The organism is Marinimicrobium koreense (genome assembly GCF_003762925.1).
Classification (GTDB): domain Bacteria; phylum Pseudomonadota; class Gammaproteobacteria; order Pseudomonadales; family Cellvibrionaceae; genus Marinimicrobium; species Marinimicrobium koreense.
The window spans coordinates 57,672-170,538 of record NZ_RJUK01000001.1; the positions used below are offsets into that span (position 1 = coordinate 57,672).

Sequence of the window (112,867 nt, forward strand, 5' to 3'; positions counted from 1 at the left end):
TCCGGGGTTGGCTTTACCGCCGGCAACGCGTACCTCTGGCAAATGGCGGAGAATAGCAGCCAGGCTCGTGAGACGTTGGCGGAAGACGGCTACGACCTGGACGGAGATCCCTTTGCCATTCCTGACGGCGAAGAGGGGATTGGTGCGCCGGTGTCCCCTCCAGCCTCCCGGGTTCGTGCGACGGTGGCCGATGCGGTTGACCTGCCGTCGCTGGATGCTCTGACCGAAGAGCGCTCGATCCAGAGCAGTTCTCTGGTGGAGGCAGTCGAGCAGAACCTGGCCCAGGCGGACCGCGAGAGCTGTTGCAGTGGTCACAGTCACTCAGCCGACCATTCGGGTCAGGTCGCGGAAGGTGAGGCGCACGCCCGCGTGCTGGAAAAGGTCCGGAACTTCAATGGCGATTTCATTGACGATATCTTCCTGACCGAAACCGAAAAGCCGGTACTGCACTCGCTGTTTGTGCGCCTGAAGCGGGCCGAGCGCCTGGTGGGGCACGGCAACTACAACCTGCTGAGCTTCGATGAGCTGTTCAAGTACGGCAAACGGTTTTCGGAAGTGGGGGCCTTCACCCCGGCCGAATTCCAGATGATCGAGAAGCTGTTCTTCACTGAGGCCAAAAAATACGGGTTCTATGGCGAAAAGGTCACCACCGAGCTGACCGCCAAGATTCCACCGCGTGAAACCATCAAAATTCCCTACTCGGGCCATTATCTGCTGCGGGGCGACTCGGCGGCTTATTACGACAAGCTGCGCCGGGACATTGGGGACAGTGTCATCCTGACCTCCGGGGTTCGTGGCAACGTCAAGCAGATGCACCTGTTTGTGGCCAAGTGCCTTGAGTCCAATTACAACCTGTCCAAGGCTTCGCGCTCACTGGCGCCACCGGGCCACAGCTACCACGGGATCGGTGACTTCGATGTGGGCCGCGTGGGCTGGGGGTACTCCAACTTTACCGACAAATTTGCCGAAACCGACGAGTTCAAGCGGATGCAGGACCTGGGCTACGTGCAGATCCGCTACACCAAGGACAACCACTACGGGGTGCGTTTCGAGCCCTGGCATATCAAGGTGGTGTGACGGCGCCATTTACGCCGTTGCAGACAGCAAAAAGCCCCTGAACGCCTGGCGTCAGGGGCTTTTTCGTGGGGTGCGCGGTGCACCCCCGGCAGCAAGCGCTGGGCGCTTAGTGCTCGTGACCTTCCGGGCCGTGCACGTGTCCGTGGGAGATCTCTTCTTCGGTGGCGTCACGTACGTCGGTGACTTCCACGTCAAAGTTCAGGTCCACGCCGGCCAGCGGGTGGTTGGCATCGATAGTGACGGTGTCACCTTCAACGGCCGCCACGCGGACGATCTGGGTGCCCTGCTCGGTCTGGGCCTGAAATTCCATGCCCACTTCCACCTTCTCAACACCGGTAAACATGTTGGCCGGCAGCTCCTGGATCAGGTTGTCGCTGCGCTCGCCGTATGCTTCGGCGGCCGGTACCTGGGCGGTCAGCTTGTCACCCACGCTCTTGCCTTCCAGCTGCTTCTCCAGGCCGGGGATGATGTTGCCAGCGCCGTGCAGGTAAACCAGCGGACCACGCTCGTCATTGGACTGGTCCAGCTGCTTGCCTTCGCTGTCGGTCAGGGTGTAGTGAAAGCTGACGACGCTGTTGTTGGAAATGCTCATAAATTAACCTATTGGTTGCGGGTGAATGAAAACGCGTTAAACGTTGATGGGGACGGTGGCGGCAGAATACAACCGCCGGACGCCCAAAAATGTTCGAAGATTCAGAAGGATTCGATGTTTTTGCCGTTAACTCGGGCTTTATCGATGTCGATCGTGTGTGAATCACCGTCTTCCTGCTGCTCCAGACGCACCAGCAAATAGTCCCATTTGGGCGCCAGCCAGGCGTAGGTGACCCGGTCGTCATCGTCGCGGCTGCGCATGACTTTGACGGTATCCACCTCACCCATGGGGGTATCCAGTCGCTCTTCGGCGACAATTTCAAACCGGTATTCCTTCATCTGGCCGCCATCGGCAATGGCGTACTTCAGGTTGTTTCGGCCCTCGATCAGGTCTTTCTGGAGCTGAATCTGGTAGCTCAGCTTGTCCTGGACCCGCTTGCGGATATCCATGGCCCAGCTTTTACCCTGGACATCATTGATCACCCGCTCCTTGTCCCAGTTGAAGGTCAGCTCGGCATCCCGGTCGCGGCCCAGGCCGCGGCGCTTGTAAAAGTATTTGCGGGGCTGAACCACGCCGTCTACCCAGTCAAACTGGGAGATTTCCTCAATATTGCCGATCCAGGAGTCCGCCTCGAAGCGCAGCTGCTGGCCGCCATCTTCGAGGTCCGTCAGCTTGTGGGTAACGGTGACCTTGATGCCGAAAATACGGGTGGAGTACTCGTTTTCAAAGCTTTTGGGCATTTCCGCACTGACGCTCGTGGCGAGCAGGGCGGTCAAGCCGACGGTGGCTAGGGTGCGCAGCAATACGTGCTTGAGGGGCATAAAAGGCTCCTGTACGTCCTGTTTAAGACTGGGTTGTGTCCATTAGATACCCATTTGGCCCTAAAGGTTCGTTATTCAATAACGCCCGGCCGGATTCCATGCGCAATCGCCCCTCGGCAAACCACTTCACCGCCAGGGGGTAAATGACGTGTTCCTGGCTCTGAACCCGCGCCGCGAGTGACTCGGCGTCATCGCCCGGGAGCACCGGCACGCGCGCCTGGACGGCGGGTGGGCCGCCATCGAGCTCGGCGGTCACAAAGTGCACCGTGACCCCGTGCTCGCTCTCACCGGCATCCAGCGCTCGTTGGTGGGTGTGCAGGCCCTGGTACTTGGGCAGCAGTGAGGGGTGGATGTTGAGCATCCGACCTTCATAGTGGCGGGTAAAGGTGGGCGTCAAAATACGCATGAAGCCGGCCAGAACCACCAGTTCCGGTCGGTAGTGGTCAATGCATTCCTGTAACGCGGTGTCAAAGGCTTCGCGGGAGTCGTACCGGGTATGATCAAGTACTTCGGCGGGAATGCCCGCGTGTTCGGCCCTCAGCAGCCCGCGCACGGCGGGCCGGTTGCTGATGACCGCGACAATATCGATCGGTAGTTGGCCGCGCTGCTGGCCGTCAATCAGGGCTTGCAGGTTTGAGCCGCTGCCGCTGATCAGCACCACGACCCGGGTTGGTTGGGCTGAACTCAAGCGTCGCTCCCCTCTAATGAGGTCAACTCAACGCGGGCTTCGCCCTCCTGCGCCTCGGCGATCTGTCCGACCACAAAGGCTTCTTCGCCCGCAGCCTTGAGCAGGGCCAGGGCGTCGGCTTCCTGGGCCTTCGGCAGGGCAATCACCATGCCCACGCCGCAGTTGAAGGTGCGGTACATTTCCCGGGGCGCCACGCCGCCGGCCTGCTGCAGCCAGCGGAAAACGGCGGGCAGCTGCCAGCTCTGGGTGTCGATCACCGCCTTGCTGTTGGCGGGCAGTACCCGGGGAATGTTCTCCAGCAGGCCGCCACCCGTAATGTGGGAGAGGGCGTGGACATCCAGCTCGCGGATCAGTTTGAGCAGCGATTTGACATAAATGCGGGTGGGCGCCATCAGGGCTTCGCTGAGCGGCTGACCTTCGCAGTCCTGAGTCAGGTCGGCGTCGCTCACTTCAATGATTTTGCGAATCAGGGAGTAGCCGTTGGAGTGCGGTCCGCTGGAGGCGAGACCAATCAGGGTGTCACCGGCGGCCACTTTTGAGCCATCAATGATTTCCGATTTCTCCACCACGCCGACGCAAAAGCCCGCCAGGTCGTAGTCGTCGCCTTCGTACATGCCCGGCATTTCCGCCGTCTCGCCCCCGACCAGAGCGCAGCCGGCCTGTTCACAGCCGGCACCAATGCCGGTGACCACATCCGCCGCCACATCCACGTTCAGCTTGCCCGTGGCATAGTAATCCAGGAAAAACAGCGGTTCCGCCCCGGCCACCACCAGATCGTTCACACACATGGCGACCAGATCGATGCCAATGGTGTCGTGGCGCTGGAGGTTCATGGCCAGGCGCAGCTTGGTGCCCACCCCGTCGGTTCCAGACACCAACACCGGCTCGCGGTAGCCTTTAGGCAGTTCGCACAGGGCGCCAAAACCACCCAACCCACCCATGACTTCGGGGCGGCTGGTGCGTTTGGCCACACCTTTAATACGGTCTACCAGGGCTTCACCCGCGTCGATATCGACGCCGGCATCTTTGTAACTCAGTGACGGTTGCGTGTGTTTTTCAGTCATGAATGGGCTGTGCTCTTGATGTGCTGTCGGGACGACGGCAGCGTGCTGCCGCGCTGGACGGGAAGTTTCCGAATCGATGGGCGCGTATTCTATCAGTTTATGGTCGAAATGCGAGCGAGTGCCGGTTTCCGAACCCACGGGAACCTTTCGCCATTTTGACAGCCTGCTACAATGCGGGCTTTTACCCGCCAACCCGAGCGACAGCTGTAACCCGACAACAAGCAGACAGAGGCGAAATCTTGAGGCGATTATTGGCAGTTTGGCAGATAGGACTCCGGGCACTGGTCATCGGCCTGACGCTCGGCGGGTTTGCAGTTCCGACCCAGGCGGAGCAGGTTGTGGACCTGTACAGCGCGGATGTGTTGGTGGCCTCCCAGTCCGCCGCCGAACGCCGCCGCGGGGCGCGGGACGGGCTGGAGCAACTGATGGTGAGGGTCTCCGGTGACCCCGGGGCCAGTGATCATCCCGCCGTGCGGGAGGCGCTGTCCCGTGCCGAGGACTTCATCTATGAGTTCAACTACGTTTCTACCGATGAGACTCTGGAAGTCGACGGCGAGGAGCGTCCGGCCAGCCGCCTGATGATGAAATTCTCGGCGCCGGAAGTGGAGCGGCTGTTGCGTTCGGCGAGCCTGTCCCTCTGGCCCGCCAACCGGCCGGCCGTGCTGGTCTGGATGGTGCGTCGCGACAGCGATGGCTTACAGCGGGTGTCCGACTCAGAAGAACGCGACTGGCTCAGGGCGCGCGCCGAAACTCGAGGCTTGCCGCTGGTCATGCCCCTGGATGACCTGGAAGACCGTCTGGCGGTTTCCGCTCGTGAACTCTGGTCGCTGGATGAGGAAACCATTCGCAAAGCATCGCAGCGTTACGACGCAGAGGCGATTCTGGTGGGCCGCTACAGCGAAACCTCCGCCGGACAGTGGCGCTCCGACTGGCAGTTGTATCACGACCTGGGCAACCCTACCTTCTACCTGCGAAATGACTCGGTGAACGGGCTGCTGGCGGAGGCGATTGACGAAACCGCCAATCACTTTGCCGGACTCTATGCCATTGTGCCCCGGGAAGAGGGGCCGGATGCAGTGTTGATGGAAGTCGGCGGCATCGACGGTTTTGGCGATTACAAGTCGGTCGAGCGCTACCTGGAAGACCTGGCGCTGGTGCGCCGGGCCGAGCTGGTATCGCTTCGCCCGGGTGTGTTAACCCTGCGGTTGGTGACCGAGGGTGAACAGGCGCGACTGCTGGGAACGCTGGAACGCGACGGCCGGCTGGTGCCATCCGCCGACAGTAACCGGGTCAGCCTGACCGGTAGCCGCTTCATGCCCGCGGGGACACAGGCCAACCCATTGGTCTACACCTGGCAATAACCGCCGTTCCGGCAACCACAAAAGAGAATCAATCAAGGCCATGCCCACGCCTCAACAGCTTTCACTGAGCGTCAGTCTTAACGACGACGCCACCTTTGATAACTTCTACGCCCCGGAAGGGGCGACCAACGCCCGCACCCTGGCGTTGCTGAAAGCGCAGGCAGGCGGCCAGGGGGAGCCTTTCATCTATCTCTGGGGGCAGCCGGGCGTCGGGCTCACCCACCTGCTGCAGGCGGCGGGGCACGAAGCGCAAGACGCGGGCCTGAGCATTCAGTACCTCCCGCTACGGGAGCTGGTGGGTTTTGCGCCCCACGAATTGCTGGAAGGGCTGGAGTACCTGGATCTGGTCTGTCTCGACGGGCTGGAAGTGATTGCCGGCAAGCCCGACTGGGAAGAGGCCCTGTTTCATCTATTTAACCGCCTACGCGATGCCCAAAAGCATCTGCTGGTGGCCGCCGTGCAAGGGCCCCAGGAGCTCCCCGTGGCGCTGCCGGACCTGCGCTCGCGCCTGCAGTGGGGCGTTACCTGCCAGGTGCAGGCGTTGAGCGATGAAGACAAGCAGAACGCCCTCCGCCATCGGGCCCGGGCCCGGGGGCTGGAGCTGAGCGAGGACGTGGCTCACTATATTCTGCAGCGGGTGCCCCGGGACATGAACGAGCTGTTCTGTTACCTGCAGCGGCTGGATCATGCCTCGCTGGCCGAGCAGCGCAAACTGACCATCCCCTTCGTAAAGAAAGTGTTAAACCTCTGAGTCGATCCTGACGGGCGAAATGGAATAGGGTATTCTTATCGGGCTAACAGTCCTTGGAACCATAACAGGCTGAGCGGTCTGTCCGGGGCTGTGGCATCGGTCGATATCCAAAACCATAACCAATAAAAGCCCATGAGGTGTTTCCATGTCCCACACTGTCTATCGCATGCTGGCGCTATCGGCGCTGGTCAGTACCTTGATCGCCTGTCAGTCAGATCCCGCACAAACAGATACTCCAACTGAGCCGGACGCGTCGTCAGCCATTCAGGTCAATCAGCTTGGTTTTTATCCGCGCGCCGCGAAAGTGGCCACCGTACCGGCCGGAGCCGCGGCGGATTTTGCGCTGGTGAATACCGCCAACGGGCAGGTGGTTTACCAGAGTGAGCTGGGGGAGGCGAAAGTCTGGCCGGTCTCCGGCGAGACGGTTCAGCTGGCCGACTTCTCTGACGTTGAGGCGCCCGGCCGCTATGTGGTGCGGGTCGAAGGCCTGGCCGATTCGGCCCCGCTGGAAATCCGCGATGCGGTATACGGCGAGCTGAATGATGCCGTCATCAAAGCCTATTACTTTAACCGTGCCAGCACGGAGCTTCTCGCCGAGCACGCCGGAGACTATGCGCGCCCCATGGGCCACCCCGACGACAGTGTCGCCATTCACAGCTCGGCAGCCTCTGAAGCGCGCCCGGAAGGCACCGAGCTGAGCAGCCCCAAAGGCTGGTACGACGCGGGCGACTACAACAAGTACATCGTCAACTCGGGCATCAGCACCTATACCCTGTTGGCCGCCTATGAGCACTTCCCGGCGTTCTATCGCGATCGTGACCTGAATATCCCGGAAAGTGGCAACGCCGTCCCCGATCTGCTGGATGAGTCCATGTGGAACCTGAGCTGGATGCTCACCATGCAGGACCCGCACGACGGCGGTGTGTACCACAAGCTGACCACCCTGAACTTCTCTGGTGCAGTAATGCCTCACGAGGCCACCGAGCCCCGCTATATGGTTCAGAAAGGCACGGCGGCGGCGCTCAACTTTGCCGCCACCATGGTGGTGGCCAGCCGCGTATACGCCGACTACGAGGCCGAATACCCGGGCTTCTCCGAGCAGGCACTCTCGGCGGCGAAGGCCGCCTGGGATTGGGCCAAAGCCAATCCCGATGTCATCTATCGCAATCCGGAGGATGTGCGCACCGGCGAGTACGGCGATGATGAATTCTCGGACGAGTTTGTCTGGGCCGCGGTAGAGCTGGCCCTGACCACCGGTGATCAGCGTTACTGGGACGAGGTCGAATTGGCCGAGGCCGCCATTGAGGTGCCGAACTGGGCCGATGCCGTCGGTCAACCCTGGATGTCCATGGCACACCACCTGGAACAGGTTCCCGAGGCGCTGCAGGCGCAGGTGAAGGACAAGGTGGCCGGTTTGGCGCAGCACCTGCGCGATGAGTGGCGGGCATCGGCCTCCGGGGTTCCCATGCGCGCACAGGACTTCGTCTGGGGCAGCAACGGCGTGGCCATGAATATGGCGATGATGATGTTGACTGCCCACCAGTTGAGCGACAATCCCGAAAATCTGCAGGTGGCGCAGTCCCTGATGGATTATGTTCTGGGGCGCAATCCCACCGGCTATTCCTACGTGACCGGTTTTGGTACGCGCACGCCGCTACACATTCATCATCGTCCCTCCGAGGCCGATACTGTTGTTGCGCCGGTTCCGGGCTTCCTGGCCGGCGGCCCTCACAGCGGCCAGCAGGACGCCGGTGACTGTCCGGTTGCTTATCCGTCGGACAAGCCCGCCAAATCCTATCTGGATCACTGGTGCAGCTATGCGTCCAACGAAATCACCATCAACTGGAATGCACCGCTGGTCTATGTTTCCGGCGCATTGGAGGTATTGAGCGAGCGCCAGTAACGGCCTGTTGGGTGGCAGGCCCTGTGGGCTTTCCGTATAATGTCACCCAACAACGCATTCGAATAAAAACCCACCTTGATCCCCAGGCGATTATCACGCCCAGGGGGCGGTGGGTTTTTTTATGGCTGCGCGATTGACCGACAGACGTAACCGGAGATGTTTATGCGCCGTTTATTGCAGTTTTGCTGGGTTCAACACCGGGTCATTACCCGAGGCAAATTGATCGGTGGAATGAATATCGAAGGACGGCGCAGTGACAGCTTCTGGTTCTGACACAGTGACCGCTCCCTCACAACACAAACCCCGCACAACGCGGGGTTTGCTGTTTTTACGGGCCCACAATGCTAGTCTTCGCACTACTTTTATCACTCGTTGGATAACACAGGATTCAATTTTCACTATGTTTCAGCGCTCACTGAAAAAGGGCTTGTGGGTCAGTGCGGTACTGCTCACCAGCGCCTTGGCAGCCCTGGTCCGGGCCGATGATTATGCCGCGGTGACCCCCGACGGTCGCGGGGCCGTCGCCACCGTTCAGCCGAGAGCCACCGAGGCGGCCATGAAGGCCTACTCCGAGGGCGGCAACGCGATTGACGCCGCCGTGGCCGCCGCCTTGACTCTGGGGGTGGTGGACGGCCACAACTCCGGCATCGGTGGGGGAATTTTTGCCGTGGTGCACTGGGCCGACGGTCGGGTGGAGGCCATCGACGGCCGGGAAATGGCCCCGGGTAAAGCCCATCGCACTATGTATGTGCGCGATGGTGACTATCGGCCCGAGCTGAGCAAAAAAGGCCCGCTCGCGGTGGGGATTCCCGGCGCCGTGGCCGCTTACGATTACATGATGAAAAAAGGCGGTAAGGCCCGCTTTGCCACGCACCTGGAAGCGGCCGCGACCCTCGCCGACGAGGGTTTTGCCATCGATGGCATTTTTGCCCGCCGCCTGGCGCGTCACACGGAGGACCTTCTGGAGTACCCCGGCTCGGCCGCCATTTTCCTGACCTCCGAAGGTGAGCCCTGGCCGGTGGGGCACCGCATCCGCCAACCCGACCTGGCCCGCACCTATCGTGCGATTGCCAGCGAGGGCCCCGAGTACTTTTACGGCGGTGGCTTTGCCAAAGCCGTCGGCGACTGGATGGTCGAGCACGGTGGCATCGTGACTCGGGAGGACTTTGCGAACTACGAGCTGCTGCGCCGCAAGCCGGTGGTCAGCGACTATCGAGGTTTTCGGGTTTACGGCTTCCCACCGCCCAGCTCCGGCGGTGTGCATGTGGCTCAGATGCTCAATATTCTCGAAGGGTTTGATGTCGATGCGCTCTCCGAAGCGGACCGCTACCACCTGCTGGCGGAAGTCATGCGCCTGGCTTTTGCCGACCGCGCCTATTGGCTGGGCGACCCGGCGTTTGCGTCTGTGCCCAAAGGCCTGATCAGTGAACGCTATGCGGACAAACTGCGGGAGCGGCTGTCATTGAAATCGGTGGCCGAAGTAACTGGCCACAGCACGCCCCCCAAATCCCAGGAGGAGCTGTTCGGCAAACACACCACCCATATCGCCACGGCGGATCAGAATGGCAACTGGGTGGCCATTACCGCCACAGTGAATACCAACTTCGGCTCCAAGGTGGTGGTGCCGGGCACCGGGGTGATTCTGAACAACCAGATGGATGACTTCTCGGCCCAGCCCGGCGAACCCAATGCCTACGGCCTGTTGGGGGCGGAAGCCAACAGTATTGCCCCGGGTAAACGGCCGCTGTCCAGCATGAGCCCCACGGTGGTGACCCGCGATGGCAAGCCGGTACTGACACTGGGAGCGGCGGGTGGCCCCACCATTATTACCCAGGTGGTGCAGGCGCTGGTGAATCACATCGATCTGGGCATGCCGCTGGAGGATGCGCTGGTGATGGACCGCATCCACCACCAGTGGCGGCCCAATCAGTTGTTCGTGGAGAAAACCCTGATTACTCCGCTGCGCACCGCGCTGGAGGAAAAAGGGCATCAATTGCGTCGACTGGGCGATTATGGCTCCACCCAGGCCATTGGCCTGGATGAACAGGGGCGCTTTATCAGCGTGGCCGAGCCCCGTCTAGAGGAGCGCAACAAAGTCGAGTAAACCGCTGGCTCAGGCTGCCTGGCGAAAGGCGGCCTCAAAGCGCGCCGGCTCCCGCTCGCGTTTGATCTGCTCAAAAAACGTGGCTGCTTCCGGGTACTGGCGCTGCAAGTACATCAGCCACTGCTTGATACGATTGCCGCAGTACTTGGAGGCGTTTTTGGTGCCCCAGTGAGGTTGGCTCATCCGGTAATACCGGTGCAGCATCTGACAGACCTCGCGCCAGGGCATGGGGGTGTACTCTTCCCCCGCCACCTGCGCCTTGATGGCCCGCGCCAGGTCCGGCCGCGCCAGTAATCCCCGCCCGAGCATAAACCGGTCGCAGCCGGTCACCGCACGGCAGCGCTCAAAATCCTCCGGGCTCCAGATCTCCCCGTTGGCGATCACCGGCATCGCCACTGCCTCCCGAATGCGGGCAATGTAATCCCAATAGGCCGGCGGTCGGTAGCCGTCGCGCTTGGTGCGCGCGTGCACGGTCAGCTCGTTGGCGCCCGCCTCGTAAACCGCCAGGGCATTGTCGAGATAGCGGCTGGCATCGTCAAAACCGAGCCGGATTTTGGCGCTGACCGGCACGGCGTCGGGCAGCGCATTGCGCACTGCGGCCACAATGGCGTGCACTCGCTCCGGTTCGCGCAGCAGGCAGGCCCCGCCATCACTTTTGTTCACGGTTTTGGCCGGGCAACCGAAATTCAGATCAATGGCCGTAGCGCCGGCGGCCACCGCGCGCTGGGCATTGCGGGCCACCGGTTCTGGCTGCCCGCCCAATAGCTGAACCTTCACCGGGGTGCCGCTGGGGGTCAGGCAGTGTTGCTCGATCTCCGGGGCGTAGCGCAGGAACACCCGCCGGGGCAGGCTGCTGTCGGTCACCCGGATAAACTCGGTGACACAGCCATCCAGCCCGCCCAGCGCGCTGAGCAGGTCCCGAACCTGATAATCGACGACGCCCTCCATCGGGGCGAGAAACAATTGCATGACTGGGCCGAACTCCCGGTGTGGAAAAGGTGGCCATTTTAACGGCATCTGGTTGCCATTGCAGGCCCATTCCCGGCTCAATTGCAGCCAGAAGTTGTAAGTTTATGAAAGATAAGAGAAAATGGCCGGCCGTTTTGCGCTTGGCAAAAGCTCCTCGAGCCACTGCCAAGGGCAAAAAATGTGACGCAGTTGCCACATTTTGGGAATCAAGCTACATTGGCGCGCCTCGCTCCACCGGACTGAGGTGGCCCCGCGCGGATCCGTTCCGCTGTAGCCAATGACTTATCGTACACAGGGTGCCCGATATGAGTGACACACTGATGCAACAAGGCGTAGACCTGATGCTGTATGGCATGGGGTCCGTCGTGGTGTTTTTGACGCTGCTGGTGATTGCCATGGTACTTATGAGTGGCAGCATCAACCGTTGGTTCCCCGAGTCCAAAGCGCCTCTGGAGCCCCGCAGCCGCAAACCCTCCAGCGCCGCCCGCCCCGCCGCGGGCAAGGTCGATGACAAAACCCTGGCCGCAATCAAGGCCGCCATTGAGCAACATCGCGCCCGTCGCCGATAGCCGATGGTTCCGCGAACGCTAACTGTGAGAAAGGTACAACGCCATGAGCGATGCTAAAAAGCCGTTGGGCATTACGGAGCTGGTACTGCGGGATGCCCATCAGTCCCTGCTGGCCACCCGGATGCGCCTCGACGACATGCTGCCCATTGCCGAGAAACTGGATCAAGTGGGTTTCTGGTCTCTGGAAACCTGGGGTGGAGCGACATTCGACGCCTGTATCCGCTACCTGGGCGAAGACCCCTGGGAGCGCATTCGCGAGCTCAAAAAGGCCATGCCCAAAACCCGCATGCAGATGTTGCTGCGCGGGCAGAACATTCTCGGCTATCGCCACTACGCCGATGACGTAGTGGACAAGTTTGTCGAGCGCGCTGCCACCAATGGCGTGGACGTGTTCCGCGTGTTCGATGCCATGAACGACATGCGCAACATCGAAACCGCCATGAAAGCGGTCAAGAAACAGGGCAAGCACGCTCAGGGCACCATCTCCTACACCATCAGCCCGGTACACGACATCGAGTTGTGGGTGGATCTGGCCAAGCGCATTGAAGACATGGGCGCTGACTCCATTGCCATCAAAGACATGGCCGGCCTGCTCAAGCCCTATGTGGGGTACGAGCTGGTGACCCGCCTGAAAGAAAGCTGTTCCATCCCGATTCACATGCAGAGCCACGCCACCACCGGCCTGGCCCACGCCACCAACCTCAAGTGCGTGGAAGCGGGCATCGACAATATCGATACCGCCATTTCCTCCATGTCCATGACCTACGGTCACAGCCCCACCGAGACCATGGTGTCCATCCTGGAAGGCACCGATCGGGATACCGGACTGGACCTGGAGCTGCTCGAAGAAATTGCCTCCTACTTCCGCGAGGTGCGCCGCAAATACGCCAAGTTCGAAGGCTCCCTCAAGGGCGTCGACTCGCGCATCCTGATTGCTCAGGTGCCCGGCGGCATGCTGACCAACATGGAAAATCAGCTGCGTGAGCAGAACGCGGAAGACAAGTTCGACGCGGTGCTGGAAGAAATTCCCCGCGTGCGCAAGGACCTCGGCTACATCCCGCTGGTGACTCCGACTTCACAGATTGTCGGCACCCAGGCGGTGATGAACGTGCTCACCGGTGAGCGCTACAAAACCATCACCAAAGAAACCGAAGGTGTGCTCAAGGGCGAGTACGGCGCTACGCCAGCGGACGTCAATAAAGAGCTGCAACAGCGTGTCCTGGATGGTGGCGAGCCGATTACCGGACGTCCCGCCGATCGGCTGGAGCCGGAAATGGACCGCCTGGCCAAAGAGCTGGAAGAAGTGGCCAAAGAGAAAGGCATCAGCCTCACCGAGGGCGAAGGTCGCATCGACGATGTGCTCACTTATGCCCTGTTCCCACAGGTTGGTCTGAAATTCCTGGAGAACCGTGGCAACCCCGACGCCTTTGAGCCGGCACCGACCGGTAAAGAGGGCAGCGCGGTGACCACCGACAGTGGTGAAGAGGTGTACACCGTCGACGTGGAAGGCCAGAAGTACACCGTTACCGTCAGCGACGGTGGCGATGTGACCGGTCTGGCCCCGGTGGGCGGCAGCGCCTCCAGCGGTGGCGCAGAAGCCGCACCCGCTGGAGACGGCGAGCCGGTTCCCGCCCCGCTGGGCGGCAACATCGTGAAAATCGTGGTCAAGCCCGGTGATCAGGTGGAAGAGGGCGATACCCTGCTGATTCTGGAAGCCATGAAAATGGAATCCGAAGTGGCCGCGCCCCGTGCCGGCACCGTGACCAGCGTGCATGTGCAGGCCGGGGACGCGGTGACATCCGGCGATCCGCTTCTGGATCTGGCGTAATCGCGAACCGCCTGGACCACTACTTCCAGCAACACTGTTGAGAACGTTTTATGCAGAACTTTATTCGATTGTGGCAGGAATCGGGCATTTACCAGATGGAGTGGGGCACCTTCACCATGATTCTGGTGGGGCTCTTGCTGCTGTTCCTGGCCATCCGCAAAGGATTTGAGCCGCTGCTGCTGGTGCCGATCGGCTTTGGCTGCATCATGGCCAACATCCCCGGTGCGGGGCTCGCCATGTCCGCGACCCAGCAGGCCATTGATGTGGGCGGCGTAAAAGTGCTCGCGGATCTGGCCGAAGTCTTCGGCGTCGCCGCCAGCACCACGGCGGACGAACTGCTGGCGCTGTACAAAACCGCCTCGGCTTCCGAGCTGGCGGCCGCGCACAAAGTGGCCCTGGACTACGGCTACACCAACGGCATGATCTACCGCTTCTATGAAGTGGCGATCGGCTCCGGTGTTGCGCCGCTGGTCATCTTTATGGGCGTGGGCGCCATGACCGATTTCGGTCCGCTGCTCGCCAACCCGAAAACCCTGTTCCTCGGCGCCGCCGCCCAGTTCGGTATTTTTGCGACCGTGATGGGCGCGGTGGGTCTGTCGGTCACCGGCCTGATGGACTTCTCCATCGCCGATGCCGCCGCCATCGGGATCATCGGTGGTGCGGACGGCCCGACCGCCATTTACGTGTCCAGCATCCTGGCGCCAGACCTCCTGGGTGCCATTGCCGTTGCGGCCTACTCCTACATGGCGCTGGTGCCCCTGATCCAGCCGCCGATCATGCGCGCGCTGACCACCGAGTCCGAGCGGAAGATCAAAATGGAGCAGCTGCGTCCGGTCAGCCGTCTGGAGAAGATTGCCTTCCCGGTGATTCTGCTGATTCTTGTGGCGCTGTTCCTGCCCTCTGCCGCACCGCTGCTGGGCATGTTCTGCTTCGGTAACCTGATGCGCGAATGTGGTGTGGTGGAGCGTCTGAGCGATACCGCCCAGAATGCCCTGATCAACATCACCACCATTTTCCTGGGCCTGGCCGTGGGCTCCAAGCTGGCCGCCTCCGCCTTCCTGGATACCAAAACGCTGGGCATCCTGCTGCTGGGTATCGTCGCCTTCGCCATCGGTACTGCGATGGGCGTACTGGTGGCCAAGTTCATGAACCTGTTTGTGCGTCACAAGATCAACCCGCTGATCGGTTCCGCTGGCGTGTCCGCCGTGCCCATGGCCGCGCGGGTATCCAACAAGGTAGGGCTGGAAGCCAACCCCCAGAACTACCTGCTGATGCACGCCATGGGGCCGAACGTTGCCGGGGTGATCGGTTCCGCCGTCGCCGCAGGCGTTATGATCTCCATCGTGTCATCCATGTAAAACCCTTTTGCCGGGCGCTCGATGCGCCCGGCAAAATCCCCCCTCCCGCTTTGCCTTTTCCGGTTTGCTGCATCAAAAGCATTGACCCCCCAATAAAAACCACCTACTATTTTTGGTAAGCGCTGATTCATCAGTGCGTTTGTCACCCACCTGCCAAGAGGAGGAGCCTGCCAACAGAACATGTCGGGGCGCCTCTGTCACCCCGAAAATCGCGTTACCTTTTGAGTCTTACAGGGCCGGGCCCTTGGCCATCCGTAGCGTTGCCAGCCCGAGTTGTCCCTGATCACCTGGAACCTGATGGGGAATTATCCATGGCGAAACGATCTCACGCGAAGCGCAAAAGACATCAGAACCACGCCGCTGAAGAGCGGTTCCACCAAGACGACCGCGGCCGACACCGGGCACCCCCCAACGGCAACATCGTCGAAATCAATGCCTCCCGACAACTGCAGACCGCTTACGCTCCACCCCGCGCCAACAAACCCCTCACCGCCTACACCACCGCCCAGCAAGACTACATCGACGCAATCCAGCGCTACCATTTAACATTTGGTATTGGCCCCGCGGGTACGGGCAAGAGCTACTGCGCCGGTGCCATCGCTGCCGAAGCGCTGGAGTCCGGACGAATTGAGCGGATCATCCTCACACGGCCCGCCGTGGAAGCAGGGGAACAACTGGGCTTCCTGCCCGGCGCCCTGGATGAAAAGTTCTCGGTCTACATCGACGCGTTTCGTGAAATTCTCGCCGAACGACTCGGCGCCGGCACCGTAGACTACTGCCTGCGCCACGGTCGAATCGTCGCCGCGCCCCTGGCATTTATGCGCGGTAAAACCTTCAACAACCGAACCTTCGTCATTCTTGATGAAGCCCAAAACACTTCACCCGCACAGATGAAAATGTTCCTGACCCGCATTGGCGAAGGCTGCAAAGTGGTCATCAACGGGGATATCGAACAAAGCGATATTCGCGGACACAACGGCCTGGCAGATGCCGTGAACCGGCTCGGCGATCTACCCAATGTGTATATCCATCAATTCGAACGCGCCGATATTGTGCGCAGCGGGCTGGTTCGGGATATTATGGATCGCTACGAGCTCACCTGATCCCCATCATCTTCCGGCGCCCTCGGGCGTCGGATTTTCTGGTAGCCCGCCTCCTTAGACTCACGCAATATCCCCAGATTGTCTGCCGATCAAAAATTGATCGATTTATACAGTATATTGGCAAACCTTCTAAAAAGTGGCGTTCGCCACGTCCTTACAGTGCACGCTTTCTCACCGGCGAAAATAAAAAAATAAATTAAATCAATGAGTTGCTGACATTAAGTCGGTAGATAACAGACGACACCGAAGACAAAACCGAGCCGGCACGCTTTCCGTCTGGCCGATCTGTGCTAAAGTTTCAGACAATCTACTAATATCAATGAGTTAGCGGCTTTGACGGGAAAAGTGCTGGGTGGGAAAGCGTGCTGGCTCATTATACAAATGTTAACTGTCTATGAGAATTACCAGCGATTTCGATAAGTTAAGTTTTCACGATGCTGGCATAGCCAAGATCGTCAGAGAGGATGGCTGTATTCTGATAAGTATCGAGGGGGCTTTCATTAGTAGCGACCATCCGCAAGCAGGCGAGAAAGACTGGGTAGTGGAGTCCGGAACACTGAAGCTTCTTGGCGTAATTAGCGAAGAGGCAAAGTACTGGGATGATACAAAGGCGGCTCGAGAACATCCGCAGCCAGAAATGCCGCTAGATGAAATCATGCACGCATCGCTTGAAAACGATGTTTTCCACTTCGACGGTTTTAGAGGTTCCGTACCCTGGTTTGAGTGGTTTGTTACTGCTCAGGGGTTCGCACTAGAGGTCATCGCAGCCAATGAGAAGAACAGTTAACAAGCACAGGCTGTCGGACGTCAAAACCTTCGCTCCTCCGTCGCTACGGTTTTGCCGCCGCAGCTGTGTGCGTTATGAGTAGAGAGCGCATAGAGAGGAGGTTGGCGTTGTGAAATGCCCAAAGTGCGGAGAGGAATTTGGATATCTTCACCTTGAAGAGAGAGTGAAGGAGGGAAACCACTACTTGTTTTATTGTCCTCACTGTTCGTGCCACTTGAGTAATGCATCAATTTCGCAAAGTAGTCGGAAGCAGATGGTGCTTTTCGTCAGCGCTGGTGTAGTGCTTTTGGCAATAGTGGCAGGAATAGACCTGTTGAACATAGGTGGAGAACTTGGACTCATAGTTACATGGGGCGGAGTATCAATTTCGGTTTTATTGCTGTTAATTGGCTGCTTGGAAGTAAAGCGGTTCTCATCGCTCTGCTATGACAGGGCTAGCAGTTGATCCAGCTCATAACAAACCAAGGCAGCGGGACATATTTTGCTTCGCTGCGCTCAAAACGCAAAATATATCCCTGCTTGGGGACGTTACATGCCTTATGGAATCTGAGATTATTGCGTTTGTATCCGAATTTACTGGCGTAAAAGCGGAGAAAATATCACCCGACACGTTGATCAATTTTGATCTCGGTGTCGACGGAGATGATGGGGCTGAGCTACTTGAGGAGTTCTCAGCTCGGTTTGGTGTGGACCTTAGTCCAATATCTGAAACCTATTTTGGTCCAGAGGGAATTTCGGTAGGATTTCTATTTCTTTGGCCGTACTATTTATACCGGCGAATCAAAGGCTACAAGCCTAAAGGTATCGCTCCGCTGTCGGTAGGGCATCTCGTAAGATCAGCGGAATCTGAAAAATGGGCCAGCATGTAACAAACGGCATCAGTCGGACTGCCTGCATTATGCAGTTTTGTGTTACTCGCTGGCGCTCAAACATTAACACAAAACTGCTCCGTTACGGCTTCCGCTGTGCCGGGCGTTAGTGGGGCAGGATTATGAGTGAACTCAGTAATAGAACCAAGAAGATAGTCCACTATTTATACAAGTCTCGCGAGGCTCTTGAGGTATGCGACATGCTGGAGACTGAATGCGGTACAGAAGCATTGTCTTGTAGTAGTTGGTCCCCAGAGCAGATGGAGAGAATACATTTTGCTGTGTTAAAGCTAGCAAATGGGAGCTCTATGGATCTAGACTCTGCAATACAGTTGGCACAGCTAGATTGGCGGGACCTCATCATGTCGGCTGGTTTTGGCAAGGACACCAGGGTACATGAAATATGGGCTAAAGAAAATGTCCACTAACCAGCCATTAAGTTCGCGCACTTCGTGCGCCGGACCTCGTTTCACTCGGCCGATTATGGCGGGGAAGATCAGTTCTGGTAGAACTATGAGTTCAATTTATCTAATTCTAATTGTTCTTCTCTCAGTTAATATCAGTGCCTCTCCATTTGGATTGGATAGATCGGATCTTATTGGAGAGTGGGTTCCCACTGGAAAAATGAGAGATAAATCTACTCAGCAAAAATATCGACTCATAGTGAATTCGGATTTTAGTTCCGTATATGAACACCTTAGTGACAATAGTCTGAGAGCTGCGGTATTAAACTGTGAGTTGAAACCAAATACAGATCAGAAATTGGTCTTCATCTTCTACTGCAGCCATGAAGGTACGCATCTATATACATTGACTTTATCTGGATGGAGAACATCTAGCGGCTATGTAGAGTTGTTCGGTTTTGAATATTGGCATACTTTTGGTGAGTCTGATCATATCATGAATGGGTTGCCTTTGAGTTTTAAGAGGGCAGGAACATAACAATCCAAGGCAGTGGAGATATTTTGCTTCGCTGCTCTCAAAACGCAAAATATGCCCTTGCTTGGGGCGTTCTCATGACGGAAAAGATAGCCATTTTTTACCTCATCGTGTTCATTGTATTGATGAGCTTAAGGCGCATGAAGCCGAATATAGTCACTTTTTTAGCATTCAGTTGGTTCGGACCATTTCCAGAGGAGGGAGAGCTGTTGTCAAGCTTTAAGGTAAGAAGAATAAGGTATGCTTTTAGTTGGGTAACTCAGTTTGTTGCGTATTTCGCCTTTTTGGCTCTTATTGGAATCTATTTCAACGGCTATTTCAGCGAAACGTTTTTTCTCGTGGCAAGTTTCGCAGGTACAATCGGGTTAGGAATGGCGGTTCTAGCCTGCGTTGGATTTTCTATATCTTGGCTAAAAACTGTTACCTTTGGCCCAGATCCCAAATGTGAGCACGGAGAAGAGCATGAGGTATAAAATTTACAACGCCAAGCACGGTGACAGGTTTTCCGTTGCGGCTTTGCTCTCACTGAAAAGCTGCGTTTGTTGGTGGATTTAGGTTTACAGAATGGGTACCGAAATTCTAATTCTAATTGTAATCCCCGGCCTCGCTGCATTAATCTGGCTTGTTCAAAAAATTCTGTTTGGTGTGCGGATCGATGCCGTAGTATGTTTGTCCGCTCTTATTGCGGGCTTAGGTTTGGGGGTTCGAGGTATGGTCAACTCCTACAGGCCGGATTTCCCCGAAAACTGGAATACGTCATTCCTGATGGGGTGGTTTCTTATGAGCGCTTCGTTTTGGCTTATTGTTTTGGCCTCTGCCGGGGCAATAGTTTTATATTTGGTTAGGAAACTCTATCCCCGAAATCGAGCCGAGAGAAAAGGTGCTCACGAAACCTAACCAGCCATTAAATACGCTCCCTTCGGTCGCTGGGCCTTTCACTCGGCCGTTTATGGCGGGCATTATGAGTATCTAGCATGAGTCAGCTAACTCGGGGAAATGAGCGCCGGCTCATGTACATTGAGAACAAAGAAGGTGACATAGACGGCCACAAAGCTCGTATTGGCTGGGTTACTTTCTCGAAAACGGGGCGTACCATTTACTATCGAGGGCGTTCGCTTGCTCGTGCCAAAGGAGGCGGTGTCTTGGGTAACTACTTTTGCGAAGATTCCGGAGACGAATATTGGGTTTCAGGGGTTAAGAAAAGAGGCTCGAACGCACACTGGGCTGAGTCTGTATCAGTTTTTGTAGATGAGAATGCTGCAGAAGAATATGAGAAGCAAAAGAACTCGTAATCAAGCGCATCACTACGCAGCCTTCGGCTGCCGGATGCTCTGAACTTGCACCACTAAAAGACGCGCATGCTGGCAGCGTCATGTGTATGCCGCGTTGCGCAATCCCAGGTGCTCTACGAAGGGTAGGAAATCCTTATCTGAGAACAGTAGAGGAAGGTTATGCTCAATACAGTGCGAAGCAATGATAACGTCGGCGGTCTTCCGTATAGTTATACCTTTCTTGCGCAACTTTCGGAAGTTATCCGCGCTCTTTATAGCTATTTTTTTACCAAGAAGCTCAAATACGGTGAGTTCTTCCAGCAGGCTCTTGGCAACTTTATAGTCCTTCTCCTGCCGAAACCCTTGAAGTACCTCCGTGAGGATCAGATCACCAATAGCAACTGCGCGATTGCCCAAGGTGCGGTCGAGAAAATCGGCTTCTTCGGAGTCGTTGCCAATGAAGTAGTCGATCCAGACGCTGGAATCCACAAGGATCACGACGAGCGCCTCATATCGTCTAGGTCCCCCGACCATTCTAGCTTGCCTCTGAAGCGCTTGATTCCCTCTTGTTTTTTAAGTCTAATCAAGGTTTTAAGCCCTTGCTCCACAGCTTCTTTCTTGGTTTTTAGGCCCGTGGCTTTAAGTGCATCGCTCATCAGTTTGTCGTCAATTTCAATATTCGTCCGCATGGCATAGACCTCGGAGATGTGTATAATTGAAAGTATATATACACATAGAAATCACGTCAACCGGGGCAGGTTTTCCGCTGACGCTCCAAGCCAGCCCGTTACGCTTGGCGCTATAAAAGTTGGAATATACGATGAAGGTAATAACGCCCCTGCTTGGTGCATTAAACCCTTATGAAAACATTACTGCTAAACAACGACGAAGGAGAACTTACCGGATTCGAACTTTCGAATTCGTTCCTATCCTCAAGCAGTATCGCACGGTGCGTTCGTCGAATCAGGGGGTGTGATGTTGTTAGTTCGCGCCGATGGTTTTCAGCTGATGAAGTTCACGTTCGGTTTTTATTCGCTAACAAGCGTTTTATCGTCTGGGAGCCCTTTGGAGATAATAGCCGGCTTTGGATTGGCCCGGAAGACGGAGAGGTGGTTCCTCCAGAAGTCATCGAGGATTTGCGCCTTAAATTCGAGGGCACAAGCATTCTGAGGATTCTACGTTGAGCCAAGTCGCCTTTAATCAGGTCGTCACGGGGACAGCTGTTCCGTTGAGACTTTGCCTTCAGTCCAAAGCTAATCTTGTTGGCGGATTTGACTTTTTGACTGTTATTTTAAAAATATGAATTCTAAGATTGCCTTCTATGCTCTTTTGCTAAGTGTCGTCTGCTCAGGGCTTGGCGCCTGGTGGGGAATATCGCAAGGTGTGAAGCACGGTGTTGCACTTGATGCGGTTGCGTTTTCAGCGATAAGTACCGCTCAAATAAAGAAGCTGGAGTCTGGTGACCCTGAAGATATTGAGGAGGTGGTGTCTTTGCTGGAATTATATATAGATCACGGCCTTGACCAATTCGCATGGTATGGTGAGCACGGTAACCCATACGTTAGCGAACTGATTTTTTCAGATTATGAAGCCTCTATGATTAGAGGCGTCCGGCATGCAGCAAAATATAGAGCTGGAAATCCAGAGAAGGATGTTTCGGAAATGCTGTCGGACCGTCTTAGGAGTGAATATGATGAGGCGTACATTAAGAGGAAGTCGGTTGTAGAGGTCATGGGAAAATGAAGTCAATGAGGCAAAGCACTAGACTACCGAAAGCCGTGGCAGAACGCTTGGAGTCTGCACTTTACGGGTACGAGTATTGGCTAGGCTCTTCCGGGCCAGGTGAAATACACGGAGGGCTTCCGGTAAGCCTTGAGCTTGAAAGTCCATGATCAGTAGCCGAAGTTGGCAGCCTTTGGCTGCTGGGAACCGAAACCTTTCGCCGCTCTGATGCGGATTAAAAAACTATGGAGTGTCGTATGTCAGAATCTGACATTGTTCGATTAAAAAGCAGAGTTCAGCCGATATTCGACACCGTCCTGGAGTGTCACTACACAGGTGAATTCAACGCTATTTCAAAAATTTTTCCGTCACTATCGAGCGAAGTTTTTGATGAGGCGGTAGGTGTCCTGAAACCGATGGGTAAGCCAGCTCGGGTGGAGTTTTTGGGCGCTATAAACAAAGTCAATGAAATCAAGCTTCTTTGGAAAGTTTCTTACCACAGCTCTGATGAAGAGTTGCTGTGGGAGTTGCTGATAGATGGCCGTAGTGATGAGCTTAAGTTTGTGGGCTTGGGGTTTGATAAGTAGGGTGGCGCTATATGCCCAACACTCGACTTTTCTTCATCTCCCTGCTCGCCATGGTGGCCTTCGCCGGCAATTCTCTGCTCTGCCGGGTTGCGCTGGCCGCTGGCGAGATTGATGCGGCCAGTTTCACGACCATTCGCCTTGTATCGGGTGCAGCCATCCTTGCTGCCCTGGTGAGCTATCGGCGTAAGCCGCGTACCGTTGGGGGAAGTTGGCTGTCGGGGTTTGCGCTGTTTGCCTATGCGGCGGGCTTTTCATTTGCCTACCTTGATCTGTCCGCCGCCACGGGCGCGTTGGTGTTGTTCGGTGCGGTTCAGGCGACCATGATTGGTGTCGGGGTGTGGTCTGGCGAGCGCCTTAATGGCCGTCAGATCCTCGGTGTCCTGGCGGCGGTGGCTGGTCTGGCGGCACTGTTGCTGCCGGGGGTGGAAGCGCCGCCGCTGTCTGGGGCGCTATTGATGCTCGGGGCTGGTGTTGCCTGGGGTGTGTATTCCCTGCGCGGGCGCGGCCTCGGTGATCCCACCCATGAAACGGCGGGAAACTTCATTCGTGCGGTGCCGATGGCCGTGGTATTGAGTGTGTTGTTTTACTCAAGCGCGGAGATCGCGCCCGTTGGGGTGCTTTACGCGGTGGCGTCGGGCGCGTTGGCCTCCGGCCTGGGGTATGCGATCTGGTATATGGCGCTGCCCCATCTAAGGGCCACGACGGCGGCCACGATCCAGTTGAGTGTGCCGGCCCTGGCGGCGGTCGGCGGCGTGATCGTTTTATCGGAGCCGGTGACGGTGAGGTTGGCCGTGTGTTCTGTCGCCATCCTGGGAGGGGTGGGGCTGTTTATTGCCAGCAAGCGTGGCACAGTTGGTAGCCAATGATCGACGAAAAAAAGGTAAAATGAGCGTTTGTCAGGATTAAGTTCAATAATAAAAATGTGATTTCAAGGTAAATAACATGGCAGTGATGCTGCAAAATGAGCCTGAACTGTTGCAGGCGCTTTATCATTCTCTTACTGACCGGGAAGGTTTTCACGCTTTTCTCGAAAAACTGACTCGCGCCATTGGCGGTTGTGCGGCGCAGTTGCTGGTGATTCAGCGTCAGCCGTTGCGTATGGAACACCTTTGGTACCACGGTCTGACCCGGGAGTTTCTGGACTGGTATCTTGAAAACAACATGATTGCCCAGGATGTGGTGACCAATCAGGCGGTCAAGCAGTCCCCGGGCGTGTTTCAGTCCGCTTTGCCCCTGTTGCCGGACTTCCGACCCGACCAGGATTATTCCAGGTGGGAAAATGATCAGGATATGCTCGATTCGGCCTGGCTGGTGGTCGACACTACCCCTACCCATAGTTTTGTGCTGACCATTCAGCGAACCGTGGCCCAAGGGCCTTATCAGCAGTCTGAGCTCGACTCACTCGATCGGTTGGTGCCGCATATCCGGCAGGCGGTTCAGTTGTATCGGCAACTGGAAGCACGCACTCAGGATGATGCCACTCTGGCCGCGGTGATTGACGTTCTTCCGGATGCCACCTTTTTGCTGGATAGCCTGGCGACAGTGTTGCACTCCAATAAAGCGGCCAAAGACCTGATAGACCGCGAGCGGTGCCTGGTGGTGCGCGACCAACGCTTTAACTTTGCCGAACAGGATGTACACCGAGCCTTCTTCCGGGCGTCGGCGATGGTCGTCCGATCCAGCATGGGCAAGGAAGACTATTGTAGTGAGACGCTGTTTCTCAAACGGGCGGGGCGAAGCCCTTTGATTTTTGTGATACGTCCCATTGAGAGTGGCGAGCTATTGGCCGGTGGGGCTCTGGTAACGGTCTATGAGCCGGATAGCCGGCCTCTTCCCCGCGCGGTACACATCGCCAGCTACTTTGATCTGAGCAGTGCGGAGGCTCAGGTTTGCGAGAGGTTGGTGGCGGGGCGTGAAGTGCAGGCAATAGCCGATGAGCTTGGGCGCAGTGTTGAAACCGTGCGCTCCCATCTCAAGCATATTTTCCAGAAAACGGGTTGTTCGCGACAGGGAGAGCTGATCAGTCGGGTGCTGGCGGCGCTGTTAAGGTAGGCAGGTATCCGGCCCGAGGTCCGGATACCTGCCTATTGACCCTTCTGTAACGTCTGTTACTCGTGGTCTTCGGCGCTACCGACAAAGAAGGGCACGTTGGCGGCTGCAGCCCGGTTGTGCTCTGTGGTCACATAGGCGAACAGGCGGTAGGGGCCAGTTGCTTCCGGAGCGGTGAAGCGCATGGTGCCGTTGCCCCGGTCTTCCACGATCAGGCCCGGAACGCTCTCCGGCCGGTTCTCCCGGTCGCCGCCGGATTTGATGTCGGTGCTCTCCGGCAGGAACTCCCAACGGATGTTGAAAGGCTCGTTGTCCGGATGCGTCACGCTCAGGGTGACCTCGTAGGTTTCGCCCGGCTGAAGATAAATGCTGTCATAGGCGGTCTGATCGTCGATCCGGAAGGATTGGATGCTTGGCGCGCGGTGTTCGGGCCATTCGCCGCTCCACAGGTGGTGCATGGTATCGACCACTTCGGTGGCGTGGCCGGATTCCAGGAACAGGCCGTACCAGGTGGGTGTGGTTTCCTGTTTTTGCCCCCACAGGAAGGCGTAGGAACCCAGCCCTTTTTCCTCGTCGGCGAGGATGGCGGATTCATAGCGCTGTCGGTAGGCGGCGGCTTTTTCGGTGCTGGTCTGCTCGATGGGGACACCCCAGGCGGTGTTGGCAATTTCCCAGTGCCCGGTGGGGCCCCATTCGGTGACGGCGTAGGCGCCCGGCCAGCCGACGTCCCGCACCTTCTGGGGTAGAGTGTCCAGTTCGCCGTAGGTGTTGATGCTCAGGTAATCAATGCTGGGCACCCGCTCCTGGATCAGGTCGGACTTTTCCTGATCAATGCCGGCGGTCACGGTGGTGATCAGGTGGTGCGGGTCAAGCTCCCGAATCATCCGGGCGATGTCTTCCACCGCGTACCAGACGTTGGTGTCGGTGTAGAACAGGTCCAGCTCGTTGCCGATGCCCCAGGTGAGCAGGGCGGGGTGGTCTTTGTAGCGCAGTACCTGCTCCCGGATTTGCGCTTTCTGTACTTTTACCGCCTCTTCGTCACTGTAATCAAAGCCGTGGCGCTCTTTGCCCATGCGCAGCCCCAGCATGACCGTCAGGCCGTGGGCCTGGGCTTGGTCGAGAATGCGTTCGGCGTTATCGGTGTCCCAGGTGCGCACCGAGTTGGCGCCCGCCTCGGCCAGTTGCTCCAGGCGACTGGTGCCGCCCGCGCCTCTGATGAAGTAGGGTTCGCCTTCCCGATAAATCGAGTAGTGGCCATTGTCGTCCTGTTTGAGGGTCGCCGGAACGGCCTGGGTGTCGGTGGATGGCTGCTCGGCCGTGTCGGTTGGACCGCAGGCGCTTAACGCCAAAAGGCCGCTTAGCAGCAGAAGCATTTTTGTATTCATTCGGTATCTCTCTTGTTATGGCATGACCGGATCGGTTTCCGTCGGGCAATTGTTATGGCAGATGGTCAGAGTGACAAGAGATGGGCGTAAAGTGGGACCTGAAAACCGCAAGGTGGGAAGTGGGACGCGAGGGTTTAGGCATTTCCCGCAGATATGGTGCGACTGCTGGCACTCAGCTTTCTTTTTTAAGACGATTTGGTTATATTTTGGTTATTCCCTCATTGGAAAATAAAGCCCAGATTTGGGTTCAATAATAATCTCGCCAGTTTTTGCGTGCCCGGAAGTTATCGCAACAGGCGGTCCCTGGTGCCCGGTGTCATGCCGGTTAAGGAGCCTTTTCCTTGAACGATCACTTCTCTCCCGCAAACCCTCAGACTGATCAGCAGGCCAGCTTGCCCTTTCCTGCCTTGAAAGGCGAGGAGCTCCATGCTTATAACGAGCTGGTCAGCACGCTCTATCGCAGCCTGCACAATAACGCCGGTTTTCAGCATTTTTTTGATGCTTTCCAGAAGCATTTCAAGGCGCTGCAAGGTGGCATTCTGGGTGTCACTGCCAACCCGCAACGCATCGTGTACGGCTGGACCTTTGGTTACCCGGATGGGTTTGAGGAGTGGTACATCAACAGTGACCTGCCCGAGCGGGATGAAGCGCTGACGCGCTATGTTCAGTTGCCGCCACGCCAGTTCGATTCATTTTTAAGGGGCGATGTCAGCCGTACCATCCTTGATATTCTGGGGCCGGAAAGCCGAGCCTGGGCCGAATCGGTAGGCATGGGTGATAGCACGGGTATGTTGGTGACCCGGGAAGATGGCGTCAATGTGGTGTTCATGGCCAACCGCCATCAAGACCACGGTCCCTACACCGACAGTGAGCTGTTGCAAATGAATCTGTTGGCACCGCACATCGAAAATGCCGTTGCCCTTCACTTGAAACTGTATCAATCCAGCAGCGATAACGAGAACCTGGCCATGGCGCTCAACCATGTGCATAAGCCTCTGATGGTATTCAATGCCTTGGGTAATGTGGCCGAAGCCAACAACGCCGCCAGAGCCTTGCTGGACAGCACAGGTAATCTGTTTGTTGGTGAGGACCGGCGGCTGCATAGTCGTGACAGACGCATGACCCGTAAGCTGCATGACGCCATAACCACATGTATTGTGCTCTCCCATAAAGGCGTTCTGGAGTCGCAGACTCTGTTTATCCAAAACGGCCAAGCGCGTGTGTCCGTCTGTCTGACACCTCTGGTCACCGAACACCCGGAAAACAATGGTGTGCTGGCAGAGCTGTTCAGTTTCGACACCACTCTGTCCCCCGACCTCGACAAGTTACAGTCTCTGTTTCAATGTTCACCGGCAGAGGCTGCGGTCGCCGGCGGTTTGATGAGGGGGCTCAGCACTAACGATATTGCCGAGGAGCGACATATATCCATTCATACCGCCCGCCAGCATATCAAGAGTCTGCTGGCCAAGAATGGCTATCGAAAGCAGACTGAGCTGGTCTCAATGTTGGTGCGGGCGCTCGGCTGATTCGACTGTCTTTCAGCCTTGTTTTGGGGGCGTGTAGCGGTAGTGGCTACTCTTCGACCCATTCCCAGCGAACCGGCTGCCCGAAATCATCCAGAATCATTTTCTTCCGGGGGCGCTTGGGTTTGGGGCGCTTGGGCGCGGGGATCGGGTGCTTGCGGGATTCCACCCGGGCGACCACTTCGGTCATGGGGGTCCGTCCGGCGAGGGGGTTTTCGCTGGCGCGGGGCGTGAACAGGGGGGTAAGAGGCCCCTTGGGGTCGATGCGACCACTCAGGCCGCGGGGTACTTCCTTCACCTTGCCGCCGGAGCGCAAATACTCTTCCAGCTGTTGGTCGAGCTCGGCGCGGATTTCACGTTTGGTCTTGGTGGGTTTCATAACACTCGCGGCAGGAAAATCGGGCCAATCAACAAGAATACCAGCCTGCCGCCGGGGCGGCAAACCCGGCGGGCTCGCATCTGCTGCGGCCTTTGGGTAAACTGCCCGCTGTTAAAGCCCCCGTCAGCGCCACCGGCCCGGAAGTTCATGACCGACGACAGTCTCCGTATTACCGAAATCTTTTACTCCCTGCAGGGCGAGGCCCGGACCTTGGGGCGCCCGACGGTGTTTGTGCGCCTGACCGGTTGCCCCCTGCGCTGTCATTACTGCGATTCCGAGTACGCCTTTCACGGCGGCGAGCGTATGACGCTGGCGAGTATCCTGGAGCAGGTGGCCGGCTATCAGCCCCAATACATCTGCGTGACCGGCGGCGAACCTCTGGCCCAGCCGAACTGCCTGCCGCTGCTCACACAGCTGTGTGATGCCGGTTACTCGGTATCCCTGGAAACCAGTGGCGCCATGCCCCTGGATGAGGCGGACACGCGGGTCAGTCGGGTGATGGATCTGAAAACGCCGGACTCCGGGGAGCTCGACAAAAACCGCTGGGAGAACATCCCCCTGCTGCAGCCCCACGACCAGGTGAAGTTCGTGCTGTGCAGCCGGGGCGATTATGAATGGGCCAAGTTCAAGTTGGATGAGTACCGCCTGGCCGAGCGGGTCGATGATGTCCTGTTCTCCCCGAGCTTCGGGCAGCTCGAACCGCGCCAGTTGGCCGACTGGATTGTCGAGGACAACCTGCCGGTGCGCTTCCAGATCCAGATTCACAAGCTGCTCTGGGGCGACGCCCCGGGGTACTGATTGAGGAGCAGCCATCATGGCGAACCCGAAAGCGGTCATTCTGGTCTCTGGTGGCCTCGACTCCACCACGGCTCTGGCCATCGCCCGCAGCGAGGGCTACGACTGTTACACCATCAGCTTCGACTATGGCCAGCGTCACCGGGCCGAGTTGCACGCGGCTGAGCTCACGGCGCGAGCCGGGGGCGCGATTGAGCATAAAGTCGTGAAACTGGACCTGCAGAGCATCGGTGGCTCCGCGCTGACCGATGACTCCATCGCAGTACCGGAAACGGAGGGCGAGGGCATCCCGGTCACCTACGTGCCGGCACGCAATACCATCTTCCTGTCCATTGCGCTCGGCTGGGCCGAGGTGCTGGGCGCCAATGACATTTTTATTGGCGTCAATGCGGTGGATTATTCGGGTTACCCGGACTGCCGGCCGGAGTATGTGGCGGCCTACGAAGCCATGGCGAACCTGGCTACCAAGTCCGGCGTAGAAGGGCAGAAGTTGCATATCCGGGCGCCGTTGATGCGCTGGTCAAAGGGCGAGATCATCCGCCAGGGCCAGTCGTTGGGCGTGGATTACGCGCTGACGGTGTCCTGTTATCAGGCCAACGAGGCCGGCGAAGCCTGCGGCCGCTGCGACAGTTGCCGGTTGCGGCGCGCCGGATTTGAAGAGGCCGGGGTTCCGGATCCGACCCGCTACCGGGCAGGCTAAGCCGGGAGGCCGGGTTAAGCTGTTGGTTTGTTTGGCGTTTTTTTGCCTTTTTCTTTCAAAAGCGCTTGTTTTTTTTGTCTGAATCTTTATCATACGCGCCTCTTTGGGTCGTTAGCTCAGTTGGTAGAGCAGTTGGCTTTTAACCAATTGGTCGCTGGTTCGAATCCAGCACGACCCACCATCTTCGAAAATCCGGATGCCACCAGGCATCACCTCGCCAGTTTTGGGTCGTTAGCTCAGTTGGTAGAGCAGTTGGCTTTTAACCAATTGGTCGCTGGTTCGAATCCAGCACGACCCACCATTTTCGCCCCGTGAATTAACACACAGCTTTTGCGAGCTTGTTACTCCGAATCTGAGTGCTGCGGGTGTGTATACCATTGTGAGACACGCCGTAAACCCATGACGTGAAGGGATTCACTAATGCCGTGGTGGCATGGATGCCATAGAGCGGCCCATGGGGGCTCATCACCCGCCGTCCAGGCGGGTGACGGTCTCACAATGGTATACACACCCTCCGCTGCGACGAGCGTAACGTTGCTTGGAGATAGCGCGTTTCGTATTTATGGACTTTAGATGCCAGGCACAAGGTTGCTATTCCCATGGAGGCCCGGGGAGGGGTAGACCGTTTGTAGACTCTCGGAGACATGGATGTCGACGAGAAGCCCCCATGGATGGGTTCACGGCGGGTCTACAAACGGTCTACCCCTCCCCGGGCCGGACTCGGATATATACGTGTCAGCCACCAACTGTCACTCAATAAAAGGAATGTAGGGCGGGGGAGGGTGTCAAAAGAAGTAGCTTTGGGGCACTTTTCATCCCTGTGGTATTATGTCGCCCCAACCCGCTACAGGGGTACATGTGAGGTGATTCTATGACCGCGGACAATGTAATCGTGACCGAAACCGCCCGGAAAACCCCGGAAGAACTGGTTCGGGAACACCTGGACCGCGCCTGGAGTGCCCCCCGGTATACCCCCGAACAAGAAGCAGAATACCGCGAGCGTATTAAAGCGTTGTTACAGAAACACAACGCCGTGCTGGTGGCCCACTACTACACCGACCCCATGATCCAGGCGCTCGCCGAAGAGACCGGGGGCTGCGTGGCCGACTCTCTGGAAATGGCCCGGTTCGGTAAAGAACATCCCGCCCAGACCCTGATTGTGGCCGGGGTGAAGTTCATGGGTGAGACCGCCAAAATTCTCACCCCGGAAAAGCGTGTGCTCATGCCCACGCTGGAAGCCACCTGCTCCCTGGATCTCGGCTGTCCCGCCGATCAGTTTTCCGAATTCTGTGATCAACACCCGGATCGCACCGTGGTGGTGTACGCCAATACCTCCGCGGCGGTAAAAGCCCGAGCTGATTGGGTGGTGACCTCCAGCATCGCGAAGGATGTGGTCGACTATCTCGATCAGAAGGGCGAGAAGATTCTCTGGGCGCCGGACAAGCATCTGGGCGATTACGTGCAGCGCGAGACCGGGGCCGATGTGTTGCTCTGGGACGGTGCCTGCATTGTGCATGAGGAGTTCAAGGCCCGTGGCCTGGAAGACCTCAAGGCGCTCTATCCCGAGGCGGCGGTGCTGGTGCACCCGGAGTCGCCGGAGCCGGTGGTGGCGCTGGCCGATGTGGTGGGCTCCACCTCGCAGCTGATCAAGGCTGCCCAGGAACTGCCCAATCAGGAGTTCATCGTGGCGACGGACCAGGGCATTTTTTACAAGATGCAGCAGCTGTGTCCGGACAAGACGTTTCATGTGGCGCCCACTGCCGGCAGCGGCGCGACCTGTCGCAGTTGTGCGAACTGCCCCTGGATGGCGATGAACGTGCTGGAAAACCTGGCGAGTGTCTTCGAACAGGACGATAACGAGATTCATGTGGACCCGGAATTGGCCCGCAAGGCCATGATTCCGCTCCAGCGGATGCTCGATTTCCGCAAATAAACCCCGGAAAGGGCCTGAATCCGGGCGCGCCGCTTGTGTCGTGGAGCGCCCCTCAGTACCATTGCGCCTTTGTGTTTCCCGCCCATGCCACGGTCACCGGCGCGCCGTGCGAACCCTCGGCAGGCGATGAAGTCAGAACCTACACGTTATAGTCAAGCTATTGGAGCTCCCGCGCATGATACAAGGCAGCATGGTCGCCCTGGTCACTCCCATGACCCCCGACAATTCCCTGGACTGGCCCGCCCTGCGCAAATTGGTGGACTGGCATCTGGAGCAGGGCACCAATGCGCTGGTGGCGGTAGGTACCACCGGTGAGTCGGCCACGCTGGATATCGACGAGCACCTGGCGGTCATCAAGGCGGTGGTGGAGCAGGTGGCTGGGCGGATTCCGGTCATTGCCGGCACCGGCGCCAACTCCCTGACCGAAGCGCTGGAGCTGACCCACGGCGCAAAAGCTGCCGGGGCCGATGCCTGCCTGCTGGTGACTCCCTACTACAACAAGCCGACCCAGGAAGGCCTGTACCTGTTCCATAAAACCATCGCCGAGGCGGTGGATATTCCCCAGTACCTCTACAATGTGCCCGGCCGCACCGGCGTGGACATGTTGCCGGAGACGGTGTTGCGACTGGCCGCGATCTCCAATATCAAAGGCATCAAGGAAGCCACGGGCGATATGGTGCGGGCGAAAACCCTGATTGAGCAGTCGCCGGAGGACTTCATCATCATCTCCGGGGACGATGCGACGGCCGTGGAATTGATGATTTTGGGTGGCAAAGGGGATATTTCCGTTACGGCGAATGTCGTACCCCAGGCCATTGCGGAACTCTGCGCGCTGGCGATTGAAGGTCGGGCGGAGGAAGCCCGGGCACTGAACGAACGGCTGATGCCACTGCACCAGGCCATGTTCCTGGAGGCCAACCCGATTCCGGTGAAGTGGGCGTTGATGCAGATGGGGCGGATTCAGTCCGGCATCCGTCTGCCCATGACGCCACTGTCCGAGCGGTTCCATGAGCAGGTGACCGAGGCGCTCCGGGAGGCGGGCCTGGTCTGAGTGGTTGCCAGAAATAGATAACAGAGGTTCGCACAACTCACTGGAGAGTTTGGAATTTTATGCGCATTGTGTATTGGTTGTTGGTCGGGCTCAGTTTCACGCTGTCCGGCTGTAGTGCCCTGTTTGGAGAAGAGGGCTATTTCCGGAACCGCGAGGATGACTATCTTAAAGCCGCGAGTCTGGATCCCCTGAAGGTTCCCGATCATCTGAACGCTGAGACCGTGGGGAAGCTGTATGAAGTGCCAGAGCTGACTCAGGAAGACGTCGCCTACGCTCAGGACACCCAAGAATTTGAGGCACCGCGCCCGGAAGCCCTGTCGGCCACCGCGCTGGTGGAGCGGGTGAAAATCCAGCGGCTGGATGACGACCGCTGGATTCTGGTCAACGTCGACCCGGCGGAACTCTGGCCTCGTATTCGGGCCTTCCTGGCCGACAATAACCTGCAGGTGGCGTCCACGGATACCGACTTGGGGTTGATGGAAACCAGCTGGCTGTCGTTCAAGGATGACCCGGATCGTATCGACCGCTATCGCATCCGCATTGATCGCGGGGTTCAGCCGGACACCAGTGAGATTCACGTGCTGCACATGAGCCTGGATCGCGATGAAGCCACCCAGGCGCAGCTCAGCCAGTGGCCGGCCGCCTCCAGCAGCAAGGAGCGTGAAACCTGGATGGTTGATGAGTTGGCCGCAAACCTGGCCGCCGAAGATCTCGGCGCGGCCGGTGGTACCTCGCTGATTGCCCGGAATATCGGTGGTGCGGTCAAAGCCCGCATCACCAGCGTTGACAGCGAGCCGGTGCTCGAGCTCGAGCTGGCCCGAAGCCGGGCGTTGGCCACCCTGACCCACTCGGCCGAACAGGAAGGCTTTACCATTTATGACAGTGACCCGGCCTCGGGCGTGTTCTATCTGGGGTATCGCGAACCGCCGGAGAGCCCGCCGGGCTGGTTGGCCCGTCTGTTCGGGGCGGAAGAGAACCCCCAACCGCCGGAAACGCCTTACAGCCTGGCCGATCTGCGAGAGGTCTTGCCGGACAACCTGTTGACCATGCCCGCGCAGGCGGAAGCCGCCCGGGAGCGGGCTCCCAAGGCTCCGGGACACCTGTTGATCTTTACTGAGCAGTCCGATGGCCTGTATCATGTGCGATTGCGCACCGCCTATGGGGAGCGGATGTCGGCGCGTAAGACCCGGGAAATGCTCTCGGTACTGCGTAAGAATCTGATTTAAAGGACGATCGATTCAAGAGCCGCTGGCATTGGCGGCTTGTGGGTCTTCAAAAACGCCAGCGAACCGGTTTCGCTGGCGTTTTTGCTGGGGCTTGCTTATTCTGAAAGAAAGCCGTAAAACAGAATTATTGATTATTTGGGCATAATGGCGTTCGGCCGTTACCCAGCGTGAACCTTCGGGGACTGGCTATTCAGCCGCCGGAATGGCTCGGGGCGGAGACCCGCCCCGACATTGACAGGAAAAGGAGCTCACCGTGATTGATCGTCGGCAATATGAGCGGACCTCCGCCAGCATACGTGTGGAGATGACCCACCCCAGCTTTGGCACCATCGTGGGTTTTACCCAGGATATTTCCGATGGTGGGGCCCGGGTATTGATTGAAAACCAGCCCAAGCCACCGGTGGGAACCCTGGTGATGGTCCGGTTTCGCAAGATGGTGGGGCCGATTAACGATGAGCCGGTACAGATGCGGGTGATGCATCAGCTGCGCAACACCGTGGGCCTGATGTTTGATTCCGGCAGTTGAGCCGTCCGACCCGTCAGCTTGCCTCGGTGCAGTGCTCAGGCAGGCGAACCTTTCCCTCTGCATTGTCGGCCAGTTGCCGGGCATCCCTGCACTCAAGCGCCGTATTCCCCCGCAAATCCACCTCCTTCAGGCGTAACAGCGACAATAGTGGCTCGGCGGATCTGATCTGATTGTTTTCCAGCAACAGCACTTCCAGTCTCGACAGCGTTCTCAGTTCAGCGACGTCCTCAAGCGGGTTGTCATTCAGGCTGATGGCCCGCAGGGCGGTAAAGGTGGACAGGCCCGCCAGTGATTCGATGCCGGCACTGCTGCAGTTCAGTTGGGTCAGTTGAGTGGCCTCGGTCACCTGCTGATCTTCGATGGTCTGTTGCACGCAATCGTGCAGCGCAGCGTCGGGCAGGCGGAAGTCGGTAAACAGTGTCGGCGGGTTGTACACCGGGTTGTCGTTGATGCTCACCGCATAGCCGGTGCAAGCGGTCAGTGCCGTCGCTGTCATTAAAATCATCCAAATGCGAAAAGTGTGCGCTAGACTGTTGCTGTGAACCATGGCTCTGCCTATAGTGTCGAAACCTGAACTGCAATCAATGATGGCAGTTGGAGGCGGGAAAAGCTACCGGGTTCCCGTCGGTTTGAGTCTTCCGCTAGGGCGGGCTTTTACGTTTTTGGAATTTAATGATAGAGGAATAGCAATGAAACGTTTGCTGGCTTTGTGTGCAATCTTCACTCTCGCAGCTTGTACCACAACCGATCCCTACACCGGGGAAGAAAAAACCAGTAATACCGCCAAGGGGGCTGGCATTGGTGCCGTAGCGGGTGCCATTATCGGCGCGGCTTCCGCCAGTAAGAGCGATCGCAAAAAAGGCGCCCTGACCGGTGCCGCCGCCGGTGCGGCGATCGGGGGTGGTGTCGGTAACTACATGGACCGTCAGGAAGCCAAGCTGCGTGATGAGCTTCAGGGTTCCGGTGTGCAGGTTCGTCGTGAAGGCGATCGTCTGTACCTGATCATGCCCGGCAACATTACCTTCGCTACTGGCCGCTACGAAATCCGCTCGGATTTCTACAGCGTGCTGGATTCGGTGGCCAAAGTACTGGCCGAGTTCGATCAGACCGCCATCAAGGTCAGTGGTCATACCGACTCTACCGGTGGTGATCAGCTCAACCAGACCCTGAGTGAGCAGCGCGCCGCCAGTGTGCGCGATTACCTGATCCGCCGCGATGTGGCCGCCGGTCGTATCCAGGCCTACGGCTATGGTCCGCGCTATCCGGTGGCCAGCAACAGCACCGCCGAAGGCCGTGCCGCCAACCGTCGGGTAGAGCTCGAATTGCTGCCCATGCAGTAAGCGAGTTTGACGAGCGCAGGGACGCGCTCCGCATTCCCTCTTGATTGATGATGTGTGCCTTTCCCGGCACAGTCCCGCCCAGTTTTCTGCCCTGATGAAGCGACTGCTATGAACACCTTATCGGCGACCTGGCCGCTGGTTGTTATTGCCCAGTCTTCCGACTCCCGAGCGGAAGCGGCGGCGACGGCCCGCGAACTGGATGTCCCTCTGCTGATCAATGCCGAGCCGGAGCAGCTCTCCGAGCCAACCTTTGCCCTGGTGTATGACGACCACGGCCTGGCCTTACACCACACCGGACGCAAGGTCCCCGGGCCGGTTCAGGTGGACTTCCTGGGCGGGGCGGTGGATCATCGGCGCCGCTTTGGGGGCGGCAAAGGGCAGATGATCGCCAAGGCGGTGGGATTAAAGCCGCATGTATTCCCACACGTGCTGGACCTGACCGCGGGGCTGGGGCGGGATGCGTTTGTGCTCGCCTCGCTGGGTTGCCGTGTGCAACTGTGGGAGCGTTCGCCGGTGGTTTATCGGTTGTTGGCGGACGGTCTGGCGCGCGCCAGGCGGGGCGCCGAGCAGAGCGGTGACGGCGACCTGATGGAGATTCTCGGGCGCATGTCTCTGCAATTGGGTGACGGCGCAAGTTACCTTGCATCACTTGCTGAGGGCGACCCGGTGCGTCCCGATGTCATCTATCTGGACCCAATGTTTCCCGAGCGCCAAAAATCAGCCGATGTGAAAAAAGAAATGCGGGCGTTTCATACCCTGGTGGGGGCGGATGCCGATGCCGATGATCTGTTGGCACCGGCGTTGGCAAAGGCGCGCTACCGGGTCGTGGTCAAGCGGCCCCGCAAGGCGCCGGATCTGGCTGGACGGGCGCCCGGGCACCGGATTGAGGGCAAGAGCAGCCGGTTTGACGTCTATGCGCTGCACAAACTGCCAGAGCGCCTTAATGATGAATAGTCAGAGCGCGCCGGGGTGACCGGTCCTAGGCCTCTTCCACCGACAGCCGCATCGACAGGTCCAGAGCTCTGCAGTGTTTGGTCAGAGCGCCGATGGATATGTAGTCCACCCCGGTATTGGCCAGGGTGGGCAGTGTCGCGTCGGTCACATTGCCCGACGCTTCCAGTTTGGCCCGTCCACGGTTGCGGGATACCGCGACGGTCAGGTCCTCTGGCGAGAAATTGTCGAGCATGACAATGTCGGCGCCGGCCGTCAGAGCCTGTTCCAACTGCTCCAGTGATTCCACTTCCACCTCCACCGGCGTCTCCGGGGCGATTTCCCGCGCTTTACTGACAGCCTCGGCGATACCGCCGCAGGCGGCGATGTGGTTCTCTTTGATCAGGAACGCATCGAATAAACCGACCCGGTGATTCGCACAGCCCCCACAGCCCACGGCGTACTTCTGGGCCAGGCGCAGTCCGGGCAGGGTTTTGCGGGTATCCAGCAGAGTGACCGGTGCGTCCTTGACCTTTTGTGCGTAAGCGGCACTGACGCTGGCGGTGCCGGATAACGTCTGCACGAAGTTCAGAGCGGTGCGCTCTCCCGTGAGCAGTGCTCGGGCATTCCCGCTTAACTCGAACAGCAACTGGTCCGGCTTTACCGAATCCCCGTCCTGAACGTGCCAGGTGATCCGGGTGTCCGGGTCGAGTTGCCGGAACACTTCCTCCACCCAGGGGCGACCGCAAAAGCAGCCCGCCTCGCGGGTGATGACCCGGGCGTGGGCGACCCGCTCGGCGGGAATCAGAAGGGCATTGATATCGCCGCTGCCAATGTCCTCGGCCAGCGCGGCACGGACGTTGGCCTCGATGGCCCGTTGCAGGTCGGGATTGAGTTCGGTCATGGAGTCAGTCACCTTGGTAACGCAGAGTGAGGCGGTCGCCTTGCTGGCGGAATTCTACCTGTCCGAGGGCGCTCATGCCCAGCAGTACCTGGTCACCGCCCATGGCGGGGTTGATGCTGGCGCTGACGTCGCGCAGTTGGATGGTGCCGAGCTCCAGGCGTTCGAGTCGGGTGGCGCGCACTTCAATTCGGCCGTTGGCGGTCATGGCCCACTGCCGGGCTCCGGCCCGCAGGCCCGCGCGTTCGGCCAGGTCCTGGCTGACGACCACGTCCGTGGCACCGGTATCGAGCAGAAAAGTGGCTTCCTCTCCGTTGATCTGTCCGGGAACCACATAGTGTCCCGACCGGTTGCGACGCAACACGACCTCCTGAACGCCATTGACGACCTGGCCCTGGATCGAGCGGTTGGGGTTGTCCTTGCGGTCTTCCCAAATGCCAAAGGCCCAGGTGAGCAGTGCGAGCCCGATGATCCAGGCTGCAACCAGCATGCCGCGTCCGGCCTGCTGGCCGGGCATTTGCTCCTGTGTCATAACTGCCCCGTGGTGAGCGATTCGGTGGTCATCAAAATGTCACGGGTTTTTATACCCGCAGGGCCCTGTTTTTCTCGTTTGTCAGCCAAATTTTTCTAAGCAAATGAAGCTGTTAGCCGAAATTGTGATAGGGGTCTCGATCTTATCATTTGTCGCTGGGATGTGTCCTGATCCTCGTTATACTAATGATCGTAACTGTAAATTGTCCCGACAGTGACCACCCTCAGGAACATCACCATGAACGATTCCGTGCAACCCCAGCGTGAAAATGTCGTCCCGCTCAACCCCGAGCGACGTCAGCCAGCGACCGTGTCGTTGGCGCGCCTGCCGGCGGCCATGCACAGCGTGCGCGACCGGGCACGGCAAACCCTTCAGGGGCTGCTGCGGGATCTGTTCGACAAGGCGGATGATTCCCTGTTCGAACTGGCCGACCAGGCTACCAGCAATCAGGAACAGAACCTGTACTTTGACTCCATGCGTGAGGTCCGGTTGCAGCGGCGCACCTTGGAGCATACGTTTTTTCTGGGGCTGGACCGGGGCTTTGCGGCACTGCTGGAACCCGGCGAGTCAAACCGGCAACAGCGGGAGGAGGCTTCCCTTGAGGAACTGAGCCTGGTTCAGAACGATGAGCTGGAGCAGATGGTGGCGACCGAAAGCATGGTCAACAAAGCCAACGAGCAGTTCGCCGAGGCCGTCCAACATCTGACGTTGCGGATGGATCAACTGGTGCCGGTGAAGGTGTACCAAAAGAACAATCCCCTGGGGGCCGACGCCATCTGCACCGGATTCACCGAGGCCGCCAAGGCGCTGAAGATCGACGTCAAGGCGAAGCTGGTACTGTTCAAGCTATTTGACAAGTGGGTGGTCTCGCGATTGGGGTCGATGTATGAAAACGTCAACCAGCAGCTGATTGATGCCAACATCCTGCCGTCCCTGAAAGCGGGCGCGCCCGCTGCCCGCCGGCAAAGGGCCGGAGCGCAGCCCTCGCGAGCCGCCCGGGCCGAGCGTGCTCAGCGAGAGGATGAATCCAATCAGGTGCTGCACACGCTGCGGGATCTCCTGTCCAACCAGGGCGGGGCGAGTCAGAGTCAAGATTCCGGTGCCGGCGAGTCGCTGGACACCCAGGATCTGGTGCATCTGCTCTCCCAGGCACAGCAGCAAGACTGGGCCAGCCTGGATCAGGGCGCCGATGCGGTCAATGTGCCGCAGCTGGTTCGCGGTCTGGTCAAAAATACCCGCCGGCAGTCGCTGAACCAGGTGGATGAGGATGTCATCAATCTGGTCAGCATGATGTTCGAGTTCATTCTCGACGACCGCAATCTGGCTTCGCCCATGAAGGCCTTGCTGGGGCGGTTACAGATTCCGCTGATCAAGGTCGCGATTGCGGATAAAAGTTTTTTCAGCAAAGGCGGGCATCCCGCCCGTCGCCTGCTCAATGAACTGGCCATGGCCGCGTTGGGCTGGCAGGACACAGGAGAAGAGGGGCGGCGCAAAGACACCTTTTACCAGAAGGTGGATCAGATCGTTCAGACCATTCTGGCGGATTTTGAGAGCGATGTCGGCATCTTCGACCGCATGCTGCTGGACTTCCGCGCCTACCAGGAAAAAGAACGGCGCCGGGCCCGCATTCTGGAGCAGCGCACGTTGGACGCGGAAGATGGCAAGGCGCGTTCTGAGCGTGCCCGGGCCGAAGTGGATGCGGCACTCAAGCGTCTGACCCAGGGGCAGACTCTGGCGGTAGCGGCCAATACCCTGCTGTATGAAGCCTGGTCCAAGGTGCTGTTTATCATCTGCCTGAAGCAGGGCACGGACAGTGACGACTGGCGGGAAGCCCTGGAATCCGCCGAGCAGTTGGTCTGGAGCGCCACGGCTCCCATGGATCGCGACAATCGTCAGAAGCTGCTCAAGCTGGTGCCCGAACTGTTGCCGCAGTTGCGGGCGGGTCTGGAATCCATCGCTTACAATCCGTACGAAATGAACCAGCTGTTCAAACAGTTGGAGCAGCTTCACCTGTCCCGGTTGCGGGAAGTCAGTCAGCCGGCGCCAGCTGCCGAGCCGTCTCAGCGGGGCGCTGATCCGGTCGCGACCGAGACGGTAGCCGCCGAGCCAGAACCTGTCCCTGAGGCGAATGCTGAAGCGGCGGCCGATGAAGCCGCTCAGGCCCCCGTGTTTCAGGTGGTTGAAGAACCGAGCGCGGCTTCTGATGAGGCTTCCAGTCAGGCTGACAGCTCGGCTTCCGGGGCTGAGGATTCAACCCCCATCGCGGAAGGCTTGGTTTCGAGCGCTGAAGGCTCAGTTTCAAGCGCCGAAGGCTCTTCTACCGAATCCACCCCATCTTCTGTGGTGACCGGTGAGGTTGGTGTCTCTGACGATGGGCCGCTGCCCGCGTCGGACCCTCATATGGCGTTGGTGTCCAATCTGACCCAGGGGAGCTGGTTCGAGCGCCAGGATGAGCAGGGGCAGGCGTTCCGCTGCCGCCTGGCGGCGATGATCAAGCCCACCGGCAAATACATTTTTGTAAATCGCTCCGGTATGAAGGTGGCGGAAGAGACCCGCGAAGGACTGGCGCGAGCGCTCAAATCCGGCCGAATGCGAATCCTCGACGATGGCATGTTGTTCGATCGCGCGCTCGAAGCGGTGATCGGTAACCTGCGCAGCTCCCGCGCCCGGTAACCCCCAGCAACAGCGACAAAGGCTCCCGGCCCCTGTATCATTCACGCCATGAATGACTGGAGGGGCCCGTGAGCGTATCCATTCAGGACGGCTGGCTGACTTCAGCCCGGCACTGTCCGTCTCCCAACTATAATGATCGTCCACCGGGCGAGGCCATCAGCCTGCTGGTGGTTCACAACATCAGTCTCCCGCCCGGGCAGTTTGGAACCGGGTGTGTGGAAGACTTCTTCTGCAATCAACTCGACATCAATCGCGACCCCTATTTTGAGCAGATCCGGGATCTTCGGGTGTCGGCGCATATGTTCATTACGCGGGACGGTGAGTTGGTGCAGTTTGTGCCTCTGGATCGGCGCGCCTGGCATGCGGGCGCCTCCGAGTTTGACGGTCGAACCGAGTGCAACGATTTCAGCATCGGCATTGAACTGGAAGGGTGTGACGACCTTCCCTACACCGAGCCGCAATACCGGCGTTTGGCCGAGGTCACCCGTCTGTTATTATCCTGTTATCCGGCGCTGACGCCGGAGCGCATTACCGGCCATTCGGATATCGCCCCCGGACGGAAAACCGATCCGGGCCCGGCCTTCGACTGGCGCCACTTTCGCTCACAGCTCTCGGAACGCTTATGACCTTCCTCAGTGTCTTTCTGGTTCTCGTCCTGGTGCAGTGGTGGGGCTCTGGCGCGCCCCTGCAAAAAGACGGGTGGTTTGATCGTTATCTGCACTGGCTCGAGCAGCGCCCCAGCCGTGCGTGGCCCAAGTTGCAGTTGTTACTGGCGGTGGTGGTGCCGGCCCTGGTGCTATGGTTACTGACCTGGGCCGTGGCCGAGGGCCTTTCGCAGGGCTGGCTGATTTTTATTGCCGTCCCGGTACTGCTGTACAGCCTTGGCCGAGGTGACTTTTCGGCCGAGGTGCAGGCCTATGTGGAGGCCAGCGAACGGGAGGACTCGGTGAGTGCGGCCCGCCATCTGGCGGCCCTTCAGGGCAATGCGGTGGAAGACGCCGACCCCGAGGACTGGGCCAGCATGCATCGTCAGGCGCTCAAAACCATTGCCTATCGCGGGTGCGAGCGGATGTTCGCGGTGCTGTTCTGGTTTCTGGTATTGGGCCCGGCGGGCGCTTTGATGTACCGCCTGAGTGTGCTCTACCGGGAGCGCTCCGAATCGGCCCAGGTGCACCGCTGGCTCTGGCTGATGGAGTGGCCGGTGGTTCGTGTCATGGGCTTTACCTGGGCCATGGCGGGCAATTTCGACAGTTGTTTTTTCCGTTGTCAGCGCGATCTTGGCGATACCCGTCAGGGAACGTCGGTCCTGCTGTACGATCAGATGCTGGGTGCTTTGGGCAGGACCGAGCCGGAACCCGCCGACTCGGCGGTGGACCTGGATATGATTCGCGCCAGCCAGCCCCTGTATTCCCGTTCCCTGCTGTTGTGGGTCTGCGTGCTGGCGTTGATTACGCTGCTGGCCTGATCCTGAATTGATGAGAGTGAGGTAGTTCTATGCCGTCTTTTGATGTGGTGTCCGAGGTCGATAAGCATGTATTGACCAATACGGTGGACCAGGCCAACCGCGTGGTGGGCAATCGCTACGACTTCAAGGGTGTGGATGCCCAGTTTGAGCGCAAGGACTTCGTGGTGACGCTCACCGCTGAAGCAGATTTCCAGCTGCAACAGATGCTGGACATTCTGCAGGGCACCATGGTGAAGAACAATATTGATATCGCCTGCCTGGAGATCAAAGACCCGACCACCGTCGGCAAGCAGGCACGTCAGGAAGTGATCGTGCGCACCGGGTTGGAAACCGAGCTGAGCAAGAAGATGGTCAAGCTGATCAAAGACAGCAAGCTCAAAGTGCAGGCCCAGATCCAGGGCGACCAGCTGCGGGTTACCGGCAAGAAGCGCGATGACCTGCAACAGGTCATGGCGTTGCTACGCAGTGCCGAGGGCGTTGATATGCCGCTGCAATTCACCAACTTTCGAGATTGATGAGCAGGCGTCACTGGCTGCCCAGAGGCTGTATCTGATCGCCAGACGCTGTTCCTGATCGCCAAACGTTGTCCCTGATTTAATGTACCGCGACCAACCGAGCGTTTCATGACCGATACCCCTGAATCCCCGTCCCGCTCCTGGCGGGACTCGCTGTTGATTTATCTGCACCCCCGGGTCGCGTCCATGGCCTTTCTGGGCTTTTCGGCGGGCCTGCCTTATATGTTGGTCTTTTCTACCCTGACTGCCTGGCTGACCGAGGCGGGGGTCACCAAGGCGAGCATCGGGTTTTTCAGTTGGATCGGCATTACCTATTCAGTCAAAGTGTTCTGGGCACCGGTCGTGGACCGATTTCAGCTCCCGTTGTTGGGGCGCCTGCTGGGGCGCAGACGCAGTTGGATGCTCTTCGCTCAACTGCTCATTGCCGGCGGATTGATTGGCATGTCGGTCACCGACCCTGTGGGGGAGCTCGAGTGGATTGCCATATTCGCGCTGGTGGTCGCCTTTGGCTCGGCAACCCAGGACGTGGCGATTGATGCCTGGCGGATTGAGGCGGTGTCTCTGGAGCGCCAGGCGGCCATGTCCGCCACCTACGTATTCAGCTATCGGCTGGCGGTATTGATGGCCAGTGCCGGCGCGCTGCATATGGTGTCATTTGCCACCTGGCCCGGGGTTTATCTGATCATGGCCCTGCTCATGGGGGTGGGCATGGTGACCGTACTGCTGTCCAGCGAGCCCACAGTGACCGGACATTCGGACGCGGCCTTTCTGGAGCAGCGGGCACAGGATTACCTCGAGCGTAGTGCTCATGTGGCCCGCCCGGTGCGCAATGCCGTTGCCTGGTTCATCGGTGCAGTGGTATGTCCCTTTGTGGATTTTCTTCAGCGCTATGGCGCCCAGGCCGTACTTTTGCTGCTGATCGTGGGCGCGTTTCGCATTACCGATATCAGCATGGCGTCGATGGCCATGCCTTTCTATCTGGAAACCGGCTATACCCGAGCCGATGTGGCCAACATCAGCGGCCTGTATGGTGCGGCGATGACCGTGCTGGGAGGCATCGTTGGCGGAGTGCTGGTGCCCCGTTTTGGCCTGTTGCGCGTCCTGCTGGCCGGGGCCGTGCTGGCGGCGGCGACCAATCTGCTGTATTCGATCAATGCGCTGGTGGGCGCGGAGCTCTGGATGCTGGTCCTGACCATCAGCGGTGAGAACTTCTGCGGCGGCTTGGCCATGGCGTCGCTCATCGCCTGGATGTCCAGCCTGGTCAGCAGCGACTACACCGCGACTCAATACGCCCTGTTCAGTTCACTGATGACCCTGCCGGGCAAAGTCATCGGCGGCTTCAGCGGAATCGTGGTGGAACAGGTCGGGTTTTTCTGGTTTTTCATTTATGCGGGGGGGCTGGGAGTCCCGGCAATTCTGCTGGTGCTCTGGTTGATGCTCCGTACGAGAACCGGTTCGCTGTAGTCGGACCGACCAAGTGTGGTAAAGTGCGCCTCCTTTGGATCAACTCCCGACGATGCATGCCGGTATACCTGACGACTCAACAGTGGCGCTTGGCCCTGGCGGCGTACCTGGCGCTGTCAGCCCCCGTATCTGCGGGAATGCTGGAGCTGCGCAACGGTGATCGCATCGCCGGTGATTTCGTGTCGGCCAGTGAAGACAGCGTCGTCTGGCAGTCCGAGTCGCTCGGGCGGCTCACCATCGACAAAAGCAAAATCTACGACCTGCAGACCACCAAACCCTTGAAGATCAACGGGGTGGGGGAGCCCTGTATGGTGGAGGGGATGGAGTTCGAGCACCTGGTTTATCTGTGTGGCGACGATGTGGTGCCGCGCCGGGTGCCGCTGGTTTCCCTGGCCATGATCATTCCCTACGAAACCTATATCAGCGGTGACAGCAGCACCCTGAATGGGCGGGTCAATGTCTCGGGGACCTACGCGCGGGGCAACGAAATCAAGGATGACTGGAAAATCAGCGGCGGCGTGGAGTACCGGCTGGTGGACTGGCGCCACAGCGGCAATTTTGAGTATGCCAGTTATTCGCGCAGCAAGTCCGAACCCGACGTCCGATGGGGTGGTCGTTACGTGCTGGACTGGTTCTTCCGGGAGCGCTGGTTCCTCAACAGTGATGTGCGCTACGGGCACGATGAAACCCGGTCGATCGATCGCTACTACAACATCGGTGCTGGTACCGGTTACCAATTCTGGGAAAACAACCGGACGGCGCTGGCGATGACCGGTGGTCTGGTGTCGGTCACCGAGCAGTATCAGGTGCCCGAGAACCCCGCCCCGGACTTTGTCCGCAAAGAAGACCGGATCGCCTGGCGTCTGGGTACGGACTTCCGCTACAAGCTGCCCCTGGGGGTCTCGTTTTTCCATCGCAACGAATACGTGCGCTCCTTTGAGCAAGACCGGGACTGGCAGCTCAACTCCACCACCGGTTTCAGCTCGATGCTGGTCTCTACGGTGTATTCAGAGGTCAAACTCGATTACGAGGTGGACAACGACCCTCAGCCCGGCACCGAGCGCGAGGATATCCGGCTCGTGGTGGGGCTGACCTACGAGTGGTAGCGCCCCCTCGCCAAAATAAGCAAAAAAATCCTCGTCAGACTGTTGAAATTCCTCCCCGGCATCCCCAATTACCTGTGACACACGCATTACGCCTGTCTGGCCTCTGGCCGGCCGGGCACGCGGCTTCGGCCGCACACTAACGTCATCCGGGGCAACCCGGCTCATTTTCAGTGTTTAACACGCTAGTTGGAGATAAGAGTCCATGAAAATTCGTCCTTTACACGATCGCGTTGTGGTTCGCCGCAAGGAAGAAGAGGAAAAAACCGCGGGCGGTATCGTCCTGCCGGGTTCCGCCAAAGAGAAGCCCAACCAGGGTGAAGTGGTGGCTGTCGGTAATGGCCGCGTACTGGACAATGGCGATGTTCGCCCGGTCGACGTCAAGGTTGGCGATGTGGTTGTATTCGGCAAATACGCCGGCAGCGACACCATCGAGGTCGATGGCGAAGAGCTGGTCATCCTGAGCGAAAGCGACATCAAGGCTGTGCTGGCCTAAGCCCGGCACGGAATCTTTAACCGACTATTGTCTGAACAAGTTACTGGAAGGAAAGCACTATGTCTGCAAAAGAAGTTAAGTTTGGCGACAGCGCCCGTCAGCGCATGCTCAAGGGCGTCAACGTATTGGCCGACGCCGTAAAAGCCACTTTGGGCCCCAAGGGTCGCAACGTGGTTCTGGAGAAGTCCTTCGGTGCCCCCACCGTGACCAAAGACGGTGTGTCCGTGGCCAAGGAAATCACCCTGAAAGACAAATTCGAGAACATGGGCGCCCAGATGGTCAAAGAAGTGGCCTCACGCGCTTCTGACGAAGCCGGTGACGGTACCACCACCGCTACCGTTCTGGCCCAGTCCATCGTGACCGAAGGCCTCAAATCCGTGGCTGCCGGCATGAACCCCATGGACCTCAAGCGTGGTATCGACAAAGCCGTTACCGCTGCGGTTGAAGAAATCCGCAAGCTGGCCAAGCCCTGTGAAGACAGCAAGGCCATCTCCCAGGTGGGCACCATCTCCGCCAACTCCGATCGCGACGTGGGCGAGCTGATCGCCAAGGCGATGGAGAAGGTCGGTAAAGAAGGTGTGATCACCGTTGAGGAAGGCTCCAGCCTGGAGAACGAACTGGACGTGGTTGAAGGTATGCAGTTCGACCGCGGTTACCTGTCTCCTTACTTCATCACCAACCAGGACAACATGGCCGTCGAGCAGGACGACCCCTACATCCTGCTGGTGGACAAGAAGATCTCCAACATCCGCGAGCTGCTGCCGACTCTGGAAGCCGTAGCCAAGGCCAACAAGCCGCTGGTTATCGTTGCCGAAGATGTGGAAGGCGAAGCCTTGGCGACGCTGGTGGTCAACAACATGCGCGGTATTGTGAAAGTCGCCGCCTGTAAGGCACCGGGCTTTGGCGATCGTCGCAAGGCCATGCTGCAGGATATCGCCATCCTGACCGGTGGCACTGTGATCTCTGAAGAAGTGGGCCTCGACCTGGAAAACGTCACTCTGGAGCACCTGGGCCGCGCCAAGCGCGTGACCATGTCCAAGGAGAACACCGTGATCGTTGACGGCGCCGGTAACAACGCCGACATCGAAGCGCGCGTGAACCAGATCCGCACCCAGATGGAAGACACTTCTTCTGATTACGATCGCGAGAAGCTGCAAGAGCGCGTGGCCAAGCTGGCCGGCGGTGTGGCCGTGATCAAGGTGGGTGCTGCCACCGAGATGGAAATGAAAGAGAAGAAGGCTCGCGTTGAAGATGCGCTGCACGCCACTCGCGCCGCCGTTGAGGAAGGTGTGGTTGCCGGTGGTGGTACCGCTCTGGTACGCGCTGTGGCCGCCATTGCCGAGCTGAAAGGCGAGAACGAAGACCAGAACGCCGGTATCGCGCTGGCCCGTCGCGCCATGGAAGCACCGCTGCGTCAGATCGTCACCAACGCCGGTGAAGAGGCCTCTGTGGTCGTGGATCGGGTCAAGAAAGGCGAAGGCGCCTATGGCTACAACGCCGCGACCGGTGAGTACGGCGACATGCTGGAAATGGGTATCCTGGACCCGGCCAAAGTGACCCGTACCGCTCTGCAGGCTGCCGGCTCTGTCGCTGGCCTGATGATCACCACCGAAGCGATGGTGGCCGATGAGCCGGAAGACGAGAAGGCCGGTGGCGCCCCGGATATGGGCGGCATGGGCGGAATGGGTGGCATGGGCGGCATGATGTAAGTCGTCTCAAGCCCTGAAAGGGCGGGCTTTGGCCCGCCCTTTTGCTTTCAGTGATATACTGATCGCTTACTTTCGTAACACCATACCAACAGCCAGGGCTAACTGGCGTTTCCCGGTCTGGAGCAGGGCGATCCGTTCGACCCATCCGGCTGTGCTAGGATTGAGCGGCTATTTCAGTGGGTTAACCCCGCCGCTACTCATTTTTTCAACCGTGTTCAGGAGAACGACTATGGCTTTTGAATTACCCCAGCTGCCTTACGCAAAAGATGCGTTGGAACCTCATATCTCCCAGGAAACCCTGGAATACCATTACGGTAAACACCACCAGACCTACGTAGACAAGCTGAATGCGGCCGTTGAAGGCAAGCCCGAAGCGGACAAGAGCCTGGAAGACGTTATCAAGAGCGCCAAAGGGCCTCTGTTCAATAACGCCGCTCAGGTGTGGAACCACACTTTCTACTGGCACTGCCTGAGCCCCAACGGTGGCGGTGAAGCCAATGGTGCGGTAGGCGAGGCCATCAACAAGGCCTTTGGCTCCTTTGACAAGTTCAAAGAAGAGTTCTCCACCAACGCCGCCAACAACTTCGGCTCCGGCTGGACCTGGCTGGTGAAGAAGTCCGACGGTTCCGTAGCAATCGTCAATACCAGCAATGCGGAAACGCCGCTGACTGACGAGAGCGTCACCGTGCTGCTGACTGTGGATGTGTGGGAGCACGCCTACTACATCGACTATCGCAATGCCCGTCCCAAGTACCTGGAAGCCTTCTGGAACCTGGTCAACTGGGAGTTCGTCAACGAAAACTTCGCCAAGTAAGTTTTATTGACGTGAAAACCCCGCCCGGCCCGGCCGGAGCGGGGTTTTTTTATGTCTGGCAAAATTGCCCGGTATCAGACCCGTTCCCTTCTTTTTCGGGCCCAGAACTGCTATAAACGCAACCACGAAGTGTAGTGAACTCAGGTGTTTTTATGGAACGCAAAGAGCCGACGATCTCCGGCACGATCAAACCCGAGAAAGACGAAGTGGCGGCCCGCCAGGGTCGAGCTGCGGCGGCGCCTCCCGGTGGCAATGCGAAAGGCCCTAAACGTCCTGGGGGCGGGGGCGGTACACCTCCGCCGCCTCAGCGTCCGGCCGGTGCCTCTTCCGGTGGCCAGGGGCTGGCGATTGCGGCGCTGATCATTGCCGTTGCCGGCGTGGGCGCCAGTGGTTTTCTGGCCTGGAAGTGGACCGGCGCCGAACAGAACCTCGCCCAGGCCAATGAGCGGCTTGAAACCCTGGAGAAACGCATTGCGATCACTTCCAACGAGTCCAGTGAGTACGTTGAGGAGATCCAGGAAAAGCTGGAGTGGGCAGATTCGGAAATTCGCAAGCTGTGGGGCGTGTCCTACGATACCAACCGCAAGCGGATCGCCTCCAACCAGGAGGGGCTGGAGTCCCTGAAGCGGGAACTGGCCAGTGTGAAGGAGTCCGCCTCCAGTGCCAGCCAGGGGCTGAGCAGTCTGCGCTCGGCCTTTGATAAAACCGAGCAGCAGGTCAGTGAGGTCAGCTCGGCGATCGAGCGATTGCAGGCAGCGGCCGACTCGGTGGAAGCCCAGGGCCAGCGCCTGCAGAATCTCTCGGAAGAAGTGGATCAACTGGAAGAGGGGCTTGGGCGTTTGCGGGGGCTTGCAGAGCGGGTCGGTACCAACGAGGAAGCGATCGAGGCCATCGACTCCTATCGTCGTAGCATCAACCGCGACATATTGACCATCAAGGAGCAGTTGTCCTCACCCTGATAGCCAGCTCAGCCCCGCGCGACGAAATAGCGGGGCTCTGGTTGAGTGCGATCGGCGAGCGATTCGCTAGTTGCCGTTTCCGGTAGTGGCTGGACGCCAAGGCGGACCGACGTCTCATTCCAGCGACTGATGGCTCTCTCCAGGGTTTCCTGGTGAGGGCCTTTTGATTTGCAGCTCTGACAAACCACACAATAATCCAGCCCACTGTGTGCCAAGTGCAAGTGGTTGCTGCGGCAAAACGGACAAGGTTCTAGGGCCGTGGCCATAAGGCATACGCTCCAGTGCGTGACTCACTTGAGAGGTTTTGAGGGGGGAGGGGACTCTTGCCGGGCAGGACGCTCAGCGGTGGTTGCGCGGTTCGCAGGGCGCAGATTGTGAACCGGTCAGGACGGTAAAACCGCGATTGCCCGAACGGCTGATGGGCATCCAACATGATCACTTAAACTCCAGAGGACCATATTCAGAGTGTAGCGCAGCGCCGCCCGAATGCAAACGGTTGCAGCGTAAAGTTGGCGCAGTGCGCCGGTCCTCTCCGGGCAAGTCTCCGGCAATTCATGTAAAATTGCCGCCACACTGACAAGCTGTAGAGAGACTTCCATGACCACCGTGATTCGCCAGAACGACCTGATCGACAGCGTCGCCGACGCGCTGCAGTTCATCTCCTACTACCATCCCGTGGACTTCATCCAGGCCGTGCACCGCGCCTACGAGCGCGAAGCCAACCCGGCTGCCAAGGACGCGATGGCCCAGATTCTGATCAACTCGCGCATGTGCGCTACCGGCCACCGCCCGATCTGTCAGGATACCGGCATTGTGACCGTCTTTGTCACCGTTGGTATGGACGTCCAGTGGGAGGCGGATATGAGCCTCACCGATATGGTCAACGAAGGCGTGCGTCGGGCCTATAACCACCCCGACAATGTTTTGCGCGCGTCCATTCTGGATGACCCGGACGGCGCCCGGAAGAATACCGGTGATAACACCCCGGCCGTCATTCACTATAATATCGTTCCCGGCAATACCGTCGACGTTCACGTGGCGGCCAAGGGCGGCGGCAGTGAAGCCAAAACCAAATTTGCCATGCTCAACCCCTCGGATTCCGTGGTGGATTGGGTGCTGGACATGGTGCCCAAAATGGGCGCGGGCTGGTGCCCGCCCGGCATGCTCGGCATCGGCATTGGTGGCACGGCCGAAAAAGCCATGCAGATCGCCAAAGAGTCGCTGCTGGATCCGGTCGACATTCAGGAGCTGCAGGAGCGCGGTGCCAGCAACCGCAGCGAAGAGCTGCGCCTGGAGCTGTACGAAAAAGTGAATCAGTTGGGCATTGGCGCCCAGGGCCTGGGTGGTTTGACCACGGTGCTGGACGTGAAAGTGAAGGACTACCCGACCCACGCGGCGAACAAAGCGGTGGCCATCATCCCCAATTGCGCCGCCACCCGTCACGCCCACTTCACCCTCACCGGAGAGGGCCCGGCCCTGCAGACGCCCCCTAACCTGGACGACTGGCCGGAAGTGGCCTGGGAAGCCGGCGACAATGTCCGTCGAGTGAACCTGGATACTGTCACCAAAGAGGATGTGAAATCCTGGCAACCCGGTGACACCATCCTGCTCTCCGGCAAAATGCTGACCGGCCGAGACGCCGCCCACAAGAAAATGGTGGACCTGATCGCCAAGGGTGAAGAGCTGCCGGTGGACCTGACCGGCCGTTTCATCTACTACGTGGGACCGGTCGATCCGGTGCGCGATGAAGTGGTGGGCCCCGCCGGCCCGACCACCGCCACCCGCATGGACAAGTTTACCCGCACGATGCTGGAGCAGACCGGCCTGCTGGGCATGATCGGCAAAGCGGAACGCGGCCCGGCGGCGATCGAGGCGATTCGCGATAATGAGTCGGTCTACCTGATGGCGGTAGGCGGCGCGGCCTATCTGGTGTCCCAGGCGATCAAGTCGTCGAAGGTGCTGGGCTTTCCGGAGCTGGGCATGGAGGCGATTTACGAGTTTGAGGTGAAGGATATGCCGGTCACCGTGGCGGTAGACAGCAAAGGCGAATCCGTTCACCAGACCGGCCCGAAAATCTGGCAGGCCAAGATCAAAGACGAAGCGATCAAGGTGGTGTAACGTATTTCGCCATTTGATTGGTAATGGTAACGGCGGATGCGCTTTGCTTATCCGCCCTACGGATACCACGGCAGTCTGCGTAGGGCGGATAAGGGCAGCGCATCCGCCGTCACCCAGGCATGACGCAACAAACGATCGCAAGGTTAATAGGGCGCTTATGAACCTGACCCAATACCAAGTCGATGCCTTCACCCAGCGTCCTTTCGAAGGCAATCCCGCCGCCGTCGTGCCTCTGGAACAATGGCTCGACGACGCCCTGATGCAGACCATCGCCAACGAAAACAACCTCTCGGAAACCGCCTTCTTTGTGCCTGAAGACGATGGCTTCGCGCTGCGCTGGTTTACTCCCGAGGCCGAAGTCGACCTCTGTGGGCACGCTACGCTGGCTACCGCCCACGTTCTGTTCCAACACATGAATTACCCACACCCAAGCATCCGCTTCGGCACCCGCAGCGGCGACCTGGTGGTTGAGCGAAGGGGTGACCGGTTGGCCATGGATTTCCCCGCACAGCCGACTCAAGTCGTTGAGTGTCCCGAAGCGCTTATCAAGGGTTTGGGGGTGACTCCGGTGGCCGTGGAAAAGAGAGTAGATTATTTGGCAGTACTGGAAACTGAGGCTCAAGTGCGAGCCTTAGAACCGGATCTGTCCGAGCTGAAAAAGCTCGACTGCCGGGGTATCATGGCTACCGCGCAGGGGGACACCAAAGACTTTGTCAGCCGCTTTTTTGCTCCGTCGGTAGGAATCGCCGAAGACCCAGTGACCGGATCGGCACACTGCCAGCTCGCTCCCTATTGGGCCAAAAGATTGTCCAAAAACACTCTGGCTGCCCGACAGATTTCCAAACGCGGCGGCGATGTGGATTGCGAGCTAAAAGGCGATAGGGTGACGCTGGTGGGGTCGGCGGTTACGGTGATCAAATCCGAGTTGTTGTTGTGACGGAAAGTTGGGTTGCGGCGGATGCGGCCTCCGGCCTTATCCGCCCTACGCATACCTCCGCAGTCAGCGTAGGGCGGATAAGCGCGAAGCGCGCATCCGCCGTAACCCAGGGTCCAAGGTATGACATGCGTGACCTAGGATTCGGTGGTCTCTAAACCATAATGACTGCCGCCCACGGCTTGCTCTTCCCGCCGGAAGACAATCAGATGATCCGCTTCAATACGAATGCCCACATGATCGCCGATGGCGTAATCATGGTGACTGGGGAACGCGGACTGAATGCGGCTGCCGGTGGGCAGCTGTAACGTATACAGCGTGGCGGTGCCGGCAAATACCTTGGCGACCACTTCGGCGCGCTTATCACTGCTGTCATCGTGAATGACATCGTCCGGGCGCAGCAGAATATCCACCGGGGTATTTTCCAGCCACTCGTAACAGCGGTTACCTTCGATATCGCCCAGTTCTGTGCGCACCGTATGTCGGTCCAACAGATAACCCGCGAGAAACACGCCCTGCCCGACAAAGTTGGCGACAAAGCGCGTGGCGGGTTCATGGTAAAGGTTGAACGGGGTATCCCACTGTTGTAACTGTCCGGCATTCAGCACACCGATCCGATCCGCCATGGCAAAGGCTTCGGACTGGTCGTGGGTGACCATGATCGCGGTGATGCCGCGCTCTTTCAGAATCGCCCGTACCTCGAGTGCCAGGGCCCGGCGCAGTTCCACATCCAGACTGGAGAAGGGCTCGTCCATCAGCAGCAGTTTGGGCTCGGGCGCGAGGGCACGGGCCAGGGCGATGCGCTGTTGTTGACCGCCGGAGAGCTCGTGGGGATAGCGGTGGCCCAGGTCCTCGAGTTTGACCAGCTGCAACAGCTCATCACAGATCCGGGCCTTCTCCCGGGCGCTCTGGTTTTTCAGGCCAAAGGTCAGGTTGTCGCGCACATTCAGGTGCGGGAAGAGCGCGTAATCCTGAAACACCATGCCCACCCGGCGTTGCTCTGGCGCCAGGGACTGCTCGGCCGAGGCCAGCAACTGTCCGGCCAGCTCAATGCGACCCGCCGAGGGTTGCAGAAAACCGGCGATGGCGCGCAGTACGGTGGTTTTACCGCAACCGCTGGGGCCGAGCAGGCAACAGATGTCGCCTTCGGTTAACGACAGTGACAGATCTTCAACGACTCGCTCGCCGTCGTAGCCACAACCGATGTTGTCGAGTTCCAGCAGTGCCGACATAAGTTACCTTGAGTGGTTGAACAGGAATTCGACCAGGGCCTTCTGGGCGTGCAGGCGATTCTCGGCCTCTTCCCAGACCACCGACTCCGGAGAGTCCAGCAGCTCGGCGCTGATTTCCTTGCCGCGATAGGCGGGCAGACAGTGCATGAACAGGGCGCGGTCGTGGGCGTGACTCATCAGCTCGGCATCGACCTGATAGCCGGCGAAGGCCTGTTCGCGCAGTTTTTTCTCATCTTCCTGGCCCATGGAGGCCCAGGTGTCGGTGACCACCAGGTCGCTGTCTTTCACCGCTTCTTCCGGCGTGCGGAAAATGCTCACCCGATCGCGCGCGGCATCGAGCAGGTCCTGGCGGGGCTCGAAGCCTTCCGGACAGGCAATACGCAGCTCGAAGTCCCACTGCTGGGCGGCGTTGATGTAGGACTGACACATGTTGTTGCCATCGCCCACCCAGGCCACTGTCTTGCCCTGGATGGGGCCGCGGTGCTCGAGGAAAGTCTGCATGTCCGCCAGCAATTGGCAGGGGTGGAAGTCATCGGTCAGGGCGTTGATCACCGGCACCTTTGAGTATTCCGCGAAGCGCTCCACATTGGCGTGCTCGAAGGTGCGGATCATCACGATATCCACCATGCGCGACAGCACCCGGGCGGAGTCCTCAATCGGCTCACCGCGCCCCAGTTGGGTATCGCGGGGCGAGAGGAACAGGGCGTGGCCGCCCATCTGCGCCATGCCGGCTTCAAATGAAACGCGGGTACGGGTGGAGGATTTTTCAAAAATCATCCCCAGCACCTTGTTCTTGAACAGCTCTTCGGATTCGCCCCGGGCCTGAATGGCCTTGAGTTCAATGGCGCGATCCAGCACCGCATTCAGTTCAGCGGGCTCGAGATCCATCAGGGTCAGAAAGTGTCTTGGTTGGGCCATAACGGCAACTCGTTGTATTGCTTGGGGCCGGTTCCCGGCCTGTGAATTAAAAGGCGCGAATCAATTCCACCACACCGGTAACCAACTGCTCGGCTTCCGCTTCCGTCAGAATAAAGGGCGGCAGCAGACGCAAGGTATTGCCGGCGGTGACGTTGATCAGCAGCTCGCGCTCGCGGGCCTGTGCCACCAGTTCGGCGCAGGGGCGATCGAGTTCCAGGCCGATCATCAGCCCTTTACCGCGAATGTCCACCACCTTGGCATCGTCCTTCAGGCGTTCGCGGAACTGCTCCAGCAGCCAGTCGCCCATCTGGGCGGCACGGGCGATGAGCCCCTCGTTGAGCAGGGTTTCCACCACGGCAATGCCGGCCCGGCAGGCGAGCGGATTGCCACCAAAGGTGGAGCCGTGGCTACCCGGTTGAAATATCTCGGCCGCCTGTCCGCGCGCCAGGCAGGCGCCAATGGGGACACCATTGCCCAGGCCCTTGGCCGTGGTCAGCACATCCGGCTGAATGCCGTTGTGTTGAAAAGCAAAGTAGCGACCGGTACGACCATTGCCAGTCTGAATTTCGTCCAGCATCAGCAGCCACTGGTTCTGATCGCAGATTTCCCGCAACTGGTTCAGGTAGCCAAGTGCGGGCACTCGCACACCCCCTTCACCCTGCACCGGTTCGACCAGGATGGCGACGATGTTGGCGTGTTGAGCGGCAGCGGCGCGGACGGCTTCCGGGTCGTTGTACGGCACCCGAATGAAACCTTCCACCAGGGGCGCGAAGCCCTCTTGCGCCTTTTTATTCCCGGTGGCGCTGAGTGTCGCCAGGGTCCGGCCGTGAAAGCTGTTTTCCATCACCAGAATGGCCGGGCGCTCAATGCCCTGAGCGGCGCCGTACTTACGGGCGAGCTTGATCGCCGCTTCGTTGGCTTCTGCCCCGGAGTTGGAGAAAAACACCCGTTCCATACCGGTCTGCCCGCACAACAGGTCCGCCAGTTGACGCTGTGGCGGAATGTTGTACAGGTTGGAGACGTGCAGCAGGGTGCCGGCCTGATCGCACAGGGCGCGGGTCACCGCCGGGTGGGAATGGCCCAGCCCGCAGACGGCGATGCCACTGATGGCGTCGATATAGCTATTGCCCTGATCGTCCCACACACGGCTGCCTTCGCCCCGAACCAGGGTCAGAGTGCGAGTACCGTAAGTGTTCATCAATGTGTCCATGGTTTACTCCACAGCCATCCGCTCCAGAGAGCCGGAAAACAGAATCAATAAAACCGCCAAAAGCCCGTTGTCGTGAACAGGCAGCCAGATCTCGATAAGGCGGGGATCAAACAGGGGGTTCGGAACGCTCCGAGTCGGCCTTGAGCTCGCCGTGTGTGGCCTGGTTGGGCGGACGGCATGAACCCGTAAATGGCAAAAAAGCAATACTATAGCCATTTTACGGCGTTGGCAAATGGCATCCATTCGCGTTGCCTGGCCGTACTCATGGCCGTTTTGTGTACGGTTCTGGCCTACAGGCCGGAGGCCGAACCCGGTATCATGGCCGCGCCCCGGTTCGGGGCCGAATTCTGACAACGATCCCCAAGGTGGTAGTTCATGGCTCGACATTTCGCCTCTGTTTCAGTCCGAGCATTGCGCTCGGCGCTCCTCGTCCGTGCGGCTCCGTTGTCCATTGCCGCCCTGATTGGCGCCGGCGCTCAGGCCGAGGGGCTGGAAACCCTGGTGGTGACCGGCGAGGCGAGCGAGGGAGATGCCTTTCCCGGGGCGGCGTCCCTGGCCATGGATCGCCAGCAGACGGGGATGCGCATCGACAGTGGCGAGTTGCTGCAGGGGTTGCCCGGCGTGCAGGCCGACAGCCGTTCCAATTACGCCCAGGATACCCGGGTGACCCTGCGCGGTTTTGGCGCCCGCTCGGCGTTCGGTGTACGCGGCATTGACCTGCAAGTGGACGGTATTCCTCTGAGTACGCCGGACGGCCAGGGGCAGCTCTCCAGTGTGCCGGTGGATGAAGTGGATCGAGTACAGGTCCTGCGCGGCCCGCTGGCGGCGTTGTATGGCAATGGCGCCGGCGGGGTGATCCAGTTTGACAGCGCCGCGCCCGAGCAGAACCGTCTCAGCGGGCGGGTTTTGGCCGGGGAGGGAGATCGGCAGCGTCAGGCGCTGACCGGCGAATGGCGAGAGGGCGCCTGGGGCGCTCGGTTCCACGGTTCGCGCTTTACCAGCGATGGCGAGCGGCCCCACGCGGAAGCCGAGCGGCGCCAGGCCGGGGCCCAGCTGTATTATCAGGCCGACAGCGGCATAGAAACGGTGGTGCGCCTGGACACCAGCCACGATCCGCTCTTGCAGGATCCGCTCGGCCTGTCGCCGGAGCGCTGGCGGGAGGACCCCCGTGCGGGCAACGAGCGCGCGGAGCTGTTCAACACCCGCAAGCGTATTCGCCATCAGCAGGGTTCGGTCACGATGCGCCAGGCGGAGGGTGAGCACCGCTGGCAGGCGGCGATCTGGCAGGGCCAGCGCGAGGTAGACCAGTGGCTGCCATTTGCCGGGGACGACGTGACCAGCTCTGGCGCGGTAATTGATCTGACCCGGGATTTTTCGGGCCTCCGGGCCAGCTACACCCGCGATCTTTCCCTGCTCGATCGCCCGCTGGAGGCGACCCTGGGGGCGAGTGTCGAGCGCCAGGAGGATCGGCGTCGTGGCTACGTCAATGATCAGGGCGAAACCGGAGCCCTGCGCCGTGACGAGCTGGGTGAAGTCGACAGTCGGGATCTGTATGGGGTGCTGACCTGGCAGCCCACCGATCGGTGGGAAATCACCGGCGGGGCCCGCCACAGCGACCTGTCCTTTGCGGTGGATGATTATTTTGTGGTGCCGGCGGATGGCGATAACCCGGGCAATCCGGACGACAGCGGTGGCCGGGACGATGATTTCGTCGCGCTGGCGTTGGGTACAACCGTTCGTCTGAACACCCAGTGGGAGGCGTTCGCCGGGGCCGGTCGGGGCTATGAAACCGCGACCCTGACCGAGATGGCCTACCGCAACGAGGGCTCCGGCCTGAATACCGCGCTGTCGCCGGCGGAAAACCGGCAGATTGAGGCGGGCCTGCGCTGGGGTCTGGCGTCGCCGCATCGGGTGACGGTGAGCCTGTTCCAGATCGACAGTGACGATGAGCTGGTGGTGGATCAATCCGAGGGTGGCCGTACCACCTACCGCAACGCCGCTGAGACCGAGCGCTGGGGCCTGGAGGCCTTCGGTGAGCTGGCCCTGGCGCCGGGCTGGTGGGCGCGTTTCAGTGCCAGCTATCTGGACGCGGAGTACGCATCCGGGCTCGAGGCGGGCAATCAGCTACCGGGCATTGCGGATACCAATCTCTATACCCAGTTGCGCTGGGAGCCGCTGCAGGATGATCGCCTGGGTACGGCGCTGGTGGCCCGCTATCGCGGTGAGGTGGCGACCGGCGATGACAATGCGGTGTTTGCGCCTTCGGCGGTCACCTGGGATTGGAGTGTGGATTCGGCCCATCAGTGGGGTGATTGGTTGGCCTCGGGTTGGCTGAAGCTGGAGAATCTGACCGATGAGCAGTATGTGGGTGCGGTAATCGTCAATCAGGGCAACGGCCGCTCGTTCGAGCCCGCCCCCGGTCGGCAGGTGAGTGCCGGCCTGAACCTCGAATACCGGTGGTAACCGGAGCGTCCGGGCGCGAGCGGGGTAAACCCTTACGGGACGCGCCGTGAATACATCCCTGTAGGCTCGAATCGCGGGTCCCCCGCTCCACGGTCCCGTAAGGGTTTACCCCGCCCGCGCCCTCCGTGCCATCGGTCGCGTAGGGCGGATCGGTCCGACGTTTCGGAGCGCAAAGCGCGCATCCGCCGTAAATACCCCCAAAATCCGCGCAGACAGGTAAATTAATGCCCCACTCTTCGACGCTACTAAACCGTAAAAATCAATGAAACCAACCTCTCTCCCAAACCTCCCCCTAAGTGACTACCACGCCGATTTCATCAACGCGCTTGGCCGTGGCCCGCTCTTGCTGGAAGCCGAACCGGGTGCGGGTAAATCCACCCTGGCGCCGCTTTGGGCGCTGGAGGCGGCACCGGACGGGCAGCAGGTCTGGTTGGTTCAGCCGCGCATTCTGGCGGCGCGGGGGGTGGCACGGCGGCTCGCCTCGCTGTATGGGGAGTCGGTGGGCCAGACGGTGGGTTATCAGGTGCCGTTTGACCGGCAGGTGTCCGAGGCGACCCGACTGGTGGTGATGACGCCGGGGATTGCCCTGCAGCGTCTGCTGGCCGACCCGGAGTTGGCCGGGGTGGCGACGGTAATGCTGGATGAGGTGCACGAGCGGGCGCTGGATCAGGATACGGCCTGGGCCTGGCTGCAGGAGGTGGCGGTGCTGCGGGAGGATATTGCGCTGGTGTTGATGTCCGCCACGCCCGATCCGGCGCTACAACAGCAGGTGGCCCAGCGGCTGTCGGCGCCGGGGCGATGTTTCCCGGTATCGGTGCAGTATCTTGCGCCCCGGCGGGATACCCGCGGGGCCGCGGAGCGCCTGGATGAGCATTTGTTACGGGCGCTGTCCGAGGTGGCCGACTGGCGGGCGCAGACCGTGTTGGTGTTTTTGCCCGGCTGGCGGACGATTGAAGACTGCGCCTCGGCGCTCGCGCGCCGGGAGCCGTCCGTCCGGCTGGCTCGCCTGCACAGTCGGGTGCCGGACCAAGAGCAGCAGGAGGCATTGGATCCGGCCAGTGGCCCGCGGGTGATTCTCGCCACCAATATCGCCGAAACCTCGCTGACCATCCCCGATGTCACCCTGGTGATTGACTCCGGCCAGGTGCGCCGTTCGGTGTTTGAGCAGGGTACCGGCGTGAGCCGTCTGCAGACCCGGCGGATCAGTCAGGCCAGCGCCGAGCAGCGTCGCGGCCGGGCGGGGCGGGTGCAGGCGGGGCACTGTATCCGGCTCTGGTCTCAAGAGGAGTCATTGGCGCCAGCGGAGCCACCGGAGGTGCGCTCCACCGACTATGTGCCTTTGGCTCTGCGGTTGGCGCACTGGGGGTCCCCGGTGGAAGAGTTGCCCTGGTTGGAAGCGCCCAACAGGCTGGCGCTGGAACGAGCCCGCCAGCAGTTGCAGGATTGGCGGTTACTGGATGAAGCGGGCCGGGTGACCGACGCCGGACGGCAGGTGGCGGCGCTGGGGACCCATCCGCGCCTGGCCCGTTTTCTGCAAACGGCTCTTTATGAAAAGGCGCTTGATGAATCGTCGCTTCAGACCGGGGCGCAGAAGACCCTGCCGGAAGGCGCTTTGCTGCTGGCGCTGGCCCTGCACTTTGACGCCCTGGAAACGTCGGATCAGTGGCAGGCGGCGGCCCGGGCCCAGCGCGCTGGTCAGCGCACCTGGCAACGTCAGGCGCAGCGCTGGTTCAAGGCGTTGAGCGCCGTGGAAAGTCGGGCCGAGCTGGACCCGGCCTGCCTCGCCGATGCCTTTCGGGACCGGATTGGTCATCGTCAGGATTCGGGCCGGTACCGTCTCAACAGCGGCATCAGCGTCGCGCCGGATCGGCCCCTGGACAGCGAGTGGGCGGTATTTGCCGATGTGCAGGCCCGGGGCAAAGGGCATCGCGGCGTCGGCTGGCCGTTGACGTTGAACGCCGAGCAGCGGCGTGCCCTCAGTCAGTGTGAATCCCGACTGAGTCATCGCGGCAAGGGCTGGGTGATGCACACCACCTGGCGGATGGGGGGCTCGGTGACCGCCGAGGACCGACACCCGGTCACCGGCGAGGCGTTGGCCGAGGCACTGGTGGCGGATCTGCGCGAACGCGGGCTCAGTGCTTACCCCTGGCCGGAGGCGGCCACAGGACTGTACCGACGGGCCCAGCTGGCCAATGAGTCGGGGGTGCTGGACCTTCCGACGCTGGATGAGTCGGTGTTGTTATCGACGCTCGATCAATGGTTTGCCCCCTTCGTGACCGATAGCCTTCACCCCGACCGGTTGCCCTGGCGCGAGGCACTGGCGTTTTATCTCGGGCACGATGCCGTGCAGGCGCTGGACCAGTTGCTCCCGCTCCAAGTGGCGTTGCCCAGCGGCCGCTCGGTGTCGGTGGACTACCCCGAAAACGGGACGCCGACGGTGAGCGGCAAACTGCAGGAGTTTTTCGGGTGTGACCGTTTTGAACTCGCCGACGGGCGGGTGCCACTGCGGCTGCACCTGGCCTCGCCCAACGGCAGCCCGCTGGCGATTACCGGCGATCTGGGGTCATTCTGGCAGGGGGCCTATGGGGAGGTGCGCAAACAGATGCGGGGCCGCTATCCCAAACACCCCTGGCCGGAAGACCCGGCCAGCCATCCGCCCACTCGGCTGACCAAGAAGCGACTGGGCGCCTCCTGACTGGTTTCCGCGCGCCGGCTGCGTTAGAATGCGAATACTTGACTCGCCTGCTAGGTCTTTCCCGGGCGAGGGTAACCCACGAATTTTGTTCACCTTATTGGCACAAGAGAGGTCAGGCAGTCCTATGGACGAAGTACAGGCAACCATCAAGCAGCAGATCGAAGAAAACGCGGTGATTCTCTACATGAAGGGCTCGCCCAACGCGCCTCAGTGCGGTTTTTCCCAGCGCACCTCCCAAGCCGTGATGGCCTGCGGTCAGCGGTTTGCCTACGTCGATGTGCTGGCCAACCCCGAAATCCGCTCCGGTCTGCCCCTGTACGGCAACTGGCCGACCTTCCCGCAGCTGTGGGTCAAGGGTGAATTGATTGGCGGTTGTGACATTGTTATGGAAATGTACGAAAGTGGCGAGCTCAAGCCGCTGCTGGAAGGCGCTGCCGCCAAAGAGTAAATCGGGCACGCCTTGCTTCCGGCGGTCAGCCAGGCCGCCGGAACTCCCCGCTAAAAGTCTGTAAGCCTCAGAACCAGGCGAGATAAACCAGCAGAATCCCCAGCAGAGCCAGCCCGCTGAGCGCAATCAACGCCACACCGAGCTTCTGGTAAAAGCGATCCCGCTTATGCTGTTGCCGGGTTTGTTCCCCGATGTCGTGAACCTGCCACACCAGCTCCCGGGAGCGCTCCAGCTTGGCCCGTGTCTCCAACAGCACCTGAATATCCCGGTCGATCACCGCGACCGCGCCGGCATCACCTTCGACCCGTTGACGAGCGGCCCGCAAGTTGGCGAGCTGTTGCTCCAGGCGCAGCATTTTGTCATCGATATTGGCGGAGACTTCATTAATTTTCATGGGGCACGGATCTTTAGGGTTTTATAGGTCACAAACCGCCACCATAGCAGATTCGGGCCATGGGCGTCTGTTGTATACTGTGCATAACACAGCGTTCAGATCACTGTGCTATTGTGGGTGGCAAACGGTGGGTGATCCACCCAAAGGACGAGACGAGGAGAACGATCCATGCTGAGAATGTTTAATATCCGGGGCGCAACCCTGCGCGACCAACCCGTGGATGAAAACAACCTCAAAACCGCACTGGATGATGCGGTCTGGATCGACGCTCACGAACCCTCCGAAGAAGAACGCGAACTGCTCAACACCTTCCTGCGGGCCGAACTGCCCGAATCCGACGACGTGGAAGAAATCGAATTCTCCGCCCGCTACTTCCAGGACGCCGCCGGCCTGCACGTTCACTCCCTTTTCCTGTCCCCCGGGGAAGGGCGCCACAGCACCGTGACCGTCGCCTTCATCCTTCAGGATAAACGCCTCATCACCCTGCGCGACGGCGATCTCGCGGACTTCCGCCTGCTGCGCATGCGCGCCCGGCGCGGCCAGGTCCAGGCCAGCTCGCCCCAGGACCTGATGATCACCATGTTCGAGCAGAAAGTCGAAAACCTCGCCGACGTCCTCGAAGACATCCACCGCAAACTCGAAGACGTCAGCCACATGGTCCTGGAAGACGACGACGCCGAACTCGAAGAAGCCATCGACCGGCTCGCCAAACTCGAAGACAGCAACGGCAAAATCCGCCTCTGTCTGATGGACACCCAGCGGTCCATCTCCTTCCTGCAGCGCCACCTGCGAGAGCACTTCGAACTGCAGGAAACCGCCCGGGAAATCAAACGCGACGTGGACACACTGATGTCCCACACCGCCTTCCTGTTCGACAAAATCAACTTCCTGATGGACTCCACCCAGGGCTTCATCAACATCGAACAGAGCCAGATCATCAAAACCTTCTCCATCGCCGCCGTGGTCTTCCTGCCCCCGACCGTGGTCGCCAGCGTGTACGGCATGAACTTTGAGATGATGCCCGAGCTCGACTGGCAATTCGGCTACGCCTGGGCCCTGGTCATCATGGTGCTATCGGGCATCGCACCCTATTGGTATTTCAAGCACAAGGATTGGTTGTAATTGACGCGGTTCATTATTTGATTGATCTGGGTATCTTACGAAGTACTGAGGGCCGATTTGGGGTGCCCTGTTCCCAGACCGTGGAGCGGGGGACCCGCGATGCGAGCCTACAGGGATGTATTTACGGCGTGTCTGGGAACAGGGCACCCCAAAGCGGACCGGACGTTCCGCTTCTGAAAAAAATCAGGTTCGAGATTGTTTTCGCATTAAACCGAGGAAATCATTTTGTTTGAAGCAGTACTATTCGATTGTGACGGCGTCCTGGTCGACTCCGAAGTCCTGTCCACCCGCGCCTTGCATCGCTCGATTCAAAGCCTGGGCATGAACTACACCGAAGCCCAGGTTCATCAGGAATTCACCGGCCACAGCTGGCCCGACTGCGTCAAAATGGTCGAACAACGCCTCGGCAAACCCATCCCCGACATGCAACGCTTCCTCGACCAAAACCGCGAACACTCCGAGCAACTCATGCGCACCCAGCTCGAAACCATGCCCGGTATCAAAGACGCCCTCGAACGGCTCGAACACCCCTTCGCCGTCGTCACCAATTCGCGCACCTTCGAGCTGCAACTCAAACTCAAAGTCACCGGCCTCGAAGACTTCTTTCCGGTCGAGCGGCGCATCGACTGCCAGAAATTCGATGTTGCCAAACCCGACCCCGCCATCTACCGGAAAGCGGCTGAACACCTCGGGGTCGACATCACCCGCTGCCTCGTCATCGAAGACAGCGTACCGGGCCTGACCGCCGCCACCGGCGCCGGTGCCACTGTATGGGCCTATCGTCCTCACGCCAACGAGCAGCAACTCAAAGACTTCGGGGTCGATCGGGTATTCCACGACTGGTTCGAATTCTCGGTTCCCCACGCCCAAGCCTGATCCCGGCGAGGCTCCCGGTCGTACTTCAGAGGGAGACGACCGAGGAGTCCCCATGAAACCCTATGCCCTAGTATTCGGCGCCAACAGCGCCATCGCCCAAGCCCTGATGCCGCATTTGCTGAGCGAGTATCAGGTGCTTGCCGTCAGCCGACAGGCGCCCGCCCAACTGCCCGCAGGGGTTCAGCACTTTACCTGTGACTACAGTGAAGCGGCGCTGGCGGAGCTGGCTGAACAGATCAAAGAAAACGGTGGGCCTGTGACCGCACTGTTCTGTGCGGTGGGGGTGTTGCATGGCACGGCGAAGGGGGAGCACCGCTACCCGGAAAAGAAGCTGGCCGAGCTCAACAGCGCTCAACTGACCGAGTATTTCGCAGTCAACAGTATCGTGCCCGCGCTGATCATGAAGTATTTCATTCCGCTGATGCCCCGCTCGGAGCCGAGCAAGGCGGTCATGTTGAGCGCCAAAATTGCCGGCATCAGCGACAACCGGTTGGGCGGCTGGTACGGCTATCGCGCTTCCAAGGCGGCGCTCAACATGCTGGTGAAAACCGCCTCGGTGGAGTTGGCCCGGTCGCACCGCAAGCTGAGTCTGATCGCGTTGCACCCCGGTACCACCGATACGCCCCTGTCCAAACCCTTCACCAGCTCTCTGGGGCCTGACAAGCTGTTCAGCCCCGAGCTGACCGCCGAGCGGTTGTGGTCGGTGATTCAGGCGTTGACGCCCGAGGACACCGGGCGCTTTGTACACTGGGACGGTAGCGATCTGCCCTGGTAGGAGCGGGCGTTGAACGGTGGGCTCAGCCGTTCAGCGCGGCCTCGGACAGCGTGTCCCGAATTTCCTTGAACAGTTTGCGGGCGCTGCTCGGTGCCTTGTTCTGGCTGGCTTCTTTCTGCGCCTGGCGCAGCAGTTGGCGCAGGTGTTGGATATCCACGCCGGGGTGTTGATCGATGAATTCCTGCAGCGCGTCCGGCTCGGTCAGTAAGCGGTCGCGCCACTGCTCGGCCTGGTGATGAATCTGAATGCTGGCCCGGCTCTGGTGGTTGAACTGATCCAGTGCCGCCTGGATGCCGTCCTGATCCGCGTCGCGCATCAACCGGCCGATAAACTGTAGTTGCCGGCGCCGCGCCTCGCGGTGCCGGATGCGACGCATTTCGACCACCGCGGCCTCGAGCTTGGGCTCCAGGGGCATACGGGCCAGTTGCTCGTCGTTGAGCTCGACGAGCTGTTTACCCAGCTCCTGCAGCGCGTGCATTTCTTTCTTGCGCTGGGTTTTACTGACGAAGTCATCATCCTGTTCGCTGTCGTCATCGAAAAATTTGCGGTCGGTCATAACATCAAAGCCTGTACTGAGCGATGTGCTCTAGTGAAAAGAAGAGTGCGGATGGCCGGGGCCATGGCGCTGGTCCTGTACCGGAAGAGGCTCGCGCCACTGGCCGTCGCGCTCGGTGTGCAGGCCCATGGCACTTGGGCTCAGGTTCGCGCACCAACCCAGGTTGTTGGTCATCGGTTCGGATTCCGGCAGCGACGCCAGATAGGGCTCGGTGTCACTGTGGTCCAGCAACAGGGGCAGGATCAGCGCCAGGCGGGGCCGAATCTGTTCGTTGCCAGCCCGGCCGCGTTCGCCCCAGCGGACAATGTAATCATCGCAGAAAACCTCGTCGCCCTCGGGCCGGTCGGTAAAGGCCACCTCGCGCGTGATGCCAAAATAGTGTTGCATCATCGCCTCCTCGAACAGCATGGCGGTATCTTCAAAAAACAGTTCCCGCTCCCCACTGCTGACGTAGGCGTAAGCATCCGTGGCGATATCGCCTGCGAACTCCAGGCCGACCTCCCGGGGTGTCAGTTGTTTCTCCGCCTCGGTAGCATCCCGGCCCTGAAAGCTCACTTCGGCCAGGTCCATCATCAGTGTCGAGCTGAGTGGATAAGTGCCCGCGAGGGTAGCCGACACGCTGTCGGATTCGAGCTGAATGGCCGCCTCGGCCACGGTCCACTCACTGTTGAGATTGGCGTGCTCAGCGGGGGGAATGTAATCGTTGGCGTGTGCCAGTTCGTGAAACAGCAGCGCCGACATGGGCGCGAGAATCTGTTCGAGGGTCCGGTCGTCACCGGGGCCGCTCAGGGGCGCGCTGCTCCAGGCGTAGTCGCCGCCTTTGACAAAGCGGGCCAGGCTTTCAAAGTTCAGCTCCCGATCAAAACCGCTGCGGAAGTCGGGTTCCCGGGAGATGGTATCGCGCTCCTCAATGGTCAGCCAGAGATAGGCGGGGTCAAGGTATATGGACCCGGTGGCCAGCCAGTAATAGGAGGGGCGAATGTCGGCGCCAATCACCACCGCAGTCACGCCGCTGAACAATTGCAGCAGGTCGTCCGGCAAGGCGGTCAGGGCCTGCTCAAAGCGGTTGGCCATCCAGTCGTGACTGACCAGGGTGCGTTCGAGTACATCATCGACGGTGACCTGATCGTGCTCCTGGCCCAGCAGGGGTAGCTGCCCGAGACGGCAGGCGTCGAACTCATTGTCGCCACCGCGATTGAATGGGCGTGCGCAATCGGCCAGGACGGAGGCGTACTCGCTGTCGGCCCGCGCCGGGCTGAGGGTGAGGTCGCCTGTCGGTGTGCCATCAATGGGTGCGCGCAGGTCAAGACGGCCGCCGCCAGCGCTGTCGCTGCCGCAAGCTGACAGCAGGGTGGCGGTGAGGGCCATCAGTGCGATGGTGAGGGTCTGGCTGAAATGTTTCATGGTCCTTGCTCTCCGTTTCATACGCTCAGTCATGGGGCTCCTGAGCTACTCGCCTTCGTCAAATCGGTCATTGATCAGGGCGCATAGGGCGTCCAATGCGTTATCTGCGTCGTGGCCGTCGGCCGTCAGCTCCAGGTCGGTGCCGCAGGCCGCCGCCAGAAGCATCAGGGACATGACGCTTTTGCCGTCAACCCAAGTGTCGCTGCCGTCGCACCGGACACGCACGTCACAATCAAACTGACCGGCGGTCGTGGCCAGCTTGGCGGCGGCCCGGGCATGCAGGCCTTTTTGATTGATCAACGTGATGATGGATGACGGCATGGGGTCAGTGTCTGTCCGCAGTGTTGAGTTCCCGGTGACGAACCAGAACGTTATCGTATTGTTGGGCAAAATGCTTCTGCAGCCGTTCGGCCAGGTAGACCGAGCGGTGCTGCCCGCCGGTGCAGCCGATGGCGATGGTGATATAGCTGCGGCTGTTGGCCTGGTAGTGGGGCAGCCAGCGGGTCAGGTAGTCCTCGATATCCTGGTACATGGCCTGCACTTTTTCCTCGCCCTCGAGAAAGGCCGCCACCTCAGCGTCCTTTCCGGTCAACGGCCGCAGGTTGGGCTTCCAGTGGGGGTTAGGCAGGCAGCGGGCATCGAACACCAGATCGGCATTCACCGGAACGCCGTGTTTGAAGCCGAAGGACTCGAACTGGATGGCCATGGTGGTCTCCTGGGAGCCCACCACCCGGTCTTTGACCAGGTCGCGCAGTTCGTGCAGGTTGAGATGGCTGGTGTCCAGTACCTGGTCTGCGGTGTCCCGGATCGGCTCCAGCAGGTGTTGCTCCTCGCGAATCGATTCCTGCAGGTTGGTATCCCGATCACTCAATGGGTGCTTGCGGCGGGTTTCGCTGAAGCGCTGCATGAGCACGGGGACACCGGTGTCCAGGAACAGGACGTAAATCGGGATATGGGCATCTTTCAGGGTTTTGATCATGTCCGGAAAGATGTTCAGGTCCTGCCAGGCGTTGCGCACATCGATACCGATGGCGAAGTTCTGGTCGTCGCTGTCCCGGTGAATCTGGATTTGGGCGACCAGTGCGGGCAACAGGCTCACCGGCAGGTTGTCGATGCAGTTATAGCCGACGTCTTCGAGTACGTGCAGCGCCGTACTTTTTCCGGAGCCGGAGAGGCCACTGACAATGATCAAGTGCATGGGGCAGACTGTCCTGGTAATCGGTGCGGATGGCGATCGGGGTTTGGGGCTGCGGTTCAGCTCGCGGCCGGCTCTCCAATGGCCACATCGTAGAGCGACTCATTGCTGTCGGCGGCCCGCAGGCGAGCCCGGAACTCGGCGTCATTGAGCATGCTGGCCAGCGAGGCCAGGGTCTGCAGGTGCTCGCTGTGCGCGTTTTCCGGTACCAGCATGGCAAACAGCACATCCACCGGCTCACCGTCGATGGCGTCGAAATCGATGGGTTCTTTGAGCGTAATGAGGGCACCGATGGTGCCCTCACAGTTGCTCACCCGGCAGTGGGGAATGGCGATGCCGTGGCCGATGCCGGTCGACCCCAGACGCTCCCGGCCGATCAGGCGCCGAAACAGGTCGTCGGCGTCAATCGTCGGTACGTCCTCGGCAATGGTGTTGGCCAGAATTTCCAGCGCCCGCTTTTTGCTGACGCCCTCAATGCCGCACAGTGTGCGGCCCGGAGTGATGATGGTTTTGATATCCATAGGTTCAACGATGGCTTCGTAGCTTCTCTTTATGTTTGATGAGTTGCCGGTCCAGTTTGTCAGTCAACTGGTCAATAGCGGCGTACATATCCTGATCGACGGCGTCGGCGAACAGGTCTTTCCCGCTGACGTGAACGCGTGCCTCGGCCTTCTGTTCCAGCTTTTCCACCGACAGTATGACGTCGGTGCTGGTGATTTTGTCGTGGTGGTGGGTCAGGCGTTCAAGCTTGTTGGAGACATAGTCTTTCAAAGCGTCAGTCAGATCCAGGTGGTGGCCGCTGATATTGATTTGCATAGCAACATCCTCTTTGGCGTGGCGATCACGTGATGGTTACGGACCCGCAACCGACTGCTTCAACGTCCGGGTCGACAGCCGGGCCCATCCTGCAAATGCTGGCGTCTGGTCTCCTGCCGCCTAGCATAGCAGTGCCAGCCACGCGGCGTCACCTTCCTCCGGGGCCTCAGGCCGGCCCCAGGGTTTTTCGTTCGTTCGATGGGGGAATGCCCAGCGACTCCCGGTATTTGGCAATGGTTCGCCGGGCTACCTTGATGCCCTGTTCGGCCAGCAGCGCGGTAATCTTACTGTCACTCAGTGGCTTCTGGGGTGACTCGGAGGCCACCAGCTTCTTAATGATAGCCCGGATTGCGGTGGAAGAGCACTCGCCGCCGGATTCCGTGCTGACATGGCTCGAGAAAAAGTATTTGAGCTCGAAGATACCCTGGGGGGTGTGCATGTATTTCTGTGTGGTCACCCGGGAGATGGTCGATTCATGCATATCCACCAGTTCGGCGATGTCGTGCAGGACCAAGGGGCGCATGGCCTCGGCGCCATGATCCAGAAAGCCGCGCTGCTTCTCGACGATGCAGGTGGCTACCTTGAGCAGGGTTTCGTTGCGGCTTTGCAGGCTTTTCAGAAACCAGCGGGCTTCCTGCAGGTTGTCTTTGAGGAAGGTGTTGTCGGTGCTGGAGTCGGCCCGCTTTACCATGGAGGCATAGCCCGGGTTGATCCGCAGGCGCGGTGCAATGTCGGGGTTGAGCTCGACCATCCAACGGCCTTCGCGTTTCTCGACAAAGACGTCCGGTACCACATACTCCACGTCACCGCTGGCAATCTGGTCACCGGGGCGCGGATTGAGGCTCTGGATCAGGACAATCGCGTCGCGCAGCTCGTGCTCTTTCAGCCGGGTGCGACGCATCAACTGACGGTAGTCGCGACTGGCCAGCTGCGGCAGGTACTGGCGGACAATGGTCTTGGCCGCTTCCAACAGCGGCGTATCCGCCGGCAGCTGCTGCAATTGGACGAGCAGGCATTCGGACAGGTTCTGGCTGGCGACGCCGCAGGGGTCAAACTGCTGAACGCGGTGCTGGACCGCGACAATTTCATCGTACTCGAGCTCTTCCCAGTCGTTTTGCAGACCCTCGAAAATTTCGTCCAGCGAGATGGAGAGCATGCCGCTGGGTTCGACGGCGTCGATCAGCGTCATGGCAATGATCCGGTCCCGGTCGGACATGGGGGTCAGGTTCAGTTGCCACATCAGGTGATCGTAGAGCGAGTCGGTGGTGCCCCGTCGGCTGTCATAATCGCTGTTTTCATCGCCCTCGTAGGGGCTGGAGGCGGCGGGAGTGGACTGGTACACATCGTCCCAACTGGTGTCGACGGGCAGGTCGTTGGGGATTTCATCGTTCCAGTCACTGTCGGTCTGGCCGAGATCGGCGCCATCACTGTCCGCGCTGGGTTGGCTCTCGCCGTCCCGGGTGTCTTTGCCGTTGCGGGCGTCGGATTCCCGGTCGTCGTTACTTTTTTCCTCGGGGCTGTCATGGGTCTCCTCCACCTCCAGCATGGGGTTGGAGTCGAGCGCCTCCTGGATTTCCTGCTGGAGGTCCAGGGTGGACAGTTGCAACAGGCGAATCGCCTGCTGCAACTGAGGTGTCATGGTCAGCTGTTGGCCGAGTTTGAGCTGTAGGGATTGTTTCATGGGTATGCTGCTGGGACCCCGGTCGAAACGAAATGTGTCGAATTACCCAGAGTTTAGTCAGACGGAAGGCCACTGGCAACAAGGATAAGCAATCTTTGTGCCCAAGGCGCAAGAAACAGGATTTGTCAAGAGCCGAACGGGCCGGTTAAACCCGCTGCGTTAAAGGTGGTCCCGAGCTAGAGATGGAAGTGTTCGCCCAGGTAAACTTCCCGGACCCGCTCATTGGCCAGTACATCGGCGGCGGTACCCTCGGCGATAATGTGGCCTTCGCTGACAATGTAGGCTTTTTCGCAGATATCCAGTGTCTCCCGTACGTTGTGATCGGTGATCAACACGCCGATGCCGCGCTCTTTCAGATGCCGGACAATCTGTTTGATGTCCGAGACGGAGATCGGATCCACGCCGGCGAAAGGCTCATCCAGCAGAATGAACTGGGGTTCGGTGGCCAGGGCTCTGGCGATTTCCACCCGGCGACGTTCGCCCCCGGACAGTGACATGCCCAGGCTGTCCTTGATGTGGGTGATGTGGAATTCTCGCAGCAGGGCGTCGAGCTTGGCCAGGCGCTGTTTGCGGTTCAGCTCCTTGCGGGTTTCCAGGATCGCCATGATGTTGTCGGAGACCGTGAGTTTGCGGAACACCGAGGCTTCCTGGGGCAGATAACCGATGCCGGCGCGCGCCCGCCCGTGAATGGGCAGGTGGGTGATGTCCTGCTGGTCGATCAGTACCCGGCCGTTGTCGGCGCCAATCAGGCCGGCGATCATGTAAAAGCAGGTGGTTTTGCCCGCCCCGTTGGGACCGAGCAGCCCCACGATCTGTCCGGTAGATACCGACAGGGAGACATCGAGCACCACTTTGCGGGTTTTGTAACTTTTGGCCAGGTTCAGGGCGTGCAAGCTGGGCATGAGTCAGTCCTGTTCAGCGCGGTCGCTTTGCGGTGGCAATACCATTTCGATACGCGGGCTATCGGATTCCGTATCGCCCTCGGCCTTGAGGATTTCACTGGCCATGTCGTAATCGATCCGATTGCCGCTCATGGTGGCGTCGCCCTGTACGATCCGGGCGTTGGTCAGCAGCTCCAGGCGCTCGCTGGCCACGTCGTAGCGGATGGTGTTGGCCTGGGCGGCAACGGGCTGATCGTCCACATCGGGTTGCTGCTCAAAGTGGGCCGGGGTGCCTTCGGCCACCACCCGCTCCACTTGCCGGTTGGTGTCGGTGTGTACCACCAGGCTTTCGGCGCGAATGTTCAGGCTGCCCTGGCGCAGGCGCACATCGCCTTCATACCGCATGATGCCTTTCTGCCCGTCCCGCTCGGCGCGGTCGGACTCGATGTAAATCGGCTGTTGCTGGTCATCGGGCAGGGCGGCGGCGCCGGGGGCCAGCAGGGCACCCAGTAGCGCGAACAGCGCAAGGTGGCGCGCGCGCCGGACGATGTCAGTTCCCTTGGGGTGGTTCATAGGTGCCGCGCACCTCCGATAGTAATTCAATTTGATCTTCGGCCAGGTCGGCGCGCATACCAACGGCGTCGTGTCGGCCCTGAGGGGAGCGCATGGTAACAGCTTTGTCGGTCTGCGCGAATTGCCGGTTGGGCTCTACCTGGAGTTCGGGGGTGGTGATTTCCATCGCCCCATTGGCGCTCTGCTGCCAGGCCCGGACCTCGCCGGTGAACACCAGAGTCTCGCCCGTCGCGTCGCTGCGGCCGAGCCGGGCGGTCAGTTGCCAGGGCGGGGTATCCTCGCCGAACACAGTTACATCGGGTGCCTGAATCAGCGAGTAGTCCTTGGGGCTCGAGCGATTGGGCAGGTGTTGGAAGTGATCGGCCCGCTCGCTCAGCATCCGGTATTGCAGCTGGCCTTCCGGGTCATAGCGCCGGGTTTCGGAAGCCACCATGAACGCCTGGGGAAAGCGCGTTTGCGCCTCAGGGGGTGCGCGCAGCAGGTCTTCCGGTGAGTAGTCCCACACCGCCACCAGAGCGATCAGCAGAAACAGGCCAATCCAGGTCAGTGGGTGTTTCCACATATCAGCGTGCCTCCTGGTCGGGGGCGAGGTAGTCGGCCAATAGCCGCTCGTAGTCGCCCCGGGCTTTCAACAGGGCATCGCAGGCGGCCCGGACGGCACCCTGGCCGCCCCGGAGCTCGCTCTGCCAGTGGGAGCGCTCGGCGACCGCCGGATGGGCATTGGCCACGGTCAGGGCCAGGCCGACCCGGGTCATGATGGTGAGGTCCGGCCAGTCATCGCCCATGAACGCAATCTGGTTCAGGGATACGGGGTGTTGTTCGCGCCATTCGCTCAGGGCGTCCCATTTGTCCTCGCGTCCCTGAATGACCAGGTCCAACCCCAGACTGCGTGCGCGTCGGGCCACGAGGTCGGTTTTGCGGCCGCTGATAATGCCCACCTCTATGCCGCTGCGCCGCAGCAGTTTGATGCCGAGGCCGTCCAGGGTGCAGAACGCTTTGAGTTCGTCGCCGGTTTCGGTGAAGTAGAGGTTGCCGTCGGTGAGCACGCCGTCCACGTCCAGCAACAGCAGTGAAATGGCCTGAGCGCGTTGCGCAAAATCTTTGTGTGGGGCCTTCGGGTCGGTCATTGGAAGCGGTACGCAGGTTTTGAGGTTTGGAATTCAGGCATCAGATGATGCCCGCGCGAAGAATATCGTGCATATGTACGACCCCCTGGGGCCGTCTTTGTTCGTCGAGAACAATCAGGGCGGTAATTTTTTTGTCTTCCATGATTTTTAGCGCCTCGGCCGCCAGCGTGTGGGCGTCGATGGTTTTGGGGTTGGCGTTCATCAGTTGGCCGATTTCGGCATCCTTGAGGTCGGCGCCCCGGTCGATGCTGCGGCGCAGGTCGCCGTCGGTGTAAATGCCCAGCAGTTGGTCATGCTCATCCACAATGGTGGTCATGCCGAAGCCCTTGCGGGTCATCTCCAGCAATGCCTGGGACAGACTGGTGTGAACGCTCACCCGTGGAATGGCCGCGCCGCGGTGCATGATGTCTTCGGCGCGCAACAGCAGCTTGCGCCCAAGCGTGCCTCCGGGGTGGGAGAAGGCGAAGTCCTCGGCGGTAAAACCGCGGGCCTCCAGCAGGGCAATGGCCAGGGCATCGCCGATGACCAGGGTCGCGGTAGTACTTGCCGTCGGTGCCAGTGCCAGCGGACAGGCCTCGGTGGTGACACTGATGTCCAGGTCGACGGCCGCTTCTTCGGCCAGCGGTGAACGGGGGTTGCCGGTCATGCTGATGATGGGCACCCCGAGGCGCTTGAGCAGCGGAAGCAGGGTGATGATTTCATCGGAGTTGCCGGAGTAGGAGATGGCGATGACCGCGTCTTCCCGGGTGATCATGCCCAGGTCGCCGTGGCTCGCCTCACCGGGGTGGACAAAGAAGGCGGGGGTGCCGGTGCTGGCCAGCGTGGCCGCAATTTTTTTGGCAATGTGCCCGGATTTGCCCATGCCGGTGACAATCACCCGTCCGGAGACCCCAAGCATCAGCTCGCAGGCCCGGGTAAAACGGGCATCGATTCGCTCGCGCAAGGCCGCCACGGCCTGCTGTTCAATATCGATGGTGCGCTGTCCGGAGTGGATAAAGTCGAAGTCAGTCATGGACGGTGCAAATACTCGGCATGGTAAAGCGGCTCATTATACGGCCTTGGACCGGGGATGACGAATGCCGGACTACAGAGTGTTGAACAGCCAAACGTAATAACCGATATAGGCCGCCAGTAGCACCAAGGCAATGAGCCGACCCAAGTGCCCGCGAGCCTCCCCCGAACCTGTGTGAGCGTTGCGGCGCAAGCGGTAATCCACGCCGATGGCTATCGCCAGGGTGAACGTCATTGCGGCCATGGCCAGATAATCCCGGTGGAACACCTGCCGGTCCATGACCGGCTCCTGAATCAGGCCCGGTAAGGCCATGACCGCCAGCAGGTTGAACAGGTTGGAGCCGATGATATTGCCCAGCGCCATATCCTGGTGGCCTTTCAGGGCGCTGCCGACCGACGCAGCCAGCTCGGGCAGGCTGGTGCCCACGGCGATGACGGTCAGCCCCACCACCAGCGGCGAGACGCCAGCAGCCAGGGCCAGGTTCTGCGCGCCCCAGACCAGAAGTTCGGCGCTGATCACCAGGGCAATCAACCCGATCAGAAACCAGAGGGTTGCCGCCATACCGGTGTAATTCGGGATCTCGTCGTCCACCTCTTCCGGGTGGGCGCGACGGGTCAAGGCCAGAGCCCCTAACGTGATGGTCAGCGCCGCCACCAACAGAACGCCCTCGGGGCGTGTCAGTTGGCCGTCATAGAGGGTATAACCGGCCAGCAGGGTGATGATCAGTAGAGCGGGCAGCTCCCGGGTCAGCAGGTGATGCTGGATGGGCAGGGCGACCAACAATGCCGTGATGGCCAGTACCAGTCCCATATTGGCCAGGTTGGAGCCGAGCGCGTTGCCCACAGCCAATTCTCCCGCTTCGCGCAGTGAGGCGCTTAACGAGACCATGATTTCGGGTGCCGAGGTGCCAAAGGCGACAATGGTCAGACCGATGACGAGTTTCGACACGCCCAGGCGGCGGGCGAGGGCGGCGCTGCCTTCGACAAAGCGATCAGCGCTCCAGATCAGGCCGACGAAACCGGCCAGCAGAGCCATAACGGACCAACCCCAGGTTGTCATTGATCAATCTCGTGGTTTGTGGCGTAGGGTTCGAGAGGGAACACTAACATTCTTTTACGGTCAGAGCGTAGGTAGCGAGGCCGAGTCAATGTTATGATATAGCCTTTATGGCGCAGCCCGGCATGGTCCGGGCTCCCGGGCTGGAAGGCCCATCACCCGGAAGCTGGAATCTGTAAGGAACCCCCTATGACCCAACCCAACATTGCAAGCATCACTTTCCGTTCGGTCGTAGCCCTGATGGCCTCCTGGCTGTTGGCGGCAAACGTTTGGGCCGCAGAGCCGGTAGATCCCAAGCAGGAAACGCCTCACGAGCTGATTGAGGAGGTGACCGAAGTCCTGTTCGATGTGGTGCAGAAGTACAACGGTGGCAGTGACAACGCTGAGCAGTACTACGACGAAATCCAGGGCATTCTGGAGCCCGTGGTGGATTTCGAATTCATTGCCAAGGCGGTCATGGGATCGCACCGCTCCGATGCCAGCGATGAGCAGGTGGAAACCTTTGTTCAGGTGTTCAAGCGGGGCCTGGTGACCACCTATGCCAAGGGGATTGCCAACTACGTGGATAGCGAAATCAGCATCCGCCCGCCTTCCGAAGATGTGGAAGACAAGCGTCGGGTCAGTGTTGATCAGGAAGTGAAGCACGATGGCTCCACCTATCGTCTGTCTTACACCATGGCCAAAAACCGCTCCGGCGAGTGGAAGCTGATCAATCTGGTGCTGGACGGCGTGAACCTTGGGCGCTCGTTCCGCAGCCAGTTCGGCCAGGCCGCCAAAAAGTATAACGGTGACCTGGACAAGGTGATCGACAACTGGCTGGATGAGATGTAAACGCCGTCTCGGCACCCACTCTCATGCCGTCGCCTCACGGGCGGCGGCATTGTTGTTTCTGGGGTTGGCGGAATGGTTGTTTCTGGGGTTGGCGGACGGCTTTCGGGATGCGGTGAACGACGCATTCAGGTAAGATTCCGCTTTGGCCCATAAACCTCTGGCCCGCAGACCTCTGGCCTGGGCAGTAAACGTCTGGCCCAGGTAGTCAATTACTGGATAGTCTATGCAACCCGAACAGATCAAAGCACTGGTAGAAGCCAAAGTTCCCGATAGCACCGTGCAGGTGGGAATTGATGGCAGCCATATCAATCTCGTTGTCGTCAGCTCCGCGTTCGAGGGCATGACGCCGGTCAAGAAACAGCAGCTGGTGTACTCGGCGCTGACCGACAGCATTGCCCAGGGCACCATCCACGCAGTGCACATGAAAACCTTCACGCCGGAACAGTGGCAGCAACAGCAGTAATTGCATCGCGAGCGCGCGATGACCGACAAGTGATTTTCTATGGATAAATTGCAAATTCAAAGCGGGCCGCCGCTCAATGGCGAGATTCGGATTTCCGGCTCGAAAAACTCGGCCCTGCCGATTCTGGCGGCGACGCTGCTGGCCGATGGTCCGGTGCATGTGTGCAACATGCCGCATCTGAATGACATTACCACCATGCTGGCGCTGCTGCGCTGCATGGGGGTGGGCGTCACCATCGACGAGAAAATGTGCGTCGAGGTCGACCCCACCAGCATCAATGATCTCACCGCCCCTTACGAGCTGGTGAAAACCATGCGTGCCTCGATCCTGGTGTTGGGCCCGCTGTTGGCCCGCTTCGGAGAGGCCAACGTGTCGTTTCCCGGGGGGTGCGCCATTGGCAGTCGTCCGGTGGATATTCACCTGCGTGGCCTGGAGGCCATGGGGGCGGAAATTGATGTGGACGAAGGTTACATTCGTGCCCGTAGCAAGGGCCGCCTGAAAGGGGCGCACATCCTGATGGACACGGTGACCGTCGGCGGCACCGAAAACCTGTTGATGGCGGCAGTATTGGCCGAAGGCACCACGGTGCTGGAAAATGCCGCCCGGGAGCCCGAAGTGGTGGATCTGGCCTATTGTCTGGAAGCCATGGGCGCCCGGATCGAAGGCATTGGCACCCAGACGCTCACGGTTCACGGCGTCGAGCGTCTGCACTCGTGTACCTACAGTGTGATGCCGGACCGGATTGAAACCGGCACTTACCTGGTGGCCGCGGCGGCGACCCGTGGTCGGGTGCGCCTGAAAGACACCCGGGCCGATATTCTCGAGGCGGTGCTGCTCAAGCTGGAAGAGGCCGGAGCGGAAATCACCATCGGGGATACCTGGATAGAGCTGGACATGAAAGGTAAGCGGCCCCGGGGCGTCAGCTTGCGCACGGCGCCCTATCCGGCCTTTCCCACGGACATGCAGGCCCAGTTTACCGCGATGAACGCGGTGGCAGAGGGCGCCAGCTCGGTGACCGAAACCATCTTTGAGAACCGCCTGATTCAGGTGCACGAACTGAACCGGATGGGCGCAAAGATCACCCTTGAGGGCAACACCGCTCTGATCCAGGGCGTGGACCGGCTCAAAGGTGCCCCCGTGATGGCAACGGACCTGCGGGCCTCGGCCAGTCTGGTGATCGCCGGTCTGGTAGCGGATGGCACCACGCTGGTGGACCGCATTTACCATATTGATCGTGGTTACGAGTGTATTGAAGAAAAACTGCAAATGTTGGGCGCGAACATTCGTCGGGTTCCAAACTGACGGACCGAGCACAGAGGCCGGAACGCCGCGCGTGAGCGGGCGACCGGCCGCGTCCCCTGACCTCCAGATGAGACCCATGACCCAGACATTGACCATTGCCCTGACCAAGGGCCGTATTCTGAAAGAAACTCTGCCGCTGTTGGCTGCGGCCGGTATCGAACCGGCGGAAGACATCGACAAGAGCCGCAAGCTGGTGTTTGAGACCACCCGGCCCGACGTGCGCCTGCTGGTGTTGCGCGGTGCGGATGTGCCCACCTACGTGCAGTTCGGGGCCGCCGACATGGGGATTTCCGGAAAGGATACCCTGATGGAAAATGGCGCCGAAGGCCTTTATGAGCCACTGGATCTGGACATTGCCCGGTGTCGTCTGATGACCGCGGCCATCAAAGGCGCGCCGCCGAGCCAGGGCCGTCTGCGGGTGGCCACCAAGTATGTGAATGTGGCCAAACAATACTACGCCAGTTGTGGTCGGCAGACCGACATCATCAAGCTGTACGGTGCGATGGAGCTGGCGCCGATCATGCATCTGGCGGACGAAATTGTGGATATCGTCGATACCGGCAATACGCTGCTTGCCAATGGGCTGGAGCCCCGGGAGCACATCGCCGATATCAGCTCGCGGCTGATCGTAAACAAGGCGTCCATGAAGATGAAGCATGTGCTGATTCAATCCGTGATTGACGCCATTGGTGAAGCCGTTGACGCCAAGCGTCCGGCCTGACGTGTAGACCGGCTCTGGCCGTAATGACGAGATTTTTCCATGACTGACAAGCAACCTCTGATCGCTCGCCTGGATGCCTCCACTGCGGATTTCAGTGCGCGTCTCGATGCCCTGCTGGCCTGGGACAGTGTGTCCGATGCCGGGGTCGCCGAGGTGGTGGACGAGATTCTTCAGGCCGTCAAGACACGCGGTGATGCGGCGTTGGTGGAGTACACCAACCGCCTGGATCGTCGTGAGGTCAGCTCGCTGGCGGATCTGATTGTGCCTGAGAGCAAGTTGCATGAAGCGCTTGAGTCACTGCCCGCCGAGCAGCGCCAGGCGCTGGAAGTAGCGGCGGAGCGGATTCGGCGTTACCACGAGCATCAGCGGCAACCGTCCTGGGATTACACCGAGGAGGATGGGACCCGGCTGGGGCAGAAGGTGACACCCATGGCGCGGGTCGGGCTCTATGTGCCCGGTGGCAAGGCTTCTTATCCCTCATCGGTCCTGATGAATGCGATTCCGGCCAAAGTCGCCGGCGTGGCGGAGCTGGTGATGGTCGTGCCGGCCCCGGGTGGCGAACTCAATGCCATGGTGCTTGCGGCAGCGGCGGTGGCCGGCGTGGACAAGGTGGTGACGGTGGGTGGTGCTCAGGCGGTGGCGGCCTTGGCTTACGGCACAGAGAGCCTGCCGAAAGTGGACAAGATTGTCGGGCCGGGAAACATTTATGTTGCCACCGCCAAGCGCGCCGTGTTCGGAATGGTGGATATTGACATGATCGCCGGTCCCTCGGAGATTCTGGTGATCTGCGATGGCCAGACGGATCCGGACTGGATCGCTATGGATCTGTTCAGCCAGGCTGAGCACGATGAGCAGGCCCAGTCGATACTGGTGAGCCCGGATGCGGCGTTTCTCGATCGGGTAGAGGCGGCCATGGAGCGTCTGTTGCCGACCTTGAGCCGGGAGGCGATTGCCCGGACCTCGTTGGCCAATCGCGGTGCGCTGATTCTGGTGCAGGATATGGACCAGGCGCTGGCAGTCAGCAACCGGATTGCTCCGGAGCACCTGGAGCTGTCCGTGGCCGATCCGGATGCCCTGTTGCCCAAGGTGGCCCATGCTGGCGCCATTTTCATGGGTCGTTATACGCCGGAGGCACTGGGCGATTACTGCGCAGGTCCGAACCACGTTCTGCCGACCTCGGGCACTGCGCGGTTTTCCTCACCCCTGGGGGTGTATGATTTCCAGAAGCGCAGCTCCATCATTCACTGTTCAGCTGAAGGTGCCTCGGAGCTGGCCAAAACCGCCTCGGTATTGGCGCGCGGTGAAGCGCTGGAAGCGCATGCTCGCTCGGCGGAGTACCGAATCAAGGTATAGCCGATTCAGCGTCCACAAAAAAGGCCGACACCCGGTATCGGGGTCGGCCTTTTTTGTGGCGTGAGGGGCTGTCCCGGCCGGGGTGCTCAGGTGCTGGCCGGCAGGGGACGCTCACCGATGACCGTTTCCAGCTCAATCGGCTCGCCGTTGCGCAGAATGCGCAGGGTCACCTCGCTGCCCGGGGCGGTGGCGGCGATCTGGTTCATGCCGCGCCGACCGTTGCCAACGGACTCGTCGTCAATGTGGGTCAGAATGTCGCCCGGCGTCAGGCCCGCCTGTTCGGCCGGGCTGCCGCTGTACACGGCGGTGACCACCACGCCCTGGGTCGAGTTCATGGCGAGGGCGCTGGCCTGATCCTGGCTCAGGGGGCGAACCTCCAGGCCGAGCCAGCCGCGCACCACCCGGCCATGCTCGATGATCTCGCGCAGTGCCCGCATGGCGGAGTCCGCCGGAATGGCGAAGCTGACTCCCACGGAAGTGTTGCCCTCGCCGAGAATGGCGGTGTTGATGCCCAGGAGCTGTCCATGGATGTCCACCAGGGCTCCGCCGGAGTTGCCCACATTCACCGCGGCATCGGTCTGGAGGAAGTTCTCGTACTCGCTGAGGTTCAGGTTGTAGCGGCCGGTGGCACTCAGAATACCCTGGGTGACGGTCTGGCCCACACCAAAGGGATTGCCAATGGCGAGCACAATATCCCCTACGCGCGCCTGGGTAGGCTCGGGAACATCGATGACGGTGAGGTCTTCCAGGTCAATCTTCAGTACCGCCAGATCGCTCTCTGGGTCTGTGCCGACCAATCGGGCGCGGGTTTCGCGGCCGTCATACAGTAGAACCTGAATCTCGTCGGCGCCGTTGATCACATGCTCATTGGTCAGCAGGTAGCCGCGGGGGTCGACAATGACGCCGGAGCCCAGCGCGGATTGCGCGCGTTGCTGCTGCGGGCGCTCAGGAAAGAAGCGGCGATAAAAAGGATGGTCCGCCAAGGGGTGGCGCTGCTGTTCCTGAATTTTACGGGTGTAAATGCTGACCACCGCGGGGGCGGCCCGATCGACGGCGTCCGCGTAGGACGTGATGGCCGGGCGCGTCGGGTCGGGCGCACCGTTCGGCCCCCGAAGCTCGGGGAACGCGAGCAGCGTCAGTAGTGCAATGAGCAGTCCGGTGGCGACGGGCCAGCCGAGGGACTGAAGCAGACCTCGTGCGCTCATCTACAGTCTCCGGTGTTGGAAGATAAAGGACCAGCGGGACATGCCCGCCGGTAGGTGTAACCACGGTGACATGAGCGGGAAATCAGATGGCTCCCCGAGGCGGCTCGGTTGGGGTGTCTGGCTTGTCATCCTGGGTTTCTTCGGTGTAAGTGTCCGAAGAACCGTACTGATAGGGCGATTCGTACTCGCCCTCGTCGTGCAGACCGTACTCTTCACTGAGCTGCCCCTTGCCGTTCTTGGGAGCCCAATCCCGGGGAGCTTCGATATGCTCCTCACTCAGGTAGGTTTTTTCCGAGCCCAGCAACTGGGTATTGGCCGAGTCCAGAATCTGCCGGCTCAGGGCCGGAGTGGTCAGCTTGAGTGCGCTGTTTGCCAAGTGCTCGTAAACGTCGCGATAGCTCTGGGTCAGGTTGTTTACCAGCTCGGAGGTCTTCGCAAAATGCTCGGACACATCCTGCTGGTACCGCTTGAGCTCATCTTCAGCGCGCAGAACCCGCTCTTCGAGTTCCTTGCTGCGGGAGCCCGAATCGGTCAGTTTGTAAAGTACCGCGCCCAGGGCACCACCGCCCAACAGACAAATCAGCGCGGTAATAATGAGGGTTCCGAATGAAAACACAAATTTCTCCTCTCGGTATGAAGCCGGTTTGTGGCCTGCAAAACTGCGGTCGCTCGCGGTATTATACGGCCTTTTATTCGACCCGGGCGGAATTCCCTTGATCCGTTTCGGGTTTGAACCACCGCCGCGCCCAGAGGGCGGGGCAGGCCATTGAGGTGATCGTGACAGTATTTTCGCAAACCGAGACCGCAATTACCATCGACGGGCCCGTCGGCGGGCTGGAAGCCCGCATCCAGGCCGGCTCCGAATCCGGCTCCCTCGCCGAGCGGGGGCTGGCGGCGATCGTCTGCCATCCGCATCCGCAGCACGGCGGCACCATGAGCAACAAGGTGGTCACCACCCTGGTGAGGGCCTATCGTGACCTCGGCGTTGCCACCGTGCGGTTCAATTTCCGGGGTGTTGGGGCCAGTGAGGGCGAGTTCGATCACGCGGTCGGGGAGGTGGATGACCTGCTGGCGGTGTACTCCTGGCTCTCGGAGCGGCGACCGGACGATAGTGTGCTTTTGGCCGGATTTTCTTTTGGCTCGGCGGTGGCCGCTGGAGCGGTTTATCGGGTGGGATCGGTCGAACATCTGACGTTGGTCGCACCGCCGGTTGAGCGCTACACCTACGATCGCGATGGACGCTTCCCGTGTCCCGTCTGTATTGCCCAGGGCGAGCGGGATGACGTGGTGGTGCCGGAGGGCGTGATCCGCTGGAGCGAAACCCGGCTGCAATCGCCCCATGCCTTGCTGCGCTACCCGGAGGCCGGGCACTTCTTTCACGGTCAGTTGACCGAGCTTAAAGCGGATCTGGCGCGCACCCTGGAGCGGCAACTGGGTGTCGACTCATGAGCCGGCCAGAATTGAAGTACGACACGCCCTACAATCGCTATCAGCGTGATCTGGAGCAGCCCGGGTTCAGCCGGGACCCGGCCCAGGCGCAGGTGGTGGATCAGTTGCAGGCGCTGTTTGAAGCGCTGGTCGAGCAGGGCGCTCCAAAAACCGGGTTGCCGGGACTGTGGGAACGGTTGCGGCGGCGGATTTCAAAGGCACCGATCACACCGGTCACCGGGTTGTATCTGTGGGGCGGCGTCGGGCGGGGCAAAACCTACCTGATGGACAATTTTTACGAGAGTCTGCCGTTCGAGCAGAAAATGCGCGCCCATTTCCACCGCTTTATGCGCCGGGTGCACGGAGACCTCAAGCAGCTCGATGGCCATAAGAATCCCCTTGAGCAGGTGGCGGACCGGATCGCCCGGGAAGCCCGGGTCATCTGCTTCGATGAGTTCTTCGTCTCGGACATCACCGATGCGATGATTTTGGGCACTCTGATGCAGGCTCTGTTCCGCCGCGGCGTGACGCTGGTGGCGACCTCCAATATCCCGCCGGACAACCTTTATAAGGATGGGTTGCAGCGAGCCCGGTTTCTGCCCGCCATTGAGCAGATCAAGCGTCACACCCGGGTGTTGCAGCTCGATAGCCAGAACGACTACCGGTTGCGGGCGTTGGAGCAGGCCGAGCTGTACCACAGTCCTCTCGATGCGAGGGCCGACGAAAGCTTGATGGCGAGCTTCCGCAGCCTGGTTCCAGCGGAGGATGAAATATGCGCCGACCAGGTGCTGGAGGTGGAAGGGCGCCCGATTCGGGCCCGCTATCTGGGGGAAGACGTGGCCTGGTTTGACTTTATGGCTCTCTGTGATGGGCCCCGCTCACAAAATGACTATATCGAGCTGGCCCGGGAGTTCCATGCGGTGGTGGTGAGCAATGTGCCGGCGCTGGGACGGAATAGTGATGATCAGGCCCGGCGCTTCATCAATCTGGTGGACGAGTTTTACGATCGGCGGGTCAAGCTGGTACTATCCGCCGCCCGGCCGTTGACGCAGATCTACGACGAGGGGCGCCTGAGCTTCGAATTCGAGCGCACCGTCAGCCGCCTGCTGGAAATGCAGAGCCGCGACTACCTGGCCCAGCCCCACAAGCCCTGACGGGGCGGCCGGGTTGGTGGAAAAATCATCAGTTTCCCCCTTGAAAACCGGCGACGATTTCTATAGTATTCGCGCTCTTTTGTGGGAAGCACCTCCTGAGGCAGGAAATAACATGAAGACTTATAGTGCTAAACCTGAAACGGTCTCTCGCGACTGGTTCGTCGTTGATGCCGAAGGCAAGACTCTGGGCCGTATGGCTACAGAGATTGCCCGTCGTCTGCGCGGCAAGCACAAGCCCGAGTACACACCTCATGTGGACACGGGTGATTACATTGTCGTGATCAACGCTGAAAAAGTTCGTGTGACCGGTAAGAAGGCCAGCGACAAGATTTACTACCATCACACCGGTTATATCGGCGGCATCAAGTCGATCAGCTTTGAAAAGCTGATCCAGAAAGCCCCCGAGCGCACCATCCAGAACGCCGTCAAGGGCATGCTGCCCCGCGGACCTCTGGGTCGCGCCATGTTCAAAAAACTCAAGGTCTACGCAGGTAACGAGCATCCGCACACTGCGCAGCAGCCTCAAGAACTGACTATCTAACCGGGAAGCTGATTATGGCAGTTACTCAATATTACGGTACGGGTCGCCGCAAGACCTCCACCGCCCGGGTGTTCATCGCCCAGGGTAGCGGCAACATCACCGTCAACGACCGTCCTCTGGACGAGTACTTTGGCCGTGAAGTGGCACGCATGATCGTGCGTCAGCCGCTGGAAAATGTGGAAATGGCTGACAAGTTCGACGTAAAAGTCACCGTGAAAGGCGGTGGTAGCTTTGGTCAGGCCGGCGCCATCCGCCACGGTCTGACCCGTGCTCTGATGGAATACGACGAAGCGCTGCGTGGCTCTCTGCGTGAAGCAGGTTACGTAACTCGCGATTCTCGCGCTGTTGAGCGTAAGAAAGTGGGTCTGCGTAAAGCCCGTAAGCGTCCGCAGTTCTCCAAGCGTTAATCTGGAGCTCGCCCCACGGTGTGGGGCGGCGGTACCTCCGAGCAAAAAAACGCCCAGGCCCTTCGCTGGCCTGGGCGTTTTTTTATGTCCGCCCGCCGTATAACCCATTGGCCGAGGGCACGGGGCGCAGCTTATTCTTGTAAGCGGCGCGCAATTTCTTTAAGATTGGCCATTTTTTACGTCTCAATAACATCATTCTAAATCGTTGAAATTCAGTGATTTACTGGCCGTCGGAAGCTGTTAGGGGAGAAGATCGTCATGACCGATGACGTTGTCAATAAAACGCGCCGCCGTGTGCTGACCGCTGCTACCTCGGTAGTAGGGGCAGTGGGCGTAGTGGGTGCAGCGGTACCTTTTGTGGGTTCCTGGAACCCCAGCGCCAAGGCAAAAGCCGCCGGGGCACCGGTTCGGGCCAACATCGGCAAGATGGAGCCCGGGCAAATGATCACCGTCGAGTGGCGGGGTAAGCCGGTCTACATTGTGCGTCGTACACAAGAGTCCATCGCGGGGCTGGAAAAAGTTGAGGACGTGCTGCGCGACCCCAACTCGGAGCAACCCCAACAGCCCGAATACGCTCAAAATCAGACTCGCTCCATTCGCGAAGAGTTCCTGGTGCTGCTCGGTCTGTGCACCCATCTGGGCTGCGCACCGTTGTTTCGCCCGGAAGTGGGCGTTGCTGACCTCGGTGGCGAAAACTGGCAGGGCGGCTTCTTCTGCCCTTGTCATGGTTCCAAGTTCGATATGGCTGGCCGCGTGTATACAGGCGTACCCGCTCCGTTAAACCTGGAAGTTCCCCCACACCGTTACGAGGGCGATAACCTGCTCATCGTGGGCGAGGATCAGGAGGCATAAGAATGAATTGGTTAACTGGATTGTGGCAGTGGGTCGACCAGCGTCTCCCGGTACAGCGCGCCTGGGACACCCATATGGGCAACTACTACGCGCCCAAAAACTTTAACTTCTGGTATTTCTTCGGCGTTCTGTCCCTGCTGGTGCTGGTCAACCAGTTGGTGACCGGTATCTGGCTGACGATGAACTACACCCCGACCGCCGAGGGCGCCTTCGCCTCCGTCGAATACATTATGCGTGATGTGGAGTACGGCTGGATTCTGCGCTACATGCACTCTACCGGTGCTTCCGCGTTTTTCGTGGTGGTATACCTGCACATGTTCCGCGGCTTGATGTACGGCTCCTACAAGGCGCCGCGCGAGCTGGTATGGATTTTCGGCATGACCATCTATCTGGTGCTCATGGCGGAAGCCTTCATGGGCTACGTGTTGCCCTGGGGGCAGATGTCCTACTGGGGCGCTCAGGTGATTGTGTCCCTGTTCGGGGCTATTCCGGTGATCGGCGAAGATCTTGTGCAGTGGATTCGCGGTGATTACCTGATTTCCGGCATTACCCTGAACCGCTTCTTCGCCCTGCACGTCGTGGCCCTGCCGATTGTCCTGCTCGGGTTGGTGGTGCTGCATATCCTGGCGCTGCACGAAGTCGGTTCCAACAACCCCGATGGCGTGGACATCAAGAAGAACAAAGATGAGAACGGTATCCCCAAAGATGGCGTGCAGTTCCATCCGTACTACACGGTTCACGACCTGGTGGGTATTACTGTCTTCCTGTTCGCTTTCTGTTTCGTCATGTTTTTCATGCCGGAAATGGGCGGTTTCTTCCTGGAATACGCTAACTTTGAAGAGGCGAACAACCTGAAGACCCCGGAGCACATTGCCCCGGTGTGGTACTTCACGCCTTTCTACGCCATCTTGCGGGCGGTGACCATTGAAATTGGCCCCTTGAGCGCCAAGTTCCTCGGTCTGATTGCCATGGGCGCGGCGATTGCCATCCTGTTCGTGCTGCCCTGGTTGGATCGGGCCAAGGCCCGCTCCATGCGCTACAAGGGGCATATCCCGCGGGTCATGTTGATGGTATTCGCCGCCATGTTTGTGGTGCTGGGTTACCTGGGCGTCAAATCACCGACCACTGGGCGCACCGTATTGTCCCAGTTGGCGACGGTGTTCTACTTTGCCTATTTCATCACCATGCCGATCTGGACCAGCAGCCGCCCGCCGGAGCAGCGCTCGCAGATCGCGCGAGTCCTGTCGTTCGCCATTTGCTGGGGTTTTGCCCTGATCTTCTTGGTAATGGCTCTGAATGGAATCACAGGGGACAGCGATGTGCCGGTCTTCCTGCGCCTGTTTGGTCTGGTTCTGGCCGCCGTGTTCGCGGTGCTCCCCTGGTTGGCGGATCGCGATAGTGAGCACCCCGTGCCAGAGCGTGTACAGATGAAAGGCTTGCCGCTGCGCTTGGTGCTGGGTGGTCTGGCGCTGTTCGCAGTACTCGTGGTGGTTCCGATCAAGGCTGTGGGCGCGGGTGCTGGCGGATGTGGTTCCATTCCCTGCGATATCATGGAACCGGACCTGGACAATAAAGAGTCCCTGCAGCGTGGTGCCAAGTACTTCGTGAACTACTGTATGGGCTGCCACTCCGCCAAGTTTTCACGCTATGAGCGGGTGGCGGACGATCTCGGTATTCCCCACGATGTGGCGCGCAACAACCTGATTTTCGGCGATCAGGAGATCGGTAGTCTGATGACCACCTCCATGACGAAGGAGCAGGGTAAGCAGTGGTTTGGGGTTCAGCCGCCGGATCTGACTCTGGTGGCCCGGTCTCGCAACCCGGAGTGGCTGTATACTTACCTTCGTAACTTCTATAAGGATGAGAGCCGTCCCTTCGGTGTGAATAATCGGGTGTTTGAAAACGTTGGTATGCCCCACGTCATGCTGGACCTTCAAGGCCTGCTGGAGTGTTCCGCCGGTCCCCAGCTGGACAGCCATGGACACATTGTGCGCGATAGCGCGGGCAATCCAGTCATGGATGAGGAGTGTGGTAGCCTGGTGGAAGGTGACATTGAAGGCAGCCTGTCGCAGGAAGAGTTTGACCAGGTGATCTACGACCTGGTGAATTTCCTGGAGTATCTGGGTGAGCCCGCAGCCATGGACCGTGAACGGGTGGGTATCTTCGTGCTGTTGTTCCTGTCCGTCCTGTTTGTGTTTGCTTACCTGCTCAACCGCGAGTACTGGAAGGGAATTCACTAAATTCGAATAACGGTGGGGCGCCTGTGGGCGCCCCGGCTTGATCACTGGGTAATTTGAGGTAATACACAATGGGTGTGGTGACCAAACGCTCATCCATGACGCTGTTTTCCGATGGTTCTGATCATTACAGCCATCGGGTTAGAATTGTGTTGTCGGAGAAAGGGGTATCGTCGGATATTATTGATGTCGATCCCAAAAACAAGCCGCAGGAACTGGCGGACCTCAACCCCTATAACAGTCTGCCCACGCTGGTGGACCGGGACTTGGCCCTGTACGAGTCCAAAGTGATCATGGAGTACCTGGATGAGCGTTTCCCGCATCCTCCGCTCCTGCCGGTATACCCGGTTGCCCGGGCTCAGAGCCGGCTGTGGATGTACCGGCTGGAGCGTGATTGGGCGCCGCTGGTAGACACCATTCTCACCAGCAAGAGTAAGGACACCGTGCTAAAGGCGCGTAAGGCCCTGCGCGACAGTCTGCTGGCCATCTCGCCGATCTTTGCCGAAATGCCGTTTTTCATGAGCGATGAGTTCACCATCGTGGACTGCTGCCTGGCACCGATCCTCTGGCGCTTGCCGATGCTGGATATTGACCTTGGCAAGGGGCGCCAGGCCCAGCCGTTGCTGACGTACCAGAAGCGACTGTTCGAACGTGAGGGATTTCGTAAGAGCCTCACGGAAGTCGAGCGCGACATGGGGGCTCACTAGCCTCCATTGCGTGTTGTCCAGCCCCCAAAAGGGGCTTTCATGCCCTTCGATACCCTATCGGGAGACGTTCTATGGCCATGACCTCAAGCCGTCCTTACATGATTCGAGCGCTCTATGAGTGGATCGTGGATAACGGCTGCACCCCCTATATCCTGGTGGATGCCCAGGGGCAAGGCGTTGAAGTGCCTCAGCAGCACGTCAATAAAGACGGGCAGATTGTACTCAATATCAATCCGACGGCAGTCAAAGACCTGTTCATCGGTCTGGAGCAGATCAACTTCAATGCCCGCTTTGGCGGCATACCGACGGATCTGGTGATCCCCTGTGGCTCAGTACTGGGTATTTATGCCCGGGAGAATGGCCAGGGCATGGTATTCGAGCATGAGCCCAATCCCGAGCCTCCCAAGCCGGATTCCGAACCGAAGAAAGACGCGCAAAAACGGCCCAACCTCAAGGTCGTCAAATAAGGGGCGACGGCCCCTTTTATATAACCTAAGTTGATTAACAGTATTCGTTTATCGCGAATACTTCTTTGCGGCACTCGTCCCAAAGCTGGATACTGTACGTACTCTCTAATAACAAGCAGTAGCAGGAGTACGTAAATATGGCTATGTTGCAGCACACCCTGGGTATCTTCACCAACCCCGATCGCGAGTGGCAGCGGATACGCAGCGACAACGAATCGTTCCTGCGGGTTTATCTACGTCACGTTCCGTTGATGGCACTGATACCCTGTATCGCGGGCTATTTCGGAGTGACCGAAGTGGGCTGGAGTGTGGGTAGCGGCGGTGTGGTGAAATTGACCAGCCAAAGTGCCTTGCTCATGGCCGTAGCAGCCTATTTCGCTCAGCTTATTGCCATTTATGTCCTGGGCGAATACATCAACTGGATGTCGCGCAGTTTTGGTGTGGCCGACGAAGCCAATCGTCGCCACTATGAAGGGACGGCGCTGGCGGTCTATTCGGCCATTCCAATGATGCTCGCTGGCGTTGCGCTGGTGTACCCTCAGTTGTGGCTGGTGGTATCGGTGTACATTCTGGCGGCGTGCTACTCCGTCTATCTGATTTATGAAGGTATTCCCATCCTGATGAATATCCCGAAAGAACGGGGCTTCATTTACGCCAGTTCGGTGATCACCGTAGGCTTGGTGCTCGCGGTCGTGGTGATGGTTAGTACCGTGATCGTCTGGAGTTCAGGGGCGGGACCGGTCTACATCAGCTGATTTTCCGGCGAGACTGATTCGCTTATCCGACAGAAGGCAGCCTCCGGGCTGCCTTTTGCGTTTGTTGCAGTAATTTGACAAATTTATGGCAGCCTGTCACAGGACTGTCATATTGGGTGGGTAGAGTGCGTCTCAGGTGGAAATGACCCAGATAAGGGCATTTCATGTCACTGAACGACAAATCACTGTTTCAGAGGAGCGCTCTATGAACGCCATCAAATTCTTTAAAGGCCTGGCTCTGGCCGGCTCAATGACCTGCGCCATGGCGCAAGCGGACGTCGATCCCAATCTGCCGGATTACGAGGCGGTTTCAGGCGTGTCCGGTAATGTGAACAGCATCGGTTCCGATACCCTGAACAACCTCATGACCCTCTGGGCCGAGGAGTTCGCCAAGTTCTATCCCAACGTCAATATCCAGATCCAGGGTGCCGGTTCTTCGACCGCTCCGCCGGCGCTGACTCAGAATACTGCCAACTTTGGTCCCATGAGTCGCGAAATGAAGGCCTCCGAGATTCGTGCCTTTGAGCAAGCTCACGGTTACAAGCCGACTGCTGTTCCGGTAGCGGTGGACGTTCTGGCGGTCTACGTCAACAAAGACAACCCCATTGAAGGCCTCACGATTCCCCAAGTTGACGCCATGTTCTCGGTGACCCGTCGCTGTGGCTACTCAGAAGACATTACCCGTTGGGGCCAACTGGGCCTGGACGGTGAGTGGGAAAATCGTGACCTGGGCCTGTACAGCCGTAACGCGGTGTCCGGTACCTACGGTTACTTCAAGGACAATGCCCTGTGCGGGGGCGACTACAAGCCCGGCATTAACGAGCAGCCCGGTTCTGCCTCGGTTGTTCAGGGTGTGAGCGAATCGCGTAACGGTATCGGCTACTCCGGTATTGGCTACATGACTTCTGGCGTGCGTGCAGTACCGCTGGCCCGTGCCGAAGGCGAAGAGTTCGCCGCTCCTAACGCCGAAAACGCCTCGAATGGCAGCTACCCGCTGGCCCGCTTCCTGTATGTGTACGTCAACAAGCACCCGAACCGCCCCCTGGATCCCATGCAGGCTGAGTTCCTGAAAATGGTAATCTCCAAGCAGGGTCAGGAAGTGGTAGTGCGTGACGGTTACATTCCGCTGCCGGCCTCAGTGTCCAAGCGGGTGACCGAAGAGCTGGGTCTGTAAACACAGACTCCGCCGGGGTGGCACTTGCCGCCCCGATCGACCCGGAAAGGGACCCTGGGTTTATGATCCGTCAACTGGTTTAGGGACAATCAAAAGGGACACCGCCGCGGGGCGGAGGGTCCCTTTTGTCATGTAGCTGTAACAAAACTGTCATCTAGCGCTGTTAGCATGCACGCGCTTTCGTCGAAGTCCTCTGATTGGGGGTTCGACCGAGATTCTCCAGCTCAGGATTGATGCACTATGTCAGAGCGACCTTCCACCCCGGATGCCCGGGGAAGCTTGATGCCGAATGCGGAGCAACGTGCTCGTCTGCGCAAGGTACGCAAATTCAAGGACGGCCTGTCCCGCTACGGAGTCGGCACCGCCGGTATGATGGTGGTTGGCGCCTTGGCGCTGATTTTCATCTACCTGTTCTCGGAAGTGGCGCCGTTACTGCGCAGCAGCAGTATCGAGCCGACTGCCGACTACCCCTTCGCACTGACCAGCGAGGCCGATCCGTCCGCCCACCTCGTGCTCGAACGTTACGAGGAGATGGGGGCATCGTTCAGCGAGGCCGGGCAGGTGCACTTCTTCAACGTTGATTCGGGGCTCGCCCTCAAAACCTTTGAGGTTCCTCGCAACCAGGGTGTCTCGGCCACGGCGGTTGATACCAGTGTGCCGAATCAGCAGCTGGTGGCCTACGGTTTCTCCGATGGCTCGGTATCTGTCGTCCAGGAGACCTATAGCCTCAGCTATCCCAATGACCAGCGCCTGGTGACTCCGGGGCTGGATTACCCACTGGGTGAGGAACCCGTCACGCTGGACGAGCAGGGCCGCGCCTTGCGCGAAGTCGCCGTGCAGAGCACGGATGCCGGCCTGATGGTTGCAGGCGTCACTGAAGACAATCAGATCCTTGTGGGGCGTTACCGGATGAACCAGGGACTGTTCGGCAACGGCGGTAGCGTATCCGGTGATAGCTATTCCGTGCCCTCACTACCCGGTGGTGCCCAGGTGGAGCACTTGATCGTCGATGCCACTGGGCGTTTTTTGGTGGTCGCGGACGATCGGGAACAACTGCATTTTTACCATGTCGAGCGCGCTGAAGATGCCCGGCTGATCGAGACGCTCCCCACCGAGCGTGGCCAGGTAAACGCTCTGGAGTTTCTGGTCGGTACGCTGTCGGTGATCATCGGTACGGACCAGGGGGCGGTCAGCCAGTGGTTTATCATTCGGGATGATAACAATCAATTCCATCTGACGCCGGTGCGGGACTTTGGCTCCATGCCGGGCTCGGTGACCACTATCGCACCGGAATATACCCGAAAAGGTTTCGCGGCCGGTGACGACCAAGGCAATGTCGGCCTTTTCTACGGGACATCGTCGAGCACCCTGGTGATCGAGTCGGTCACGGATCAGCCCATTTCGCAACTGGCATTGTCGCCCATTAACGGCCGCTTGCTGGCGCTGGATAACGACCAGCGGTTGCATATAGCCTCGGTCTGGAATGAGCATCCGGAAATTTCCATGAGCTCACTCTGGCAGAAGGTCTGGTATGAAGGCCGACAGCAGCCCGAGTACGTCTGGCAGGCTTCCTCTGGCGCGGATGACTCCGAGGCGAAAATGAGCCTGGTGCCGTTGTCCATCGGTACGCTCAAAGCCGCTTTCTACGCGATGCTGTTTGCCATTCCTCTGGGTGTGATGGGTGCCATTTACACCGCCTACTTCATGACCCCCAAGCTGCGCGGCGTGGTTAAACCCACCATTGAGATCATGGAAGCCCTGCCGACGGTCATTTTGGGTTTTCTTGCGGGTCTGTGGCTGGCGCCATTCCTGGAAAATCACCTGCCGGCGGTTTTCAGTATTCTGATTTTCCTGCCGGTCACCATGTTGGCCGTAGGGTTGTTGTGGAGCCGGTTGCCATCGGCGATTCGCAGTAATGTCCCGGAAGGTTGGGAGGCCGCCATTCTGATTGTTCCCATCCTGCTGACCGGATGGGCCTGTATCGCGATCAGCCCACATGTCGAAGTGTGGTTCTTTGATGGCAGCATGCGCCAGTGGCTGACCAACAACAACATTGACTATGATCAGCGCAATGCTCTGGTCGTGGGTATTGCCATGGGCTTTGCGGTGATTCCCACCATTTTCTCGATCGCCGAAGACGCGGTGTTCAACGTACCTCGCCATTTGACCCAGGGGTCTCTGGCCCTCGGGGCAACCCGCTGGCAGACCGTAATAGGTGTGATTCTGCCCACCGCCAGCCCGGGTATCTTCTCGGCGGTGATGATGGGCTTTGGTCGTGCAGTGGGTGAAACCATGATTGTGTTGATGGCCACCGGCAACAGCCCGGTGCTGAACTTCAATATATTCGAAGGTATGCGCACCCTGTCCGCCAACGTGGCGGTGGAACTGCCGGAAACCGCCATTGGCAGCACGCATTTCCGGGTGTTGTTCCTCGCCGCTCTGGTGCTGTTGGCCCTGACATTTGTGGTCAACACTCTGGCCGAAGTCGTTCGCCAGCGTTTGCGTAAACGCTACAGCAACCTGTAACCATTGGGAGCCTGATTGATGAAAGCCTGGTTTAAAAGTGGTGCCCCCTGGGTATGGCTGAACGGCGGTGCCGTGGCGCTGTGTATGATTATGGTTGTGGGCCTGTTGGGGCTGATTGCCGTTCGCGGTTTTGGCCATTTCTGGCCCGCTGATCTGGTGCAGATGTCGGTGCTGGATCGCGATGGCGACCGACAGGAAGTATTGGGTGAACTGGTCCGTAAGGAAGTCATTCCCGCACGGGTGGCGCGTACCAATGGCTACACCGTGGCCGAGGATGTCCCTCTGGTGACCCGCTACCTGATCAAGCAGGGTAATCGGGATCTCGGTAGCGATTTCCAGTGGTACCTGGATGTGGGCATGGGTGAGTGGCACTACCCGGAAAATGCCATTGTGGTTGAACGTCGCGAGTGGGGTAACTTTTACGGTTTCCCGGTGGCGTTGAAAGAACACGGCGAAGTGATCAGCCGCCTGGGCGATGAGGATTTCTGGCCAGAGGTGGAAGCCCGGGTCGAGCGCAGCGTGGATCTGCACAACGAAATCCGTCGCAAGGAAAAGGTGGAGATTGGCAGCATCAACCACAAGCTGGAACGGCTGCGGCTGGAGCGTCGCCGCCTTGAGCTGCAGGGTGTTTCGCCGGAAGAAATGGCGCAGGCCGAAGAGCAGTTTGCGGTCGAGCGAGAGGCATTGAACGAAGAGTACCGCCGGATCAAGGCGGAGCGCGACGCGATTTATGAGCAGATCGAGCGGGACAGCTTTGATGTTGAAACGGTCAACGGAATGGAAAAAACCATTCACCTGCATAACATCGTGCGGGTTACCCGCTCCAACCACCTGGGTGTGTTTGGCAAGCTGGCACACTACATGGATCGGTTCTGGGAGTTCCTGACCGAAGAGCCGCGGGAAGCCAATACCGAGGGCGGGATTTTCCCGGCCATCTTCGGCACCGTCACCATGGTGATTGTGATGTCGATCATGGTCACCCCGCTGGGCGTGCTGGCCGCCATTTACCTGCGCGAGTACGCCCGTCAGGGCACGGTACTGAAGCTGATCCGCATTTCGGTGTACAACCTGGCCGGTGTGCCTTCAATTGTATACGGGGTGTTTGGTCTGGGTTTCTTCGTGTACTTCCTGGGGGGCAGCATTGATGAGCTGTTTTTCCCCGCGTCCTTACCGGCCCCGACCTTTGGTACGCCGGGTTTGTTCTGGGCGTCTCTGACTCTGGCCCTGTTGACCCTGCCGGTGGTGATTGTTTCCACCGAAGAAGGCCTGGCGCGTATTCCCAGCACCATCCGTCAGGGCAGTCTGGCCCTGGGGGCGACCAAGTCGGAGACCCTGTGGAAGGTGGTGGTGCCTCTGGCCACGCCTGGCATGATGACCGGCCTGATTCTGGCCATCGCCCGTGCCGCCGGTGAAGTGGCACCATTGATGCTCGTCGGTGTGGTCAAGCTGGCACCGAGCCTGCCCATTGATGGCAACTACCCGTACATTCATCTGGATCAGAAGATCATGCACCTCGGGTTCCATATTTATGACGTCGGCTTCCAGAGTCCGAACGTTGAAGCCGCTCGCCCCCTGGTTTACGCGACGGCGCTGACGCTGGTGTTGTTGATCATTATTCTGAACCTTACAGCCATCAAAATTCGTAACACGCTGCGCGAGAAGTATCGCAGCGCCTCTGATTGATCGCGGGAGCCTAGCATGTTAGAAGACACTACCAAGCAAAGCGGGTCATCAACGGCACCCGACCACCAAGCACACGTGGGCGCGCCCCGCCCTCAGACACAGGGTAATGCCATGGCATTGGAAGACGAGACCATCAAGCTCGAGGTCAATAATCTGAATTTGTACTACGGGGATAATCGTGCCCTGAAAGACATCAACCTGAAGATTCCCGAAAAGAAGGTAACCGCCTTTATCGGACCTTCCGGCTGCGGTAAGTCGACGCTGCTGCGCTGTTTCAACCGGATGAATGACCTGGTGGATATCTGCCGCATCGAAGGCGAGATCCTGATGGATGGCAGCAATATGTACGACAAGAAAGTCGACGTGGCCGAGCTGCGTCGTCAGGTGGGTATGGTATTCCAGAAGCCCAACCCATTTCCGAAATCCATTTATGAAAATGTCGCCTATGGCCTGCGTCTGCAGGGCGTAAAGTCCCGCCGGGTTCTGGATGAAGTGGTGGAGAAGTCCCTGCGCGGCGCTGCCCTGTGGGAAGAAGTCAAAGACCGGCTGCACGACAACGCCTTTGGTCTGTCCGGTGGTCAGCAGCAGCGTCTGGTCATCGCCCGCGCCATTGCCATTGAGCCGGAAGTGATTTTGCTGGATGAGCCGGCGTCGGCATTGGACCCGATTTCAACACTGAAAATTGAAGAGCTGATATACGAGCTCAAAGATCAATACACCATTGTGATTGTGACCCACAATATGCAGCAGGCGGCCCGGGTTTCGGACTATACTGCGTTCATGTACATGGGCGATCTGATCGAGTTTGGTGACACCGATTCGCTGTTTACCAACCCGACCAATAAGCAAACCGAAGATTATATTACCGGCCGGTACGGCTAAGAGGAGCACTCATTATGGTCATGGATATCAAATCCCATACGCATCATATTTCTCAGCAGTACAATCTTGAGCTGGATGAAATCAAGACCAAGCTGTCCGAGATGGGTGGACTGGCTCAACGTCAGGTTAATGATGCCATACAGGCGCTGATTGATGCCGATGCCGAGACCGCCGAGCGGGTGGTTCGGGAAGATGATCACGTCAATGACATGGAGCTGGATATTGACGAAGACTGCGTTCGCATTCTGGCGCGTCGCCAGCCAGCGGCCAGTGACCTGCGTCTCGTTATCGCGGTTACCAAAGCCATCACGGACCTGGAGCGGGTGGGTGATGAGGCGAGCAAAATCGCCCGGCAAGCTATCGCCCTTAGCGGTGACGGCTCCACACCGCGCGGGTACGTTGAAGTGCGCCATATCGGTGGCCATGTCTCGCGCATGTTGAGTGACGCACTGGATGCGTTTGCTCGTCTGGATATCGACCTGGCACTACGGGTAGTGGAAACGGACAACACCGTGGATATGGAGTACAACTCCGCCATGCGGGAAATGCTGACCTTCATGATGGAGGACCCTCGCAATATTTCCCGTGCCCTGAACATCATGTGGAGTCTGCGCGCCCTGGAGCGGATCGGTGATCACGCCCGAAACCTGGCCCAGTACGTGGTGTATCTGGTGAAGGGTGAAGATGTGCGCCACGAATCCTATGACGAGATTCAGGAGCAGATCCAGGACGACAACGAGTAGTGTTCAGCTCGCCAGGGCCTGCAGTATCCACAGGCCCAGCGTGACCGTCACCAACCCGAAAACCGTGGACTGGACGATCATGGTGGCCGCCAGGGAGGCATTACCGCCCATGGCCCGCACCATGACAAAACTGGCGGTAGCCGTGGGCGACGCGGCCAGCAGAAAGACCACCGCCAGCGCCTGACCCTCCAGCCCCAGAGCCAAGGCGATCAGGACACCGACCAGGGGCGAAACAATCAGCTTCCAGGTGGTGGCCGCCAGGGCGCCACCGCCCACTTGCCGTAATGACTTCAGATCCAGCGCGCCGCCCACACACAGCAGGGCCAGTGGCAGGCTCATCTCACCCAGATAGTTACCCGCCCGTTGAACGGGCTCGGGCATGGGGCCTTCAATCCAACCGTAGAACAGTCCGGCGACAATGCCGATGATCAATGGGTTGCGCACCACACCCGAGAACACGCCCCGCATGCCTCGCCGGCTGTCCAGGTCCCGGTTGAGCGCAATGACCGACAGTACGTTATAGAGCACGATGGTGATGGCGATGGGTAGGGCGGCCATGGCCACGCCGCTTTCTCCGTAGGCATTGGCGCAGTAGGCCAGACCGATGATCACCAGGTTGCCCCGGAACGCCGCCTGGGCCAGGACGCCCCGGTCCCGCCGGTCGCGCACAAAACCGTCCGCCGTGAGCAGACTCAACAGAAAAATGGCGATCGCTCCGGCTACTACCGCGAACAGGATGCGGCCGTCGGCGGCGGCACCAAAGTCGGTGGTGGCGCTGCTGAAAAACAACAATACCGGCAAGCCCACCGCAAATACCAGGCGCGATGCCGTGTTGATGAAGGTCTCATCAATCATCCCGATGCGGCGTAACACCGCACCAAGAATCACCATCAGGAAAATCGGTGTGGTGACCGCGAGTGAGAACAGGAATGTCGATAGCAAATTGGTGCTGTCCAAGAGCGCTCTCCGGGTTGAGAACGAAAAAAGCCCGACATGACTGCCGGGCTCTACAGACTACCACGCTAGCTAATCGACCCGCTTATTTCGGGACGTCAAACGGGAAGTAGTCTTTCGCGTTGTTGAAGCTGATGTCCTGAATCATGCTGCCGACCATTTTCAGGTCATTGGGCACCGTACCGGCGGCCATATCATGGCCGAGGATGCGGCACAGCAGACGCCGGAAGTACTCGTGGCGGGAGTAGCTCAGGAAGCTGCGGCTGTCGGTCAGCATCCCCACAAACCGGCTCAACAGACCCAACTGGCTCAGGGCTTCGATCTGGCGCTTCATGCCGTCCAACTGATCCAGGAACCACCAACCGCTACCGAACTGCATCTTGCCGGCGGCCGAGCCATCCTGGAAGTTGCCGATCATGGTGGCGATCATCTCATTATCGCGCGGGTTCAGATTGTACAGAATGGTTTTGGCCAGGCGGTCGTCGTTGTCCAGACGGCCGAGGAATTTCGACAGTGGCTTGGCGTAGTTGTGGTCGCCAATGGAGTCGAAACCGGTATCCGGGCCCAGATCGCGGAACAGCCGCGGGTTGTTGTTGCGGATGGCGCCAATGTGGTACTGCTGGACCCAGCCTTTCTCGTGGTCCTGACGGGCGAACTCCACCAGCATCGCCGAGTAGAACTTGTTCAGCTCGGTCTGGTCGAGGTCCTTGCCGCCGCGCACTTTGGCGAAAATCGCCTTGATTTCAGCGTCGGTATAGTCTTCGGCGTGGACGGTTTCCAACCCGTGATCCGACAGGCGGCAACCCTGCTCATGGAAGAAGTCGTGACGCTTCTGCAGGGCGCTCATCAGGTCGTCGTAAGTGCTGATCTGTACGTCAGCCACTTCCCCGAGCCGATCCAGGTAGGTGTTGTAACCCTTGGTATCTTCGGCGGCCATGGCCTTGTCCGGGCGCCAGGTGGGCAGCACATTGGTGTTGAAATTGCTGTCCGCGGCGATGGACTGGTGATGGCGCAGGTCGTGGGTCGGGTCATCGGTGGTGCAGATGACCTTCACATTGGCCTGGGTGATCAGGCCCTTGGCGCTGAATTCCGGCGTCGCCAGCAGTTCGTTGCACTGGTCCCACACCTCGCGGGCATTTTCGCCGCTGAGCAGCTTGTCGGTGATGCCGAAAGGCTTCTTCAGTTCCAGGTGGGTCCAGTGATACAGCGGGTTGCGCAGGGTATTCGGTACGGTTTCGGCCCAGGCCTGAAATTTCTCCCAGTCGCTGGCATCACCGGTGCAGTACTTTTCGCTGACACCATTGGAGCGCATCGCTCGCCATTTGTAATGGTCACCCGCCAGCCAGACCTCGGACAGATTCTTGAACTGTTTATTTTCGCCGATCTGATCCGGGGGGAGGTGGCAGTGGTAGTCAATGATCGGCATGTCTTTGGCGTAATCGTGGTACAACGCCTTGGCCTGCTCGGTGTCGAGCAAAAAATCGTCGTGTATAAAAGTCATTCTCACAATTCCTCTCAACACACAAAAGCCGTCACCGGGTGCCGGGCAGACCCCAATGTCGGTTGTGCAGCTGGTTTAGGCAGCGCCCACAGCGAGAACCGGAGTCCGGCCCCAAAACGCGCTGTACTGCTTGCATACTGCCAGGGTTGATTTATTGTGCGATGGTGTCCACCGCGTTTTGTCCCGGGATCACTCAGTGGGCCCGGCGCCGCTTATGATGCGGATCAGGGTCAGTTTACCTCCTGAGTGAGCAAATATAAACAGTCATTGTTCGGGGTGGTGTACGGCTGTAAGTGCTTGCTAACATCGAAGCCCAATTATATCAATGTTGTGGTCATCATGAAATAAAGGGGTGCTATTTCACCAATAGTGAAATTCTTGCGCGGCTCCCCCGGTCTCTGGGCCTTTAGCCCCGGGGGAGTGGCGTCTGTTGCTGGCTTTAACAGGGGCCGCCCGGGGGTATACAATTCAGGGCTAACCATCCAAGTGTCTGTGGCCCCGGGTGGGGCTGGCGCTTAACAGGAGAGTCAATTATGGCCCGCACGCCTTCCAATATGCTTCCTCTGGGCACTGAGCTGCCCGATACCACTTTGCCCGATCCCGCCGGGGAGACCTGGAAACTGAGCCAGCGCATGGGCGATAAGGGGCTGGTGGTGATGTTCATCTGTAACCACTGCCCGTTTGTTCTGCATATTGCGCCGTTCCTGGAAACACTCAACGACCGGCTCAATGAAATAGGCATCCGCTGTATCGCCATCAGCTCCAACGATGTCAAGGAGTACCCGGCGGATTCTCCGGAAAAAATGGCTCAATTTGCCAAGGAGTACAAACTGGCGTTCCCGTACCTCTACGACGAAACCCAACGGGTGGCCAAATCCTTTGATGCGGCCTGTACCCCGGATTTCTACCTGTTTGACCGGAATAAGCGGTTGGTTTACCGGGGCCAACTGGACGACAGCCGTCCGGGCAATGATATTCCTGTGACCGGGAAAGACCTGCTGGCGGCGGCTGAGTTGGTCGCCAGAGGTGAGCAGCCCCCCGAAGATCAGCAGCGTCCCAGCCTGGGCTGCAATATCAAGTGGAAATCCTGATTTTCAAATAAGAAAATCAATCCGCATGTTAAATTCTGTGTCAGGAGGGACGAATCCGGCGTCCCTCTCTCTCCGTCCCTGGGGTACAGCCGGATTTGCCGTTTGCCCAAATCGGCTTTGTTTTACGCGCCAAGAGCGCGCCTTCAGAAATTGAAGATCAGTCCCCCCTTTTTTTACGCCATCTGTGGCAAATGTCGCCAGACTTTTCACTTCTTACCTTAGCGACTTTTTCTTCTTTGCAATTTGTGATCTCCCTCTCGTCCCGCAAGCCCTTCTGCATTTTTCCCTGAAGCGCTGTCGATATACTTTTTGGTGAGTGGACGCTTTGGCCTCGGTCAGAGCCGGAAACTCGAAGAAGTATAAGACTGACGCTGCATACACAGTGGTATTCGGTAGGGACTGGTGAGTATTTCAGGTCCGGTATGCGGTGCGCTATTCCTTGATATTTTTCTCGCATAAAAACCCGGAAAGGAGATAATTTCCCATGACGTTTTCAAAGATAAAAACAATCAGTGGCGCTTTTTTGTTGGCCGCCGGATTAATGGTGGCCCCGATCACCCAGGCTCAATCCGTTCAATGCGATTATCTGGTTCAAAGTGATTGGGGCGCTGGCGCCATTGCGAGCATCCAGATTACCAATAACGACACCTCGGCGATCAATGGTTGGCAGGTGAGTTGGGAGTATGAGCACAGCACCATTACCAACCTTTGGAATGCCGAACTGGAGGGCGCCAATCCCTACAGTGCGACCAACCTGAGCTGGAATCAGTCGATCCTGCCGGGGCAGTCGATTGAATTTGGTTTTCAGGTGAGTCAGAACGGCGACGCGGAAGTGCCGGAGCTGTCGGGTGCTCTCTGTAGTGGGGCGAGCTCGTCCAGCAGCTCGTCGGTTTCGTCGAGTTCCAGTAGCTCGCAGTCCTCATCGAGTAGTTCGGTCATTAGCTCATCCAGCAGTAGCTCCTCCGTTTCGTCGAGCGCTTCCAGTTCGTCCAGTTCCTCTGTGAGCGACCCCGGGGGGCTGACGGCCGTGGAGCTGACCGAGCAGATGGGCGTTGGCTGGAATGTCGGCAACTCCCTGGACGCCATTGGCGGTGAAACCGCCTGGGGGAATCCCGAAATTACCCGGGAGCTGATCGATAGGGTAAAAGCCGCGGGTTTCGACACGCTTCGGGTGCCGGTAGCCTGGAGTCAGTTCTCCGATGCCGAAAATTTCATCATCGAGGAGAGTTGGAAAAACCGGGTAGAGGAAGTGGTCAACTACGCGCTGGACGCGGACCTGTATGTGATCATGAACATCCACTGGGACGGTGGCTGGATGCAGCCCACTTACGCGGATCAGGAGTATGTCAACAATCGTCTGGCCATCATGTGGACCCAGATAGCCGAGCACTTTGAGGCCTACGATCATCGACTGCTGTTTGCCGGTACCAATGAGGTAATGGTCGAAGGCGATTACGGGACGCCAACCGAGGAGTACTACACCGTCCAGAACAGCTTCAATCAGACCTTTGTCGACACCGTGCGCGCGACCGGTGGCAACAACGCGGATCGTTATCTGGTGGTTCAGGGGTTCAATACCAACATTGATCACACCGTGAACTTCGCCGAGATTCCCGAGGATACGGTTAGTGATCGGCTGTTGATGGAGGTGCATTACTATGACCCCTACAACTTTACGTTGAACGAAAGCAGCAACATTACCCAGTGGGGTTCGATCGCAACCGACCCGAATGTCACCGAAACCTGGGCCAATGAGTCCTACGTGGATAACCAGTTCCAGCGGATGCAGACGAACTTCGTCGACCAGGGTGTCGGGGTCATTCTGGGTGAATATGGCGTGATTTCACGGCAGAATGTCGAAGATCACGATACCTATCGGCGCTATTGGAATGAATACATTACCCAGTCAGCGCTTGATCACGGTATGGTGCCAGTCTATTGGGACAATGGCTATGCCGGAAACGGCGGTTTCGCACTGTTTGATCGCTACAGTGGCAGCGTCATTGAGCCGGAGCTGGTGGAGGTGCTGGTAGAGGCCTCCGACTGACCGCATCGTCAGTAAACCCGCACCGAAAAGCCGAGCGCAGGCAATGCGTTCGGCTTTTTTTGTGGTTGAGGGGCAAATTTCACCCAAATGGGGTATGCGGTTTGGCGCTGTGACGCATAAAATTGTCTACAAAACCGACACAATGCGGAGCATCAAAAATGACAACTTGGGGATATATCAAAGCAGTAAGCCTTCTCAGCCTGCTGGCGTTGTCCGGCTGTGTGGCCGAGGATGATGAAGGAGAAGATACCCGTGAGCTGGATAGCTCCGGCGGTGGTAGCTGTTCGTTCCAGGAGTTGGTGACAGCGTCTGACCGGGATGCGGCCAACGCTTGTGGGACGCAGGTGTCGACCCAGTTTCTGGCGGCGGATGCCTACTATCAGCAGGCACTGGAGCTCTGTGCTGAGGGTTACCAAAGTGAGGCCGAGGAGGTCTATGGTAACTATGAGACCCAGGTGAACTACGCCCGTGACGTGGCGGCCGGATTTGACTGTGGCAGCGGCTCCACCGGTGGTGGCGGTGGTGGCGTCAGCGTTGAAGACCCCAGCGAACAGATTTACTACAACCTCTGTGTCGGACAGACCACCGATACCATCTATGCGAGTTGTTATGGACCGGTTCAGTACGGCGATAATGACTGTGGCCCGAATACTGACGGTGTCTCCTACAGCTACCTGACCAAGTATGACTCCCGATCAGAGTGCATTAACGAGCGGGATGACTACCTACGAAACTTCTAGCCCGGACCATCTCCAATGAAACGCCTGGTTACGCTGGTTACCGTTGTATTTATTGGTGTGAGCGCTTTCAGCGTGGTGCGAGCCTTGTATCAGGGAGGTGACGAGCGCGCAGGGACGCCGCTGCTCAAGGTCCCGGTTGAATCACTATCGGAACGACCGGGTCGCGGGACCTCGGCGCGGAGCGCAACCACTCCGGTCGAGGCACCCAGGGAGGACGCGCAGGCGAGCCGGTCAGATGCGGTGCCGGAAGAGCGTCGGCGCCTCCACGACGATCTGAGTTTGGGAATCGCGCTGGGGTTCACGCGCGAAGAGGCGCTGGCGCTGATTCAACAGACCGACCTGGAACAGCTTGAGGCCTTCTTTTCACAACGCTCTCATATTACCGCTGACTGGCTAAACCGGCAGGGGCTGGGAGTTGAGCATCTGCGCGAACTTTACGCCCGCTGGGCGGCGGGAACCCCTCCAGAACTCGCCCCGGATAACCCGGGGGCGCTGATATTCAGCCGTTATCGCTCGGGTCAGGACGGCAGCCCCTTCCGAGCCCAGAACCGCTTCAGCGCGCAAGACCGGACGGTCTATCTGCACTACCAGTTGCCGACTGAGTACCAGCAGGCGTCGGTGATCATTCGGTGGGCGCGAGAGGACCAGCCGGGCCTGTCCCACTTTGACTACCATCCGTTGACGGACGATACCGGGTTGCGTCAGGAGGCTTGGGTGCGTCCCCGGCAGGGCTGGGAGCCCGGCACCTATCGGGTCGAGATTTATGGTGCCGAGCCTTCGCTACCACTGATCGCGCAGCGGGACTACGAGGTGTTGCCCTGACGGCAAGGTTGTGGCGAGCACCGCGAGTTTTGGGTCGGGGATACCCTTTTACTCCCGGGGCTCGGCGCTATTGCCCTCTAAACTTGTGATCAGCTGACTCAATTTGTCCGCGGGCAGTGCCGCGTTTCCGTAAAACCCCTGAAACTCATCACAGGCCTGCTCCTTCAGATATTCGTACTGTTCGGAGGTTTCCACTCCCTCCGCGATGACGTTCAGGCTCAGGTTCCGGCCAACGGCAATGATGGCTTCCGTCAAGCCTCGATCCTCAACGCTTCGGGTCAGGTCCTGGACAAAGGAGGAGTCGATCTTGATGGAATCCACCGGAAACTGCTTCAAGGTGGATAAAGAGGAGTAGCCTGTTCCAAAGTCATCAATAGCGACTCGGACGCCCATCGATTTGAGCTCCTTCAGAATGTCCACCGTGGTTTCTACGTCGCGCATTACCATTGTTTCAGTAATCTCGACCTCCAAGAGCTCGGGACTCATGCCAGTGTCCTGAAGAGCCTGCTTGATATCATCCAATAAGCTCTCATCGATAAATTGACGGGCCGATAAGTTGATGGCCATGTTCAATGGCGGTAGGCCGCTTTTTTGCCATTCGACGCTCTGCTGGCACGCGGTGCGCAATACCCAGCGACCGATGGGAACGATAAGACCGTTTTCCTCGGCCACCGGAATGAACTGCATGGGCAGAATCATCCCCAGTTCCGGATGCTGCCAGCGGAGCAGGGCCTCGACACCGGTAATCTGGCCACTCTTCATGCTGCGTTTGGGCTGGTAAAACAGGCGGAATTCGTTCCGTTCCAGGGCGTGGCGCAAGCTGGATTCCAGGGTCAGCCGCTCCAGGGAGTCCGTGTTCAGGGACTCGGAGAAATACTGGAAATTGTTTTTCCCCAGCTCTTTGGCATGGTACATGGCCATGTCCGCGTTCTTCATCAATGTCTGTTCGTCGTCCCCGTCCTTCGGGAAGAGAGTGATGCCGATACTGACGGTGACCCGGAACTCCTGCCCTGCCAGAGTGAATGGCTTTCCGCAGGCGGCGAGAATCTTGTCCGCGACGGGTGCCACTTGCTGCGGGTCGGGAATGTTGGGCAGCAAGACAACAAACTCATCGCCGCCGAGGCGCGCCAACACGTCGCTCTCCCGCACCGAGCGAGAGAGGCGCCGGGCAATTTCCTGCAACAGATCATCGCCCGCATCGTGACCGAGAGAATCATTGATGTGCTTGAAACGGTCGAGGTCCAGAAAGAGGAGGGCAAATTGACGTTCGTAGCGACGGGCTTCGTGCATTGACTGTGTCAGTAAACGACTGAAGTATGCCCGGTTCGGTAAGTCAGTCAGACTGTCATGAAAAGCCAGGTATTCCACTTTCTGTGCGTGTAGTACACGCTCCTGCATGGCCTGTTGCCGCGTCCGTTGCAGTCTCCAGCTCAGAAATCCGAGGATGGCAGCAACACCAACCAAGCCCACGCTTGCCAGCGCTGCCCGCCAAAAGTATTCGCGTTTTGTGGTCAGAGCCGGCTCCAGCTGTTCCCTGTGAGACAGCCCAACGACCACCGAGAGAGGAAATTCAAACAGTTCACGTATTACTGTATAGCGCTCGACTCCATCCCAGGGGTGATACATCAACGGCGCCAAAGAAGGGTCCTCAAGCTTTGGAAGCTCCCCGATAAAATTGCCCATCGGTAAGCCGGTGCTGATCGCATCCCCACTGCGGTAGACCCGGAAATGGTTGTCGCTGGCTACCAGTCCAAGCGCGCCCACATCGCCCAGGGTGGTGTTATCGTAACCACTGACGAAGTAATCCGCGTGCACGGCCAGTGCAACAACACCGGAGGCCTGATTCTGGTTGCTACCGACACCTCGAGCAAAATAAAGGAAGGTGCCGGCTTCAGTGTCGATCGGGCGGCTGAGCGTCAATTGGTTGGCATTCAGCGCCTCCTGAAAGAAGGTGTGCTCTTCAGGGTGTTGTAGCCTGAAGTTGCCATGGGTCGCCAGAAGGTTCCCCTCAGGACTGAGAACGGCTATGGAGAAGAGTAGACTTGGAGGCAATAGGTCCCGTTCACCGAGTTCGCGCATGGCGGCTTCGGGTGTCTGACGCTGGGTGTCGTATCGGACCAATTTGAGTGTCTGGTCGATTTCGCGAAGGGCGCGAATCACCTGGGCTTCATAGGTGTCCGCGACATCGGTTGCCATGGAGGCCGTGTTCCGGGACGCGGTACTCAGAACGTCGTCCGTCAGGTGGACGGTGGCTGCCCAGATGAGACTCAAACCCAGGAGCGCGAGTGAGCTGATCAATACGGGGGCTTCCAACCATTTAGACGTTTTTTTGTTGGAGGCCAGGTCAGCTTGGGTGTCTGGATCAGTCTCAGTCATAGGGTCACGACCCTATGGTGAGAATGCGTAGGCTATCGGGGACAGCCTCCGGGGCCATGTAGCCAATGGTATTGGGGTTGCGGCTCAACTCTCTGGCCATATCGTCATTGCTGCGCACCGCTTTTGGTGGCTGGCCGCGGCCGGTAAAAATCAGACGGGACCAATGTGACCGGATCTGTGCCGGTGTTCGACCGAGGTACTGCTGATAAAATTCACCATGAGCCGGGGTCTGCTCCGTCTGATCAATGGGGCGGACGGGTTCGCCGCCCGGCAGCTGAGTGAGACGCCCGAGGTAAATATCGCTCAGTTGAAGTGACGTCAGCTCCTGTATGGGGCTTTCGTTTGGAACCACCACAACGACTTCAGCGTAGACGAGGTTTCCAAGCGTACTCAACAGCCCGGTCATTATTATCTTTTTGAGAAATAGTGGCATGGGCAAGTAACCTAGAAGACAAAGTCGACAGTGGTACTGAATACAGAGACGGGCTCGTCTCCCTCAAAGCCGGGCTGGGTGTTCGATAGTACGCCGCGCGTTCCGCGTCTCAGGTCTATGCGGTCGTACTGAACTTTCAGAGCAACGCTCGGAGCGAAATCCCAGCGAGCACCGACCGCAATGCGGCTCTGGTCGGAGGTGTTCTGGGACAACAGCAGGTTTAGCGTTTCGTTCAAAGGCTGGGCCTGTGGGAAAGGCAGGCCCGGATGAGATAAATCACCTTTGGCTCGTTGGTCTGCGAAGGTCAGATAGGGGGTCAATGACGCGATCCGAACCCCACCGGTCAGGTACCAGCCCCGGTGCTCGCCTACGAAAGATCGGGACCTGTTGTTGGCCCACTCTCCCAGAATAAACCAGGTGCCGGGATCGTACCGTCCGCCGAGACTGATAATGCGCACGGTAGTGTCATCGAGATCAAATCGGTCTGCGATGTACTCGCCTTCGGGGCCAAAAGCGCGGAATCCGTTAAAGAAGGGCGTCAGTACGTCCACGGTCAGATCTGTCTGCGAATAAGCCGCGAATAAGGTTGTGTCGCGCCACTCCAGTGTGTTCGCGAGGGTAAAAGAGTCGTCCGATTCCATTTCAAATCCGTCGGGCAGATCGGTGGTCTTCTTCCCGAAAAGCAGATGCAACGTGTTGGTGACCTCGTTGAAACGGCTTTGGTAAGAGACGTCGATACCATCGGAGTTGGTTACGGGAACCAGATTGTAGACCTCGGCGGGTGGCCGAACGGTAGGGTTGGCATAGCCAACTTTTCGGTACTCGGAGGTCATAAATGACGGCTGCACCGTTCGCCCGATACGAACGGTGAGCTCGGGCGTAATGTCGTAGCTCACATTTGCCCACTCAATCTGTGGGTCAAAGGAGCCATCATGACCCTGTTCCGATACCACCTGAAGGACGGCTTTGAATTTCGAAGCAAAATTGGCGGTCAGCTGAACGCCCACTTTACTGTCTACCTTCAGGCTCCATTCATCGCTGTACCCAGCGCCTTCATCGGCGAGTAGCCCTGTGGTGAAATCCGCCTGGTCTTCATCGGAGTGCGCGACCCCGAGCGTGCCGAAACCATTGATATTCCAGGATGGAGCGGTGACGTCGCCGCGGACAGGAAGTGCGATAAAGGACACGATGAGCAGCACATGGCTCAAGCGAATAGCCGGGAGTTGTTTCATTGAAAGCCTTGTACTGACGGTACTATTATTAGTTTCAGGCAACGTGCGGGAATCCATGACGCCTTTTTGTATGTGTTCAATAAGGGGTGACGAAGGATTTGCGCTTGAAAATCCGGGTGCGTCACGGTGAGTATAGCATCCAGACGACCGGCTGCCAGTTGACTGGGCCCGCCACCAGGGCGGGCTTCAGTACGCGGGAAGCGTTAGCGCTGTTCCCGCTCAATCGCCCGATAGGCGATATCCTTACGGTAGAAAACCCCGTCCCACTGGATGCGATCGGCCAGGGCGTAGGCGCGCTGCTGCGCTTCGCTGACAGTATTGCCCAGGGCGGTGGCACACAACACCCGGCCGCCGCTGGTGACGACTTTACCGGAGGCGGTCTTGGTGCCGGCGTGGAATACGCGCTCACCGGGGGTCTCTTCGGTAGGGAGACCGCTGATTTCGTCGCCCTTGTTATAGCTGCCCGGGTAACCACCGGCGGCGAGCACGACGCCGACCGCGGCGCGCTCGTCCCAGTCGGTATGGGCCTGATCGAGTTTGCCGTCCAGTGCGATCTGGCACAGCTCGGCCAGGTCGGACTTCAGGCGCAGCATGATCGGCTGGGTTTCGGGGTCGCCGAACCGGCAGTTGTATTCGATCACTTTCGGCTGGCCGTCCGGGGTGATCATCAGGCCGGCGTACAGGAAGCCGGTGTAGGGGTTGCCTTCGGCGGCCATGCCCTCCACGGTCGGGACAATCACCTGCTGCATGATGCGCTCGTGCACCTCGGGGGTGACCACCGGGGCCGGGGAGTAGGCGCCCATGCCGCCGGTGTTGGGGCCGGTATCGCCTTCACCCACACGCTTGTGGTCCTGGCTGGTGGCCATGGGCAGAATATGTTTGCCGTCCACCATGACGATAAAGCTGGCTTCTTCACCGGTGAGAAATTCTTCGATCACCACGCGGCAACCGGCGTCCCCAAAGGCATTGCCGGAGAGCATGTCACGCACGGCGTCCTGGGCCTGATCCAGGGTTTCCGCCACGATCACGCCTTTACCGGCGGCCAGGCCGTCGGCTTTGACCACGATGGGCGCACCTTTCTCTTCCAGGTAGGCCAGGGCGGGCTCCACCTCGGTGAAGGTCTGGTAATCCGCGGAGGGGATCTGGTGCCGGGCCAGAAAGTCTTTGGTAAAGGCCTTGGAGCCTTCCAACTGGGCGGCGCCCTTGGTGGGGCCGAAGCAGGGCAGATCGCGTTCGGCGAAGTAGTCCACCACGCCTTCGACCAGCGGCGCTTCCGGGCCGACGATGGTCAGCGCTACGTCATTGTGCTGGGCGAACTCTGCCAGAGCCGGAAAATCCAGCACGTCGATATCCACGTTGACCAGGTTTTTCTCCAGGGCCGTGCCGGCGTTGCCGGGGGCCACAAACACTTTGTTGACCTTGGGGCTCTGGGCCGCCTTCCAGGCGAGGGCGTGTTCACGTCCGCCGCCGCCGATGACCAGTAGGTTCATGCTTTAGACCTTTCGTGGTTTGGATTGACTTGAGTTACGGCGGATGCGGCCTTTGGCCTTATCCGCCCTACGCTGACCACGGTAGTATGCGTAGGGCGGATAAGCCGAAGGCGCATCCGCCGTTGCCGATTAATGCCGGAAATGGCGCATGCCGGTGAATACCATGGCGATGTTGTGCTCGTCGGCGGCGGCGATCACTTCCTCGTCGCGCATGGAGCCGCCGGGCTGAATCACCGCGGCAATGCCGGCGGCACCGGCGTTGTCCAGGCCGTCGCGGAACGGGAAGAAGGCGTCTGAGGCCATCACTGAGCCCTTCACTTCCAGGCCGGCGTGCTCGGCCTTGATGCCGGCGATGCGCGCGGAGTTGACGCGGCTCATCTGGCCTGCACCGACACCGATGGTCTGGTTGTTTTTGGCGTAGACGATCGCGTTGGATTTCACAAACTTGGCGACCTTCCAGGCAAACAGCAGATCGCGGATTTCCTGCTCGCTGGGCGCACGTTTGGTGACCACTTTCAGGTCCGACTCGGCTACCATGCCGTTGTCGCGATCCTGCACCAGCAGGCCGCCGTTGACGCGCTTGTAATCCAGCCCGTCGATGCGCTCGGTGCCCCACTGGCCGCAGGCCAGCAGGCGGACGTTCTTCTTGGCGGCCACGACCTGCACGGCCTCATCGGACACGGTGGGGGCGATGATCACTTCCACAAACTGACGCTCGACGATCGCCTGGGCGGTGGCACCGTCCAGCTCGCGGTTGAAGGCGATGATGCCACCAAAGGCGGATTCCGGGTCGGTGGCAAAGGCCAGGTCGTAGGCGTCTTTCAGATTGGCCGCGGTCGCCACGCCACAGGGGTTGGCGTGCTTGACGATCACACAGGCGGGCTGCTCAAAACTCTTCACACACTCCAGGGCGGCGTCGGTGTCCGCCACGTTGTTGTAGGACAGCTCTTTGCCCTGCAACTGCTTGGCGGTGGCGATGCAGGCTTCAGTGGGGTTCTGCTCCACGTAGAAAGCCGCCTTCTGGTGCGGGTTTTCCCCGTAGCGCATTTCCTGGGTTTTCTGGAACTGACTGTTGAAGGTGCGCGGGAAGTGCTCGCTGCCACCCTCGACCTTGCGGCCGAAGTAGTTGGCAATGGCGCCGTCGTAGGCGGCGGTGTGCTCGTAGGCCTTGATGGCCAGGTCAAAACGCAGGTTCAGGCTGGTTTTGCCGTTGTTGGCATCCAGCTCGGCCAGAATGCGCGCATAGTCGCTGGCGTTGACCACGATGTTGACGTGGGCATGGTTCTTGGCGGCGGCTCGGACCATGGTGGGGCCACCGATGTCGATGTTCTCTACGGCATCTTCCAGGGTGCAGCCGGGCTTGGCCACGGTCTGCTCGAAGGGGTAGAGGTTGACCACCACCATGTCGATGGCATTAATGCCGTGTTCGCCCATGACCGCGTCATCCTGCCCGCGCCGGCCGAGAATGCCACCGTGCACTTTCGGGTGCAGGGTTTTGACCCGTCCGTCCATCATCTCAGGGAAGCCGGTGTAGTCAGAGACTTCCACGGCGGGAATGCCGTTTTCCTTGAGCAGGCGGAAGGTGCCGCCGGTGGACAGGATCTCCACACCGCGCTGGTGCAGTGCCTGGGCAAATTCCACAATGCCGGTTTTGTCAGAGACGCTGATCAGCGCACGATTTACGGGTGCTAGGTCGGTGGTCATGGTCGGTGAGTTTCCCCCAATGCCGGTGTCAATTCAGGTGAGTTACAAAAGCAGAGGGGGTGGTTTTATGCCACCCCCTCGGAATTCGGGTTGTCGCGCTCAGAGCAGGTCGTACTGCTTGAGCTTCTTGCGCAGCGTGCCACGGTTCAGCCCCAGCACCTGGGCGGCACGGGTCTGGTTGTGACGGGTGTACTTGAGGACGATCTCCAGCATGGGCGCTTCCACTTCGGCCATCACCATGTTGTACACGTCGCTGACGGGCTGGCCGTCGAGGTTTTGAAAGTAGTTCTCCATGGCCTGTTCCACGCAGCCCCGCAGGGACTGTCCGTGGGTGAGCGTATGGGTATGGCCCGTATCGCCCATGGGAGCCAAAAAGTTTTCTGCTGTGTTCATGCCGCTTGATCCTCTTGTTCTATCAGCTGTTCAAAGTACTTCAGAACGCTGTCCAGTTGTTCTTGTGCGTTGTCCATACGGTTAAACGCCTGACGAAACGGGTCGCTACCGGGTACCGTCTGCAAGTACCAGCCCAGGTGCTTGCGAGCGATGCGCGGGCCCAAATAGTCGCCATAAAATCCGTAGAGGTCACGCAAATGACTGCTGAGAATGTCCCTGACTTCAGTCAGTGACGGTTCGGGAACCGTTCTACCAAAACGCAGGTAGTGATCGATTTCCCGAAAAATCCAGGGGCGCCCCTGGGCGGCTCGACCGATCATGACGGCGTGAGCGCCGGTCTGGTCGAGTACCTGTTGCGCCTTGTACGGACTGTCGATATCACCATTGGCAAATACCGGGATGGTTACCGCATCCACCACGGCGGCTATGGTGTCGTATTCCGCTTGGCCCTGATAGCGATCGGCCCGCGTCCGGCCGTGTACGGCCAAGGCCTGAATGCCGATATCCTCCGCCATCCGTGCCACGCGCACCGCATTGCGATTATCCCGGTCCCAGCCGGTGCGTATTTTCAGGGTGACCGGCAGGTTGGTCGCCGCTACCACTGCCTGCAGTATATCGGCCACCAGAGGCTCATCTCTGAGTAGAGCGGAGCCGGCGGCCTTTTTGCACACTTTCTTGGCGGGGCAGCCCATATTGATGTCGATGATCTGGGCGCCGTTGTCCGCGTTGAGTCGGGCGGCGTCGGCCATCATGGCCGGGTCGCCTCCAGCAATCTGCACTGAAATCGGTTCCGACTCGCCGGCGTGGTCCAGGCGCAGCCGACTTTTGCGGCTGTTCCAAAGGCTTGCATCCGACGTCACCATTTCCGAGACCACCAGGCCGGCACCCAGTTTCCGACACAGCTGCCGAAAAGGACGATCCGTCACACCCGCCATGGGCGCGAGAATCACCCGGCTGTCTATTTGATGGGTACCGATCCGAAACACGCGACTCACCTGTTCGAGGGTCTCAATGGCCGTAACCGACAGCCCCGGAAAAGGTTGGCTATGATACCCGTTTGGCCCCGGATTGGGAACGAGCAAAACCGCCGAATTGATGTTTTTTTGATCGGTTTTGATTCGCCCCAACAGGCGGGGCCGGGAGGAGGGCCGGTCAGTGGGGGATGTAGGCGCGGTAGTTGACGGCGCTCGGGCCGGGGTCCACCAGCTCCAGTGTCAGGTGGACGGGCTGGTTGCTGGGCATGATGGTGCGACCTGCCAGCTCGCCAGAGAGGTACTCTTCGGGGGTGAATTGACGCGCCGCCACCACCTCGCCATTGAGGTCACTGAACTCCAGCACCAGGCCGGGAAAAGGTTGGTCAAAGCGGGCGGTGTTGAGCAGTATCGCATCGACCATCAAGGCGCCCTCACGCTCCGGGTGATTGCGGACCACCAGGTTGTAGGCGCGGATCTGGCGGCGATCGACCAGTTCGGGCAGATGGCAGCCAATCAGGGGGCATACGGTTGCATAGACGGTGCGGTAGGGCTCCATCCGGCTCCAGCGGTCAAATTGTAGCCAGGCAACCTGAACGAGCAGGGCGACCGCCGCGAGCGCAACCAGCGATGGCCAGAGCCAGCGCCGTCGGCGGGTCTGTCGGTGAGTCCAGTTCATCTCGACCGGCTCGGGGTCGATGTTCATCAGCAGCGCCGAGCGTTCGGGATCGTGGGCGCGCATGCGCTCACCGCCCTGGTAGTCGTCGACCTGCTCGGCATCGCTGCTGGCGAGGTGGAACTTGATGTGTTCTCCAGGGGGCGGAGGTTCCGGCTCGTCCATCAGTTCAAAGTCTGACGGTACGTCCGAGGCGGGCTCGGGGGCCGGTTCGACCCGAACACTGGCGGTCTGCTCTTCCTCTTCTTCGAGCAGGCTCATGGCCCAGGATTCGTCGGTGTCGTCACCAGACTCCGAGGCCTCCTCTTCCTCAGGACGAGGGGTTCGCTCGAACAGTGAGTGCGTGCTGTGCGAGCGGGATTGTTCGCCGACACCAAACGGATCGTCTTCGCTCTCGGGGCGGGACTGATCCATATCATCACTGATCAGAAAGTCATCGTCATCCAGCGCGCTCGACTCCTGGTCGATTCGCGACTGGTCAAAGCGCAGCCCGGTCTCCTTGGGCTTTTGCTCAGCGCGCGGACGCGCCTCTTTCGGCGTAGGGGACGGCGCCTTGGGGGCGGCGGGTTTGCGCTCCGCTTTGGTGGTGGTCGGTCTGTTCTGGGTGGGTTTTTGGGGGGAGCGGCGCACCAGAGCCGGCTCGGCCGCTGGCGCCTGGGCCCCCACCAGATGGTCCCGTGCCTTGAAGA

General features: G+C 59.3%; 110 protein-coding genes and 2 tRNA genes (2 of these 112 only partly in view). 70 read left to right on the forward strand and 42 right to left on the reverse strand.

Annotation, left to right across the window (positions count from 1 at the left end):
* Positions 1–1,077, forward strand: the 3' portion of a protein-coding gene (locus EDC38_RS00240) for a M15 family metallopeptidase (protein WP_170162820.1). The gene continues 33 nt to the left of window position 1, outside the view; only the last 1,077 of its 1,110 coding nucleotides appear in the window; the start codon falls outside the window, past its left edge; it ends in the stop codon at positions 1,075–1,077.
* A gap of 106 nt (positions 1,078–1,183) precedes the next feature.
* Here the strand turns inward: EDC38_RS00240 and EDC38_RS00245 are convergent, their stop codons facing one another.
* The 4 genes from EDC38_RS00245 to purM form a co-directional block, all read right to left on the reverse strand.
* A complete protein-coding gene (locus EDC38_RS00245) occupies positions 1,184–1,669 on the reverse strand; it encodes an FKBP-type peptidyl-prolyl cis-trans isomerase (RefSeq protein ID WP_024459503.1) in 486 nt (161 codons plus the stop codon).
* Positions 1,670–1,770: 101 nt separating this feature from the next.
* Positions 1,771–2,490, reverse strand: a complete 720-nt coding sequence (locus EDC38_RS00250; protein WP_024459504.1) for a DUF3108 domain-containing protein — start codon at positions 2,488–2,490, stop codon at positions 1,771–1,773.
* 22 nt (positions 2,491–2,512) lie between these two features.
* Positions 2,513–3,178 (reverse strand): phosphoribosylglycinamide formyltransferase, encoded by a 666-nt coding sequence (gene purN / locus EDC38_RS00255; protein ID WP_123636824.1) that lies wholly within the window; start codon positions 3,176–3,178, stop codon positions 2,513–2,515.
* Positions 3,175–4,242, reverse strand: a complete 1,068-nt coding sequence (purM, locus tag EDC38_RS00260; RefSeq protein WP_123636825.1) for a phosphoribosylformylglycinamidine cyclo-ligase — start codon at positions 4,240–4,242, stop codon at positions 3,175–3,177. Before purM ends, purN begins: the two co-directional genes overlap by 4 nt.
* A gap of 251 nt (positions 4,243–4,493) precedes the next feature.
* Between purM and EDC38_RS00265 the strand changes: the two genes are divergently transcribed.
* The 4 genes from EDC38_RS00265 (at position 4,494) to ggt (ending at position 10,361) form a co-directional block, all read left to right on the forward strand.
* Entirely contained in the window at positions 4,494–5,603 is a 1,110-nt protein-coding gene (locus EDC38_RS00265) for a DUF2066 domain-containing protein (RefSeq protein WP_170162821.1), read from the forward strand.
* Positions 5,604–5,643: 40 nt separating this feature from the next.
* Positions 5,644–6,354, forward strand: coding sequence for a DnaA regulatory inactivator Hda (hda, locus tag EDC38_RS00270; protein ID WP_024459508.1), 711 nt, complete (start codon positions 5,644–5,646; stop codon positions 6,352–6,354).
* A gap of 145 nt (positions 6,355–6,499) precedes the next feature.
* Positions 6,500–8,257, forward strand: coding sequence for a glycoside hydrolase family 9 protein (locus tag EDC38_RS00275; RefSeq protein ID WP_123636827.1), 1,758 nt, complete (start codon positions 6,500–6,502; stop codon positions 8,255–8,257).
* A gap of 400 nt (positions 8,258–8,657) precedes the next feature.
* Positions 8,658–10,361, forward strand: a complete 1,704-nt coding sequence (gene ggt, locus EDC38_RS00280; protein ID WP_123636828.1) for a gamma-glutamyltransferase — start codon at positions 8,658–8,660, stop codon at positions 10,359–10,361.
* A gap of 9 nt (positions 10,362–10,370) precedes the next feature.
* Here ggt and EDC38_RS00285 read toward each other — a convergent pair whose 3' ends face one another.
* Positions 10,371–11,330 (reverse strand): tRNA dihydrouridine synthase, encoded by a 960-nt coding sequence (locus EDC38_RS00285; RefSeq protein WP_123636829.1) that lies wholly within the window; start codon positions 11,328–11,330, stop codon positions 10,371–10,373.
* A 305-nt stretch (positions 11,331–11,635) separates the two neighbouring features.
* Here EDC38_RS00285 and EDC38_RS00290 point away from each other — a divergent pair, with 305 nt between their 5' ends.
* From EDC38_RS00290 to EDC38_RS00325, 8 genes are all read left to right on the forward strand, one after another.
* Positions 11,636–11,899 carry an OadG family protein gene (locus tag EDC38_RS00290; RefSeq protein ID WP_123636830.1) on the forward strand — a complete coding sequence of 88 codons (264 nt, stop codon included), beginning with the start codon at positions 11,636–11,638 and terminating at the stop codon, positions 11,897–11,899.
* Positions 11,900–11,942: 43 nt separating this feature from the next.
* The gene (gene oadA, locus EDC38_RS00295; RefSeq protein WP_123636831.1) at positions 11,943–13,727 is read left to right on the forward strand and encodes a sodium-extruding oxaloacetate decarboxylase subunit alpha; all 1,785 of its coding nucleotides are present in this window, start codon (positions 11,943–11,945) and stop codon (positions 13,725–13,727) included.
* A gap of 50 nt (positions 13,728–13,777) precedes the next feature.
* Entirely contained in the window at positions 13,778–15,085 is a 1,308-nt protein-coding gene (locus tag EDC38_RS00300) for a sodium ion-translocating decarboxylase subunit beta (protein WP_123636832.1), read from the forward strand.
* A gap of 311 nt (positions 15,086–15,396) precedes the next feature.
* Entirely contained in the window at positions 15,397–16,188 is a 792-nt protein-coding gene (locus EDC38_RS00305; RefSeq protein WP_123636833.1) for a PhoH family protein, read from the forward strand.
* A 394-nt stretch (positions 16,189–16,582) separates the two neighbouring features.
* Entirely contained in the window at positions 16,583–16,975 is a 393-nt protein-coding gene (locus EDC38_RS00310; RefSeq protein WP_123636834.1) for a hypothetical protein, read from the forward strand.
* Between the two features lie 539 nt (positions 16,976–17,514).
* Positions 17,515–17,844: a DUF1493 family protein gene (locus EDC38_RS00315; RefSeq protein WP_170162822.1), complete on the forward strand. Its 330-nt coding sequence runs from the start codon at positions 17,515–17,517 to the stop codon at positions 17,842–17,844.
* 1,016 nt (positions 17,845–18,860) lie between these two features.
* On the forward strand, positions 18,861–19,256 hold the full coding sequence (locus tag EDC38_RS00320; protein WP_123636836.1) for a hypothetical protein: 396 nt from the start codon (positions 18,861–18,863) through the stop codon (positions 19,254–19,256).
* Positions 19,257–19,793: 537 nt separating this feature from the next.
* Positions 19,794–20,075, forward strand: a complete 282-nt coding sequence (locus EDC38_RS00325; protein WP_211331022.1) for a hypothetical protein — start codon at positions 19,794–19,796, stop codon at positions 20,073–20,075.
* Positions 20,076–20,153: 78 nt separating this feature from the next.
* Here the strand turns inward: EDC38_RS00325 and vapC are convergent, their stop codons facing one another.
* Together vapC and EDC38_RS00335 are read right to left on the reverse strand one after the other, a co-directional pair.
* Positions 20,154–20,552 carry a type II toxin-antitoxin system VapC family toxin gene (gene vapC / locus EDC38_RS00330; protein ID WP_123636838.1) on the reverse strand — a complete coding sequence of 133 codons (399 nt, stop codon included), beginning with the start codon at positions 20,550–20,552 and terminating at the stop codon, positions 20,154–20,156.
* Entirely contained in the window at positions 20,549–20,743 is a 195-nt protein-coding gene (locus EDC38_RS00335; protein ID WP_123636839.1) for a type II toxin-antitoxin system VapB family antitoxin, read from the reverse strand. The genes vapC and EDC38_RS00335 overlap by 4 nt, the downstream gene beginning before the upstream one ends.
* Before the next feature lie 610 nt (positions 20,744–21,353).
* Between EDC38_RS00335 and EDC38_RS00340 the strand changes: the two genes are divergently transcribed.
* The 4 genes from EDC38_RS00340 (at position 21,354) to EDC38_RS00355 (ending at position 24,415) form a co-directional block, all read left to right on the forward strand.
* On the forward strand, positions 21,354–21,797 hold the full coding sequence (locus tag EDC38_RS00340; RefSeq protein ID WP_123636840.1) for a hypothetical protein: 444 nt from the start codon (positions 21,354–21,356) through the stop codon (positions 21,795–21,797).
* A 236-nt stretch (positions 21,798–22,033) separates the two neighbouring features.
* The gene (locus tag EDC38_RS00345; protein WP_123636841.1) at positions 22,034–22,363 is read left to right on the forward strand and encodes a hypothetical protein; all 330 of its coding nucleotides are present in this window, start codon (positions 22,034–22,036) and stop codon (positions 22,361–22,363) included.
* An 11-nt stretch (positions 22,364–22,374) separates the two neighbouring features.
* Positions 22,375–23,229, forward strand: a complete 855-nt coding sequence (locus EDC38_RS00350) for a DMT family transporter (RefSeq protein WP_123636842.1) — start codon at positions 22,375–22,377, stop codon at positions 23,227–23,229.
* Positions 23,230–23,305: 76 nt separating this feature from the next.
* A complete protein-coding gene (locus EDC38_RS00355) occupies positions 23,306–24,415 on the forward strand; it encodes a helix-turn-helix transcriptional regulator (RefSeq protein WP_123636843.1) in 1,110 nt (369 codons plus the stop codon).
* A 56-nt stretch (positions 24,416–24,471) separates the two neighbouring features.
* Here the strand turns inward: EDC38_RS00355 and EDC38_RS00360 are convergent, their stop codons facing one another.
* The gene (locus EDC38_RS00360) at positions 24,472–25,797 is read right to left on the reverse strand and encodes a glycoside hydrolase family 2 TIM barrel-domain containing protein (protein ID WP_123636844.1); all 1,326 of its coding nucleotides are present in this window, start codon (positions 25,795–25,797) and stop codon (positions 24,472–24,474) included.
* A 341-nt stretch (positions 25,798–26,138) separates the two neighbouring features.
* On the opposite strand from EDC38_RS00360, the gene EDC38_RS00365 reads away from it, so the two are divergent.
* Positions 26,139–27,323 (forward strand): helix-turn-helix transcriptional regulator, encoded by a 1,185-nt coding sequence (locus tag EDC38_RS00365; RefSeq protein WP_123636845.1) that lies wholly within the window; start codon positions 26,139–26,141, stop codon positions 27,321–27,323.
* A gap of 46 nt (positions 27,324–27,369) precedes the next feature.
* Here EDC38_RS00365 and EDC38_RS00370 read toward each other — a convergent pair whose 3' ends face one another.
* On the reverse strand, positions 27,370–27,699 hold the full coding sequence (locus EDC38_RS00370) for a hypothetical protein (protein WP_123636846.1): 330 nt from the start codon (positions 27,697–27,699) through the stop codon (positions 27,370–27,372).
* Between the two features lie 147 nt (positions 27,700–27,846).
* Here EDC38_RS00370 and queE point away from each other — a divergent pair, with 147 nt between their 5' ends.
* From queE to EDC38_RS00410, 8 genes are all read left to right on the forward strand, one after another.
* The gene (gene queE / locus EDC38_RS00375; protein ID WP_123636847.1) at positions 27,847–28,497 is read left to right on the forward strand and encodes a 7-carboxy-7-deazaguanine synthase QueE; all 651 of its coding nucleotides are present in this window, start codon (positions 27,847–27,849) and stop codon (positions 28,495–28,497) included.
* Positions 28,498–28,513: 16 nt separating this feature from the next.
* Entirely contained in the window at positions 28,514–29,194 is a 681-nt protein-coding gene (gene queC, locus EDC38_RS00380) for a 7-cyano-7-deazaguanine synthase QueC (RefSeq protein WP_123636848.1), read from the forward strand.
* 105 nt (positions 29,195–29,299) lie between these two features.
* Positions 29,300–29,375 (forward strand) — tRNA-Lys (locus tag EDC38_RS00385).
* 44 nt (positions 29,376–29,419) lie between these two features.
* A tRNA-Lys gene (locus EDC38_RS00390) sits at positions 29,420–29,495 on the forward strand.
* A gap of 570 nt (positions 29,496–30,065) precedes the next feature.
* Positions 30,066–31,127, forward strand: coding sequence for a quinolinate synthase NadA (nadA, locus tag EDC38_RS00395; RefSeq protein ID WP_123636849.1), 1,062 nt, complete (start codon positions 30,066–30,068; stop codon positions 31,125–31,127).
* A 175-nt stretch (positions 31,128–31,302) separates the two neighbouring features.
* Positions 31,303–32,178 carry a 4-hydroxy-tetrahydrodipicolinate synthase gene (gene dapA / locus EDC38_RS00400; RefSeq protein WP_123636850.1) on the forward strand — a complete coding sequence of 292 codons (876 nt, stop codon included), beginning with the start codon at positions 31,303–31,305 and terminating at the stop codon, positions 32,176–32,178.
* A gap of 59 nt (positions 32,179–32,237) precedes the next feature.
* A complete protein-coding gene (gene bamC / locus EDC38_RS00405) occupies positions 32,238–33,404 on the forward strand; it encodes an outer membrane protein assembly factor BamC (protein ID WP_123636851.1) in 1,167 nt (388 codons plus the stop codon).
* Between the two features lie 253 nt (positions 33,405–33,657).
* Positions 33,658–33,930 (forward strand): PilZ domain-containing protein, encoded by a 273-nt coding sequence (locus tag EDC38_RS00410; protein WP_123636852.1) that lies wholly within the window; start codon positions 33,658–33,660, stop codon positions 33,928–33,930.
* Between the two features lie 13 nt (positions 33,931–33,943).
* Here the strand turns inward: EDC38_RS00410 and EDC38_RS00415 are convergent, their stop codons facing one another.
* Positions 33,944–34,426: a protein phosphatase 1 regulatory subunit 42 gene (locus EDC38_RS00415; RefSeq protein WP_246004306.1), complete on the reverse strand. Its 483-nt coding sequence runs from the start codon at positions 34,424–34,426 to the stop codon at positions 33,944–33,946.
* Positions 34,427–34,619: 193 nt separating this feature from the next.
* Here EDC38_RS00415 and EDC38_RS00420 point away from each other — a divergent pair, with 193 nt between their 5' ends.
* Positions 34,620–35,270 (forward strand): YiaD family glycine zipper/OmpA-like lipoprotein, encoded by a 651-nt coding sequence (locus EDC38_RS00420; protein ID WP_123636853.1) that lies wholly within the window; start codon positions 34,620–34,622, stop codon positions 35,268–35,270.
* 108 nt (positions 35,271–35,378) lie between these two features.
* Positions 35,379–36,224 carry a class I SAM-dependent methyltransferase gene (locus EDC38_RS00425; protein ID WP_123636854.1) on the forward strand — a complete coding sequence of 282 codons (846 nt, stop codon included), beginning with the start codon at positions 35,379–35,381 and terminating at the stop codon, positions 36,222–36,224.
* Between the two features lie 25 nt (positions 36,225–36,249).
* Here EDC38_RS00425 and nadC read toward each other — a convergent pair whose 3' ends face one another.
* Positions 36,250–37,104 carry a carboxylating nicotinate-nucleotide diphosphorylase gene (gene nadC / locus EDC38_RS00430; RefSeq protein ID WP_123636855.1) on the reverse strand — a complete coding sequence of 285 codons (855 nt, stop codon included), beginning with the start codon at positions 37,102–37,104 and terminating at the stop codon, positions 36,250–36,252.
* Between the two features lie 4 nt (positions 37,105–37,108).
* Positions 37,109–37,633, reverse strand: coding sequence for a retropepsin-like aspartic protease family protein (locus tag EDC38_RS00435; protein ID WP_024459536.1), 525 nt, complete (start codon positions 37,631–37,633; stop codon positions 37,109–37,111).
* A 237-nt stretch (positions 37,634–37,870) separates the two neighbouring features.
* Between EDC38_RS00435 and EDC38_RS00440 the strand changes: the two genes are divergently transcribed.
* The 10 genes from EDC38_RS00440 to EDC38_RS00485 all read left to right on the forward strand — a co-directional run bounded on the left by EDC38_RS00440 (position 37,871) and on the right by EDC38_RS00485 (position 48,831).
* Positions 37,871–40,306: a DUF1631 domain-containing protein gene (locus EDC38_RS00440; RefSeq protein WP_123636856.1), complete on the forward strand. Its 2,436-nt coding sequence runs from the start codon at positions 37,871–37,873 to the stop codon at positions 40,304–40,306.
* Positions 40,307–40,374: 68 nt separating this feature from the next.
* Positions 40,375–40,932, forward strand: coding sequence for a 1,6-anhydro-N-acetylmuramyl-L-alanine amidase AmpD (gene ampD / locus EDC38_RS00445; RefSeq protein WP_123636857.1), 558 nt, complete (start codon positions 40,375–40,377; stop codon positions 40,930–40,932).
* Positions 40,929–41,771, forward strand: a complete 843-nt coding sequence (gene ampE, locus EDC38_RS00450; RefSeq protein WP_123636858.1) for a regulatory signaling modulator protein AmpE — start codon at positions 40,929–40,931, stop codon at positions 41,769–41,771. The genes ampD and ampE overlap by 4 nt, the downstream gene beginning before the upstream one ends.
* Positions 41,772–41,800: 29 nt before the next feature.
* On the forward strand, positions 41,801–42,286 hold the full coding sequence (locus tag EDC38_RS00455) for a YajQ family cyclic di-GMP-binding protein (protein ID WP_024459540.1): 486 nt from the start codon (positions 41,801–41,803) through the stop codon (positions 42,284–42,286).
* 108 nt (positions 42,287–42,394) lie between these two features.
* Positions 42,395–43,750, forward strand: a complete 1,356-nt coding sequence (locus EDC38_RS00460; RefSeq protein WP_123636859.1) for an AmpG family muropeptide MFS transporter — start codon at positions 42,395–42,397, stop codon at positions 43,748–43,750.
* A 56-nt stretch (positions 43,751–43,806) separates the two neighbouring features.
* Entirely contained in the window at positions 43,807–44,856 is a 1,050-nt protein-coding gene (locus EDC38_RS00465; protein WP_123636860.1) for a DUF481 domain-containing protein, read from the forward strand.
* Positions 44,857–45,058: 202 nt separating this feature from the next.
* Positions 45,059–45,349: a co-chaperone GroES gene (gene groES, locus EDC38_RS00470; protein ID WP_123636861.1), complete on the forward strand. Its 291-nt coding sequence runs from the start codon at positions 45,059–45,061 to the stop codon at positions 45,347–45,349.
* Positions 45,350–45,408: 59 nt separating this feature from the next.
* Positions 45,409–47,058 carry a chaperonin GroEL gene (groL, locus tag EDC38_RS00475; RefSeq protein ID WP_123636862.1) on the forward strand — a complete coding sequence of 550 codons (1,650 nt, stop codon included), beginning with the start codon at positions 45,409–45,411 and terminating at the stop codon, positions 47,056–47,058.
* Positions 47,059–47,287: 229 nt separating this feature from the next.
* Positions 47,288–47,872, forward strand: coding sequence for a superoxide dismutase (locus EDC38_RS00480; RefSeq protein WP_123636863.1), 585 nt, complete (start codon positions 47,288–47,290; stop codon positions 47,870–47,872).
* 152 nt (positions 47,873–48,024) lie between these two features.
* Entirely contained in the window at positions 48,025–48,831 is an 807-nt protein-coding gene (locus EDC38_RS00485; RefSeq protein WP_123636864.1) for a hypothetical protein, read from the forward strand.
* A gap of 8 nt (positions 48,832–48,839) precedes the next feature.
* Here EDC38_RS00485 and EDC38_RS16705 read toward each other — a convergent pair whose 3' ends face one another.
* Positions 48,840–49,097 carry a Lar family restriction alleviation protein gene (locus tag EDC38_RS16705; RefSeq protein ID WP_123636865.1) on the reverse strand — a complete coding sequence of 86 codons (258 nt, stop codon included), beginning with the start codon at positions 49,095–49,097 and terminating at the stop codon, positions 48,840–48,842.
* Positions 49,098–49,428: 331 nt separating this feature from the next.
* On the opposite strand from EDC38_RS16705, the gene EDC38_RS00495 reads away from it, so the two are divergent.
* Together EDC38_RS00495 and EDC38_RS00500 are read left to right on the forward strand one after the other, a co-directional pair.
* Positions 49,429–50,949 carry a fumarate hydratase gene (locus tag EDC38_RS00495; RefSeq protein ID WP_123636866.1) on the forward strand — a complete coding sequence of 507 codons (1,521 nt, stop codon included), beginning with the start codon at positions 49,429–49,431 and terminating at the stop codon, positions 50,947–50,949.
* A gap of 157 nt (positions 50,950–51,106) precedes the next feature.
* Positions 51,107–51,886 carry a PhzF family phenazine biosynthesis protein gene (locus EDC38_RS00500; RefSeq protein WP_123636867.1) on the forward strand — a complete coding sequence of 260 codons (780 nt, stop codon included), beginning with the start codon at positions 51,107–51,109 and terminating at the stop codon, positions 51,884–51,886.
* Positions 51,887–52,020: 134 nt separating this feature from the next.
* Here EDC38_RS00500 and EDC38_RS00505 read toward each other — a convergent pair whose 3' ends face one another.
* Genes EDC38_RS00505 through EDC38_RS00515 form a run of 3 tightly spaced genes read right to left on the reverse strand, consistent with a single transcriptional unit; the run spans position 52,021 to position 55,243 of the window.
* Positions 52,021–53,115 carry an ABC transporter ATP-binding protein gene (locus tag EDC38_RS00505; RefSeq protein ID WP_123636868.1) on the reverse strand — a complete coding sequence of 365 codons (1,095 nt, stop codon included), beginning with the start codon at positions 53,113–53,115 and terminating at the stop codon, positions 52,021–52,023.
* A gap of 3 nt (positions 53,116–53,118) precedes the next feature.
* Entirely contained in the window at positions 53,119–54,033 is a 915-nt protein-coding gene (gene argF, locus EDC38_RS00510; RefSeq protein ID WP_123636869.1) for an ornithine carbamoyltransferase, read from the reverse strand.
* Positions 54,034–54,079: 46 nt separating this feature from the next.
* The gene (locus tag EDC38_RS00515) at positions 54,080–55,243 is read right to left on the reverse strand and encodes an aspartate aminotransferase family protein (protein WP_123636870.1); all 1,164 of its coding nucleotides are present in this window, start codon (positions 55,241–55,243) and stop codon (positions 54,080–54,082) included.
* 375 nt (positions 55,244–55,618) lie between these two features.
* Between EDC38_RS00515 and EDC38_RS00520 the strand changes: the two genes are divergently transcribed.
* The 3 genes from EDC38_RS00520 to grxD all read left to right on the forward strand — a co-directional run bounded on the left by EDC38_RS00520 (position 55,619) and on the right by grxD (position 60,849).
* On the forward strand, positions 55,619–57,706 hold the full coding sequence (locus tag EDC38_RS00520) for a TonB-dependent receptor family protein (protein WP_123636871.1): 2,088 nt from the start codon (positions 55,619–55,621) through the stop codon (positions 57,704–57,706).
* Between the two features lie 262 nt (positions 57,707–57,968).
* Positions 57,969–60,401 (forward strand): ATP-dependent helicase HrpB, encoded by a 2,433-nt coding sequence (gene hrpB / locus EDC38_RS00525; RefSeq protein ID WP_123636872.1) that lies wholly within the window; start codon positions 57,969–57,971, stop codon positions 60,399–60,401.
* Between the two features lie 124 nt (positions 60,402–60,525).
* A complete protein-coding gene (gene grxD, locus EDC38_RS00530) occupies positions 60,526–60,849 on the forward strand; it encodes a Grx4 family monothiol glutaredoxin (RefSeq protein ID WP_123636873.1) in 324 nt (107 codons plus the stop codon).
* A 67-nt stretch (positions 60,850–60,916) separates the two neighbouring features.
* Here grxD and EDC38_RS00535 read toward each other — a convergent pair whose 3' ends face one another.
* Positions 60,917–61,243 carry a hypothetical protein gene (locus tag EDC38_RS00535; protein ID WP_123636874.1) on the reverse strand — a complete coding sequence of 109 codons (327 nt, stop codon included), beginning with the start codon at positions 61,241–61,243 and terminating at the stop codon, positions 60,917–60,919.
* Between the two features lie 168 nt (positions 61,244–61,411).
* On the opposite strand from EDC38_RS00535, the gene corA reads away from it, so the two are divergent.
* The 3 genes from corA to EDC38_RS00550 all read left to right on the forward strand — a co-directional run bounded on the left by corA (position 61,412) and on the right by EDC38_RS00550 (position 64,016).
* Positions 61,412–62,365, forward strand: coding sequence for a magnesium/cobalt transporter CorA (corA, locus tag EDC38_RS00540; protein ID WP_123636875.1), 954 nt, complete (start codon positions 61,412–61,414; stop codon positions 62,363–62,365).
* A gap of 225 nt (positions 62,366–62,590) precedes the next feature.
* Positions 62,591–63,241: an HAD family hydrolase gene (locus EDC38_RS00545; RefSeq protein ID WP_024459558.1), complete on the forward strand. Its 651-nt coding sequence runs from the start codon at positions 62,591–62,593 to the stop codon at positions 63,239–63,241.
* A 52-nt stretch (positions 63,242–63,293) separates the two neighbouring features.
* Positions 63,294–64,016: an SDR family NAD(P)-dependent oxidoreductase gene (locus EDC38_RS00550; protein ID WP_123636876.1), complete on the forward strand. Its 723-nt coding sequence runs from the start codon at positions 63,294–63,296 to the stop codon at positions 64,014–64,016.
* Between the two features lie 22 nt (positions 64,017–64,038).
* Here the strand turns inward: EDC38_RS00550 and yjgA are convergent, their stop codons facing one another.
* From yjgA to EDC38_RS00615, 13 genes are all read right to left on the reverse strand, one after another.
* A complete protein-coding gene (gene yjgA / locus EDC38_RS00555) occupies positions 64,039–64,572 on the reverse strand; it encodes a ribosome biogenesis factor YjgA (RefSeq protein WP_123636877.1) in 534 nt (177 codons plus the stop codon).
* Between the two features lie 30 nt (positions 64,573–64,602).
* The gene (locus tag EDC38_RS00560; RefSeq protein ID WP_123636878.1) at positions 64,603–65,976 is read right to left on the reverse strand and encodes a hypothetical protein; all 1,374 of its coding nucleotides are present in this window, start codon (positions 65,974–65,976) and stop codon (positions 64,603–64,605) included.
* 45 nt (positions 65,977–66,021) lie between these two features.
* Positions 66,022–66,297: an HPr family phosphocarrier protein gene (locus EDC38_RS00565; protein ID WP_123636879.1), complete on the reverse strand. Its 276-nt coding sequence runs from the start codon at positions 66,295–66,297 to the stop codon at positions 66,022–66,024.
* 4 nt (positions 66,298–66,301) lie between these two features.
* Positions 66,302–67,174 (reverse strand): RNase adapter RapZ, encoded by an 873-nt coding sequence (gene rapZ / locus EDC38_RS00570; protein WP_123636880.1) that lies wholly within the window; start codon positions 67,172–67,174, stop codon positions 66,302–66,304.
* A 56-nt stretch (positions 67,175–67,230) separates the two neighbouring features.
* On the reverse strand, positions 67,231–67,692 hold the full coding sequence (ptsN, locus tag EDC38_RS00575; RefSeq protein WP_123636881.1) for a PTS IIA-like nitrogen regulatory protein PtsN: 462 nt from the start codon (positions 67,690–67,692) through the stop codon (positions 67,231–67,233).
* Positions 67,693–67,696: 4 nt separating this feature from the next.
* Entirely contained in the window at positions 67,697–67,987 is a 291-nt protein-coding gene (hpf, locus tag EDC38_RS00580; protein WP_024459565.1) for a ribosome hibernation-promoting factor, HPF/YfiA family, read from the reverse strand.
* 166 nt (positions 67,988–68,153) lie between these two features.
* Positions 68,154–69,668, reverse strand: a complete 1,515-nt coding sequence (locus tag EDC38_RS00585; RefSeq protein WP_123636882.1) for an RNA polymerase factor sigma-54 — start codon at positions 69,666–69,668, stop codon at positions 68,154–68,156.
* A 176-nt stretch (positions 69,669–69,844) separates the two neighbouring features.
* Complete coding sequence (gene lptB, locus EDC38_RS00590; protein WP_123636883.1) at positions 69,845–70,570, reverse strand: LPS export ABC transporter ATP-binding protein; 726 nt, start codon at positions 70,568–70,570, stop codon at positions 69,845–69,847.
* A gap of 3 nt (positions 70,571–70,573) precedes the next feature.
* Positions 70,574–71,122, reverse strand: coding sequence for a lipopolysaccharide transport periplasmic protein LptA (lptA, locus tag EDC38_RS00595; protein WP_123636884.1), 549 nt, complete (start codon positions 71,120–71,122; stop codon positions 70,574–70,576).
* Positions 71,100–71,684: an LPS export ABC transporter periplasmic protein LptC gene (gene lptC, locus EDC38_RS00600; protein WP_123636885.1), complete on the reverse strand. Its 585-nt coding sequence runs from the start codon at positions 71,682–71,684 to the stop codon at positions 71,100–71,102. Before lptC ends, lptA begins: the two co-directional genes overlap by 23 nt.
* Before the next feature lies 1 nt (position 71,685).
* A complete protein-coding gene (locus EDC38_RS00605; RefSeq protein WP_123636886.1) occupies positions 71,686–72,249 on the reverse strand; it encodes a KdsC family phosphatase in 564 nt (187 codons plus the stop codon).
* Between the two features lie 40 nt (positions 72,250–72,289).
* Complete coding sequence (locus tag EDC38_RS00610) at positions 72,290–73,261, reverse strand: KpsF/GutQ family sugar-phosphate isomerase (protein ID WP_123636887.1); 972 nt, start codon at positions 73,259–73,261, stop codon at positions 72,290–72,292.
* A gap of 72 nt (positions 73,262–73,333) precedes the next feature.
* Positions 73,334–74,320 (reverse strand): calcium/sodium antiporter, encoded by a 987-nt coding sequence (locus EDC38_RS00615; RefSeq protein WP_123636888.1) that lies wholly within the window; start codon positions 74,318–74,320, stop codon positions 73,334–73,336.
* A 186-nt stretch (positions 74,321–74,506) separates the two neighbouring features.
* On the opposite strand from EDC38_RS00615, the gene EDC38_RS00620 reads away from it, so the two are divergent.
* The 6 genes from EDC38_RS00620 (at position 74,507) to hisD (ending at position 78,987) form a co-directional block, all read left to right on the forward strand.
* Positions 74,507–75,148 carry an MlaC/ttg2D family ABC transporter substrate-binding protein gene (locus tag EDC38_RS00620; RefSeq protein WP_123636889.1) on the forward strand — a complete coding sequence of 214 codons (642 nt, stop codon included), beginning with the start codon at positions 74,507–74,509 and terminating at the stop codon, positions 75,146–75,148.
* On the forward strand, positions 75,138–75,281 hold the full coding sequence (locus EDC38_RS16340) for a hypothetical protein (RefSeq protein ID WP_170162823.1): 144 nt from the start codon (positions 75,138–75,140) through the stop codon (positions 75,279–75,281). Before EDC38_RS00620 ends, EDC38_RS16340 begins: the two co-directional genes overlap by 11 nt.
* A gap of 90 nt (positions 75,282–75,371) precedes the next feature.
* The gene (locus tag EDC38_RS00625; RefSeq protein ID WP_123636890.1) at positions 75,372–75,611 is read left to right on the forward strand and encodes a BolA family protein; all 240 of its coding nucleotides are present in this window, start codon (positions 75,372–75,374) and stop codon (positions 75,609–75,611) included.
* A 39-nt stretch (positions 75,612–75,650) separates the two neighbouring features.
* Positions 75,651–76,913, forward strand: a complete 1,263-nt coding sequence (murA, locus tag EDC38_RS00630; protein WP_123636891.1) for a UDP-N-acetylglucosamine 1-carboxyvinyltransferase — start codon at positions 75,651–75,653, stop codon at positions 76,911–76,913.
* 76 nt (positions 76,914–76,989) lie between these two features.
* Positions 76,990–77,634: an ATP phosphoribosyltransferase gene (gene hisG / locus EDC38_RS00635; protein ID WP_123636892.1), complete on the forward strand. Its 645-nt coding sequence runs from the start codon at positions 76,990–76,992 to the stop codon at positions 77,632–77,634.
* Positions 77,635–77,673: 39 nt separating this feature from the next.
* Positions 77,674–78,987: a histidinol dehydrogenase gene (hisD, locus tag EDC38_RS00640; RefSeq protein ID WP_123636893.1), complete on the forward strand. Its 1,314-nt coding sequence runs from the start codon at positions 77,674–77,676 to the stop codon at positions 78,985–78,987.
* A gap of 86 nt (positions 78,988–79,073) precedes the next feature.
* Here the strand turns inward: hisD and EDC38_RS00645 are convergent, their stop codons facing one another.
* Together EDC38_RS00645 and EDC38_RS00650 are read right to left on the reverse strand one after the other, a co-directional pair.
* On the reverse strand, positions 79,074–80,192 hold the full coding sequence (locus tag EDC38_RS00645) for a trypsin-like peptidase domain-containing protein (RefSeq protein ID WP_123636894.1): 1,119 nt from the start codon (positions 80,190–80,192) through the stop codon (positions 79,074–79,076).
* An 82-nt stretch (positions 80,193–80,274) separates the two neighbouring features.
* A complete protein-coding gene (locus EDC38_RS00650; RefSeq protein ID WP_024459579.1) occupies positions 80,275–80,808 on the reverse strand; it encodes a Z-ring associated ZapG family protein in 534 nt (177 codons plus the stop codon).
* Between the two features lie 161 nt (positions 80,809–80,969).
* Here EDC38_RS00650 and EDC38_RS00655 point away from each other — a divergent pair, with 161 nt between their 5' ends.
* From EDC38_RS00655 to phoU, 14 genes are all read left to right on the forward strand, one after another.
* Positions 80,970–81,641, forward strand: a complete 672-nt coding sequence (locus EDC38_RS00655; protein ID WP_123636896.1) for an alpha/beta hydrolase — start codon at positions 80,970–80,972, stop codon at positions 81,639–81,641.
* Positions 81,638–82,774, forward strand: coding sequence for a cell division protein ZapE (gene zapE / locus EDC38_RS00660; protein ID WP_123636897.1), 1,137 nt, complete (start codon positions 81,638–81,640; stop codon positions 82,772–82,774). The genes EDC38_RS00655 and zapE overlap by 4 nt, the downstream gene beginning before the upstream one ends.
* A 112-nt stretch (positions 82,775–82,886) precedes the next feature.
* The gene (gene rplM / locus EDC38_RS00665; protein ID WP_024459582.1) at positions 82,887–83,315 is read left to right on the forward strand and encodes a 50S ribosomal protein L13; all 429 of its coding nucleotides are present in this window, start codon (positions 82,887–82,889) and stop codon (positions 83,313–83,315) included.
* A gap of 14 nt (positions 83,316–83,329) precedes the next feature.
* Positions 83,330–83,722: a 30S ribosomal protein S9 gene (gene rpsI, locus EDC38_RS00670; protein WP_024459583.1), complete on the forward strand. Its 393-nt coding sequence runs from the start codon at positions 83,330–83,332 to the stop codon at positions 83,720–83,722.
* 258 nt (positions 83,723–83,980) lie between these two features.
* A complete protein-coding gene (gene petA / locus EDC38_RS00675) occupies positions 83,981–84,574 on the forward strand; it encodes a ubiquinol-cytochrome c reductase iron-sulfur subunit (RefSeq protein ID WP_024459584.1) in 594 nt (197 codons plus the stop codon).
* A 2-nt stretch (positions 84,575–84,576) separates the two neighbouring features.
* Positions 84,577–86,814 (forward strand): ubiquinol-cytochrome c reductase, encoded by a 2,238-nt coding sequence (locus EDC38_RS00680; protein ID WP_123636898.1) that lies wholly within the window; start codon positions 84,577–84,579, stop codon positions 86,812–86,814.
* Between the two features lie 68 nt (positions 86,815–86,882).
* Entirely contained in the window at positions 86,883–87,518 is a 636-nt protein-coding gene (locus EDC38_RS00685) for a glutathione S-transferase N-terminal domain-containing protein (RefSeq protein WP_024459586.1), read from the forward strand.
* 71 nt (positions 87,519–87,589) lie between these two features.
* Positions 87,590–87,985 (forward strand): ClpXP protease specificity-enhancing factor, encoded by a 396-nt coding sequence (locus EDC38_RS00690; protein ID WP_024459587.1) that lies wholly within the window; start codon positions 87,590–87,592, stop codon positions 87,983–87,985.
* A 137-nt stretch (positions 87,986–88,122) separates the two neighbouring features.
* Positions 88,123–88,740, forward strand: a complete 618-nt coding sequence (locus tag EDC38_RS00695) for a Yip1 family protein (protein WP_024459588.1) — start codon at positions 88,123–88,125, stop codon at positions 88,738–88,740.
* Between the two features lie 205 nt (positions 88,741–88,945).
* Positions 88,946–89,914 carry a PstS family phosphate ABC transporter substrate-binding protein gene (locus EDC38_RS00700; RefSeq protein ID WP_123636899.1) on the forward strand — a complete coding sequence of 323 codons (969 nt, stop codon included), beginning with the start codon at positions 88,946–88,948 and terminating at the stop codon, positions 89,912–89,914.
* A gap of 240 nt (positions 89,915–90,154) precedes the next feature.
* Positions 90,155–92,440 (forward strand): ABC transporter permease subunit, encoded by a 2,286-nt coding sequence (locus EDC38_RS00705; RefSeq protein WP_123636900.1) that lies wholly within the window; start codon positions 90,155–90,157, stop codon positions 92,438–92,440.
* Positions 92,441–92,458: 18 nt separating this feature from the next.
* Positions 92,459–94,123 (forward strand): phosphate ABC transporter permease PstA, encoded by a 1,665-nt coding sequence (pstA, locus tag EDC38_RS00710; RefSeq protein WP_123636901.1) that lies wholly within the window; start codon positions 92,459–92,461, stop codon positions 94,121–94,123.
* Positions 94,124–94,234: 111 nt separating this feature from the next.
* Entirely contained in the window at positions 94,235–95,005 is a 771-nt protein-coding gene (gene pstB / locus EDC38_RS00715; protein WP_024459592.1) for a phosphate ABC transporter ATP-binding protein PstB, read from the forward strand.
* Between the two features lie 20 nt (positions 95,006–95,025).
* Positions 95,026–95,748: a phosphate signaling complex protein PhoU gene (gene phoU / locus EDC38_RS00720; RefSeq protein WP_024459593.1), complete on the forward strand. Its 723-nt coding sequence runs from the start codon at positions 95,026–95,028 to the stop codon at positions 95,746–95,748.
* A 3-nt stretch (positions 95,749–95,751) separates the two neighbouring features.
* On the opposite strand, the gene EDC38_RS00725 is transcribed toward phoU, so the two are convergent.
* Together EDC38_RS00725 and uxaC are read right to left on the reverse strand one after the other, a co-directional pair.
* Positions 95,752–96,705, reverse strand: a complete 954-nt coding sequence (locus EDC38_RS00725; RefSeq protein WP_123636902.1) for an AEC family transporter — start codon at positions 96,703–96,705, stop codon at positions 95,752–95,754.
* Between the two features lie 82 nt (positions 96,706–96,787).
* The gene (gene uxaC, locus EDC38_RS00730) at positions 96,788–98,203 is read right to left on the reverse strand and encodes a glucuronate isomerase (protein WP_123636903.1); all 1,416 of its coding nucleotides are present in this window, start codon (positions 98,201–98,203) and stop codon (positions 96,788–96,790) included.
* A 533-nt stretch (positions 98,204–98,736) separates the two neighbouring features.
* Here uxaC and EDC38_RS00735 point away from each other — a divergent pair.
* From EDC38_RS00735 to EDC38_RS00750, 4 genes are all read left to right on the forward strand, one after another.
* Positions 98,737–99,294, forward strand: coding sequence for a thioredoxin family protein (locus EDC38_RS00735; RefSeq protein ID WP_123636904.1), 558 nt, complete (start codon positions 98,737–98,739; stop codon positions 99,292–99,294).
* Positions 99,295–99,778: 484 nt separating this feature from the next.
* Positions 99,779–101,341 (forward strand): cellulase family glycosylhydrolase, encoded by a 1,563-nt coding sequence (locus EDC38_RS00740; protein ID WP_123636905.1) that lies wholly within the window; start codon positions 99,779–99,781, stop codon positions 101,339–101,341.
* A 158-nt stretch (positions 101,342–101,499) separates the two neighbouring features.
* Entirely contained in the window at positions 101,500–102,081 is a 582-nt protein-coding gene (locus EDC38_RS00745; RefSeq protein ID WP_123636906.1) for a hypothetical protein, read from the forward strand.
* 15 nt (positions 102,082–102,096) lie between these two features.
* Entirely contained in the window at positions 102,097–102,903 is an 807-nt protein-coding gene (locus EDC38_RS00750) for a hypothetical protein (RefSeq protein WP_123636907.1), read from the forward strand.
* A gap of 48 nt (positions 102,904–102,951) precedes the next feature.
* Here EDC38_RS00750 and EDC38_RS00755 read toward each other — a convergent pair whose 3' ends face one another.
* From EDC38_RS00755 to EDC38_RS00790, 8 genes are all read right to left on the reverse strand, one after another.
* The gene (locus EDC38_RS00755; RefSeq protein WP_211331023.1) at positions 102,952–105,279 is read right to left on the reverse strand and encodes a bifunctional diguanylate cyclase/phosphodiesterase; all 2,328 of its coding nucleotides are present in this window, start codon (positions 105,277–105,279) and stop codon (positions 102,952–102,954) included.
* Between the two features lie 4 nt (positions 105,280–105,283).
* Complete coding sequence (locus EDC38_RS00760; protein WP_123636908.1) at positions 105,284–105,712, reverse strand: type 2 periplasmic-binding domain-containing protein; 429 nt, start codon at positions 105,710–105,712, stop codon at positions 105,284–105,286.
* Between the two features lie 11 nt (positions 105,713–105,723).
* Positions 105,724–107,001 carry a porin gene (locus EDC38_RS00765; RefSeq protein WP_123636909.1) on the reverse strand — a complete coding sequence of 426 codons (1,278 nt, stop codon included), beginning with the start codon at positions 106,999–107,001 and terminating at the stop codon, positions 105,724–105,726.
* 146 nt (positions 107,002–107,147) lie between these two features.
* The gene (gene purD / locus EDC38_RS00770; RefSeq protein WP_123636910.1) at positions 107,148–108,434 is read right to left on the reverse strand and encodes a phosphoribosylamine--glycine ligase; all 1,287 of its coding nucleotides are present in this window, start codon (positions 108,432–108,434) and stop codon (positions 107,148–107,150) included.
* A gap of 129 nt (positions 108,435–108,563) precedes the next feature.
* Positions 108,564–110,138, reverse strand: coding sequence for a bifunctional phosphoribosylaminoimidazolecarboxamide formyltransferase/IMP cyclohydrolase (purH, locus tag EDC38_RS00775; RefSeq protein ID WP_024459605.1), 1,575 nt, complete (start codon positions 110,136–110,138; stop codon positions 108,564–108,566).
* Between the two features lie 99 nt (positions 110,139–110,237).
* Complete coding sequence (fis, locus tag EDC38_RS00780; protein ID WP_036159962.1) at positions 110,238–110,501, reverse strand: DNA-binding transcriptional regulator Fis; 264 nt, start codon at positions 110,499–110,501, stop codon at positions 110,238–110,240.
* Positions 110,502–110,527: 26 nt separating this feature from the next.
* Positions 110,528–111,517, reverse strand: a complete 990-nt coding sequence (gene dusB, locus EDC38_RS00785; protein WP_123636911.1) for a tRNA dihydrouridine synthase DusB — start codon at positions 111,515–111,517, stop codon at positions 110,528–110,530.
* 166 nt (positions 111,518–111,683) lie between these two features.
* Positions 111,684–112,867, reverse strand: partial view of a DUF3426 domain-containing protein gene (locus tag EDC38_RS00790; protein WP_123636912.1) — the 3' portion only. 115 nt of this gene lie beyond the right edge of the window; 1,184 of the gene's 1,299 nt are visible here — the last part of the coding sequence; its start codon lies off the right edge, out of view; the stop codon is at positions 111,684–111,686.

Excerpts from the sequence above, each read along its gene's own strand:
- EDC38_RS00245 (WP_024459503.1), bottom strand. The coding sequence starts at position 1,669 with ATGAGCATTTCCAACAACAGCGTCGTCAGCTTTCACTACACCCTGACC.
- EDC38_RS00250 (WP_024459504.1), bottom strand. The coding sequence starts at position 2,490 with ATGCCCCTCAAGCACGTATTGCTGCGCACCCTAGCCACCGTCGGCTTG.
- purM (WP_123636825.1), bottom strand. The coding sequence starts at position 4,242 with ATGACTGAAAAACACACGCAACCGTCACTGAGTTACAAAGATGCCGGC.
- hda (WP_024459508.1), top strand. The coding sequence starts at position 5,644 with ATGCCCACGCCTCAACAGCTTTCACTGAGCGTCAGTCTTAACGACGAC.
- EDC38_RS00275 (WP_123636827.1), top strand. The coding sequence starts at position 6,500 with ATGTCCCACACTGTCTATCGCATGCTGGCGCTATCGGCGCTGGTCAGT.
- ggt (WP_123636828.1), top strand. The coding sequence starts at position 8,658 with ATGTTTCAGCGCTCACTGAAAAAGGGCTTGTGGGTCAGTGCGGTACTG.
- EDC38_RS00285 (WP_123636829.1), bottom strand. The coding sequence starts at position 11,330 with ATGCAATTGTTTCTCGCCCCGATGGAGGGCGTCGTCGATTATCAGGTT.
- EDC38_RS00290 (WP_123636830.1), top strand. The coding sequence starts at position 11,636 with ATGAGTGACACACTGATGCAACAAGGCGTAGACCTGATGCTGTATGGC.
- oadA (WP_123636831.1), top strand. The coding sequence starts at position 11,943 with ATGAGCGATGCTAAAAAGCCGTTGGGCATTACGGAGCTGGTACTGCGG.
- EDC38_RS00300 (WP_123636832.1), top strand. The coding sequence starts at position 13,778 with ATGCAGAACTTTATTCGATTGTGGCAGGAATCGGGCATTTACCAGATG.
- EDC38_RS00305 (WP_123636833.1), top strand. The coding sequence starts at position 15,397 with ATGGCGAAACGATCTCACGCGAAGCGCAAAAGACATCAGAACCACGCC.
- EDC38_RS00310 (WP_123636834.1), top strand. The coding sequence starts at position 16,583 with ATGAGAATTACCAGCGATTTCGATAAGTTAAGTTTTCACGATGCTGGC.
- EDC38_RS00315 (WP_170162822.1), top strand. The coding sequence starts at position 17,515 with ATGGAATCTGAGATTATTGCGTTTGTATCCGAATTTACTGGCGTAAAA.
- EDC38_RS00320 (WP_123636836.1), top strand. The coding sequence starts at position 18,861 with ATGACGGAAAAGATAGCCATTTTTTACCTCATCGTGTTCATTGTATTG.
- EDC38_RS00325 (WP_211331022.1), top strand. The coding sequence starts at position 19,794 with ATGTACATTGAGAACAAAGAAGGTGACATAGACGGCCACAAAGCTCGT.
- EDC38_RS00335 (WP_123636839.1), bottom strand. The coding sequence starts at position 20,743 with ATGCGGACGAATATTGAAATTGACGACAAACTGATGAGCGATGCACTT.
- EDC38_RS00340 (WP_123636840.1), top strand. The coding sequence starts at position 21,354 with ATGAATTCTAAGATTGCCTTCTATGCTCTTTTGCTAAGTGTCGTCTGC.
- EDC38_RS00345 (WP_123636841.1), top strand. The coding sequence starts at position 22,034 with ATGTCAGAATCTGACATTGTTCGATTAAAAAGCAGAGTTCAGCCGATA.
- EDC38_RS00350 (WP_123636842.1), top strand. The coding sequence starts at position 22,375 with ATGCCCAACACTCGACTTTTCTTCATCTCCCTGCTCGCCATGGTGGCC.
- EDC38_RS00355 (WP_123636843.1), top strand. The coding sequence starts at position 23,306 with ATGGCAGTGATGCTGCAAAATGAGCCTGAACTGTTGCAGGCGCTTTAT.
- EDC38_RS00360 (WP_123636844.1), bottom strand. The coding sequence starts at position 25,797 with ATGAATACAAAAATGCTTCTGCTGCTAAGCGGCCTTTTGGCGTTAAGC.
- EDC38_RS00370 (WP_123636846.1), bottom strand. The coding sequence starts at position 27,699 with ATGAAACCCACCAAGACCAAACGTGAAATCCGCGCCGAGCTCGACCAA.
- queE (WP_123636847.1), top strand. The coding sequence starts at position 27,847 with ATGACCGACGACAGTCTCCGTATTACCGAAATCTTTTACTCCCTGCAG.
- queC (WP_123636848.1), top strand. The coding sequence starts at position 28,514 with ATGGCGAACCCGAAAGCGGTCATTCTGGTCTCTGGTGGCCTCGACTCC.
- nadA (WP_123636849.1), top strand. The coding sequence starts at position 30,066 with ATGACCGCGGACAATGTAATCGTGACCGAAACCGCCCGGAAAACCCCG.
- dapA (WP_123636850.1), top strand. The coding sequence starts at position 31,303 with ATGATACAAGGCAGCATGGTCGCCCTGGTCACTCCCATGACCCCCGAC.
- bamC (WP_123636851.1), top strand. The coding sequence starts at position 32,238 with ATGCGCATTGTGTATTGGTTGTTGGTCGGGCTCAGTTTCACGCTGTCC.
- EDC38_RS00415 (WP_246004306.1), bottom strand. The coding sequence starts at position 34,426 with ATGACAGCGACGGCACTGACCGCTTGCACCGGCTATGCGGTGAGCATC.
- EDC38_RS00420 (WP_123636853.1), top strand. The coding sequence starts at position 34,620 with ATGAAACGTTTGCTGGCTTTGTGTGCAATCTTCACTCTCGCAGCTTGT.
- EDC38_RS00425 (WP_123636854.1), top strand. The coding sequence starts at position 35,379 with ATGAACACCTTATCGGCGACCTGGCCGCTGGTTGTTATTGCCCAGTCT.
- nadC (WP_123636855.1), bottom strand. The coding sequence starts at position 37,104 with ATGACCGAACTCAATCCCGACCTGCAACGGGCCATCGAGGCCAACGTC.
- EDC38_RS00435 (WP_024459536.1), bottom strand. The coding sequence starts at position 37,633 with ATGACACAGGAGCAAATGCCCGGCCAGCAGGCCGGACGCGGCATGCTG.
- EDC38_RS00440 (WP_123636856.1), top strand. The coding sequence starts at position 37,871 with ATGAACGATTCCGTGCAACCCCAGCGTGAAAATGTCGTCCCGCTCAAC.
- ampE (WP_123636858.1), top strand. The coding sequence starts at position 40,929 with ATGACCTTCCTCAGTGTCTTTCTGGTTCTCGTCCTGGTGCAGTGGTGG.
- EDC38_RS00455 (WP_024459540.1), top strand. The coding sequence starts at position 41,801 with ATGCCGTCTTTTGATGTGGTGTCCGAGGTCGATAAGCATGTATTGACC.
- EDC38_RS00460 (WP_123636859.1), top strand. The coding sequence starts at position 42,395 with ATGACCGATACCCCTGAATCCCCGTCCCGCTCCTGGCGGGACTCGCTG.
- EDC38_RS00465 (WP_123636860.1), top strand. The coding sequence starts at position 43,807 with ATGCCGGTATACCTGACGACTCAACAGTGGCGCTTGGCCCTGGCGGCG.
- groES (WP_123636861.1), top strand. The coding sequence starts at position 45,059 with ATGAAAATTCGTCCTTTACACGATCGCGTTGTGGTTCGCCGCAAGGAA.
- groL (WP_123636862.1), top strand. The coding sequence starts at position 45,409 with ATGTCTGCAAAAGAAGTTAAGTTTGGCGACAGCGCCCGTCAGCGCATG.
- EDC38_RS00480 (WP_123636863.1), top strand. The coding sequence starts at position 47,288 with ATGGCTTTTGAATTACCCCAGCTGCCTTACGCAAAAGATGCGTTGGAA.
- EDC38_RS00485 (WP_123636864.1), top strand. The coding sequence starts at position 48,025 with ATGGAACGCAAAGAGCCGACGATCTCCGGCACGATCAAACCCGAGAAA.
- EDC38_RS16705 (WP_123636865.1), bottom strand. The coding sequence starts at position 49,097 with ATGGCCACGGCCCTAGAACCTTGTCCGTTTTGCCGCAGCAACCACTTG.
- EDC38_RS00495 (WP_123636866.1), top strand. The coding sequence starts at position 49,429 with ATGACCACCGTGATTCGCCAGAACGACCTGATCGACAGCGTCGCCGAC.
- EDC38_RS00500 (WP_123636867.1), top strand. The coding sequence starts at position 51,107 with ATGAACCTGACCCAATACCAAGTCGATGCCTTCACCCAGCGTCCTTTC.
- EDC38_RS00505 (WP_123636868.1), bottom strand. The coding sequence starts at position 53,115 with ATGTCGGCACTGCTGGAACTCGACAACATCGGTTGTGGCTACGACGGC.
- argF (WP_123636869.1), bottom strand. The coding sequence starts at position 54,033 with ATGGCCCAACCAAGACACTTTCTGACCCTGATGGATCTCGAGCCCGCT.
- EDC38_RS00515 (WP_123636870.1), bottom strand. The coding sequence starts at position 55,243 with ATGGACACATTGATGAACACTTACGGTACTCGCACTCTGACCCTGGTT.
- EDC38_RS00520 (WP_123636871.1), top strand. The coding sequence starts at position 55,619 with ATGGCTCGACATTTCGCCTCTGTTTCAGTCCGAGCATTGCGCTCGGCG.
- hrpB (WP_123636872.1), top strand. The coding sequence starts at position 57,969 with ATGAAACCAACCTCTCTCCCAAACCTCCCCCTAAGTGACTACCACGCC.
- grxD (WP_123636873.1), top strand. The coding sequence starts at position 60,526 with ATGGACGAAGTACAGGCAACCATCAAGCAGCAGATCGAAGAAAACGCG.
- EDC38_RS00535 (WP_123636874.1), bottom strand. The coding sequence starts at position 61,243 with ATGAAAATTAATGAAGTCTCCGCCAATATCGATGACAAAATGCTGCGC.
- corA (WP_123636875.1), top strand. The coding sequence starts at position 61,412 with ATGCTGAGAATGTTTAATATCCGGGGCGCAACCCTGCGCGACCAACCC.
- EDC38_RS00550 (WP_123636876.1), top strand. The coding sequence starts at position 63,294 with ATGAAACCCTATGCCCTAGTATTCGGCGCCAACAGCGCCATCGCCCAA.
- yjgA (WP_123636877.1), bottom strand. The coding sequence starts at position 64,572 with ATGACCGACCGCAAATTTTTCGATGACGACAGCGAACAGGATGATGAC.
- EDC38_RS00560 (WP_123636878.1), bottom strand. The coding sequence starts at position 65,976 with ATGAAACATTTCAGCCAGACCCTCACCATCGCACTGATGGCCCTCACC.
- EDC38_RS00565 (WP_123636879.1), bottom strand. The coding sequence starts at position 66,297 with ATGCCGTCATCCATCATCACGTTGATCAATCAAAAAGGCCTGCATGCC.
- rapZ (WP_123636880.1), bottom strand. The coding sequence starts at position 67,174 with ATGCACTTGATCATTGTCAGTGGCCTCTCCGGCTCCGGAAAAAGTACG.
- ptsN (WP_123636881.1), bottom strand. The coding sequence starts at position 67,692 with ATGGATATCAAAACCATCATCACTCCGGGCCGCACACTGTGCGGCATT.
- hpf (WP_024459565.1), bottom strand. The coding sequence starts at position 67,987 with ATGCAAATCAATATCAGCGGCCACCACCTGGATCTGACTGACGCTTTG.
- EDC38_RS00585 (WP_123636882.1), bottom strand. The coding sequence starts at position 69,668 with ATGAAACAATCCCTACAGCTCAAACTCGGCCAACAGCTGACCATGACA.
- lptB (WP_123636883.1), bottom strand. The coding sequence starts at position 70,570 with ATGCCCAGCTTGCACGCCCTGAACCTGGCCAAAAGTTACAAAACCCGC.
- lptA (WP_123636884.1), bottom strand. The coding sequence starts at position 71,122 with ATGAACCACCCCAAGGGAACTGACATCGTCCGGCGCGCGCGCCACCTT.
- lptC (WP_123636885.1), bottom strand. The coding sequence starts at position 71,684 with ATGTGGAAACACCCACTGACCTGGATTGGCCTGTTTCTGCTGATCGCT.
- EDC38_RS00605 (WP_123636886.1), bottom strand. The coding sequence starts at position 72,249 with ATGACCGACCCGAAGGCCCCACACAAAGATTTTGCGCAACGCGCTCAG.
- EDC38_RS00610 (WP_123636887.1), bottom strand. The coding sequence starts at position 73,261 with ATGACTGACTTCGACTTTATCCACTCCGGACAGCGCACCATCGATATT.
- EDC38_RS00615 (WP_123636888.1), bottom strand. The coding sequence starts at position 74,320 with ATGACAACCTGGGGTTGGTCCGTTATGGCTCTGCTGGCCGGTTTCGTC.
- EDC38_RS00620 (WP_123636889.1), top strand. The coding sequence starts at position 74,507 with ATGACCCAACCCAACATTGCAAGCATCACTTTCCGTTCGGTCGTAGCC.
- EDC38_RS16340 (WP_170162823.1), top strand. The coding sequence starts at position 75,138 with ATGAGATGTAAACGCCGTCTCGGCACCCACTCTCATGCCGTCGCCTCA.
- EDC38_RS00625 (WP_123636890.1), top strand. The coding sequence starts at position 75,372 with ATGCAACCCGAACAGATCAAAGCACTGGTAGAAGCCAAAGTTCCCGAT.
- murA (WP_123636891.1), top strand. The coding sequence starts at position 75,651 with ATGGATAAATTGCAAATTCAAAGCGGGCCGCCGCTCAATGGCGAGATT.
- hisG (WP_123636892.1), top strand. The coding sequence starts at position 76,990 with ATGACCCAGACATTGACCATTGCCCTGACCAAGGGCCGTATTCTGAAA.
- hisD (WP_123636893.1), top strand. The coding sequence starts at position 77,674 with ATGACTGACAAGCAACCTCTGATCGCTCGCCTGGATGCCTCCACTGCG.
- EDC38_RS00645 (WP_123636894.1), bottom strand. The coding sequence starts at position 80,192 with ATGAGCGCACGAGGTCTGCTTCAGTCCCTCGGCTGGCCCGTCGCCACC.
- zapE (WP_123636897.1), top strand. The coding sequence starts at position 81,638 with ATGAGCCGGCCAGAATTGAAGTACGACACGCCCTACAATCGCTATCAG.
- rplM (WP_024459582.1), top strand. The coding sequence starts at position 82,887 with ATGAAGACTTATAGTGCTAAACCTGAAACGGTCTCTCGCGACTGGTTC.
- rpsI (WP_024459583.1), top strand. The coding sequence starts at position 83,330 with ATGGCAGTTACTCAATATTACGGTACGGGTCGCCGCAAGACCTCCACC.
- petA (WP_024459584.1), top strand. The coding sequence starts at position 83,981 with ATGACCGATGACGTTGTCAATAAAACGCGCCGCCGTGTGCTGACCGCT.
- EDC38_RS00680 (WP_123636898.1), top strand. The coding sequence starts at position 84,577 with ATGAATTGGTTAACTGGATTGTGGCAGTGGGTCGACCAGCGTCTCCCG.
- EDC38_RS00685 (WP_024459586.1), top strand. The coding sequence starts at position 86,883 with ATGGGTGTGGTGACCAAACGCTCATCCATGACGCTGTTTTCCGATGGT.
- EDC38_RS00690 (WP_024459587.1), top strand. The coding sequence starts at position 87,590 with ATGGCCATGACCTCAAGCCGTCCTTACATGATTCGAGCGCTCTATGAG.
- EDC38_RS00695 (WP_024459588.1), top strand. The coding sequence starts at position 88,123 with ATGGCTATGTTGCAGCACACCCTGGGTATCTTCACCAACCCCGATCGC.
- EDC38_RS00700 (WP_123636899.1), top strand. The coding sequence starts at position 88,946 with ATGAACGCCATCAAATTCTTTAAAGGCCTGGCTCTGGCCGGCTCAATG.
- EDC38_RS00705 (WP_123636900.1), top strand. The coding sequence starts at position 90,155 with ATGTCAGAGCGACCTTCCACCCCGGATGCCCGGGGAAGCTTGATGCCG.
- pstA (WP_123636901.1), top strand. The coding sequence starts at position 92,459 with ATGAAAGCCTGGTTTAAAAGTGGTGCCCCCTGGGTATGGCTGAACGGC.
- pstB (WP_024459592.1), top strand. The coding sequence starts at position 94,235 with ATGGCATTGGAAGACGAGACCATCAAGCTCGAGGTCAATAATCTGAAT.
- phoU (WP_024459593.1), top strand. The coding sequence starts at position 95,026 with ATGGATATCAAATCCCATACGCATCATATTTCTCAGCAGTACAATCTT.
- uxaC (WP_123636903.1), bottom strand. The coding sequence starts at position 98,203 with ATGACTTTTATACACGACGATTTTTTGCTCGACACCGAGCAGGCCAAG.
- EDC38_RS00735 (WP_123636904.1), top strand. The coding sequence starts at position 98,737 with ATGGCCCGCACGCCTTCCAATATGCTTCCTCTGGGCACTGAGCTGCCC.
- EDC38_RS00740 (WP_123636905.1), top strand. The coding sequence starts at position 99,779 with ATGACGTTTTCAAAGATAAAAACAATCAGTGGCGCTTTTTTGTTGGCC.
- EDC38_RS00745 (WP_123636906.1), top strand. The coding sequence starts at position 101,500 with ATGACAACTTGGGGATATATCAAAGCAGTAAGCCTTCTCAGCCTGCTG.
- EDC38_RS00750 (WP_123636907.1), top strand. The coding sequence starts at position 102,097 with ATGAAACGCCTGGTTACGCTGGTTACCGTTGTATTTATTGGTGTGAGC.
- EDC38_RS00755 (WP_211331023.1), bottom strand. The coding sequence starts at position 105,279 with ATGACTGAGACTGATCCAGACACCCAAGCTGACCTGGCCTCCAACAAA.
- EDC38_RS00760 (WP_123636908.1), bottom strand. The coding sequence starts at position 105,712 with ATGCCACTATTTCTCAAAAAGATAATAATGACCGGGCTGTTGAGTACG.
- EDC38_RS00765 (WP_123636909.1), bottom strand. The coding sequence starts at position 107,001 with ATGGATTCCCGCACGTTGCCTGAAACTAATAATAGTACCGTCAGTACA.
- purD (WP_123636910.1), bottom strand. The coding sequence starts at position 108,434 with ATGAACCTACTGGTCATCGGCGGCGGCGGACGTGAACACGCCCTCGCC.
- purH (WP_024459605.1), bottom strand. The coding sequence starts at position 110,138 with ATGACCACCGACCTAGCACCCGTAAATCGTGCGCTGATCAGCGTCTCT.
- fis (WP_036159962.1), bottom strand. The coding sequence starts at position 110,501 with ATGGGCGATACGGGCCATACCCATACGCTCACCCACGGACAGTCCCTG.